Origin of the sequence: Arthrobacter sp. MYb221, assembly GCF_002979835.1 — a bacterium.
Taxonomy (GTDB): Bacteria; Actinomycetota; Actinomycetes; order Actinomycetales; family Micrococcaceae; genus Glutamicibacter.
This window is the reverse complement of record NZ_PCPW01000002.1, coordinates 228612-336342: the sequence shown is the minus strand read 5'-3', so window position 1 is coordinate 336342 and position 107731 is coordinate 228612. Positions and strand designations below refer to the sequence as shown.

133 protein-coding genes, 1 tRNA gene and 1 riboswitch (2 of these 135 only partly in view) are annotated in these 107731 nt (G+C 60.7%); of the genes, 35 read left to right on the top strand and 99 right to left on the bottom strand.

Annotation, left to right across the window (positions count from 1 at the left end; genetic code table 11):
• The 6 genes from CQ015_RS04005 to CQ015_RS03980 all read left to right on the top strand — a co-directional run.
• Positions 1-106 carry the 3' portion of a carbohydrate ABC transporter permease gene (locus CQ015_RS04005; protein ID WP_105569895.1) on the top strand. Its footprint begins 824 nt before the window's first position, so only the last 106 of its 930 coding nucleotides appear in the window; its start codon lies beyond the left edge, outside the window; it ends in the stop codon at positions 104-106.
• 2 nt (positions 107-108) lie between these two features.
• Entirely contained in the window at positions 109-966 is an 858-nt protein-coding gene (locus CQ015_RS04000) for a carbohydrate ABC transporter permease (protein ID WP_219844281.1), read from the top strand.
• Between the two features lie 2 nt (positions 967-968).
• Positions 969-1679 (top strand): copper homeostasis protein CutC, encoded by a 711-nt coding sequence (locus CQ015_RS03995; protein ID WP_105649428.1) that lies wholly within the window; start codon positions 969-971, stop codon positions 1677-1679.
• Positions 1680-1691: 12 nt separating this feature from the next.
• Positions 1692-2495, top strand: a complete 804-nt coding sequence (locus tag CQ015_RS03990; RefSeq protein WP_105569897.1) for a DeoR/GlpR family DNA-binding transcription regulator — start codon at positions 1692-1694, stop codon at positions 2493-2495.
• Positions 2496-2614: 119 nt separating this feature from the next.
• Complete coding sequence (locus CQ015_RS03985; RefSeq protein WP_374955679.1) at positions 2615-3367, top strand: CPBP family intramembrane glutamic endopeptidase; 753 nt, start codon at positions 2615-2617, stop codon at positions 3365-3367.
• Between the two features lie 57 nt (positions 3368-3424).
• Entirely contained in the window at positions 3425-3832 is a 408-nt protein-coding gene (locus CQ015_RS03980) for a GNAT family acetyltransferase (protein ID WP_105649426.1), read from the top strand.
• A 97-nt stretch (positions 3833-3929) separates the two neighbouring features.
• Here CQ015_RS03980 and CQ015_RS03975 read toward each other — a convergent pair whose 3' ends face one another.
• Positions 3930-4574, bottom strand: a complete 645-nt coding sequence (locus tag CQ015_RS03975) for a VOC family protein (protein ID WP_105553769.1) — start codon at positions 4572-4574, stop codon at positions 3930-3932.
• Between the two features lie 173 nt (positions 4575-4747).
• A riboswitch (SAM riboswitch) is annotated at positions 4748-4865 on the top strand.
• A gap of 91 nt (positions 4866-4956) precedes the next feature.
• Here CQ015_RS03975 and CQ015_RS03970 point away from each other — a divergent pair.
• The gene (locus CQ015_RS03970) at positions 4957-6300 is read left to right on the top strand and encodes a bifunctional o-acetylhomoserine/o-acetylserine sulfhydrylase (RefSeq protein ID WP_105649492.1); all 1344 of its coding nucleotides are present in this window, start codon (positions 4957-4959) and stop codon (positions 6298-6300) included.
• A gap of 2 nt (positions 6301-6302) precedes the next feature.
• On the top strand, positions 6303-7448 hold the full coding sequence (locus CQ015_RS03965; protein WP_105649425.1) for a homoserine O-acetyltransferase: 1146 nt from the start codon (positions 6303-6305) through the stop codon (positions 7446-7448).
• A gap of 96 nt (positions 7449-7544) precedes the next feature.
• Here the strand turns inward: CQ015_RS03965 and CQ015_RS03960 are convergent, their stop codons facing one another.
• Together CQ015_RS03960 and CQ015_RS03955 are read right to left on the bottom strand one after the other, a co-directional pair.
• A complete protein-coding gene (locus tag CQ015_RS03960; RefSeq protein WP_105553766.1) occupies positions 7545-8411 on the bottom strand; it encodes an SGNH/GDSL hydrolase family protein in 867 nt (288 codons plus the stop codon).
• A 51-nt stretch (positions 8412-8462) separates the two neighbouring features.
• Positions 8463-8888: a hypothetical protein gene (locus tag CQ015_RS03955; RefSeq protein ID WP_105649424.1), complete on the bottom strand. Its 426-nt coding sequence runs from the start codon at positions 8886-8888 to the stop codon at positions 8463-8465.
• Between the two features lie 201 nt (positions 8889-9089).
• Here CQ015_RS03955 and CQ015_RS03950 point away from each other — a divergent pair, with 201 nt between their 5' ends.
• The 3 genes from CQ015_RS03950 (at position 9090) to CQ015_RS03940 (ending at position 11259) form a co-directional block, all read left to right on the top strand.
• Positions 9090-9746 carry an alpha/beta hydrolase gene (locus CQ015_RS03950; protein WP_105649423.1) on the top strand — a complete coding sequence of 219 codons (657 nt, stop codon included), beginning with the start codon at positions 9090-9092 and terminating at the stop codon, positions 9744-9746.
• A gap of 104 nt (positions 9747-9850) precedes the next feature.
• A complete protein-coding gene (locus CQ015_RS03945) occupies positions 9851-10912 on the top strand; it encodes a hypothetical protein (RefSeq protein WP_105649422.1) in 1062 nt (353 codons plus the stop codon).
• Positions 10909-11259 carry a GntR family transcriptional regulator gene (locus CQ015_RS03940; protein WP_105569905.1) on the top strand — a complete coding sequence of 117 codons (351 nt, stop codon included), beginning with the start codon at positions 10909-10911 and terminating at the stop codon, positions 11257-11259. The genes CQ015_RS03945 and CQ015_RS03940 overlap by 4 nt, the downstream gene beginning before the upstream one ends.
• Before the next feature lie 34 nt (positions 11260-11293).
• Here CQ015_RS03940 and CQ015_RS03935 read toward each other — a convergent pair whose 3' ends face one another.
• Complete coding sequence (locus tag CQ015_RS03935) at positions 11294-11521, bottom strand: RNA-binding S4 domain-containing protein (protein WP_105553761.1); 228 nt, start codon at positions 11519-11521, stop codon at positions 11294-11296.
• Positions 11522-11822: 301 nt separating this feature from the next.
• Here CQ015_RS03935 and CQ015_RS03930 point away from each other — a divergent pair, with 301 nt between their 5' ends.
• The 3 genes from CQ015_RS03930 (at position 11823) to CQ015_RS03920 (ending at position 15210) form a co-directional block, all read left to right on the top strand.
• Positions 11823-13208, top strand: a complete 1386-nt coding sequence (locus CQ015_RS03930; RefSeq protein WP_105553760.1) for a glycine--tRNA ligase — start codon at positions 11823-11825, stop codon at positions 13206-13208.
• Positions 13209-13213: 5 nt separating this feature from the next.
• Entirely contained in the window at positions 13214-14140 is a 927-nt protein-coding gene (locus CQ015_RS03925) for a GNAT family N-acetyltransferase (RefSeq protein ID WP_096287471.1), read from the top strand.
• Positions 14141-14223: 83 nt separating this feature from the next.
• Positions 14224-15210: a DMT family transporter gene (locus tag CQ015_RS03920; RefSeq protein ID WP_096287469.1), complete on the top strand. Its 987-nt coding sequence runs from the start codon at positions 14224-14226 to the stop codon at positions 15208-15210.
• Positions 15211-15251: 41 nt separating this feature from the next.
• Here the strand turns inward: CQ015_RS03920 and CQ015_RS03915 are convergent, their stop codons facing one another.
• The 7 genes from CQ015_RS03915 to CQ015_RS03885 form a co-directional block, all read right to left on the bottom strand.
• Positions 15252-15728: an N-acetyltransferase gene (locus CQ015_RS03915; protein ID WP_105649421.1), complete on the bottom strand. Its 477-nt coding sequence runs from the start codon at positions 15726-15728 to the stop codon at positions 15252-15254.
• Between the two features lie 179 nt (positions 15729-15907).
• Entirely contained in the window at positions 15908-16897 is a 990-nt protein-coding gene (locus CQ015_RS03910; RefSeq protein WP_105649420.1) for an ABC transporter substrate-binding protein, read from the bottom strand.
• 80 nt (positions 16898-16977) lie between these two features.
• Positions 16978-17844: an ABC transporter ATP-binding protein gene (locus CQ015_RS03905; RefSeq protein ID WP_105649419.1), complete on the bottom strand. Its 867-nt coding sequence runs from the start codon at positions 17842-17844 to the stop codon at positions 16978-16980.
• Positions 17845-17861: 17 nt separating this feature from the next.
• Complete coding sequence (gene fepG, locus CQ015_RS03900) at positions 17862-18944, bottom strand: iron-enterobactin ABC transporter permease (RefSeq protein WP_105649418.1); 1083 nt, start codon at positions 18942-18944, stop codon at positions 17862-17864.
• On the bottom strand, positions 18941-20086 hold the full coding sequence (locus tag CQ015_RS03895; RefSeq protein WP_105649417.1) for an iron chelate uptake ABC transporter family permease subunit: 1146 nt from the start codon (positions 20084-20086) through the stop codon (positions 18941-18943). Before CQ015_RS03895 ends, fepG begins: the two co-directional genes overlap by 4 nt.
• A gap of 403 nt (positions 20087-20489) precedes the next feature.
• Positions 20490-22139 (bottom strand): DUF5671 domain-containing protein, encoded by a 1650-nt coding sequence (locus tag CQ015_RS03890; RefSeq protein ID WP_105649416.1) that lies wholly within the window; start codon positions 22137-22139, stop codon positions 20490-20492.
• Positions 22140-22141: 2 nt separating this feature from the next.
• Positions 22142-22612, bottom strand: coding sequence for a hypothetical protein (locus CQ015_RS03885; RefSeq protein ID WP_146112474.1), 471 nt, complete (start codon positions 22610-22612; stop codon positions 22142-22144).
• 102 nt (positions 22613-22714) lie between these two features.
• On the opposite strand from CQ015_RS03885, the gene dusB reads away from it, so the two are divergent.
• The 4 genes from dusB (at position 22715) to CQ015_RS03865 (ending at position 27308) form a co-directional block, all read left to right on the top strand.
• Positions 22715-23911, top strand: coding sequence for a tRNA dihydrouridine synthase DusB (dusB, locus tag CQ015_RS03880; protein WP_176484221.1), 1197 nt, complete (start codon positions 22715-22717; stop codon positions 23909-23911).
• A 37-nt stretch (positions 23912-23948) separates the two neighbouring features.
• On the top strand, positions 23949-25232 hold the full coding sequence (locus CQ015_RS03875; protein WP_105569909.1) for a deoxyguanosinetriphosphate triphosphohydrolase: 1284 nt from the start codon (positions 23949-23951) through the stop codon (positions 25230-25232).
• Positions 25233-25300: 68 nt separating this feature from the next.
• Positions 25301-27181 (top strand): DNA primase, encoded by a 1881-nt coding sequence (gene dnaG, locus CQ015_RS03870; RefSeq protein WP_096287453.1) that lies wholly within the window; start codon positions 25301-25303, stop codon positions 27179-27181.
• A 54-nt stretch (positions 27182-27235) separates the two neighbouring features.
• A tRNA-Asn gene (locus CQ015_RS03865) sits at positions 27236-27308 on the top strand.
• Between the two features lie 289 nt (positions 27309-27597).
• On the opposite strand, the gene CQ015_RS03860 is transcribed toward CQ015_RS03865, so the two are convergent.
• The 29 genes from CQ015_RS03860 to CQ015_RS18880 all read right to left on the bottom strand — a co-directional run bounded on the left by CQ015_RS03860 (position 27598) and on the right by CQ015_RS18880 (position 56622).
• On the bottom strand, positions 27598-27909 hold the full coding sequence (locus tag CQ015_RS03860) for a hypothetical protein (RefSeq protein ID WP_105649415.1): 312 nt from the start codon (positions 27907-27909) through the stop codon (positions 27598-27600).
• Positions 27910-27919: 10 nt separating this feature from the next.
• Complete coding sequence (locus tag CQ015_RS03855) at positions 27920-28912, bottom strand: N-acetylmuramoyl-L-alanine amidase (protein ID WP_181150344.1); 993 nt, start codon at positions 28910-28912, stop codon at positions 27920-27922.
• A gap of 61 nt (positions 28913-28973) precedes the next feature.
• Positions 28974-29354 (bottom strand): hypothetical protein, encoded by a 381-nt coding sequence (locus CQ015_RS03850; protein WP_105679011.1) that lies wholly within the window; start codon positions 29352-29354, stop codon positions 28974-28976.
• Entirely contained in the window at positions 29351-30571 is a 1221-nt protein-coding gene (locus CQ015_RS03845) for a hypothetical protein (RefSeq protein WP_105649412.1), read from the bottom strand. Before CQ015_RS03845 ends, CQ015_RS03850 begins: the two co-directional genes overlap by 4 nt.
• 8 nt (positions 30572-30579) lie before the next feature.
• Positions 30580-32031 carry a glycerophosphodiester phosphodiesterase gene (locus tag CQ015_RS03840; RefSeq protein ID WP_105649411.1) on the bottom strand — a complete coding sequence of 484 codons (1452 nt, stop codon included), beginning with the start codon at positions 32029-32031 and terminating at the stop codon, positions 30580-30582.
• A gap of 9 nt (positions 32032-32040) precedes the next feature.
• Complete coding sequence (locus CQ015_RS03835; protein ID WP_105649410.1) at positions 32041-32787, bottom strand: hypothetical protein; 747 nt, start codon at positions 32785-32787, stop codon at positions 32041-32043.
• Positions 32788-32790: 3 nt separating this feature from the next.
• On the bottom strand, positions 32791-32973 hold the full coding sequence (locus CQ015_RS03830) for a hypothetical protein (RefSeq protein ID WP_105649409.1): 183 nt from the start codon (positions 32971-32973) through the stop codon (positions 32791-32793).
• Positions 32974-32988: 15 nt separating this feature from the next.
• The gene (locus CQ015_RS03825; protein WP_105649408.1) at positions 32989-35082 is read right to left on the bottom strand and encodes a glycerophosphodiester phosphodiesterase; all 2094 of its coding nucleotides are present in this window, start codon (positions 35080-35082) and stop codon (positions 32989-32991) included.
• Between the two features lie 18 nt (positions 35083-35100).
• The gene (locus CQ015_RS03820; RefSeq protein ID WP_105649407.1) at positions 35101-35781 is read right to left on the bottom strand and encodes a hypothetical protein; all 681 of its coding nucleotides are present in this window, start codon (positions 35779-35781) and stop codon (positions 35101-35103) included.
• Between the two features lie 4 nt (positions 35782-35785).
• Positions 35786-39400, bottom strand: coding sequence for a hypothetical protein (locus CQ015_RS03815; RefSeq protein ID WP_181150343.1), 3615 nt, complete (start codon positions 39398-39400; stop codon positions 35786-35788).
• 82 nt (positions 39401-39482) lie between these two features.
• Positions 39483-40307, bottom strand: a complete 825-nt coding sequence (locus CQ015_RS03810) for a hypothetical protein (RefSeq protein WP_105649405.1) — start codon at positions 40305-40307, stop codon at positions 39483-39485.
• A gap of 9 nt (positions 40308-40316) precedes the next feature.
• Positions 40317-45257: a tape measure protein gene (locus tag CQ015_RS03805; RefSeq protein ID WP_105649404.1), complete on the bottom strand. Its 4941-nt coding sequence runs from the start codon at positions 45255-45257 to the stop codon at positions 40317-40319.
• Positions 45258-45416: 159 nt separating this feature from the next.
• Entirely contained in the window at positions 45417-45962 is a 546-nt protein-coding gene (locus tag CQ015_RS18885; RefSeq protein WP_181150342.1) for a hypothetical protein, read from the bottom strand.
• Positions 45963-45990: 28 nt separating this feature from the next.
• Complete coding sequence (locus CQ015_RS03795) at positions 45991-46485, bottom strand: phage tail tube protein (protein ID WP_105649402.1); 495 nt, start codon at positions 46483-46485, stop codon at positions 45991-45993.
• A 40-nt stretch (positions 46486-46525) separates the two neighbouring features.
• Complete coding sequence (locus CQ015_RS03790) at positions 46526-46969, bottom strand: minor capsid protein (RefSeq protein WP_105649401.1); 444 nt, start codon at positions 46967-46969, stop codon at positions 46526-46528.
• The gene (locus CQ015_RS03785) at positions 46966-47316 is read right to left on the bottom strand and encodes a hypothetical protein (protein ID WP_105649400.1); all 351 of its coding nucleotides are present in this window, start codon (positions 47314-47316) and stop codon (positions 46966-46968) included. Before CQ015_RS03785 ends, CQ015_RS03790 begins: the two co-directional genes overlap by 4 nt.
• A gap of 3 nt (positions 47317-47319) precedes the next feature.
• Positions 47320-47646: a hypothetical protein gene (locus CQ015_RS03780; protein WP_105649399.1), complete on the bottom strand. Its 327-nt coding sequence runs from the start codon at positions 47644-47646 to the stop codon at positions 47320-47322.
• The gene (locus CQ015_RS03775; RefSeq protein WP_105649398.1) at positions 47640-48059 is read right to left on the bottom strand and encodes a hypothetical protein; all 420 of its coding nucleotides are present in this window, start codon (positions 48057-48059) and stop codon (positions 47640-47642) included. The genes CQ015_RS03780 and CQ015_RS03775 overlap by 7 nt, the downstream gene beginning before the upstream one ends.
• The gene (locus CQ015_RS03770) at positions 48060-48260 is read right to left on the bottom strand and encodes a hypothetical protein (protein WP_105649397.1); all 201 of its coding nucleotides are present in this window, start codon (positions 48258-48260) and stop codon (positions 48060-48062) included.
• A 161-nt stretch (positions 48261-48421) separates the two neighbouring features.
• Positions 48422-49330 carry a P22 phage major capsid protein family protein gene (locus CQ015_RS03765; RefSeq protein WP_105649396.1) on the bottom strand — a complete coding sequence of 303 codons (909 nt, stop codon included), beginning with the start codon at positions 49328-49330 and terminating at the stop codon, positions 48422-48424.
• 16 nt (positions 49331-49346) lie between these two features.
• On the bottom strand, positions 49347-50243 hold the full coding sequence (locus CQ015_RS03760; protein WP_105649395.1) for a hypothetical protein: 897 nt from the start codon (positions 50241-50243) through the stop codon (positions 49347-49349).
• Positions 50244-50304: 61 nt separating this feature from the next.
• On the bottom strand, positions 50305-51444 hold the full coding sequence (locus CQ015_RS03755) for a phage minor capsid protein (RefSeq protein ID WP_146114014.1): 1140 nt from the start codon (positions 51442-51444) through the stop codon (positions 50305-50307).
• 36 nt (positions 51445-51480) lie between these two features.
• A complete protein-coding gene (locus tag CQ015_RS03750) occupies positions 51481-53001 on the bottom strand; it encodes a phage portal protein (protein ID WP_181150341.1) in 1521 nt (506 codons plus the stop codon).
• 20 nt (positions 53002-53021) lie between these two features.
• Positions 53022-54359, bottom strand: a complete 1338-nt coding sequence (locus CQ015_RS03745; RefSeq protein WP_258137708.1) for a PBSX family phage terminase large subunit — start codon at positions 54357-54359, stop codon at positions 53022-53024.
• Positions 54360-54362: 3 nt separating this feature from the next.
• Entirely contained in the window at positions 54363-54830 is a 468-nt protein-coding gene (locus CQ015_RS03740; protein WP_105649392.1) for a hypothetical protein, read from the bottom strand.
• Between the two features lie 111 nt (positions 54831-54941).
• Positions 54942-55076: a hypothetical protein gene (locus CQ015_RS19275; protein ID WP_258137706.1), complete on the bottom strand. Its 135-nt coding sequence runs from the start codon at positions 55074-55076 to the stop codon at positions 54942-54944.
• Between the two features lie 197 nt (positions 55077-55273).
• Positions 55274-55735 carry a hypothetical protein gene (locus CQ015_RS03735; protein ID WP_105649391.1) on the bottom strand — a complete coding sequence of 154 codons (462 nt, stop codon included), beginning with the start codon at positions 55733-55735 and terminating at the stop codon, positions 55274-55276.
• Entirely contained in the window at positions 55722-56480 is a 759-nt protein-coding gene (locus CQ015_RS03730) for a hypothetical protein (protein ID WP_146115274.1), read from the bottom strand. The genes CQ015_RS03735 and CQ015_RS03730 overlap by 14 nt, the downstream gene beginning before the upstream one ends.
• Complete coding sequence (locus tag CQ015_RS18880) at positions 56473-56622, bottom strand: hypothetical protein (RefSeq protein ID WP_181150340.1); 150 nt, start codon at positions 56620-56622, stop codon at positions 56473-56475. Before CQ015_RS18880 ends, CQ015_RS03730 begins: the two co-directional genes overlap by 8 nt.
• Before the next feature lie 152 nt (positions 56623-56774).
• Here CQ015_RS18880 and CQ015_RS03725 point away from each other — a divergent pair, with 152 nt between their 5' ends.
• Complete coding sequence (locus tag CQ015_RS03725) at positions 56775-57056, top strand: hypothetical protein (protein WP_105649389.1); 282 nt, start codon at positions 56775-56777, stop codon at positions 57054-57056.
• Here the strand turns inward: CQ015_RS03725 and CQ015_RS03720 are convergent.
• The 50 genes from CQ015_RS03720 to CQ015_RS19570 form a co-directional block, all read right to left on the bottom strand.
• Entirely contained in the window at positions 57038-57238 is a 201-nt protein-coding gene (locus CQ015_RS03720) for a hypothetical protein (protein WP_105649388.1), read from the bottom strand. The two genes, CQ015_RS03725 and CQ015_RS03720, sit on opposite strands and share 19 nt — an antisense overlap.
• Positions 57235-57450, bottom strand: coding sequence for a hypothetical protein (locus CQ015_RS03715; protein WP_105649387.1), 216 nt, complete (start codon positions 57448-57450; stop codon positions 57235-57237). The genes CQ015_RS03720 and CQ015_RS03715 overlap by 4 nt, the downstream gene beginning before the upstream one ends.
• 147 nt (positions 57451-57597) lie before the next feature.
• Entirely contained in the window at positions 57598-57969 is a 372-nt protein-coding gene (locus tag CQ015_RS03710; protein WP_105649386.1) for a hypothetical protein, read from the bottom strand.
• A gap of 12 nt (positions 57970-57981) precedes the next feature.
• Positions 57982-58233, bottom strand: coding sequence for a hypothetical protein (locus CQ015_RS03705; RefSeq protein ID WP_105649385.1), 252 nt, complete (start codon positions 58231-58233; stop codon positions 57982-57984).
• Between the two features lie 97 nt (positions 58234-58330).
• Complete coding sequence (locus CQ015_RS03700) at positions 58331-58609, bottom strand: hypothetical protein (protein WP_105649384.1); 279 nt, start codon at positions 58607-58609, stop codon at positions 58331-58333.
• A 47-nt stretch (positions 58610-58656) separates the two neighbouring features.
• Entirely contained in the window at positions 58657-58845 is a 189-nt protein-coding gene (locus tag CQ015_RS03695) for a hypothetical protein (protein WP_105649383.1), read from the bottom strand.
• A gap of 686 nt (positions 58846-59531) precedes the next feature.
• Positions 59532-60239 carry a hypothetical protein gene (locus tag CQ015_RS03690; RefSeq protein ID WP_105649382.1) on the bottom strand — a complete coding sequence of 236 codons (708 nt, stop codon included), beginning with the start codon at positions 60237-60239 and terminating at the stop codon, positions 59532-59534.
• 208 nt (positions 60240-60447) lie between these two features.
• Positions 60448-60729 carry a hypothetical protein gene (locus CQ015_RS03680; protein WP_105649380.1) on the bottom strand — a complete coding sequence of 94 codons (282 nt, stop codon included), beginning with the start codon at positions 60727-60729 and terminating at the stop codon, positions 60448-60450.
• Complete coding sequence (locus tag CQ015_RS03675; protein WP_105649379.1) at positions 60726-60941, bottom strand: hypothetical protein; 216 nt, start codon at positions 60939-60941, stop codon at positions 60726-60728. Before CQ015_RS03675 ends, CQ015_RS03680 begins: the two co-directional genes overlap by 4 nt.
• Before the next feature lie 268 nt (positions 60942-61209).
• Positions 61210-61332, bottom strand: a complete 123-nt coding sequence (locus CQ015_RS19270) for a hypothetical protein (protein WP_258137699.1) — start codon at positions 61330-61332, stop codon at positions 61210-61212.
• Positions 61329-61583, bottom strand: a complete 255-nt coding sequence (locus CQ015_RS03665; protein ID WP_105649377.1) for a hypothetical protein — start codon at positions 61581-61583, stop codon at positions 61329-61331. Before CQ015_RS03665 ends, CQ015_RS19270 begins: the two co-directional genes overlap by 4 nt.
• Before the next feature lie 85 nt (positions 61584-61668).
• Positions 61669-61890 (bottom strand): hypothetical protein, encoded by a 222-nt coding sequence (locus CQ015_RS03660; RefSeq protein WP_105649376.1) that lies wholly within the window; start codon positions 61888-61890, stop codon positions 61669-61671.
• Positions 61887-62258, bottom strand: a complete 372-nt coding sequence (locus CQ015_RS03655; protein ID WP_105649375.1) for an HIT family protein — start codon at positions 62256-62258, stop codon at positions 61887-61889. Before CQ015_RS03655 ends, CQ015_RS03660 begins: the two co-directional genes overlap by 4 nt.
• 202 nt (positions 62259-62460) lie before the next feature.
• Positions 62461-62688, bottom strand: a complete 228-nt coding sequence (locus CQ015_RS03645) for a hypothetical protein (protein ID WP_105649373.1) — start codon at positions 62686-62688, stop codon at positions 62461-62463.
• A 2-nt stretch (positions 62689-62690) separates the two neighbouring features.
• The gene (locus tag CQ015_RS03640) at positions 62691-63026 is read right to left on the bottom strand and encodes a hypothetical protein (RefSeq protein WP_105649372.1); all 336 of its coding nucleotides are present in this window, start codon (positions 63024-63026) and stop codon (positions 62691-62693) included.
• Positions 63027-63028: 2 nt separating this feature from the next.
• Positions 63029-63418: a hypothetical protein gene (locus CQ015_RS03635; protein ID WP_105649371.1), complete on the bottom strand. Its 390-nt coding sequence runs from the start codon at positions 63416-63418 to the stop codon at positions 63029-63031.
• Positions 63418-63675, bottom strand: coding sequence for a hypothetical protein (locus tag CQ015_RS03630; RefSeq protein ID WP_105649370.1), 258 nt, complete (start codon positions 63673-63675; stop codon positions 63418-63420). The genes CQ015_RS03635 and CQ015_RS03630 overlap by 1 nt, the downstream gene beginning before the upstream one ends.
• Entirely contained in the window at positions 63662-63985 is a 324-nt protein-coding gene (locus CQ015_RS03625; RefSeq protein WP_146114013.1) for a hypothetical protein, read from the bottom strand. Before CQ015_RS03625 ends, CQ015_RS03630 begins: the two co-directional genes overlap by 14 nt.
• A complete protein-coding gene (locus CQ015_RS03620) occupies positions 63946-64179 on the bottom strand; it encodes a hypothetical protein (RefSeq protein ID WP_105649368.1) in 234 nt (77 codons plus the stop codon). Before CQ015_RS03620 ends, CQ015_RS03625 begins: the two co-directional genes overlap by 40 nt.
• Positions 64176-64421 (bottom strand): hypothetical protein, encoded by a 246-nt coding sequence (locus CQ015_RS18875; protein WP_146115273.1) that lies wholly within the window; start codon positions 64419-64421, stop codon positions 64176-64178. Before CQ015_RS18875 ends, CQ015_RS03620 begins: the two co-directional genes overlap by 4 nt.
• Before the next feature lie 112 nt (positions 64422-64533).
• Positions 64534-64785: a hypothetical protein gene (locus CQ015_RS03615; protein ID WP_105649367.1), complete on the bottom strand. Its 252-nt coding sequence runs from the start codon at positions 64783-64785 to the stop codon at positions 64534-64536.
• On the bottom strand, positions 64767-65288 hold the full coding sequence (locus tag CQ015_RS03610) for a hypothetical protein (RefSeq protein ID WP_105649366.1): 522 nt from the start codon (positions 65286-65288) through the stop codon (positions 64767-64769). The genes CQ015_RS03615 and CQ015_RS03610 overlap by 19 nt, the downstream gene beginning before the upstream one ends.
• 5 nt (positions 65289-65293) lie before the next feature.
• On the bottom strand, positions 65294-65440 hold the full coding sequence (locus tag CQ015_RS18870; RefSeq protein ID WP_181150339.1) for a hypothetical protein: 147 nt from the start codon (positions 65438-65440) through the stop codon (positions 65294-65296).
• Positions 65437-65784 (bottom strand): hypothetical protein, encoded by a 348-nt coding sequence (locus CQ015_RS03605; protein ID WP_146114012.1) that lies wholly within the window; start codon positions 65782-65784, stop codon positions 65437-65439. Before CQ015_RS03605 ends, CQ015_RS18870 begins: the two co-directional genes overlap by 4 nt.
• A 22-nt stretch (positions 65785-65806) precedes the next feature.
• A complete protein-coding gene (locus CQ015_RS03600; protein WP_105649364.1) occupies positions 65807-66397 on the bottom strand; it encodes a hypothetical protein in 591 nt (196 codons plus the stop codon).
• A gap of 588 nt (positions 66398-66985) precedes the next feature.
• Positions 66986-67489, bottom strand: a complete 504-nt coding sequence (locus CQ015_RS03595) for an HAD domain-containing protein (RefSeq protein WP_105649363.1) — start codon at positions 67487-67489, stop codon at positions 66986-66988.
• A 13-nt stretch (positions 67490-67502) separates the two neighbouring features.
• Positions 67503-67844: a hypothetical protein gene (locus CQ015_RS03590; protein WP_105649362.1), complete on the bottom strand. Its 342-nt coding sequence runs from the start codon at positions 67842-67844 to the stop codon at positions 67503-67505.
• Positions 67841-68449 carry a 3'-5' exoribonuclease domain-containing protein gene (locus CQ015_RS03585; protein WP_105649361.1) on the bottom strand — a complete coding sequence of 203 codons (609 nt, stop codon included), beginning with the start codon at positions 68447-68449 and terminating at the stop codon, positions 67841-67843. Before CQ015_RS03585 ends, CQ015_RS03590 begins: the two co-directional genes overlap by 4 nt.
• Entirely contained in the window at positions 68446-68790 is a 345-nt protein-coding gene (locus tag CQ015_RS03580) for a hypothetical protein (RefSeq protein WP_105649360.1), read from the bottom strand. Before CQ015_RS03580 ends, CQ015_RS03585 begins: the two co-directional genes overlap by 4 nt.
• Before the next feature lie 291 nt (positions 68791-69081).
• The gene (locus tag CQ015_RS03570; protein WP_105649358.1) at positions 69082-69351 is read right to left on the bottom strand and encodes a hypothetical protein; all 270 of its coding nucleotides are present in this window, start codon (positions 69349-69351) and stop codon (positions 69082-69084) included.
• A 558-nt stretch (positions 69352-69909) separates the two neighbouring features.
• Positions 69910-70128: a hypothetical protein gene (locus CQ015_RS03555; protein ID WP_105649355.1), complete on the bottom strand. Its 219-nt coding sequence runs from the start codon at positions 70126-70128 to the stop codon at positions 69910-69912.
• The gene (locus CQ015_RS03550; protein WP_146114011.1) at positions 70128-70460 is read right to left on the bottom strand and encodes a hypothetical protein; all 333 of its coding nucleotides are present in this window, start codon (positions 70458-70460) and stop codon (positions 70128-70130) included. The genes CQ015_RS03555 and CQ015_RS03550 overlap by 1 nt, the downstream gene beginning before the upstream one ends.
• Positions 70457-70801, bottom strand: a complete 345-nt coding sequence (locus CQ015_RS03545; protein ID WP_105649353.1) for a hypothetical protein — start codon at positions 70799-70801, stop codon at positions 70457-70459. The genes CQ015_RS03550 and CQ015_RS03545 overlap by 4 nt, the downstream gene beginning before the upstream one ends.
• Positions 70773-70991 carry a hypothetical protein gene (locus CQ015_RS03540; RefSeq protein ID WP_105649352.1) on the bottom strand — a complete coding sequence of 73 codons (219 nt, stop codon included), beginning with the start codon at positions 70989-70991 and terminating at the stop codon, positions 70773-70775. The genes CQ015_RS03545 and CQ015_RS03540 overlap by 29 nt, the downstream gene beginning before the upstream one ends.
• Positions 70988-71428: a hypothetical protein gene (locus CQ015_RS03535; protein ID WP_105649351.1), complete on the bottom strand. Its 441-nt coding sequence runs from the start codon at positions 71426-71428 to the stop codon at positions 70988-70990. The genes CQ015_RS03540 and CQ015_RS03535 overlap by 4 nt, the downstream gene beginning before the upstream one ends.
• Positions 71428-71685, bottom strand: coding sequence for a hypothetical protein (locus CQ015_RS03530; RefSeq protein ID WP_105649350.1), 258 nt, complete (start codon positions 71683-71685; stop codon positions 71428-71430). The genes CQ015_RS03535 and CQ015_RS03530 overlap by 1 nt, the downstream gene beginning before the upstream one ends.
• On the bottom strand, positions 71678-71806 hold the full coding sequence (locus tag CQ015_RS19265) for a hypothetical protein (RefSeq protein WP_258141570.1): 129 nt from the start codon (positions 71804-71806) through the stop codon (positions 71678-71680). The genes CQ015_RS03530 and CQ015_RS19265 overlap by 8 nt, the downstream gene beginning before the upstream one ends.
• A 220-nt stretch (positions 71807-72026) precedes the next feature.
• The gene (locus CQ015_RS03525; RefSeq protein ID WP_105649349.1) at positions 72027-72602 is read right to left on the bottom strand and encodes a hypothetical protein; all 576 of its coding nucleotides are present in this window, start codon (positions 72600-72602) and stop codon (positions 72027-72029) included.
• 171 nt (positions 72603-72773) lie between these two features.
• Positions 72774-73379 carry a hypothetical protein gene (locus tag CQ015_RS03520; protein ID WP_105649348.1) on the bottom strand — a complete coding sequence of 202 codons (606 nt, stop codon included), beginning with the start codon at positions 73377-73379 and terminating at the stop codon, positions 72774-72776.
• The gene (locus CQ015_RS19510) at positions 73376-73657 is read right to left on the bottom strand and encodes an NrdH-redoxin (RefSeq protein ID WP_105649347.1); all 282 of its coding nucleotides are present in this window, start codon (positions 73655-73657) and stop codon (positions 73376-73378) included. The genes CQ015_RS03520 and CQ015_RS19510 overlap by 4 nt, the downstream gene beginning before the upstream one ends.
• A gap of 13 nt (positions 73658-73670) precedes the next feature.
• Positions 73671-75233: a DNA cytosine methyltransferase gene (locus CQ015_RS19255; protein ID WP_105649346.1), complete on the bottom strand. Its 1563-nt coding sequence runs from the start codon at positions 75231-75233 to the stop codon at positions 73671-73673.
• A 486-nt stretch (positions 75234-75719) separates the two neighbouring features.
• On the bottom strand, positions 75720-76031 hold the full coding sequence (locus CQ015_RS03505) for a hypothetical protein (RefSeq protein WP_105649345.1): 312 nt from the start codon (positions 76029-76031) through the stop codon (positions 75720-75722).
• Between the two features lie 243 nt (positions 76032-76274).
• Positions 76275-76754, bottom strand: a complete 480-nt coding sequence (locus tag CQ015_RS03500; RefSeq protein WP_105649344.1) for a class I SAM-dependent methyltransferase — start codon at positions 76752-76754, stop codon at positions 76275-76277.
• Positions 76751-77299 carry a hypothetical protein gene (locus CQ015_RS03495; RefSeq protein ID WP_105649343.1) on the bottom strand — a complete coding sequence of 183 codons (549 nt, stop codon included), beginning with the start codon at positions 77297-77299 and terminating at the stop codon, positions 76751-76753. Before CQ015_RS03495 ends, CQ015_RS03500 begins: the two co-directional genes overlap by 4 nt.
• 451 nt (positions 77300-77750) lie before the next feature.
• Positions 77751-78065 (bottom strand): hypothetical protein, encoded by a 315-nt coding sequence (locus CQ015_RS18685; RefSeq protein WP_146114010.1) that lies wholly within the window; start codon positions 78063-78065, stop codon positions 77751-77753.
• 191 nt (positions 78066-78256) lie between these two features.
• The gene (locus CQ015_RS03480; protein WP_105649340.1) at positions 78257-78598 is read right to left on the bottom strand and encodes a hypothetical protein; all 342 of its coding nucleotides are present in this window, start codon (positions 78596-78598) and stop codon (positions 78257-78259) included.
• Complete coding sequence (bet, locus tag CQ015_RS03475; RefSeq protein WP_105649339.1) at positions 78595-79752, bottom strand: phage recombination protein Bet; 1158 nt, start codon at positions 79750-79752, stop codon at positions 78595-78597. The genes CQ015_RS03480 and bet overlap by 4 nt, the downstream gene beginning before the upstream one ends.
• The gene (locus tag CQ015_RS03470; RefSeq protein ID WP_105649338.1) at positions 79749-80606 is read right to left on the bottom strand and encodes a hypothetical protein; all 858 of its coding nucleotides are present in this window, start codon (positions 80604-80606) and stop codon (positions 79749-79751) included. Before CQ015_RS03470 ends, bet begins: the two co-directional genes overlap by 4 nt.
• Positions 80607-80730: 124 nt before the next feature.
• On the bottom strand, positions 80731-81963 hold the full coding sequence (locus CQ015_RS03465; RefSeq protein ID WP_105649337.1) for an AAA family ATPase: 1233 nt from the start codon (positions 81961-81963) through the stop codon (positions 80731-80733).
• Positions 81964-81986: 23 nt separating this feature from the next.
• On the bottom strand, positions 81987-82232 hold the full coding sequence (locus CQ015_RS19570; RefSeq protein ID WP_374955675.1) for a helix-turn-helix transcriptional regulator: 246 nt from the start codon (positions 82230-82232) through the stop codon (positions 81987-81989).
• Between the two features lie 557 nt (positions 82233-82789).
• Here CQ015_RS19570 and CQ015_RS18680 point away from each other — a divergent pair.
• Together CQ015_RS18680 and xerC are read left to right on the top strand one after the other, a co-directional pair.
• Positions 82790-82984, top strand: coding sequence for a hypothetical protein (locus CQ015_RS18680; protein ID WP_146114009.1), 195 nt, complete (start codon positions 82790-82792; stop codon positions 82982-82984).
• A gap of 133 nt (positions 82985-83117) precedes the next feature.
• On the top strand, positions 83118-84269 hold the full coding sequence (gene xerC / locus CQ015_RS03450) for a tyrosine recombinase XerC (protein WP_181150338.1): 1152 nt from the start codon (positions 83118-83120) through the stop codon (positions 84267-84269).
• 298 nt (positions 84270-84567) lie between these two features.
• Here xerC and CQ015_RS03445 read toward each other — a convergent pair whose 3' ends face one another.
• Complete coding sequence (locus CQ015_RS03445; RefSeq protein WP_096287451.1) at positions 84568-85401, bottom strand: hypothetical protein; 834 nt, start codon at positions 85399-85401, stop codon at positions 84568-84570.
• A 173-nt stretch (positions 85402-85574) separates the two neighbouring features.
• On the opposite strand from CQ015_RS03445, the gene CQ015_RS03440 reads away from it, so the two are divergent.
• Positions 85575-85904, top strand: a complete 330-nt coding sequence (locus CQ015_RS03440; protein WP_096287449.1) for a thioredoxin family protein — start codon at positions 85575-85577, stop codon at positions 85902-85904.
• Here the strand turns inward: CQ015_RS03440 and CQ015_RS03435 are convergent.
• Positions 85901-87106 carry an ROK family transcriptional regulator gene (locus CQ015_RS03435; RefSeq protein ID WP_096287447.1) on the bottom strand — a complete coding sequence of 402 codons (1206 nt, stop codon included), beginning with the start codon at positions 87104-87106 and terminating at the stop codon, positions 85901-85903. The genes CQ015_RS03440 and CQ015_RS03435 overlap by 4 nt on opposite strands.
• A gap of 486 nt (positions 87107-87592) precedes the next feature.
• Between CQ015_RS03435 and xylA the strand changes: the two genes are divergently transcribed.
• From xylA to CQ015_RS03400, 7 genes are all read left to right on the top strand, one after another.
• Entirely contained in the window at positions 87593-88780 is a 1188-nt protein-coding gene (xylA, locus tag CQ015_RS03430) for a xylose isomerase (RefSeq protein WP_096287445.1), read from the top strand.
• 101 nt (positions 88781-88881) lie between these two features.
• Positions 88882-90276 (top strand): xylulokinase, encoded by a 1395-nt coding sequence (locus tag CQ015_RS03425; RefSeq protein ID WP_096287443.1) that lies wholly within the window; start codon positions 88882-88884, stop codon positions 90274-90276.
• A gap of 256 nt (positions 90277-90532) precedes the next feature.
• Positions 90533-91342 carry a DUF4190 domain-containing protein gene (locus tag CQ015_RS03420; RefSeq protein ID WP_105649333.1) on the top strand — a complete coding sequence of 270 codons (810 nt, stop codon included), beginning with the start codon at positions 90533-90535 and terminating at the stop codon, positions 91340-91342.
• Between the two features lie 257 nt (positions 91343-91599).
• Entirely contained in the window at positions 91600-91791 is a 192-nt protein-coding gene (locus CQ015_RS03415) for a hypothetical protein (protein ID WP_105649332.1), read from the top strand.
• Entirely contained in the window at positions 91784-93310 is a 1527-nt protein-coding gene (locus CQ015_RS03410) for a sensor histidine kinase (RefSeq protein WP_096287437.1), read from the top strand. The genes CQ015_RS03415 and CQ015_RS03410 overlap by 8 nt, the downstream gene beginning before the upstream one ends.
• The gene (locus CQ015_RS03405) at positions 93307-94866 is read left to right on the top strand and encodes an SLC13 family permease (RefSeq protein WP_105649331.1); all 1560 of its coding nucleotides are present in this window, start codon (positions 93307-93309) and stop codon (positions 94864-94866) included. The genes CQ015_RS03410 and CQ015_RS03405 overlap by 4 nt, the downstream gene beginning before the upstream one ends.
• A 57-nt stretch (positions 94867-94923) precedes the next feature.
• Positions 94924-96150, top strand: a complete 1227-nt coding sequence (locus CQ015_RS03400) for a glycerate kinase (RefSeq protein WP_105649330.1) — start codon at positions 94924-94926, stop codon at positions 96148-96150.
• Positions 96151-96178: 28 nt separating this feature from the next.
• On the opposite strand, the gene CQ015_RS03395 is transcribed toward CQ015_RS03400, so the two are convergent.
• The 4 genes from CQ015_RS03395 to CQ015_RS03380 form a co-directional block, all read right to left on the bottom strand.
• Positions 96179-96733, bottom strand: a complete 555-nt coding sequence (locus tag CQ015_RS03395; RefSeq protein WP_096287431.1) for a TetR/AcrR family transcriptional regulator — start codon at positions 96731-96733, stop codon at positions 96179-96181.
• Positions 96730-98643 (bottom strand): MFS transporter, encoded by a 1914-nt coding sequence (locus CQ015_RS03390; RefSeq protein WP_258137671.1) that lies wholly within the window; start codon positions 98641-98643, stop codon positions 96730-96732. The genes CQ015_RS03395 and CQ015_RS03390 overlap by 4 nt, the downstream gene beginning before the upstream one ends.
• A 262-nt stretch (positions 98644-98905) precedes the next feature.
• The gene (locus tag CQ015_RS03385; RefSeq protein WP_096287429.1) at positions 98906-99280 is read right to left on the bottom strand and encodes a PH domain-containing protein; all 375 of its coding nucleotides are present in this window, start codon (positions 99278-99280) and stop codon (positions 98906-98908) included.
• A gap of 289 nt (positions 99281-99569) precedes the next feature.
• Positions 99570-100025 carry a 6,7-dimethyl-8-ribityllumazine synthase gene (locus CQ015_RS03380; protein ID WP_343252142.1) on the bottom strand — a complete coding sequence of 152 codons (456 nt, stop codon included), beginning with the start codon at positions 100023-100025 and terminating at the stop codon, positions 99570-99572.
• A 303-nt stretch (positions 100026-100328) separates the two neighbouring features.
• On the opposite strand from CQ015_RS03380, the gene CQ015_RS03375 reads away from it, so the two are divergent.
• Positions 100329-101021 carry a maleylpyruvate isomerase family mycothiol-dependent enzyme gene (locus CQ015_RS03375; RefSeq protein WP_258137669.1) on the top strand — a complete coding sequence of 231 codons (693 nt, stop codon included), beginning with the start codon at positions 100329-100331 and terminating at the stop codon, positions 101019-101021.
• A gap of 49 nt (positions 101022-101070) precedes the next feature.
• Here the strand turns inward: CQ015_RS03375 and CQ015_RS03370 are convergent, their stop codons facing one another.
• Entirely contained in the window at positions 101071-102093 is a 1023-nt protein-coding gene (locus tag CQ015_RS03370; RefSeq protein ID WP_105649328.1) for an LLM class flavin-dependent oxidoreductase, read from the bottom strand.
• A gap of 297 nt (positions 102094-102390) precedes the next feature.
• Here CQ015_RS03370 and phnD point away from each other — a divergent pair, with 297 nt between their 5' ends.
• Genes phnD through CQ015_RS03345 form a run of 5 tightly spaced genes read left to right on the top strand, consistent with a single transcriptional unit; the run spans position 102391 to position 106359 of the window.
• The gene (gene phnD / locus CQ015_RS03365) at positions 102391-103299 is read left to right on the top strand and encodes a phosphate/phosphite/phosphonate ABC transporter substrate-binding protein (protein WP_105649327.1); all 909 of its coding nucleotides are present in this window, start codon (positions 102391-102393) and stop codon (positions 103297-103299) included.
• Positions 103299-104141 carry a phosphonate ABC transporter ATP-binding protein gene (locus CQ015_RS03360; protein ID WP_105649326.1) on the top strand — a complete coding sequence of 281 codons (843 nt, stop codon included), beginning with the start codon at positions 103299-103301 and terminating at the stop codon, positions 104139-104141. The genes phnD and CQ015_RS03360 overlap by 1 nt, the downstream gene beginning before the upstream one ends.
• A complete protein-coding gene (gene phnE, locus CQ015_RS03355) occupies positions 104131-104982 on the top strand; it encodes a phosphonate ABC transporter, permease protein PhnE (protein ID WP_105649325.1) in 852 nt (283 codons plus the stop codon). The genes CQ015_RS03360 and phnE overlap by 11 nt, the downstream gene beginning before the upstream one ends.
• On the top strand, positions 104979-105737 hold the full coding sequence (locus CQ015_RS03350) for a tyrosine-protein phosphatase (protein ID WP_096287415.1): 759 nt from the start codon (positions 104979-104981) through the stop codon (positions 105735-105737). The genes phnE and CQ015_RS03350 overlap by 4 nt, the downstream gene beginning before the upstream one ends.
• 25 nt (positions 105738-105762) lie before the next feature.
• Entirely contained in the window at positions 105763-106359 is a 597-nt protein-coding gene (locus CQ015_RS03345) for a TetR/AcrR family transcriptional regulator (RefSeq protein ID WP_258137662.1), read from the top strand.
• Positions 106360-106503: 144 nt separating this feature from the next.
• Here CQ015_RS03345 and bioD read toward each other — a convergent pair whose 3' ends face one another.
• Both bioD and CQ015_RS03335 read right to left on the bottom strand, forming a co-directional pair.
• Positions 106504-107214: a dethiobiotin synthase gene (gene bioD / locus CQ015_RS03340; RefSeq protein WP_096287412.1), complete on the bottom strand. Its 711-nt coding sequence runs from the start codon at positions 107212-107214 to the stop codon at positions 106504-106506.
• Positions 107211-107731 carry the 3' portion of a cytochrome P450 gene (locus tag CQ015_RS03335; RefSeq protein WP_105649323.1) on the bottom strand. Its footprint extends 658 nt past the window's final position, so the window shows 521 of its 1179 coding nt (coding positions 659-1179); its start codon lies off the right edge, out of view; it ends in the stop codon at positions 107211-107213. Before CQ015_RS03335 ends, bioD begins: the two co-directional genes overlap by 4 nt.

Sequence of the window (107731 nt, the reverse complement as noted above, 5' to 3'; positions counted from 1 at the left end):
TCGCCGCTTGGATATCTCCTCAGCACTTTCCGTGGTGAACTTCGCCATTGTTGTTGTCATCGTGGCCATCTACGTCAAGTCCGTCAAACCAATGCAGGAGGTATAGAGATGGCGTTTCTCGTCACCGCCGATCGTGCCTCGCGCAAGACGGTGATCATGCGCATGCTGATCGGTGTACTAGTTGTTCTCATCTTCCTTCTGCCATATCTGGCCATGCTCATTGGCTCCATAAAAACACAGGCGGAAATCCTCTCTATTCCGCCGGATTATCTCCCTCGTGAAGGTGCACAATGGTCGAACTACGCTTCGATGTGGGCGACTCCAGAGACACCGGTCCCATATAACCTCATTTCCACGATTGTCATCTCGGTTTTCGCCACGCTGTTGGTGCTTTTGGTAGCTACCCCGGCGGCGTATTACACGGCCCGTTTTAAGTTCCCGGGCAAAATGGTGTTCATGTTCTTGGTCATTGTGACCCAGATGCTGCAGCCTGCGGTGCTTACCGCCGGCCTGTTTAAGCAGATGCTTGCGTGGGATCTACATGACACGTGGCTGGCCATGATTCTGATCAATGCGGCCTTTAACCTTGCCTTCGCCGTATGGATCATGCACTCCTTCTTCGCAGGCGTTCCGCGCAGCATCGACGAAGCCGCGCAAATCGACGGTGCAGGAAAACTGCGCGTGCTCTTCACCATCAATCTGCCCTTGGTTTGGCCGGGCATCGTCACCGCGGTGATCTTCACCTTTGTCTCCTGCTGGAACGAATTCGCAGCGTCATTGGTGATCTTGTCGACGGCCGAGAATCAGCCGCTCTCCGTGGCGTTGACGAAGTTCGTGGGACAGTACTCCACCGCCTGGCAGTACGTCTTTGGGGTTTCGATTGTCGCGATTGTTCCGGTGATCATTCTGTTCGCCCTGATTGAAAAACGACTGATCGGTGGCCTTGCCGCTGGGGCGGTGAAATAGCTATGCCAGGTAACGCGCCTGCGCTGGAAATCGTTGCAACTTCACCAAGCTGTGCCGCGCGCGCGGTGGGCGCAGGAGCCGACAGAATCGAAGCATGCCAAGCGTTGGAACTCGGCGGGCTTACCCCAAGCCCCGAACTGCTGGTCAAAGCCCTGGAGCAGTCGCCCCCGCTTGGCGTACATGCACTTTTGCGTGAGCGTCCCGGTGATTTCACCTACACTGCCGAGGAACTAGATTTGCTGGTCAGCCAGGCGCAGCGGCTTGCCTTCGAAGGAGTGCAAGGACTGGTCATCGGGGCTACGACCGCTGAAGGATCCCTAAATATCCCGGGGATTCGCGTGCTGATCGAGGCTGGGCGGCAGATCAATTCGCAAATGGAAATCACGGTGCACCGCGCCATCGACGCAACGCCCGATCCTGCGCACAGCGTCCTTGAGCTTTTGCAACTTCCGGTCACACGAGTGTTGACTAGCGGAGGACGAAGTACGGTTGGTGAAGGGCTACCCATGATCAAACGCATGGTGCAGCGTGCCGAAGGAAGAATTGAAATCATGTCCGGTGGTGGCATGAAGCCACGGGACGTGCGTGCGGCTTATGCCACAGGCATAGCGGCAGTTCATTTCTCCGCCAAAACACCTTATGCGCAGAGCCTGGCCGTTGATGAACAACAGGTTAGAGAACTACGCAATTTACTTGATGATTTGCACTATTAGAGAGCTGGATCCATGAAACGCGAGGAACGCCTGAACCATATCCTCGACCTCCTGGCTAGCAATGGCCAGATTGATGTCGAGCAGATTGTTCAGCAGCTGGAAATCTCGCCTGCGACTGCACGACGGGACCTGGACTCGCTGTCCAATGCCTCGCTTCTCACTCGAACCCACGGTGGAGCAGTCTCAAACACGGTCGCCTATGACCTTCCCTCGCGGTATCAGCGTGAAGACCATGACGAACGCAAACTTCAGATCGCAAGGCTCGCCGCTGGCATGGTTGAAGCCGATACCGTGGTCGGACTTTCTGGGGGCACTACCACTAAAGCAATAGCCATTGAACTGGGCATGCGCCAGGATCTAGTGGGGGAGCCCGGTCGTATCACCCTCACCGTAGTTACCAACGCAGTCAATATCGCCTCTTTGCTCGCCGTGCGCCCGCACATTCGCGTTATGGTCACCGGTGGGGTGCTCAACGAGCGCTCCTACGAGCTTGTCGGCCCGCTAGCGCAAAATTCGCTTGGCAAAATCACACTCGATATGGCTTTTGTAGGCATCAATGCGCTGGAACCGAGCATCGGAGCGATGGTCAGCGATGAGATGGAAGCAGCAGTCAACGAATTGATGATCAACCAGTCTCGTAGGAGCTACCTGGTGGCAGATGCTTCGAAGATCGGAGGGCATTCCTTCGTGATCTTAGATCGCGAAAACCTCACCGGTCTGATCACCGACGATCAGATCACGGACGAGCAACGGGAGGCCCTTGCCATGGCAGGGATCCCGGTCATCACCAAAACGGGAATGTCTGCGGCACAGTAAGTGCATCGGGCCAACGCTGCAGCATGGTCAGGCGCTGCAGTATGATCCGCTCGGACTCCTTGCTCAGCCGCAGCACAGCAGTCGAAGTCTATGATCGATATGTGACTGGTGAAAAGACATTGACGACGAGCGGCACTCGCATCCTGAAGATTGAGATTTTCCTCGTTCTAGGGCTCTCACTCGGACAGAGCGCCGTGTATTCGCTTATCAGCTTTGCCGACAAGGCGACTCGTGCGCCACTGCGCGAGCAGACCACATCCATGAACAATCCGTTGAACACGCGAGAATACTTTGACCTGGCGTACCAGCTCCTGGATATCCTTTTCGCCCTGCTCCCGGTGGCCCTCGCGCTCTATTTCATGCATCGAACGCTCGGACGAAGCATCAGGGACATAGGCTTCGATTTCCGTCGTCCTGGCAAGGATGCGCTGCTCGGGGTGTGCTTGTTTCTCGTCATGGGAATCGGCACGCTAGGCGTATATGCAGCGGGTCGAGCATTCGGCATCACCACAGCGCTGGCCACGGCAAATCTCGCAGACTACTGGTGGAGTGTGCCGGTGCTGGTCCTTTCAGCGGTACGCCATGCAGTACTGGAGGAAGTCGTGATGTTGGCTTTCCTCTTCGGCTACGGCAAGAGACTCAATCTTGGACCCTGGGTGCTGATTCTCGGTTCGGCCCTGCTGCGCGGAAGCTATCATCTGTACCAAGGGGCCGGACCGATGATCGGCAACTTCGCCATGGGTGTGGTCTTTGGCTGGCTCTATCATAAATACGGTCGCGTCATGCCCCTGGTCATCGCACATTTCCTGCTGGATGCCGTTGGTTTTGTAGGCTTCTTGCTCATCGGCCCGGCCATCGGCATTGGTGCCTGAGCACTTTCCAGATTCACGATGGCCCAATTTCGGAGTGCTTTTAGCAGGGGAGTGAAAATGCAGATTAGCGAGCTTCAGATGAATGGCCTTGCCGAGGTGGTCGCACTCTGGCAACGGGTGGAACTCACCCGGCCTTGGAATGATCCGCTGGCCGATGCGGAACAAGCGCTACGCAACGAGTCATCCACAATTCTTGTGGGGCACCGCGACGGAGCGCTGCTTGCCTCCGCGATGGTTGGTTTTGATGGTCACCGCGGGTGGCTGTACTACGTTGCGGTCCGTCCCGAGAGCCAGGGCCAAGGACTGGGCCAACAGATCGTTGGCGCGGCCACCGATTGGTTGCGCCGACGTTCGGTGCCCAAGGTGCAGCTGATGGTTCGCTCCGAGAACTCGCAGGTCATTCGATTCTACGAGCAGCAAGGCTACGAAACCCAAGACATTGTGGTTTTGGGCAAGCGGCTATAGGCAGAGCAGAGCCTTGCCAGTTTGAGCGCACAACTGGCATTAAAGAAGAGTAGGTGGGGGCGCCATTGCCCCCACCTACCTTCGTGCGTACCTTGTCTTACAGCACCACGGTACCGTTATCGGTTTCGAAAGTTACAGACAAGATGCCCGGGGTCCCGTTGGGTGCTTCATACTCCATGCTCACCGCACCGAGATTCACGTTTTCTGGCTGCCCCAGCCAATCAAGGACTCGGTCGCGTGAACCGGCAATGGCAATGCTCTGGATCTGGCCAGCGGGATCCAGCGCACGGGAAGGGTGCAAGTCTTCGGTGCCGGCGTCCCAGCGCAACAAGTATGGAACCTGCGGGTCCGCGATCAGACCCTTGATGCCAATCTGCTGCCAGGTGAGTTCGCGGCCGTCAGGGAACTTGCGGTTACCCGGAACCGATTTGCGTCCCAGGCGCTCTTCTGCGCTTGAGAGATCCTCAACTGAAACACACCATCCCATCCATCCGCCGCCCAGCTCGGAACGGGCACGGACCGCCTGCCCAAACGGTGCCTTGTCGCTAGCGGGGTGGTTCAGAACTTCAACTACTTCTAGGTATTGGTCATGCTTGAGCGGGAAAATTACATTGCGAGTTCCGAATCGCGGATGCACGCCTCCCTTGACGAATTCCAAGCCCAAAGCCTCGGAGATTCTTTCGGCGGTTGGCATGAGCCCGTCCGGGCCACATGCGTACGTAACGTGATCTAGCCTCATCATGTGCCCATCATGTCACTATGTGATTCAAGTCTCGACTTAGGCTACCCTAACTGGCAAACTGGCGATCGAACGCTCTGCATAAATTGCGTTATAAAAGTGCAATATGACCGATTGCGTCACTTTGAGCCACTTCATATTGCCAAGATCTTCGGTTGTCCGGCAGACTTGTGTCAGGTCATGAGTCCCAGTAACAAGCCCCGGCTTACTGGGCGGCAACCCTCCTCCGCGGTGGGGTGCCCCGGGTGAAGACCTGGCCCTCGGCACAAACTGTGTCTAGGACAAGCGCGGGTTACCCCCTGGAAAGTACCTCGACGAGGAGCTTCCTGTCGGTGTGTTTTTTAGTGGTGTACCCCCATAGTCAACAAGCTATATGGAGGAAACCATGAGTAACAACTGGTCATTTGAGACGCGTCAGATCCACTCCGGACAACAGCCCGACCCGGTTACCGGAGCGCGTGCCTTGCCGATCTATCAGACGTCTTCGTTCGTCTTCCCCAGCGCAGAGAGCGCGGCCGCGCGCTTCGCCTTGCAGGAGCTGGAGCCGATCTACACTCGCATTGGAAATCCAACCCAGGAAGCCGTCGAAAACCGCATTGCCGACCTCGAAGGCGGTGTCGGCGCACTGTTGCTCGCCTCCGGGCAGGCGGCCACCACCTTCGCCATCCTGAACCTGGCCCAGGCCGGCGACCACCTCGTTGCCAGCCCAAGCCTGTATGGCGGAACGCAGAACCTGTTCAAGCACACGTTGCGCAAGCTCGGCATCCAGGTCACCTTCGTGGCCGATCCGGATAACCTGGCGCAGTGGCGCGAGGCTGTGCAGCCAAATACCAAGGCGTTCTTCGGCGAGGTGGTCTCCAACCCGCGTCAGGACATCCTGGACATCGAGGGAATCTCGGAGATTGCCCACGAAGCCGGTGTTCCGTTGCTGGTGGACAACACCTTGGCCACCCCATACCTGATCCGTCCGATCGAGTGGGGCGCGGACATCGTCATCCATTCGGCCACCAAGTATCTCGGCGGGCACGGCACCGCCATTGCCGGCGTCATCGTGGATTCGGGGAAGTTCGACTTCGCCAAGGATCCGGAACGCTTCCCTGATTTCAACACCCCGGACGAGTCCTACAACGGTTTGGTGTTCGCCCGAGATCTGGGCGTCAACGGCATTCTCGGCGCAAACCTCGCCTACATCCTCAAGGCACGCGTGCAGTTGCTGCGCGACCTGGGCTCATCGGTGGCACCCTTCAACGCCTTCTTGATTGCCCAAGGGCTGGAAACCCTGTCGCTCCGCGTGGAACGCCACGTGCAGAATGCCAAGGAAGTCGCCGCCTGGCTTGAAGGCCATGAGCAAGTCGAGCTGGTCGCCTATGCCGGGTTGCCTTCCTCGCCATGGTTTGAGCGTGGCCAGAAATATGCGCCAAACGGTGTTGGGGCGGTCATCGCCTTTGACGTTGCCGGCGGCGCCGAAGCGGGCAAGGCATTCGTAGATGCCCTAGAACTCCATTCAAATGTGGCGAATATCGGCGACGTTCGCTCGCTGGTGATTCACCCCGCTTCGACCACCCATGCACAGCTGACCGAGGCGGAACGCCTGTCGGCCGGCGTGCGTCCGGGGCTCGTTCGGCTGAGCGTGGGGTTGGAGAACATCAAGGACATACTCGCTGACTTGCAACTTGGTTTTGCTGCGATCGCAGAGCCTGCTAACCAGGAATTGCAGGAAACCCTCTAGGCATGGCATCCATAGTGACTACCGAAGAGACTCTCGACTCGAAGAACCTCGCCGACGGACAGGACGGCATTTTGCGCCGCGCGTCCGTGGGGGAGTACACCTTCGAAACCGGTGGATACCTGCCGCGTATCGAGCTGGCCTATGAATCATGGGGGCAGCTGAACGCGGACGGGTCAAATGCGGTGCTGGTTATGCACGCGCTGACCGGTGATGCTCACGTATCGCAGGGAGATTCGCAGACCCCGGGCTGGTGGGAAGACTTTGTCGGCCCCGGGCTGACCGTTGATACAGACAATTACTTTGTCCTGGCCATCAACATCATTGGTGGTTGCAATGGATCCACCGGGCCCGGTTCGCTCGACGAACACGGCGAAGCCTGGGGCTCACGTTTCCCCTTCGTCACGATCAAAGACTCGGTGCGCCTTGAGGCACGCCTGGCCGACCTGCTCGGGGTGCACACCTGGCATACGGTCATCGGTGGTTCCATGGGTGGAGCGCGGGCCCTCGAATGGGCAGTCGAATTTCCGGAACGGGTCAAGAACGTGGTTGTCATGGCCTCCAGCGCGCAAGCTACGGCGGAGCAGATCGCATTTGCGCAGGTGCAGACCGAGGCGATTCGCCTCGATCCAAATTTTGCGCAAGGCGACTACTACGCCAACGGTGTGCGCCCGGATGCCGGCTTGGGCCTAGCCCGCCGACTGGCGCATATCACCTACCGCTCCGAAGTCGAGCTGGAGACGCGTTTCGCGCGCAAGCCGCAGCCCGGGGAACAGCCACTGGATACCTCGGAAGGTGCACGCGGACGCTACCAGGTGGAAAGCTACCTGGATCACCAAGCGACCAAGCTGGTGCATCGGTTCGATGCGAATAGCTATCTGGTGATCACCGAGGCCTTGATGAGCCACGACGTTGCTCGCGGATACGATTCGCTACGTGATGCCTTGGCCCGTCTGGCTAAGGTGAACGTGGTGGTTGCCGCGGTCAGCAGCGATCGGCTGTACTTCCCGGCACAGTCTGAACTGCTCGCTGCGTCGTTGCCGAAGCCGAAACCGGTGCATTACATCGATTCACCGATTGGCCACGATGGCTTCCTGACGGATGCCAAGCAGCTTGATCCGGTCTTGCGGGCCCTGGTTTTTGACGACTAGGAACTCGCCTAGCTAAGTATCCAAACATAAAAGGAACGCAGTTTGATCCACCAGTAAGCGGTGCATCAAACTGCGTTCCATTGTGCGTTGTGGGGCTCAGTCCTGCATGGGGGCGCTATCCCCAGCGCCCAATGACTCATTCGGCGGTGGCAGGGTGAACGGGGTGGGTACCGGGCGTTTGGCCGTCACCCCGTCACCGGAAGACTGGTGTCGAATGCGGCGCAAAACCCATGGCGCAAAGTACTCGCGTGCCCACTGCAGATCTTCGATTCGCGCTTCGCGCCAGCTTCGTGGCGCGTTGTCCAGCTGAGCATTCAAGGACAGCTCGTGGGGTACGTTCAACGCATCCAAGGCCATCGCGGCGATGAGCTGATGTCCCAGTGGAGAGAAATGCAGCCGGTCGGGGTCCCACATGCGTGTTCGGCGCAGCTCATTCAAGGCCCAGAGGTCGCCCACCACGGCATCGTAACGTTGCGCAATTGCCCGCACGTTTTCGTTGTATATGGCGACTTTCCCGCGTATGCCGCCAAGGACAGGCGTATCGCGAATATCGGGTCCGGTGAGCAATAGTATTGTTGCGCCGGTCTTGCTCAGATCGCTAATCGCCCGCTCTAGCTGTTCGGCGATTCTGTCCGGATCGCCGCCGGGGCGAATGACATCGTTTCCTCCAGCGCAAATGCTGATCAAGTCTGGTTTGAGATTTATTGCCGGGGTCACTTGTTCGGAAATGATCTGGCCGATCAGCCGCCCACGGATGGCCAAGTTTGCGTAGGAAAAGTCCGGAACGGTGGTGCTCAACTGTTGGGCGAGACGATCTGCCCAGCCGCGGTGCCGCCCCGGGTTCTGCGGGTCGGGGTCCCCGATACCCTCGGTAAAGGAGTCTCCCAGCGCCACGTACCGGCGCCAGGGGTGACTTGTTTCGTGAGCGGGGAGGGATGATTCGGACGCAGAATTTTCAGACACAACAATATTGTTACTTTTCGGTAACTAGCTGTCAATGGCGTCAGCGGGAGGTCACCCCAGCAGCGCCTTGCTGCGAGTCGCGGCGTATTCTTCGCGGGTGATGATTCGCCGAGCGAGCAGATCATCTAGCTCTGCGAGTTTCTGCTCCAAGTTCTTATTCCGCGCCAACAGGTGAGCGTTGGCCGGCAGTATTCCTGGATCGGACTGCGGCGAGTAGTATTTGGCCCCGGATTGCTTGGTTGACTTGAAATTACGCACAAGCAAGAAGGTGGTAGCGGCCGCCATGAGGACAAAAAGAGCGACGATGGCTCCGAAAGCAAAAGGCATCGCGTTAAAGAGCGTGTCAAGAGCGCCAAAGCTTCCGGCGGAGTCATCATCCACATAACCGAAAGGAGTCGAATCATTGAGCTCGCTGAGCTCATCAAATTCTTCCTGAGTGAGTTCTGTAATTTCTGCTGCAACCTCAGTGATATTCATGTCATCCAATATGTTCGCTCCGCGCACGTCGGGTAGCTCTCAATGCGTTGTTCGGAATGCCGCAACGCATGTTGATATCGTTAGTCAACCATGGATCTTTCAGCCTTCCCTTATTTATTCCAAACGTTACATTATTGTAATGGCGACCCAGACGGTGAATCGATTTGCCGAATCCCTGCTGGCATCTGGTTGACTTGATGCGTGAGTGAAAATATCTGGAATCCCACCGTCATTTGGTCCCGGCCCGAAGCCGAAAGAGCCGGCACGCCGCTATTGGTCTTGCTTCATGGTTATCTTTCCAACGAGGAAGATCTCATGGGGTTGGCTCCCATGCTTCCCGAAGAGTTCACCATCGTCTCGGTGCGTGCGCCTCAGGCGCTGGGGCCCGGCTTCACGTGGTTTCCGCTGATGCAAGACCTGGATTACTCCTTCGATGAGGTGAAGGCCGCAATCTCGGACCTGTGGAGCTGGCTCGAACCGATCACCAGGCAGCACTCTTCGGTGAGCCTGCTGGGCTTCTCGATGGGCATGGCCGTGGCAACTTCGCTGTTGCGGCATCGGCCGGAGGCGATCACGGCAGTTGTCGGCCTTTCGGGGTTTGCGGTGCCGGAAGAGGGCAGCGGCTTCTTCCAAGACGAAAAGCTGCGCCAGATGCGCAAGCCACTGTTTTGGGGCCGTGATCAGGATGATCCGGTGATTACCGCCGAAAAAATTGAATACACGCACGGGTGGGCCACCAGCGACGTTCATGTCACCAAGGTGCTCTACTCGAATATGCTGCACTCGGTGAACGCGCAGGAGATGGCGCACGTGCATGAGTTCCTCAGCGCCGTAGTACTCCAAGGAGCTGCAACCTAAACGCCTTGTATCAACCTATTGACACAAGGCGTTGCCTCCTGCTTGTATTGTTCCAATGATACAAGCGGGAGGCCGGTGTGCCTCTCATCACGTGAGGAATTCACATGAGCAACGTCTTGCCGTTCTTGGTGCTAATAGGATTCGGGCTTGCCCTGACCTTGCTGATTCGTCGTGGCGTGTTATCGCAGCGGCGGGCTGACCTGGTGAATCTGGCGCATCGCGGCGCCGCCGCCGAAGCGGGAATTGCGGGGAAGGTACTGCGAGCCGTGCGTGCACGGAACATGGCGGCGCTGATAGTTGCGCTACTTGCTGGCACTTGGGCAATTTACCTCAATCAAGCTTTCCCGAAGGCCAATGGGCTGCAGCTTGTCGCGGCTCCAGTCGGCATCTGGATACTGGTAGCCATTGTTTTTATCATCTTCCCCATCCCGCACGATTTCGCTAGTGCCGAAGAAGGGAACGGCGCGCGTGTCAGCGCAGACCTCACTCCGCGATCGACGGGAATGTTTGGCCCGGCTTGGGGGATAATTGTCCCTGGAGTGATGCTCGGTGCCACCCTGATCGGACTGCTCGTTGCGGGCTTAGCATCCTCCCCGGACGAACGGGGGCGATACCGCATGCTGCCCTATGCTTCCGCCAACGGCGCCAGTCTCGACGAAAACATGATGGTCACCGAGGTGTCGCTCGGTGACGGCGCCACGGGGCCATTCCCCGGCTGGTACTACGGAATTCCGCTGCTGGTGTTCCTCGTGCTGGGGGCGCTACTGACCTTGTGGGCGTTGAACCGCAATGCTCGGCGTCCGAGCCTGCGCAGCCCTGCGCTCCAAGGTTTCGACAACGCGGTGCGCACACATAATGCTTACGTGCTGAGCACCGGGTTCAGCGCAATGCTTTGTTTTCAGTTGTTGCCGTTGCTCGCCATGGCTGCGTCAGCCATCTACAACGCTGGTTACACGCTGAATTTTGTAGTTGGCGAAACCTACACACGCGGAGCCCTACCCGAAGGTTCCACGGACCTGTGGAACGCGGCACTGGCATTGAGCCTTGCGGGCCTGGGGCTGTTGGTGCTTGTCGTCGGTGCAATACTTCTCGGTCAGCTGGCTGGCTGGATTGCCACGATTTTCAAGGCGACGGATAAGGAAATAGGGGAGGGGGTAAGCGCGTGATCACCCTTGACCCTTCGGATCCCAGCGGGCCATCCGAACAAATCAGAGCCCAGCTTGCCGCGATGATCCAAGGTGGGGAGCTCGCCGCCGAGACGAGGCTACCTCCGGTGCGGCAGCTCGCAGGTGACCTGCGTGTTGCCGTAGGTACGGTGGCCAAGGCGTATAAGGAACTTGAAATCGCCGGCCTGGTACGCACCGGGCGAGCCAACGGAACCCGAGTGAATCCGGGACAGATTCTCACCACCGCGCTGCTCTCCGAAACTCGCGCACTCGCTGGCAACGCAAAGGCCGCCGGCCTGAGCCTCGCGGAATTGCAAAGACTCGTGGCGGCGGCCTGGAACTCCTAGCCGCCGCCACAAAGGGGTGTTCAACTACCTCGAACTAAGCTGTTTCGACAACGACGGATTCGCCTTGGACGGTGACCTTGTCGCCTTGGCGCATCTGAGCGCCGCGGCGCGTTTCGACCTTGCCGTTGACCCGTACAAGGCCCTCTTCGATTAGTTGCTTTGCGTGAATGCCGTCTTCTGCCAACGAAGCGAGCTTGAGCAGCTGTCCCAGACGAATCGATTCGTCGCGGATTTGGATGGAGAATACCTCGGAATTTGCCATGCTCCTATCATCGCGCACATCGGACGGCGCGCATAAATGAATTTCAGGAAAATCCCGTATCTGTGGTGGAGCCGACAGCGCATCGTCCGAGGCATGGCTAAATCTGGCATTCCGCACGACGGCGGCAGATTTCTGGGCGCCCGAGAGCGCGGAACCGGCGACCGCCCAAACGATGCCCGGCGCGAAGCGCGAGGGAATATCCCTTGGTGTGCGCCAGCCCGAGCAGACACGATAGGCTTAACCGGTATGTGTTTCCTACGGACCGCAACCAGCGGCCTCGTACTTTCCTTTGGAGTTGAAGATGGCGCCACAGTCCAAGCTTGATCAGGTTATTTCCCTCGCGAAGCGTCGCGGATTCGTTTTTCAGGCTGGTGAAATTTACGGTGGTTCCCGATCCGCATGGGATTACGGGCCATTAGGCACCGAGCTGAAGGAAAATATCAAGCGTGAATGGTGGCAGAGCTTCGTGCGCGGACGCGAAGACATGGTGGGGCTCGACTCCTCCATCGTCCTGCCTAAGGCTGTCTGGGAAGCCTCCGGACACGTCAAGACCTTCACCGACCCGCTGGTCGAGTGCACCCAGTGCCACAAGCGCCACCGCGAAGATCACCTGATCGAGGCATTCGTAGCCAAGAAGGGCCGTGATCCAAAGGACGGCATGAGCGAGATCGCCTGCCCCGACTGCGGAACCAAAGGCCAGTTCACCGAGCCGCAGCAGTTCTCCGGCCTGATGAAGACCTTCCTCGGCCCGGTGGATACCGAAGCCGGCATGACCTACATGCGCCCGGAAACCGCGCAGGGCATCTTCGTGAACTTCGCCAACGTGCTCAACGCCAGCCGCAAGAAGCCGCCCTTTGGCATCGGCCAGATCGGCAAGGCGTTCCGCAACGAAATCACCCCAGGCAACTTCATCTTCCGCACCCGCGAGTTCGAACAGATGGAAATCGAGTTCTTCACCGCTCCGGAAGACGCCGATCAGTGGTTCAAACACTGGGTTGACACCTGCTGGGCCTGGTTCCTGGATCTGGGCATCAACCCGGAGAACCTGCGCCAGTTCGACGTGCCGGAAGACGACCGCGCCCACTATTCGGCTGGCACCATCGACTTCGAGTACCGCTTCGGCTTCCAGGGCTCGGAATGGGGCGAGCTCATGGGCGTCGCCAACCGCACCGACTACGACCTGACCAGCCACAAGGATGCTTCGGGTTCCGACCTGTCGTACTTCAACCAGGCCTCCGGCGAACGCTACGTGCCATTCGTGATCGAGCCTTCCTTCGGCCTGACCCGTTCCATGATGGCTTTCCTGGTGGATGCCTACACCGAGGACGAAGCACCGAATACCAAGGGCGGCGTGGACAAGCGCACCGTGCTGAAGCTGGACCCGCGCCTGGCGCCGGTCAAGGCGGCCGTGCTGCCGTTGAGCCGCAACGAATCGCTGTCCCCGAAGGCCAAGGACTTGGCCGCCGAGCTGCGCAAGCGCTGGAATATCGATTTTGACGACGCCGGGGCCATTGGCCGCCGCTACCGCCGCCAGGATGAGATCGGCACCCCGTTCTGCATCACCGTGGACTTCGATACTCTCGATGACCACGCGGTCACCATCCGCGAACGCGACACCATGGCGCAGGAACGCGTGGCCCTTGACCAGGTCACGACCTACCTATCCGAGCGTCTGAACGGAGCCTAGAGCGCATGAGCGATCTAGCATTCCGCGCCTGGCGTTCGGGCGATGACCTCGAATTGCTGCAGATCTTCGGCGATCCGCTGTCTCCGCAGGCGTACCAGGACCGCACCATGCTGCGCGAGGACAGCGATGCGCCGTTCTCGCGCACCCTGGTGGCAACCAGCGAATCCGTAGCTATCGGCGCCGGCGTGATCTTTGCTTCCTCGCTGCACCCGCAGCGTTTGTGGCTCTACGTGGAGGTGGCCCCAACCCACCGCCGCCAAGGCGTGGGCACCGAGCTGGTGGCGCAGCTGCGGACTTTGATTCCGGCCGGGGAAAGCACCGAACTGAAGTCGCGGTACACCGTGACCGCCGGCGACCCGGCGCAGGCCGCCGGCGGTTTCTGTGCGGCCCTCGGACTGGGAGAGATCCAGGTATCGCGGGACGTCATCCTGGAACCCGGTGCGCTGGCCGAACCGGACTTTGACAACAACGACCGGGTCATCGAGGATATCGCTACCGGCAGCGTCGAATTGACCAAGCTTGTCATGGACTTCTACAACGCCACCCACCAGTGGGACCCGGCGAAGATGACCGTGGGCTCGGCGCAGAAGATGCTGCTCGACGAAAGCACCGGTGCCCAGGGCGCCATCGTGCTGCGCGACAAGCCACGCAGCGAAGGCGGAAAGATCCTGGCCTTCGCGATCAGCTATATCCCGGCCCGCGAGGAATCACCCACCGACGTGCTGGTGGGCTCCAACCCGGCATTCAGCGATGACCAGGTGGCCGAGTCGGTTCGCGACCTGGTTGCCATGCTGGTTTACCAATACCCGGTGAAGCTGGAGGTCGACTCGTCGATGTTCGTGCTTTCCTCCTTGGTGGATGCGCTGGCCACCGTTGAGCAGGCAACAATTATCTCAACGACGCACATTCTGGCGAGCGACTACGCCAACTAAGTAGTTCCCAGGCGGGACCCGGCAGGGTCCCGCCTTTGCTTTCCCCGCAATGCATTTGCCCAGTATCTGAGAAAGAACCACGAGTGAACAATTCGCTTAGCACCACCTTGAGCCCCGGCCTGAAGCTGGTGTATCTGCTGATCGCCGTGGCCACCGGACTGCTCATGCCGATTCAGAGCCGCGTCAACGGTGCCTTGGGTGTTGAGCTGGGCGACGCGGTTGCCGCCGCGCTGGTCAGTTTTCTGGTGGGGCTGGTGGCATTGACCATCATCCACCTTGTGGTCCCCGGCGCCCGCCGGGCCGCGCGCTCGGTGCCCCGCGTCATCCGCGAGCGTCAATTCCCGTGGTGGTATCTGGCCGCCGGCGCGGTAGGCGGATTTGTGGTGGTCAGCCAGTCGGCTGCGGTTCCGTTGGTTGGCGTGGCGCTATTTACCGTGAGCCTGGTGACCGGCCAGACCGTCGGCTCGATGATCGTGGACCGGATCGGCTTCGGTCCGGCAGGGCCACGAAAGATCAGTGCGCTGCGCTTGGCCGGGGCGGCGCTCACGGTGATCGGAGTAATCTGGGCCGTCAGCCCACGCATTAATACGGACATTGAGCTGACCACGCTGCTGCTGCCCATGATCTTCTCACTCGTGGTGGGCATACTCATGGGATTCCAATCGGCTTCCAACGGGGTGCAGGCCCAAGCCTATGGCACCCCGATAACCGCTACACTGATGAACTTTGTCGTGGGCAGCTTGATGCTCGCGGTGATCTTGCTGGTGCGCCTGCCCGCTGTTTCCCCGCTCGGGGCCCCGCCAAGCCAATGGTGGTTTTACGTCGGCGGGCTGCTTGGATGCGTTTTTATCGGCGTCTCCGCATTCATGGTCAAGCATCTGGGGGTGCTGTTCACCGGCTTGTGCATGATCTGCGGCCAGCTGCTCGGCTCGCTCCTGATGGATTTGCTGGTACCCACCGACGGGTCGCAGATTAGCTTTGCCACGGTAGCCGGCACCGTGCTGACCCTGCTCGCGGTAGCGCTCGCATCGGTCAGCGGCACCGGAAAACTCACCCGCAAGCGCAACTAGGCGGCCTCGGCTTCACCTAGCCGACGGGCATGACCGGGTGCCTATTCGGCCACGAGACTTTTTCGCATCTTTACGCTTGTGGTTTCGTATCCGAGCGACTCGTAGAGCCCTCGCGCCGAGCGATTGAAGCCGAATACGCTCAGCCCCAGGGTGCACGCTCCTTGCGATCGCGCATAATCTTCGGCCAGCAGCATGCCTGCCTTGCCATGTCCCCTGCCGCGGGCATCGGAGTCGACGACAATGTCCCACACCCACCAAGAGGTCGGATCGTTCGACTGATCCGGTCCGACCCAGATATAGCCGACCGCAGATCCGTTCTCGTCGATCAGATTAAATACCGCATTCGCTGAATTGGGGCGCTCCGTGGGAAACGCCCCGCGGAGCGTAAGCTCCGCCTGCGACCTGGCGGCTTCGGTGGTGCTTCCCAACGAGACCAGATCGGCGGCATACTCGCTGGCGCTTCGTTCCATCCATGCTGGGAACTCTGCGGGCTCCAAGGCAACCAGTCGAATAGTCATGGCTCAAGCCTAAGCCGATTTCTGCCACGGGATGAACGTCGCAATCGGCTACCAGCCGGTGAGCCCGGTGGCAGGCACCGCCCGGACGGCAACGAATCCGGTTCCCGCGTTCGCCCTAAAACGGGCGGAAACCGGATCTCGTGCCGAGATGTGGGCAACACCTTCGAGCCGGCCAGCCGCTAGGAACCGAAGGTTTTGGCATCTTCGAGAATGTCGATGAGCTGATCGAACCACTGCACGTAGCTGGCGTAGGTGTAGGGGCGTTTGTCATCCCACTCCACGACTTGGCCGGACTGCACCGCAGGCAGTGAGGAGAACACCGGATGGTCTTTGACCTGTGCGGCCGTCCCCGAGTAGCTGAGCACCACGTCTGCCGGGTAATCACTAACCTTTTCCCAACTCAGTGAGGCCCACCCGCTATCAGCGGTCGGGCCGGCTATTTCGAATCCCAGGTCCTCGAGCAAGGCGAGCTGGCCGATGGTTTTCTGACCGACGTAGAGCTCATCGTAACCGTTGAGCGCGATGATCCTCAGCCCGGGCTTTTCGGCGGCGATGCCCTTCAGCGTCTCGAGCCGCTCGGCGAAAGCCGTTTTGTCTTGCACCGCCGACTCGGTGTTCGTATCACCGCCGAGCGCTTCGGCTAGGGCGGCATAGTCCTCGATGACGCTTTGAACCGGGCGGCCGCCTGATTTAATCGGCAGGTATGGTGCGGTGGCGGTAGCTTCGCCCTGGACCTTCTCATCCCACCAGGTCCAGCCGGTGCCTTCGGAGTTGCCGTAGCCGATAATCACCTCGGGGTCCAAGGAGAGCAGCTTCTCCAGGTTGAACTCCGCGTCCTTGCCGACGATCGTCATCTGGCTGACATCCGCGTTGCCTACCGAAAGTCCGCCTTCTTCGGTGAGTCCATAGCCAAAGACACCGGTGGGGCGGACGCCGTAGTCCCACAGCGCGGCCGCGGAGTAGGAATCCACGACGATCGATTCGGGCAGCTGGTCCAGGGTAGTTTTCTTCTCATAGAACGAGTCGGTAAACGACCACGAGCCGTGCAGGGTCTCTGGCGAAGCGCCGGTGCTCGCATTTTCAGCGCTCTGCGCTCCACAGCTGGTGAGCGCGATGATTGAGGCGGCGCTGAGCATGGTCAGCAGCGTGCGTCGGGTAGGTGCAGTCATATTCGGTTCATCTTTCGGTTAGGTGCGGCGCGTCCGGAGCCGGCCGGCCAAGGCAATATTCTGGTGGTGTTGACGAGCCGCTAGGCCCAGCTCTCTACGTCACCCAGGGGAACGACCAGCGGCGTCCGGGATACGGGGTCCTCGATGATCCGGCAGCGCAGCCCGAAGACCTCGTGAATCAGCTCTTCGGTGACGATCTCGGACGGCGCACCGGTGGCCACGATGGCGCCGTCCTTCATGGCAATCAGATGATTGGCATAACGGCATGCGTGATTCAGATCGTGGAGCACCGCGACCACCGTGTGCCCCTTGCCGCGGTTGAGCTGGCGGCAGAGCTCCATGATTTCTATCTGGTGCGAAATATCGAGGTAGGTGGTGGGTTCGTCCAGTAGCAGCAGCGGGGTTTGCTGCGCAAGCACCATCGCGACCCAGACGCGTTGGCGTTGTCCTCCGGAGAGCTCATCGACCAGCCTGCGTGAAAGGCTGGCCGTATTGGTCGCTAGCAGGGCTTCGAGCACCGCGCTCTCATCCGCTGCAGACCATTGCGAGAGTAGCTTCTGATGCGGGTAGCGACCGCGAGCCACCAGATCTGCGACGGTGATTCCGTCCGGGGCAATCGAGGACTGGGGGAGCAGCCCCAACCGCTTGGCAACGTCCTTGGCAGGAAGCCTATGGATCGGTTTTCCGTCCAAGATAACCTGCCCGGCCAGGGGCTTGAGCAGACGCGACAGCGCGCGCAGCAAGGTTGATTTGCCGCAGGCGTTCGGACCGATAATGACGGAAAATGATCCGTCGGGGATCGCGACGTTCAGCTCCTGGGAGATGGTGCGCTGTTCGTAGCCCAGAGTAAGATCGTGGCCGCTTAGCCGAGAGGTGGTTGACTCCCCAAGGCGGCCAGGGGCATTGGTGAGCTGGGGATCTCGAACCGATGGCTGGCTTGTTCTCATCTGCAACTTATTGCCTTTCAACTTCTTTTCGCCTCGCGGAGCAAGAGCCAGATCAAATAAATGCCGCCTACGCTGACCGTGACCACGCCGACCGGTAGCGCGGTCTCCGGAACCAGGCGCTGGGCCATCAGATCGCTGAAAAGCAAGAGCACCGCACCGAGAATGGCCGATGAGCCCATGCGGACTCCCGCGCTGCGCGTTAAACGCCGGGCTACTTGGGGTGCGGCCAGGGCGATAAACGAAATAGGCCCGGCGGCGGCCGTGGCCAGTGCGGTGAAGCCGACGCCGACCACCATCAGCAGGAGCCTGGCGGGCTCAACTCGAATGCCCAACGCGCTGGCGGCGTCGTCTCCCATCTCCAGCATGTGCATTCGCGGGGCCAGCATGGCGGCGGCGATGAAAAAGACGGTGACCGCGAGCAGCGCCGGTTGTGCGTGCTCCCACCCCATCGCATTGAGCGACCCGGCGCCCCAGACGGCCGCGGACATCGCTTCTTCGAGCCCCGCACGCAGGATCAGCCAAGTATTCAGCGACGCGAGAATGGCGCTGATTGCAATCCCGACAATGATCAACCGGAAACCTTGGGACCCGCGGCGATAAGCCAAGAGATATACCAATGCAGCCGTCAGCAGGCCTCCGAGAAGTGCCCCAGCGGCAATCTGAAAATATCCTCCGCCAGCGAGAAAAATAATCGCCAAGGCGCCGGTGTATGCGCCGGTGTTGAACCCGATGATGTCCGGGCTGCCCAAAGGGTTCCGAGTCAGCGACTGGAAAATCGCTCCGCTGATACCCAAAGCCGCGCCGAGCGCCAGGGCCATGACTACCCGCGGCAAGCGCCAGGAGAGCACCACCAGCTCGCTCGAGCTGCTGCCGGTGCCGAGCAGCGCACGCAGAAGCTCTATGGCCGAGAAAGTTATTTCGCCTGTGGCTAGGGCCCAGAGCGCTAGCACGAGACCGAGCGCAGCAAAGATCGCGCAGACGATGATCGAACGGCGCTGCACGCGGAGCGAGAAGCGGCCGCCAGGCGATGAAAGCACCGTGTGCCCTGGCCCGAAATCCACGCGTTGAGCGGAAGCGAGAGTGTTGCCCGTGGTGGTCATAGCCCGCTGACCTGCTTTCGGCGGACCAGCCAGATCAGCACCGGCGCGCCCACGAAGGCCGTCACGATGCCGACCTGCAACTCACCGGGCGGAGCAACTACGCGGCCGATGACGTCCGAGACCAAAAGCAGCACCGGTCCCAACGCCAGGCTATAGAGGACAATCCACCGTTGATCCGCGCCGACGATCCATCGGGCGATGTGCGGAACCATCAGCCCCACGAACCCGATGGGGCCGGCAGCCGCGGTGGCGGCGCCGCACAACAATGTCACCGCAACGATGACCGCAACGCGGGTTCGCGTGACGTTGCTTCCCAACGCGCGGGCCATGTCCTCACCCAGCGAAACCGCATTGAGCGAGCGTGTGCAGAAAAAGGCCAGGCATAATCCTGCCACGACAAAAGGCAGGATCACCCAGACCATATCCAAGGTCCGGTTGTTCAAGGTACCGGCGCCCCAATACCGCATCCGGTCGAATGCCTCCGGGTCCAGCAACGTGATGCCACTTGAGATCCCGCCGAGCATGGCGCCCAAGGCAACTCCCGAGAGGGTCAGCTTGATCGGTGTAGCGCCGGACCGTCCACGGGAGCCTATGAGATACACCAGCACGGTGGTGATGATTGCTCCACCGAATGCGAACCAGATGTAATCGGCAATGGAGACGATGCCGAATACGGCAACTGCAAGGACAACCGCGAAGGCGGCACCCGCGTTGACACCAAGAATTCCCGGGTCAGCGAGCGGATTGCGGGTCAAGGCCTGGATCAACGCGCCGCCCACGGCTAGCGCCAGCCCAGCCATGAGGCCGACCAACGTACGCGGTACGCGCAGTTCGTTGAGTATCACTAAATTTTCCTGGGTGCCCAGGCCTGCTAAACCCCGGATTACCTCGACGGCCGGAATCCACTTAGCGCCAACAGCGAGCGACAAGAGCACCGATACGCCGAGCGCTGCGAGTGCTAGCGCGAATCCAACCGCGCGGGTCGCATTGCTCGCAGCTAAACCGGTACGGGTTTCAGTTGAATTTGCTTCGGGGGCAGCAAGGCCAGGCAGGGACGCGACGGCCTCATCGGTCGCCGGAGCGGGTTCGACCCCTGGGACTAATTCCTCGGGCTCTGCGGAGATCTGCGTCGGAGTTCGCATCAGACCTTCTTGAGTTAGGTAATGCTCACCTATCTGATGGCACAAAAGAAAACAGTATCATCTTCTTATTCGGAAGTATCGCAAGATTACGACGGGGACCCCGTGGCCCCTCGGTCGAATAACCGGTCGCCGGCTTGGAATGATGGACGAGCTATGAAGAAATTCGGGTTGGAGGACCCAGTGTTGGGTGCCCTAACTAACTTCGCTGAAACGCCTTGCTCGAGCGGCAGGCGTACCGCGCTTCACGCGGTGTGCATGAAATGCTCTATTTGATCCATCGGCTGGCGCTGAGCAATTGCATTGAGATAAAAAACCGCCATCGTGCCCTGAAATAGGGCACGATGGCGGGGAGAAGCAGGTCGCAACCGGGGCTGGAATTTCCCTATTCGGGTCGCATCTGGGCTCAGGCCAGTGAGACGAATTGCGCTTTGCCGGAAGAATCAACGGTTACCAGCAGCCCGGACGCTTCAGAATCGATTCGGGTGGAGACTTCAGTGAGCAGCTGGTCCAGGGCGTCCTGCGCAGGAGCAGTGCCTGTGCAGGGCACCCAGTGAAGTTGGATGTGCTTCAGTTGACGCAGTCCTTCGAGCAGGTAATCGGAGCCTTGCGGCGCAACGATCATCAGGCTGCGTGCAATTTCGGCTGCCGGGAGATTCTCCGAGGACACGGAGCTCAGCAGCTGGCGATCCGAACGCCACAAGAAGAAGTGGTACGTGGCAACCAGCGCGGTGGCAACTAGCCAGCCGAAAGGTGCTCGGATCATCTCCAAGAGGCTTCCCGAGCCGGTGCTAACCAGCAGGAATTCGAAGATTCGGTAGCCAACAACAAGCAGCGAAATCAGGGCCACCAGTGCACTGCAACCGAAGAACATCACCAGGTAGACGCGTCGGGAGGCCGGTTTGGCAGGTGCCATGGGGCGGAAGAAAAACACCCAAGCTAGCGCGCCGACAACCAGAAACGCGATTCCGGCGCGGAGCACTGATGCCGAGGTGCCTGTGGAGAACGGAACCGCGAGCGAGGCCAGAAGGGCATTGATGACCATGCCCAAACCGCTGGCGCCGATGGCCAGTGCGGCGCCGCTAACGATCTGCCGGGAAACCTCCGCTGACCACGTGCCGCGTGTGTTCAATTTTGCCTGATGATAGATCCACACGATTAAACTGACCAGCAGCCCGGCGATTAATGGCGGGCCGTCGATGGTGAGGTCCTCGACCCAGGTGTCCGACCCCACGGGTAGCGGGAGCAGTAGGGACAGCAGCCCCGCCGCGCAGAGCAGCGAGAACACCGCGGGCAAAGAAATTCCGATGATGACGTAGCCGAAATCCGTAAAATCATCAACCATGCTGTGCACGCGCTGCACTGTCCAATGCCACCACCATAGGAGGAGTGCGCCAAACGTCCAGACTGCAGCCGCCAATAACTGGGGGAGAGCGGTGGGCGCTCCTAGCAGGATTTCCTGCGGTGAAAGGAGCTCGCTGACGGCACGCTGCACCAAGTACACGGACGAAATGCCGGCCAGTACCAGGGCGTAGGCAGAACCCAGCGCAGGAGCGAGCGAGGGGAGCTCTGTGGGTGCGTACTTCGGGCTATTGATCAAGCGGTACTGCCACACAAAAACCAGGCCCCAGCCCAATCCGGCGCCCAGCAACGACTGCCAGCCGGTGCCGTTCCTGGGGTCGACCAGCTCGGCGAATAATCGGAGGAAGGATATTGAAGACATTGCCAGGGCAAGCACGTACACGGCCGCGGCCTGCAAGGACCAAATAGCGGCGTCAACCGGATTGACCTGTTGGAGGTTTTTTCGGACCGTGCGCCACAGCAGCCAGGTGAGGGGGCCGGCGATCAAGGTGAAAGACAATCCCACCGCGAGTTCGGTGGATCCGCTGTAGGCCGGAACGAAGCCACGCAAGAGCATCGAGATCAGGGTCGAAAGCCCCGAGCCGAGGACCATGAGCAAAATGAACAACAAGCCGTGCAGAATTAATTGGCGAAGGCTGGTCACCGTTTGCCCGGCCACCGCGTGATTGGGCCGTTGCGTGGTGGGGTTGCTCATGGCTAGTACCCCAGCATTTCTTCGTCGGTGCACATATTGACCTGCCATGGGGCAACCAGGATTTTCCAGTCCGAGCCAACCTGGGTCAGCTGGAAGGAATCCTGGTACGCGTACATGCCGAAGAAGGAATCGTAAACAGCGCTGGTGTCATCGTTGAAGGTCACATGGACCTCGGCGCTGTTGCCGGTAATCACGGTTTTTATCAGGCTCACCTCGGGGTCGCGCAGCTCTGCAGACAAGGGGTCGCAGAGCTGCTTGTCTGCAGCGTTATGAACGAAATTCTTCGCGGTATCCATGTCGGCGTCGGCGATGGCCATGATGTAGCGCTGGACGGCGCCCTCCGGGGTGTTCTCGGCAAGCAACGGGGCCGCGGGGCGCAGGGCAACGGAGATCAGGGCGGCTATAACCAATGCCACACAGAGCGCACCAAGGGCTATCAATGACAGCCGTACGCGCGAATAATTACTTGTCATCCCATAATTCTGCCTGTTAGATATAAGATAATCCAGCTACGCATGGTTGCGATTTGATATAGATCTCACCCGAGATTTGCTCGGGTTTGAGATAATGGTTGTGTGACGATCCTTTCTGCTACCCAAACCACCGAGTCGACCGACGTTCCGGCCCTTGAGCTGCCCCCGCTACAGCTGGGCAAGCACACCATCGAAACCCCGGTGATCCTGGCCCCCATGGCTGGCATCACCAACCGAGCGTTCCGTCGACTGTGCCGTGAATACGGTGGCGGCGTGTATGTGACCGAAATGGTCACCGCACGCGCCCTGGTGGAGCGAAACGCCGAGTCGATGCGCATCATCTCCCACGACGAGGATGAGGAGCTGCGCTCCATCCAGATTTACGGTGTGGACCCGAATACCGTGCGCGCCGCGGTGCGCATGGTCATCGACGAAGACCGCGCCGACCATATCGACCTGAATTTCGGTTGCCCGGTCCCGAAGGTTACCCGCAAGGGCGGTGGCGCCGCGCTGCCGTGGAAGACGGACCTTTTCACCTCCATTATCGAAGCGGCCACCTCCGAGGCCGCCAAGGGCGAGGTGCCGTTGACCATCAAGATGCGCAAGGGCATCGACGAGGACCACCTGACCTACATCGAGTCGGCCAAAATTGCTCGAGACCACGGCGCCGCCGCAGTCACCCTGCACGGCCGCACCTCCCGCCAGTACTACGCAGGAAAGGCCGACTGGGAAGCCATCGCCACCTTGCGCGAAGCCCTGCCGGATATTCCGGTGCTGGGCAATGGAGACATCTTCAGTGCCGAAGACGCCATCGAGATGGTCGAGCAGACCGGAGTCGACGGCATCGTGGTGGGCCGCGGCTGCCAGGGGCGCCCGTGGCTTTTCGGCGATCTGCAGGCCGCTTTCGAAGGGCGGCCGCAGCGTTTCCGCCCCGGCGTGCGCGAAGTGGCGGACACCGTGTACCGCCACGGAGAGCTGCTGGCCGAGTACTTCGAGGATGAAGGCAAGGGGATGCGCGACATCCGCAAGCATATTGCCTGGTATTTCAAGGGCTATCCGGTGGGCGGCGATATCCGCGCCCAGCTGGCCCAGGTGCCGTCCTTGGAGCGCCTGCGCGAACTGCTGAATGAACTTGATCTGGATTTGGGCTACCCGGGCTCTGCCGCCGAGGGGACCCGTGGACGTGCCGGAACGCCGAAGAAAACCCACCTGCCAGACGGCTGGCTGAGCTCGCGTGAGATGTCCGATGAGCATCGGGTCATGATCAAGGCAGCTGAGTTAGACATCTCCGGTGGATAAGTGAACGAGTGACCCAAAAAGTCACTAGACTCTTTATATGACCGAGATCAACGGATATACCGAAGCTGATCAGGAACGTTGGGTGCCCGAACCGGCTAAGAAGTCGTATCGCACCGCGTTCGCACGTGATCGCGCCCGGGTTTTGCACTCCTCGGCGCTGCGCCGGCTGGGTGCCAAAACCCAGGTGGTCTCACCCACGCTGAACGATTTCGTGCGGACCAGGCTGACCCACTCCCTGGAAGTGGCGCAGGTGGGACGCGAACTCGGGGCCGCCTTGGGCTGCGATCCCGACATCGTAGACACCGCGTGCCTGGCCCACGACCTAGGCCACCCGCCCTTCGGCCACAACGGTGAGAAAGCCTTGAACAAGCTGTCCAAGGACATCGGTGGTTTCGAAGGCAATGCGCAGACCCTGCGCCTGCTCACTCGGCTGGAGACCAAGACATTCCGTCATAACGGCCATTCGGCCGGGCTGAACCTTTCACGAGCTGCCCTGGACGCCTCGTGCAAGTACCCTTGGCGGCGTGAAGATGCACCGATGCGAAACGGGAAGAAGACGAAGAAATTCGGCGTCTATACCGATGACCGGCCGGTCTTCGACTGGCTGCGCAGCGGCCCGGATTCGGTGCTCGGCCAGGTGTGCATGGAAGGCCAAGTCATGGATCTGGCCGATGACATCTCCTACTCGGTGCATGACGTGGAAGACGCGATAGTCGGAGGGCGCCTGCAACTGCGCTGGCTGCTCGAATCCGCGCAAAGGGACCGCGCCCTGCAAGTGACCAAGGACTGGTACCTGCCCACCACGAACGAGTCAGATATCGAGGCGGCATTGGCTCGCCTGGAAGCCTCGGCCGAGTGGGTATCGCACGCCGACGGCTCACGCCGGGCACGAGCGGCGCTCAAGGATATGACCAGCCAATTCATCGGACGGTTCTGCCAGGCGGCCATGGACGCCACGCGCAGCGAGTACGGGCAGGGAAGCCTGACCCGGTACAACGCACAGCTGATCGTTCCCGAGGAAACCGAACACGAGATCGCGGTGATGAAGGGGATTGCCGCGAACTTCGTGATGACCAACGAAGAGCGCCAGCCAATCTATGCGCGGCAGCGGGAAATACTCACCGACCTGGTGGAGTTGTTATCCGATAAGGAAGACAAATACCTCGATTCCATCTTCGCCGCCGACTACAAGGACGCGGCGGACTCGCATGAACGTTTGCGGGTGATCATCGATCAGGTCGCCTCGTTGACCGACGCTTCGGCCCTGGAATGGCACACGGCGCTGGTCAAGGGCGAGAGTTTCGAACCGAAGCTTTTCTAGGCTGAGCATCATGCACAGCCCGTGACGCGCGCAGCCTAGGCGGCGCGCAACTTCTTAGAATGGGAAACATGGCAGGGCTGATTAAACGAGAAGACATCGACGAGGTGCGTAACCGCATCGACCTTCGTGAGGTCGTCGAATCCTATGTCACGCTCAAATCCGCGGGCGTGGGCTCCTACAAGGGCCTGTGCCCGTTCCACGATGAACGCAGTCCTTCCTTCCATATCCGCCCTCAGCTGGGAACCTTCCACTGCTTCGGCTGTGGCGAGTCCGGGGACGTGATTGCGTTCATCCAGAAGATGGACCACTCTTCATTCACCGAGACCGTTGAATCCCTGGCGGCTCGCATCAACTACGAGCTGCATTATGAGGATGGCGGAACCGGGCCCCGCCGCGAAGAATACGGTAAGCGCCAGCGACTGGTCGACGCCCATAAGGTGGCCGAGGAATTCTTCCGCACCCAGCTAGCCAGCGACGAGGCGCAAACCGCTCGAGAATTCCTGAACGGGCGCGGCTTCGAGCCTCAGGCGGCAGCCGATTTCTCCGTGGGGTACGCACCCAAGGGGTGGGACGCGCTGCTCAAGCACCTGCGTTCAAAGGGTTTTGCCGACGAGGAACTCAAACTCACCGGCATGTTCTCGGAAGGCAACCGCGGGATCTACGACCGGTTCCGTGGCCGGCTGGTATGGCCCATCCGCGACCTGTCAGGTGCCACGATTGGCTTCGGCGCGCGCAAACTCTACGAGGATGATCAGGGCCCTAAATACCTGAACACCCCCGAGACCCAGCTGTATAAGAAATCGCAGGTGCTCTACGGGCTGGATCTGGCTAAAAAACAGATTTCCAAGACCAGGCAAATCGTCGTTGTCGAAGGCTACACCGACGTGATGGCCTGCCACCTTGCGGGGATCACCACGGCGGTGGCGACCTGTGGCACCGCCTTCGGCACCGACCACATCAAGATCGCCAGGCGGCTTTTGCAGGATGACGGTACCGGTGGCGAAGTGATCTTCACCTTTGACGGCGATGCCGCCGGGCAGAAGGCGGCTTTGCGTGCCTTCGAAGAAGACCAGCGTTTTATCGCGCAAACCTATGTGTGCGTTGAGCCGACCGGTGCGGATCCCTGCGATCTGCGTTTGCATCGCGGGGATGAAGCGGTGCGTGAACTGATCGAGCTCAAGCGCCCGCTCTTCGAGTTCGCGATCCGCGCGGAGCTGAAGAAGTTCAATCTGGACACCGTTGAAGGCCGTGTGCAGGCCCTGCGGCAGACCGCACCGATCCTCGCGCAGATTCGTGACTCGTCGATCCGTCCGGCCTACGCGCGTGAACTGGCCGGCTGGCTGGGCATGAACAATGAAGACGTGAACCGTTCGGTTGCCGCCTCCATCAAACGCGCCCGGCTGCCTAAGAACACCCAGGCGGCCGCCGGTAGCGCCCAGGCTGCGGGGGAGGCGCAAGAGCAGCCCGGCAACGCCTTCGAACGTCCCGACAAGCGTGATCCGGTGATGCGTTTGGAGCGTCAGGCGCTGGAAGTTGTCATTCAGCAACCTCACCGGCTCAGTGAAGAGCAGTGGCAAGCCTTTTACGAGGCCCGCTTCATGGCTCCGGCGCACGCCGCCGTACACGATGGGGTGGTGGCTGCCAGTGCGGTAGGCGCTTCGGCATCGTCGTGGGTCGAGGTGATTCGTGATGAGGTGCCCGAACAGTTGCGTTCTTTCGTCTCCGAGCTTGCGGTGACCAGCATTCCGGCCTCCGATGAGCACAACTTGTCCCGCTATTGTTCAGACATCATCAATGGGCTGATTGAGCTTCAAATCACACATCGCAAAGCCGAGCTCATTGGCCGGTTGCAGCGGGCCGAAATGGAACCCGAAGGGGAGGAATACACCCAGATCAACCGCGAACTTATGGAACTTGAGATGCGTCGCCGAATCCTCCGTGGGACCTGAGCGGCCAGTTTTGGTTTTTGGTTGAGCGTCGGGTAAAGTTATATCTCGTTGCATTCCTCCATAGCTCAATTGGCAGAGCATTCGACTGTTAATCGAAGGGTTACTGGTTCAAGTCCAGTTGGAGGAGCTGAAAAAACGCCCCTCACCTGCACATACGCAGGTGAGGGGCGTTTTGTATTTCGTGAAAAATGGCTGTTTTGGACGCTTTATAGACGTAAATTCCATGCACCACGGAGGCACCAAAGGGTGGATCTGTGCACCAGACACGACGAAAGCGCCCCGCCTCCACAATGGAGACGGGGCGTTTCAACGTGGCGCCAGGCACCGGGAGAGCCTAGGGTTCCCGGTGTCCGGCAGTGCATGAGTCCAGTCGCTCATGCGCGACTCCCAGTAGCTAACTGGAAGCTGGAGGGCGGCTAATCGCCCAGGGTACCCTCGCGCGGGTCCACATATTCGATGACGCCCATGGGCTCGTAGTTTGGCGTCTTAGCCGAACCGAGAGCGAGGCGGACAACCCAGAGCAGCCACGCTGGGACCTTGGGCTCCAGCCAGCGCCAGAGCGCGTACCAGAGGCCAATGATCAACGCGCCGATGACCGGCACCGCGAGGTCGCCGTAGGACAGCAGCTGGTCGCGCAGAGGCTCCAGCAAGGGGACAAGGCCGAGCAGCCAGGCAATGATGCTACCCCAGAGGGACGGCACCACCGTTCGTAGGATCGATGTGAGCATTTGGTTCTCCTTACGGGTGAGTTGGGATGCCGAGCATCTTGCAGAACACAGGACCTGGGATCGCGTCCACGACGCCCTTGTAGGCTCCGCCGTGGTTGCGCTCCATGATGTCCTCGACGCGTCCGCGGGTAACTGAGCGGTAATCGCCGTCCACGCCGATCTTGTAGCCTTTCCACTTGTTCATTGCGGACTGGAGCTTCTTGGTCCAGATGTAGTGGGCCTTGGTGACCGGGCCCCACATGCCGTCGGCAACGAGGCCGCCGAACAGCTGGTGGCGCTGGTAATACTCAATGGCTTCCTCGGTGACAGGGCCGGCGATGCCGTCAATGGCGCCGCGGTAGATCTTGTGGCCAGCCAGCGCACGCTGAACATTCTTGACCTGCCGCTTGGACAGGTGCTTGTTCTTGGTGCCAGCCACCGGCTTAGGATTCTTTACCGGCTTCTTCTCGATGTTGGCCACAGGCTTGTATGAGCCGCCGGCAGCGTTAGCGACGATGGACGGGATCTGTTCAATGCGGTCGTAGCCTGGGCAGATCTTCCCGCGGGACTTGGACCAGAGTTCGCCACCGCTGACACGCCATGGGTTCACGCCCTGCCGGTGGTAGCCGATGCCCTTGGACGATGGGCGAGAGTTCGGCATGAGAGTCGTTCGCACACCAAACTTGGTATGGGACCATGCGCAGATCCGGGCGAGGGACTTGCACTGCGCGCCAGTCCACGAGCCGGTGCCCATGCCCTGAGTCTCGACGGTGATCGCGCGGCTGTTGCCGGCGCCGTTCGCCCAGGAGATGTACTCCGCGCCAAGGTACTGCTCGATGGTGCCGTCACGGCGCACATAGAAGTGCGAGGATGCATAAGCACTCGGATTGTTGAACCAACCCTTGAGGCTGGATGCCTCGGTAACGGCGATGTGCAGGATCACGCAGTCAGTACGGGAGCGTTTCCGCTTTGTGTAGTTCCGGGAGATTGGCTTCCAAACCACTCCGGGCATTTTTATGGTCATGCCAGAATTCCTTTCCAGGCATAACGAAAGCCACACCCAAATGGATGTGGCTTTCGTTGATTTATAGTCGGTATCCCTCGGGAGGGTTCGGGGGAGGCGGGGGCACATGAGGTAACAGGATGTTCACGTACTCCCTAGCTAGCTGCTCGTTGCGGACAGCCTCAGCGAGGCGCCGGTCAAAGCTCTCACGCATCTGCATGATTTGCTGGCTATGTTCGTTGCGCATGGTTTCGATCTTCGCGTCCATGCGGTTTCGCTCCTCTTGGAGCTGGTCGATGATGGTGTTTTGAAGTTCCGCGACTCGGAGCTTCCCCTCAGTCTGGTTTTTCTCCGATTCCGTGGCGAGCTGCCGGCGTTGGAACCGCGCGGTGAGGAGGTACCCAATGAACGCTCCCACCGTCGCGAACGCGCCGGATACGGCCACAACCCATTCGATAGTCATGCACCCACCGCCACTACTTGGGACCCGTCACCGACGCGCATCCAAGAGTTCGCGCCTGGGCGTCCCACTATTGGGTTAGTGATCCCGGTCGGACGGACCCGGCCCATGAGCATCACGTCTTTGTGAGCGCCGGTGAAGCGTAGCCCATTGCTTTGGGTTGCGTACCGGGCGGCACCGCGGCGGTTGATGCTGAACCCTGACAGGCTCATTCCGCCGGAGGCGATGATGATCCCATCGTCCCGGCTGGTGTCGGCTACCAGTCCTGAATATGATGCGTCTGCGGCACCCAGGTAAAATCCGACGGCGTTGTCCTGTGCTTCGAGGCCAACCATGCTGTGCCGCCCCGAAGCGATGTAGAAGCCGTACCCGTCGCAGTAGAACGTCTTTACGCCGTAGACCTTAGTGTTGCCCGATTCGACTCGTAGCCCCGCGCCGGCGGCCCCGCCCAGCGCGCATTTGCTGATGGTGTTGTCCGATGAAGTGTTTATCCGCAAGTTGTCGGCTGAGGTGTCTCGGATGCGGACGCGTTCGATGTAGTTCCCGCGGTTGTTCGCGGTGGACGCTGCGTGCAGGTTCATTCCGTGCCGGTCCTTGGACATGAAGCCGCGGATGTAGAGATTATCGAACGTGTTGTAGCTGTCGGGGTGAGCCGACGGCCAGCCATGGGTGTCGCCGCTGTTCGACATGTCGAAGTCGATGCCGTTGCAGGAGCCTCCCCTGGCCCAGTTGCCATAGAGGAACATGTTGGACAGTTTGATCAGATGCGCGGACGGCTCCGCAAGCTTGATCAAGCCGGTGCCGTTGTTGTTGCGTGCGTTCAGCTCCGTAAGGTCGCCACAGCCCTCCACCTCCACAGCGGTGCGGCATTCCATGGAGCCAGGCATGTCGAAGCGTCCGGCAGTGAGGAGCACTTTGCCCCAGTTCTCAGAGTCCGACGGTGATTTGTCGTTCCGGGAGTGGAATGTGGTTGCCCTGCAGATCGCGGCGTTGATCTCCTCATGGTCATTGTTGCCGTCGCACACGTAGTCCGCGGTAGCTTTCACGCTGTCCGGGGCCTCATTGGAAGCGACGACAAGCCACGGCAGAGTGCCGCTGCCGGATTGCCCATACGTCGCGGCCAGTCGGTGCGCTTCGGCTACGCCCTGTTCGAGGCGGTTGAGCTTTTCCGCTGGGGCGAGGTTTAGACCGTCTTCCCATTCGTTCGGTTCATACGCCACGTTGCCTCCTAAAGGCCTAAGGTGGTGGGCTTGTTGGTGAAGATCCCGTCTGCACCGAGCCCGATAAGCGCGTCTCGTTCCGAAACGCTGTTGACCGTATAGACCCATACCTTGAGCCCCTGGGCGTGCGCGTCGGTGATCAGCTGAGCGGTCGCTGAACCTTTCTCGACTCCGATATGTCCGATGCCCGCGCTGATCAGGTTTGGATAATTCGGGGTGTTGGTGAGGTAGCAGGTTTCAATCCCAGCTAGTGCAGCTTCGGAGGCGAACGAGAAGTTGAATGACTGCAGGATCACATCGCGTTCTAGCCCGCGAGAAAGGATGTCTCCCACGAGCGCGTCTACTACGTCCGGGTCGCTGCCTTTCATCTCAGGCATGAGGATGTTGGTGCCTCCCCATGCCGTGGCCAGTTCATGCCACCACGAGCGCGGCGCCGGCGGATTCTCAAACCAGGCGGGCCATTCTTGCGTCAGCGTGGCCCATTGAGCGTCGGTGATCGAAGCTACTGGGGTTCCGTTCACGGTGGTGTCGTGCGCCATGACGAGCATTTGGTCTGCGTTGAGCTGCACGTCGCATTCCAGGACGGTGCCTGGATTGCCCGGTGCGATCAGATCGAATGCGGTCATCGTGTTCTGCGGTCCCTCGTCGGCGCCGCCTCGGTGCGCCGCGATCACCGGGTAGATGAGCGTGTCCACTAGCCCCGCTGGCGGAGCTTGGTTGTAGACCCCTGCGATGGTTAGCGGTGCCATAGTTTCAGTGGAGGCTTCCCAGACGTGCGGGCTTAGCGGCTCGATGGTCTGAGTGGTCGCGTTCCAGATTCCGATTTTGTTGCCAGATGCTGGAGGTTCCGCGAGGACTTCAACGGCCACGTTTACGACGATGGTGCCGGCGTTGGTTTGCGTGGTTGTCCATGAGCCAGCAGCTAGGTCGACGGCAGTGGTGGTTAAGTCGCCCGCGACAGCGGATGACACCTGCCCGCCGCCGGTGCCCATGGCCTCGTCCAGCAAGGTGAGTGTCGCTGGGGGCTGTATGGTTCCTGGCAAGTTCTCCGTGCCACCGCGTTGATGCCAGAAAGAGAGGTGGACGCGGTCACCAGTGGCTGCGACCGCTGGGGAGGTGTTGCCTCCCATCGCGGACTGAAAAGCGAGGACCGTTCCTGCGCCTCCGAGAACGACTAGGGTGACACCGGATTTCTGAGTTGAGCCCTCTGTCTCTACGGCTAGCTCCGTGCTAGCTTCGCCCACGTCCATTGTTTTCGACCACACCCACATGGTCATAGAAGCCGAGTATTCAACGGAGGTGACCAGCGTCCACCCAACCGGGGGCACCGCGGGGAAGCTCGTCTGCCCACAGAACGACAGCACGCCCAGGTCGCCGGACTGCGTCGTCGCGGGGATGGGGACCTGTGCTGGGGGGAATGTGTCATAAACTGAGTCGGCGCCTCGAAGCGTGATAGCCATGGTTCCCCCTTATGCGTCGCGGGTGAAGATGAGCGCCCCGTCGGGCGTGCCTGGCGGAACGTCCAGCTCAGTTTCACCGGGCGCGAGGATGACGATGGGAGTTCCTGCGTCGCCCGTCGCACCCTTGAGCGAGTTGATGAAGTCGGTTTCCGTACCGACGTTGCCGAGGGAGATCCACACGTCATAGGCAGAGAGCCCATCTCCGCCTGGATCTCCGTTCAGTGATGCCAGCCATTCGGACTCGGTGCCCACAAAGCCGTTGTTCACGGCCACCTCGTATGCAGACAGCCCGTCTCCGCCTCCGTCGCCGGAAAGTACCACAGCGCCGGTCATGCCGTTCACCGAAGTCACGTCGGGGGTTGGAGCACTGGTTGGTGCGGTTATCTGGCCGTCTTGCACCATGTCCAGATCGATTTCGGTCTGGCCGGTTACCGGCTGGAATGCTTGGACCCATGTCTGGTTGCCGACTGTGACCGTGGCGCTGTATGACCAGTTGCGGGCCGTGTTTCCGGCGCCGTCGATGAAGCCCGGTTGGTCAGGGTTCGGGATCGTGAAGCTGGCGATGCTCCCTGGATCGCCGGTGAACTCCATCTGGCCTAGAACGATGGTCTGCCCTGTTGCCGACCAGATGAGTCGCGCGGCTTGCCCGCCTAATACGGGGGTTACGTTGACTTTGATCGGTAGAGGGTCACCAAAGAAGTTGAGAGATGAACCTACATTGATTGCGACGAGCTGTACTCCTGCTGGCCATGCCATAGCTTAGCCCTCCTTGCCTTTCTCTTGTTCGGCTTCAAGCTCCGCAATGCGTGCTTGCGCTTTCATAAGCTGGCCCTGGTACTGCTCAGCGACGGCGTTCGCTGCGATCTTCTCGTAAGTGAGCTCACCGATTTGGGCTGTTAGCTTGCTGATGATCTGCTGGATAGGGACCTGTACTTGCTCCATGGATCTGCTCCTCAATTAGTGCAACCGGATAAGGGTTGGCTTGTCGGAAAATAGTGCGTCTACACCCATCGAGAGCATCGAATCCCGCTCAGCGATGGTGTTGATCGTGTACACCCAGACCCTCAGCCCGGACAGGTGAGCTTGCTCCACAATGGACGGGGTGATGTTCGACTTGGACACGCCTATCTGACGTATTCCCGCTGCCATGAGCGCCGGGAAATTGGGGGTGTTCGTCAAATGGCATGCTTCAATTCCGACAGATGCAGCTTGCGCGCAGTAGGCGAAGTTGAATGACTGCAGGATCACATCTCGTCGCAATGAGCGAGCGAGGACATCTGCGATCAGGGAATCGGCAATGAGGTCATTGGTGCCTTTCATTTCCGGCATGAGGACACGCTTTTTACCCCACGTCGATGCCAGCTCTTGCCACCATGAGCGGGGCACAGGCGGATTGCTTGACCAGATCGGCCATGCCTGTGTCATCTGCGCCCATCGTGAGTCCAGCATCCCGGAGATGAGTTCGCCGTTGATGTCGGTATCGTGCGTGATGACCAGTGAGTTGGACCCGTTGAGGTTGAGGTCGCACTCGATAACAGCCTTTGGCAGCCCTGGCATGACGAGGTTGAAAGCCGTCATTGTGTTTTCCGGCCCCTCGTCGCCACCGCCTCGGTGAGCGGCGATGATTGGGTATTCCAGAGCGTCCACCATGCCGGGGTTGGGGTCGCGGTATGGGCGCCCTTGGACGCTCAAAGGGATCTCCACATCGCCCCGCCATAGGTATGGGGTGAGCGGTATTTCCGTCTCGCCACGCCATACGGACAGTCTTGGCACGTCATCTCCCGGAGGACCGACATACTGCGCTGGGAGGGTGATGGTGAAAACGATGGTGCCGGCGTTGGTTTGCTCAGTACCCCATTCCACATCGCCTACGTACCCCGTTTTAGGGACGAGGTCTGTTGCCCAGGCCGCGGACACTTGACCGCCACCGCTGCCGAGCGCGACGCCTTGCAGAGTCAGCCCCGACGGCGGTTCGAGGACCACGTTGGGCGTGCCGCCGCGCTGAGTCCATATCGAAAGGGTGATGGACGGTTCAGTCGTGGTGACTCCCGGTGTGCGGTCGGTGCCGGTGTTTACAGTGAGCGTCGGCGGAGCGTCCATCGTGCCGCGGATGACGATCATGTTCATGGCGGCTTTCTGCGCCGGCCCGTCTGGGACCACCGATAGCAGCCGTCCTGGGTCGTTCACGTCAAGTGTCCGGGACCACAGCCAAGTGGTCATCGTTTCCGAGAACACCTCTGTCCAGATGAGATCCCAGCCCTCCATTTCCACAGGGTTCGTTGTGACACCAGTGAAAGTGAAGTATGCGAGGTCCCCGCTTTTCGCGGTATACGGGATGCGCGCGTTCGTGGGAGTGATCGACGTGGCCTTGGACTCACCAAACACCGAGAGCCGGTAGTAGCTTGGATCTTCCGCGACAGGCGGCGGTGGTGGTTCAGGCTCCCCGGAGTCAGCGAGCGCTTCCACCGTCACGTTGATGACGATGGTGGCTGCATTCACCTGGTCGGTTGTCCACGTCCCAGCAGAGAAAGACCCCGTGTGAGGGGTGAGGTTTCCACCGACGCCGGACGACACTTGCCCGCCGCCGCTGCCGAACCCATAGGACCATGAGTCCAGGCCAGCCGGCGGGAGCAGAGACGAGTTCGGGGTGCCGCCACGCTGCGCCCAGAATGACATGATCACGTTATCGCCAGTAGCTGGAACCGCGGGAGAATCGTTTGAGCCGGACGAGCCGACGATGTTGGTCACGTCCGCGAAGTCACCCGAGAGCACCACGATTGATGCGGCACATTTCTGACCGGACCCAGGGGTTTCGATCATGACGTTCGTGCCGCCCTCCTCGAAAATCATTGTGCGTTTCCACAGCCATGTGGACATGTTCGCGTTGTACGTTTCCGTGTGAATCAGCGTCCACCCGATGGGCGTAGTTGGTGGGAACCCGGTTTGCCCGGTGAAGCTGAGCAGTCCTAGATCCCCGCTGTCTGCGTCGTGCGGGGTGGTGATGTTCAGCGGTGGGATCGCGGCGATGCCGGTGGTTGATCCGGCGAGCATGTACGGCACAAAGACCCCCTAGGATGGTTCGCGGAGAATGACTGTGTTCTCTGGGGTGCCGGTGGGCACCGGGGCGGCGAGGGAGAGGACTAGGAAGTTCGCGCCACCGCCGCTGCCGTCGCTGTCGCCCCACTCGACCTCGAATGAGGTGTTCATGGTTTTGCGTAGGACTTGCCCGGTTGAACCGCCCGCCGGGATGAGCCGTGGCTCCACTAGATCCAGTTCGTCGTTGATGTCGGTTACTGCGGTTTCCAGATTCGTCGCTCTTGTGGCCAGCAGTGCGTTCCCGGCCAGAGCGTTTGTCGCGTTGGTGTTCGCGGCGAAAGCGTGGGACCGTACCGAGGCGATCCACATGTCCAGTTGGACACCGGTCGCGTCGATGGGGAGCGTCATCATGCTGATCACGGGGAGCAGCGAGAAATCGATTGGGGTAGTACCGTCGGGCACAGTTACTAGGTAGTTGTGTACCCGGCGGTCGTCTGCCTCAATCCGAACCTGGTAGGCCCATGACTCATCTAGCGGGGTTGGCTCCACGTCGGGGATGGAGGCTAGCCCTCCAACGAGGGTTACCCCCACAGTGGAGGGCAACACGACGGTGGTGCCCTCCGTGCGGGTCTGCGTTGGTGCGAGGGTTACTCGACCCTCCGTGAACGTGGTGCCGCCGCCTTGTGCGAAATCGAATTCAATTGTTCTAGCCACGAGCTCAGGCCCCTCCCAGTAGTGATTCCAAGGCTTTGACCTTGCGTGTGAGTACAGCTATCTGGGCGATAGCGAGCCGGTCATAAGCAACGCCCTGTGTCAGCCCGTCGCCGTCACGAATGACGAACGATTCACCGCTAGCGACGGCAGCGACATCCTCAGCGACAACGCCGGGGACACGCTTTTGATCGCGGGAGAACATGACTTGCTGATCTTGAGTACGCACGCCCAATTTGCCGAGCGATTCGATCTCCTCGTTCTCGGTGACGTCCAGCCAGTCTTTGACTGGCACGTCCAGCAGCTCGTCGTCCAAGACCATGACGCGCTGATCCAGCTTGTAGCGGCTGGCCGATGACACGATGCCCAGGATGCCGTTGGCCGTAATGACGACGTTGGCTGTGAGCGTGTACGGACGGTTGAAGATCACAGGCGACTCGATGTAGGTATCCAGCGGGTCCGCCCCCGTTGGGCCGAAGCCAACGAAGAACTCGGTGTCCATACTGCTAATGCGCCAGGTGTTCTCAGTCATTGCGTACTGGAACTCGTAGTCGCTGCCAGAAGCTGAATCGGAGTGATACCTGTAGGCCGTCTGCACCATGTTGGTGGTTTCAGGCTTCACCGAGTAGATCGCCCCGCGCGCATTGGTGTTATCCGCATACACGTTCAGTGCGGCGGTGAGGTTCGTGTCCGACAGGCGGGCGCGGCGCCCGCTGTTCGAAGTGGCGAACTCACCCTGGATAGTCAAGTTCCCGGTAGTAGCGTCGAAAACCATCTTGCCGTTGCCGAGATCGATGTTTCCGCTGGCACCGTAGAGCTTGATCATCTGATTCTTGCCGAGCTGCAGGTCACCATTATTGGCGTTCAGGTCGAACACCATCTCACTTGAGCCGTTCCAACCCCGCATGGTGTTGGTCAGCCCGTCGAGCTTGATGCCCCGCGATGGGTCAGAGAGCGTCTGCAGTAGCGCGCCCGTGATGACCTTGCCGTCGGCAAAGCCGAACTTCAAATGGTCGCCCTCAATGATGTTGCCCTTGAGGTGCTTACCCTCGATCAGATCTGCCATGAGGTGCGGAGTACGAATAGCTTCTGGGCCGATGTATGTCGCCCCAGCTTGCCGGTACACACGCACGTTCTTCACGCCTACGTGGCGGATGCCCGAGCCGGACAGCCCAAACGCCCACGACTGCCCGCCCTGAATGCCCGCCAGGTTGGGGACTTTCAGCGCGAAGCCGAAGCTCTTAGGTGTCGTCGTGAATTCCAATGACGGATAGGTCGCAGTGACTGCACCGTCGGTGCCGTCACGATCCGGGTAAACCCAGACCATGAAGCTCGTGGCCGTCAGCTGGGTCGAAACGCCTATGAACTCGACGTAGATCCATTCATCCGATTTCAGAGGAACAGGCCCCACTTGATCAGCGAAAGCTAGAACGTTCAGCCCGCCAGCAGCTTTGCGGGTGTACCCATCTTGCGATACAGTCCGCGAGGATGCCGGCAGCGTGACGTTCACGTTAGCTACGGGATCAACCGTGGCGTAGTTCGTGAAGTCGGAAATGAGGATGTGCTTGGCTTCAAGCGTGCCAACCTGGATGCGCTGGCCGTGGAGGAACCCCACGGTGATCTTGCCCGCGTCAATCGCGGCGATGATCTGGTGCCCCAGCTCGACTTGCTTCCACACTGCATCGTTGAAAATCCACTGACCGATCAGGTTAGTGTCATCCCACTGCCAGTAGATGTCGCCGTCACGCTCGTTGCCAGTAATCATTGGTGGGGTGTCGCCAGCGCGCACACGGTTCTTCCCGTTTGCAGAATCCCACACGCCGCTGATGTCCATGTCCACCTCAGCGAACAGGTCTTTAACGTCAGGGAGCTCGACGAGCGGTTTTAGTTCGTACTCGGTCAGCGCGGACCATTCGGACTTGTTGCCGACTTGGTCCACCGCCCTGGCACGGAGCCAGTACGTTCCAGCAGTTTGCGCGAACGGGATGTTCTGCGATGCGGCACGCTCGAATGAGCCGAAGTACGTCCAGGGTCCGATGGGGGTAGATCCCACCTCGCCCTCGACATGCGAGAAATCAGGTGGCATGAGCTCGCCGCCCGCGCCCTCCCCATTCCATGCCACGGTCGCTACGCCGTAGGACACGTCCTCCGCGGTGAGCGCTGCCGGGACCGGCGGCGGCACAGCGTCGGTTTCCATGAGGAGCCCGAGCAGGTAAACCCAGGCCGAAGCGCGAGAGTTCCCCGCGACAGCCCGGACAGCGAAGTCATAAACTGCGGCTTGCCCGTCCTCACGACGAATGTCCACCGGGGAGAACCCCGCGGTACGCTCGTCTCCTGCCACCGAGCGGAAAGACTCCCACTGAGTGGTGCCGGTGTCCCGGATGCGGAACTCGAAACGGTCCAGCACAATCGCTGTACCGTCGGTGGCTTTGCCAGTGTGGTTCCAGCCCACGCTCACGCGCCCAACTTCTTGCCCTGTTGGGTCTACATAGGCGGACGTGCTACCGATGAAGCCGGTGGGAGCTGCAGGGGTGCGCACGTCGCCGTCGGGGCTTGGCTGTTGCCCGTTGCCGCCCTGCACGCGCCCAATGACCAGAGCGTTCTGTTTGCGTGCAGCTGCAATGAGTGCGTCCTCGAAACGGTCACCCAGCACTGCGTATCCGCTGAGCCTGGCATCAATCGTGACGGACATCGAGAACACTCGCATGGACTCCAGCGAGGTGCCCGTCTGATAGGAGACGTGGTCGCCCGAGCGGTAGTCGCGGTGCGGTAGGTACTTAGATTCGCCGTCGAATTCACGGGTCCGTGAAATCCGCGTCCCGCTTGCCGTCAGTAGTGCCTCGTCTGAAAGCAAGTAGGCTGTGCCCTCGTCCTCGACACCGCCGGCAGACATGATCGACTCAAGACGGCCCCACGGGCTCGCACCGTTGGCACGGTCCCAGGCGTTCCCGTTTTCACCGACGACGCGAAGCACGGTCGCACGGTCACGGAACGAGGTCTGTTCAGGTGCCGCGGTTTCGCCTTGCCCTGCCAGCAGTCGGATGTTGGTGCGGTCGCGGCCAAGGAAAGTATCCGGGTTGAAAACGCGCAGAGTGCGCCCTTGCCCTGCCCAGTCCACCACGCCTTGGTTGCCGAGCGCGGACAGCAGTTCATACAGCGTCTGCGACGGCGGCAAAGCAAGGTTGATAGCACTGGCCCACGGCTGTCCATTGGAATCATGGGTGTCGGTGAAGTCCATAGCGAGGGCGGCGCCCCAGCCACGGGCCTGTGCGTTCAAAAAGAGGGTGCGCAGAATCCGGCCAGGCGATGCCGCCGAGAACAGGATGTTCCCCTCGGTGTCGGTTTCCAGTCCCGCGCTCTCCCAGACGTAGGCAGATTCCAGCATGGAGGGGACGAGCGCAATGAAATCGAGTCTCGTGGTGGGGACAGCTTCCAGCCGGTCCCGGTCCTTACCTGCAAGGCGGAACCGGGAATCCATCGGCTCCACCCAAGCGGAGCCGTTCCAGTATTCGTAGACAGCCTCGCACTCGGTGTTCAGCAGCGCCGACTTCACGCCGGCCTCAGGGTAATGCACGTTGAGACTGGACTTGTCACGGAACGGCCAGACGACCTGTGCACTCAAGAAATGGGGGACTGGCTGAAAGCTGGTACCGAAAGGCGTTGCTATGCGTACCCGAGTTTCCAAAGGGGATCACTCCATTTCATTAGTGGTAGGACTTCCGCGCACGGACCTCCACGACTGGTGTTGATGCGGGGTTAGTCGCACGGACGCTTACCCGGTACCGGCCACCGGTCAGGACGTTGTCGGGCTCCAGCGTGAACATCGAGCCGCGCCCACGGTTGGAGGAGACGAACGCGCTAATGTCGGTGCCGCCAGTCCACGTATCGGAGGTCACGCGGTGCGCGGTCCACTCAGTGCAGTCGACTACCACGTACTCGGTGGACGTAGCTGGGGTGTTCACGTCCACCTGGTCGCCGGTCACGATGTCCCGGATTCTCGCCGTGGCGAACGCGCCCTTGAAGCGGATCAGCGCGTCACTGATAGGGCCTGTGCCGTCCATGCCGATAAGTGTCTGCGTGGTGAGCGTGCCAGTGAGCGGTGTGCTCGATACGGTGAGCAGCGAGGAGGAGCGCCAGAACGGGTTGGGGAACGTTAGCGTCACGTTGTAGTACGCGAACGCGTCAGTTACCGGCTCAGGCGGGTTGGCTTCCAGCACCGTGGCGTAGTTGATACGGGTACTCCCCGGCGCGTAGGTGTGCGTGACGGGCAACAGCTTCCGCCGTTGCCCGAACACACCGTTGAACTTCTCAATAAGGCCCATGAACTCCGCATGGGTGGAAACCCAGATGCGATAGCGCAGAGTCAGCGTCGACGGCATGGCGCCGTTCCCGAATTGGGGAACGGCGCCGTCCACGCCTGGGAGCTCCAGCATCCCGTTCATCCGTCCAGACAGACCGCGAATGCCGGTCCCGGTCAGGAACAGCAACCATCCGTCTCCCTCAGGTGCAAGACCATCGACTGTGTACACACGAACCTCCTACAAGTTAGCTAGTTGGTTTGCGCGTTCCACACCCTTAGATGTGGGCTCAGCGACTGGGTAATAGAAGTGGTTTGTCTGCTGGATGAGCGCTTGCTTTTCTTCCTCGGTGAGGATCTTCATGCCGTTCTTAGCGACATTCGGAGCCACCATGGACTTGCGAGTGTTCTCAGCGATAGCACCGCCAAGGCCAGTTGCTGCCACGCCTACCGACGGGGTGAGCTTCATGAGGTTGTCTTTCAACGTCGTCGCGAAGTTCCCCGAGATAGCCATGGCCACACGAGACGGCGAGCGGATGCCGAGAGCACGCTTGAGCGCGTTCTCCATGAGCTTGCCCAGGTTCTCCATGGCCTTTTCGATGTTCTTCTGCTCAGCCTCCAGCCCCTTGACGAGGCCGCGCGCCGCTTGGATGCCGCCCTCGTACATGGACTTGGTGACGTTGTCGCCAGCGTGCCCCGCATACCGTTCGATGTTCTGGAACGATTGGTTGATCTGCTTCACTTCGCCTTTACTGCCGGCGAGCAGAGCATCTGCGACATACGAACCCTCGTTCGTGCCGAGAGCAGCGACCTCCTGGATGATCAGCGACGAGTAACCCATCTTGCGGAGATCATCCAATTTCTTGGCGAACGCCCTAATCTGGGATGCCTTTTGCTTAGCACCACTGAGGATCATGCCCGCGTTCAACGGACCATCCTGGAGGGTGTCCATCGAGAGCATCGTGCCCAGACCGAACTCTCCTGAGAGCTGATCCTTGACACCGTTCTTCACGCCGAGCAGTTCCGCATATTTATCGTTGGCCAGATCCAGACGGCCCGCGACACGTTCAGCGGCTTTCTCCAGCTTGAGGAGTTGGCGTTCCGAGTTGCGTCCCGTAGTCCCTGCAGAACGACGTTTGCCCTTGGACAGGTCCTTGTTACGGGACAGCCCTAGGAGCCGGTCGATCTGCGACATGCCGTTGCCGGAGCTGAATGCGTCCCGCACTTCATTACGGCGCAGATCTTCGCGCAGGTCGTATTCCAGTTCGTACAGGCGCGCGGTCTTGGCTTTCTGATCCTGCAACCGCTGTTGCACCTTGTCGAGCTGGGACTCCGACGCCTTGAGCGTCTTGTTGGCCTTGTCCATGGCTTTCTTGGCGGAGGTCTTGTTCTTCCCCTTGGCCTTGTTGTACCTGGACTCAGCGGCTTTCGCCGCGGCCTTACGGGACTTCACAGTGGCTTGAATGTCCTCGATCTGATCCGCGTAAACGTCAGCTTGACGCTGCGCATACTGCGAGTTCGTCCAACTGGAGGTGTCCACCTTGGCGACACTCCGCTTAGCCGTTTTCGGTTGCGCCGGCGCCTTGGCGCCGCTAGATCCACCTCCTGAGCTATTCGCGGACGGAACGCTGATTGCGTCCCCCACATAGATGCGATTGGCATTCTTGATGTTGTTCGTCTTGGCCAGCTGCTGCCAGGTGGTGCCGAACCGCTGCGCGATTTCGGCTAGTGTGTCGCCGTTCTTCACACGGTAGACAGCGCCACCCTTGGCGAATGCTTTGACCCCGAGCAGACCCTGTCGGACCATGCTGCGGAGCTTGTACATGTTTTTCTGACCGCCAAGCGCGCGGACCTCAGATGAAGTCCAGACGTGCTCACCATTGGAGAGCATGGCCGGGATGTCGTCTGATGTGCCGGTACCGGGCCCCTGGACGGGGCCACCTGCAGCACGAGTGATACCACCAGAGCCACCGACACCTGTCGACTCATAGGTGACTTTCGAGGTGACAACGCGGGTGCGGATCGTAGAGAAACGGTCGCGGGCAGCGGTGTTCAGCTGGCCCTCAGCCGTCGCGGTAGACGCAGTCGCCAAGATCATGGACTTGCGGTCACGCTCAGTGGTTTTCAGCGCCGACTCGGCAGCCTTGGTAGCGGCCTCAGTATTGATCGTGGCCTTGCGAGGCTTTTTCGCGGTCCCGTCAATCTTGTCGCCGGTTTCCTTAGTGCCAGTCTCCGTGACCTTGATCCTGCCGTCCGGCAGTTCAGTGACCGTGAACCCGAGCGCTTCGAGCCCCGCCCGAACCTCAGGCGAGTTGTCATCGATGCTGATCTCACCGTCAGGCGATTCCATGACCAGCCGGTACAGATCCTGCAGTTTCAGCGATAGCGCCTCGGCAGACCCCTCGTCAGTGATTGCCACAGACGTTTCACCGGGAACCCCGTAAAGGCTCTCAGACAGCGCGTCAGCTTGCTCCTGGGAGATCTTCCCATCCTTGGCAAGCTGCTGGATCTGCGCACGGAACGGCTCAAGCGCCGCGTCAGCGGCAGCCGCCGCGCCAGCCTCGTCACCCAATGACTTAGCGTGGTCGGATGCGGCGATAGCCGCGGCCAATGCCTCCTCCTGTATGGGCTTGAGAATGCCGCTCAGCTTGTCGCCAGCGTCAGAGAACTCGATAGCCCCGGTCTTAGCGTCGATGAGGCCGGTGTGGAGCTTCTTACCGTTCTCGCCCGTCTCTGAGAAGAACTCACCCAGGGTGCGGGAGGTCGTCGCCAGCCGTCGCTGTTGCTCCTCGGTGCTAGGTACAACGCCGTTGAGCAGGTCGATGATCGTCTTGTACGCTTCGACACGGGTTGTCGTGTCCGCGGCGGCATCACCAACTGCGCTGATCGCTTCGGCTACACGGGACTGAACTTCCGGCGCCGTGCTCATGGAATCGTTCGCACGTTCCCACTCGCCAGCGGCTTCGGACACTGCCCCTCGCTGCTTTTCGAGGGCACCGATTAGGTGAGTGATGCTCACGCTGGAAAGGTTGTCCATCTGTTCAGCTGTGTAACCCATGGCCAGGCGCCAGTTCTCCAGCGCTTGTCCGCCGTCACCTTGGCTGATGACGTTGCCCATATTGTCGTGCTGGATGCTTGCTGCTGCTGCGGCGTCCTCGTATTGATGCAAGGACTTGACCATGTTGTCGTAGTCCGGGCCACCAGCTGCCACGAGTGCAGCTGTGTCCTCAACCGACTTGCCCAGATTCTTGAGCGTTTCGGACGCTGAATCTGCGCCAGATCCAAACCAACCCTTAGAACCCTTGTCCATGACTAGCGCTTCGGCGGCGAGCTTGTTGCTGCTCTCCGTGATTGCGCCGGTAGCCTCATCCAGGGTGCCCTTGAATTCTGCCGTACGTGCTTTCGCTTCGGCTTGGGCGGCGGAGTACGCGCCCAGCGCGGCCACGCCGGCACCGATTGCAAGGCCCCACGGGCCGCCGAACACGTTCATGACGCCGGTCAGAGCGCCCTTGAGCCCTCGTGCGACACCACGCCCTGCCACGCGGGACGCATCGACGATACGCCCGAAGCCGGAACGGGTGTTGTCCGCGGTGAGGGAGACTTGGCGGTCGAGTATTTGAAGCGGACGGATGAGGGCCTGTTCGATGTTCGGCGCCTTGATGCTGTTCAGACCGTCCATTTCGGTACGGAATTTCCTGAACCCGCCCACAAGCTTGGTACTCACGAGGGTGGACAGATCGCCCATCCACGAGAACCTGCCCTTGAGCGCCACGAGAGCGGCGAGAGCCAGCACACCGTTCTGCACTGGGCCGGGGAGGTCAGCGAAGCCGCCCACCAGGTCGCCAACCACGCCGATCAGCGGCGTGCCCGCCTCGATGAGGTTCGCAAAGGTTTCCACACCGGTTTCGAGCAGGGGCACGCTGGACTCGATAGCGCTTGTGAGCGCGCCAGACATGACCTTGGCGAGGTCTGCGAGGACAGGCACGAGCGGTTCGCCGGCCTTGAGCGCGTCAGTGAGTACCCCGCGGAGCTCTGGGGATGCCAGCACGAGCGCAGTGATACCCGCGGCCAGCGGGTTGATCGCGAAGCCCAGGTTCTTGAGGATAGGTAGCTGAGTACCCATGGCTAGGAACCCGGTGGACACGGCGGCAATGCCGGGTGCGTGCCCTGCCAGCTTCGAGACACCCCATTCGAGGTCTTTCACGTCAAAGCCGTCCACGGCGTTCTTAGCGTCGACCAGGTACCCGGAGATGTTATTGAACGCTGGGCCGAGTCGCCCGTTGATCAGAGTTACCAGCGGTCCGGCTTTCGCCTCGACTGCGCGGAGCAGGTCTGCGAACTCGTTGGTCCACTCGACCATGCGCCCGCCGCCGTTTTTGCGGATGAACGGTTCAGCCAGGGCAGAGCCGATGTCGCGGGATGCACCGCGGACGCGGTCGAGTGCGCCGGTCATCTGCATCTTGACGGCAGCGGTCGCCCCGTCGAATTTGGTCTTCATGCCGGTGGTGAGAGCGTCGAGTGCATCTTCTGCACCGATAGCGCCCTTGGAGATGTCGTCGCGGATCTGTTCGCCGGTCTTGCCCATGGCATCACCGATGAGCGTCGCGGCGTCGATACCGCGCCCGCCGAGCATGTTCAGATCTTCCGCGGTCACCTTGCCGGTGGACTGGATCTTAGCCAGGATGTCGACAATGCCCGCAACGTCCTGTGAGGAGCCACCAGTGGCAGCCACAGCCTGTTGCACGGCATCCATGATTGGGATGACCTTTTTAGCTTCTACACCGAAGCCTAGGAGCTGCTGCTGTGCCCCAATGAAAACGTCCTTGGCGAACGGGCTGTTGCGGGCGAACTTGTCCAGCTTGTCCATCTGGGCGTTGGCTTCTTTAGTGCCGCCCATAATGGTTTTCAGTGCTGCACGGGAGTTCTGCTGCAGGATGTTGTAGGCGCCGCCGGTCTGCACAAGATTCTTGAGCAGAGCAACGGTCGTACCGGCGACGATGCCAGTGGCGACGGACGCGGCGGTCAGCCCTGTTTTGAGGGACTGAGCGCCGCGCTTGCCAGCACTCGCAAGCGCGTCAGCGAACTGAGAGGTCTGCTGCTTTGAGCGAGCCATGTCTGAGTCAAAGGTGCCCTTATCCAAACGGAGCTTGGCTGTCAGATCCGCTACAGTGAACTCGCTCATTATTTACCGCCTATTCGCTGCGTCGGAAAGCCCTTGATAATCGGCTGTCAGTAGTAAGAAGCCCCTCAATCCGGCGACGCAACCATGCATAGGTGCGAGCTTTCATGAGGGGCTTGTTGAAGATGTCGATGCCGAATACCTCGTGGAGATCCAGTTCGATTAGGTTCCACTTGGCGAGGATGTTGGACCACTCGAATTCTTCTGCTTCTTTGCTGTCGCCTTGCGAGCCTTTTCCGCCGCGACGCTTGATTTGCTCTCGGAAGTCTGGGGGGTAGACGTATCGTTCGTATCGTCCTGTGACTGGATCTCGTCTTCCGCGGCCAAATGGCGCAATATCGTCGAGAGTGAGAGGCCCATCCGCGCGAGATGAACCTCCAGTGCTTTTTCCACGCCACCATCCAGGAACGCCTGAGCAGCCTCCAAACCTGATACCTGCCAGAACAGCGCAAGGTTGCACGCATCCTGGGCATCCGGCAGCCGGAGTGAGTCAAAGATCCACTCCCAGTTGTCCAGACCCAGCGCGGTCTTGTACATGTTCTCTTGTTCCTCCACGGTCAAACCGTCGCCGGCGAAGCTAACGCCCATGACCATGGAGGCCAGAGGGGCGCCAGCTCGTGCCGGCAGCGGCTCTATCGTGAAATCGCCGCGCGGAGTCTCTACTGTGAGCTGTCCGAACGTGGTTTCGGTGATTTTGAGGTTGCTCATGGCGTTCCTTTAGATGGTGGGGTTGGGGCTAAACGCCGGTGTTCGGGTTGGTGATCGACTTACGGTCACCCATCGAAGTGATGGTGAACGTGAAGAACGACGGGTCCGCGTTACCGGTGTTGGTGCGGCTGTCGTTCACGGTGCCGGAGAACTCGTAGGCGTATGCGGCGCCCAGTTCGTCGTAGTACCGGAACTTGCCGATGGAAGCCGAGCCGACGTTCTCAGGGGCACACAGTGCGATGAGCGCGTTGAGGTACGACTGGAACGCGCCGGTTTCGTCGCGGATCGCGGCAACCGAGAAGTCCATGGTGAAGTCCTCGCCCACCTTGGACTGCGCGGACTTGCCGTGGTGCGCGTAGGTGGCCACGTCGACCATTCGCGCGGACGGCTGCGGGTTGATGCCGGTAACGTCTGGGATGTTCTCCCACACGGGCAGTTCGTCGGTGCCGGTGTTGATGTCAACGCAAAGCTCATAGCTGTTCGCATTGCTACCCGGCGTAGGGGTAGGGATTGTATCGGCCATTTTCATCCTCCAGATGAGGGCACCCTACGGGTGCGGGTTGCTAGCGATTTTGTGTGGGGTGAGAGGCGAACACCTTGTAGTTGTCCGCCACTTCCCACCGGTTGTTACCGTCGACGCCCATGGGGACGGTCGACTTGCGGTGTATGCGACTTACCGGGGCGATGCCTGGGACAAGTGCGACATAGCGGGCGTTGTGCAGGAGATCGAAGATTGCGTCCAAGGTTTCTTCCGGGCCGGTTGGCGCGTTCCTCGCGCCCCGCACCCGGATCTGGACGTTCACGTCTCCCATGGGCAGATACTCGTGATCGGGGCCGCCATAGGCGGAGAGCACGATTGCCACGTCAGGGTCTGCGGGGACACGCTTGAGCGTGATCGCCGGCAGTGCCCCCGTGTACACGAATTGCGGGTCATCGCTCCACTCACCGATGCTGTTATCAGCGAGCATCCGGGCGATACCTTTGAGCAGTTCTACGGTGAAGCTCATCGCATGGCCCGCCGGATCTGAGCAGCCAAGATTCGGTAAAGTTCCTGTGAGCTCTCCTCAGCAGGTCCCTCCAGATACTTGGCTGTGCGTCCGTTAGAGTGCCGCCAAGTCAACTCCTCATGCTGGCGAGCAGCATAAACAGTGTCATTGTGTACCTTGGCCACGAGGTCGCCCGGTGTTGCCGGGATGACCGATGTGGCTGCGGACAGTGGACCTTGATCAATCGGTGTGCGTGCGACTGAGAGCGCCTTGAGACGTTCAGCAGCCATGTTCAAACCGATTGCGGCGGCGCCGTTTGCCTGGGCGACTATCTGGTCAAAGTTCAGGTCTACTTTCACTTCGATCATGGGTCACTCCAAATACAAGACGACGTGCGATGGTGCGCTGGGGTGCTGGAAATAGTTCGACTGCATGAGCCGGGATTCCCGTTCGCGCGGTGTGCCTGTCCAGACGGTGATCAGCGATTCAGGCGGGATAACTACGTCTGGATCGACGACTATGAAACTGGACGAGGCCACGTCGGCGCCGTCAGCGATTTTGATGACTTGCACCTTGTCCTCGACGTAAGCCCGTTCGATTTCCACAGGAGCGCCGTATACCTGCCCGTTGGGTCCCTGCCCCAGGAGCGGCTTGTACGTGATCTTGTGAGGCATGAGCTTGGCTGGAATGGCTACCACACTTCACCAACCCATCCAGTGGCCAGGTTCTCTGCGCGCAAGATGCCTACTGCCTCAGCAGACAGCAGCGCGGTTTGAACCTCATCCACGTTTTTGGGTCGGACGGTGGAGCCGCCAAGGCTCAGCGAGCCGATGGACATGTTCGAGGCGCCGACGCCGGCACCGCTTACGTCGCCCGTTTCGTGAGCGTATGCAGCCTGTGCACACGTCGCGTCGCGGAACGCCTCAGCGATAACGGGGTCCGTGGGGAGCCCGTTGACGTCGGTTTCGTAGCGCGCGTTCCGAGTAAGGCCCTCGACGGTGCGGGAGACTGTACGCAGGAGGCGTTCTAGTGGCTTGCCCGTTGGCGCCCCAGCGGCGGGGCACCAGACGGATGCGGAGAACTCGCCGGAGGTTGCATAGACGCGAGCCATTTACTCACCTCCACGGTCCACGAGTGCCTGGACGGTGCGCGCCACGAGGGTGTGCACGTCTTTAGGGGTGGTTAGCGTCGCCCCTTTGTGGTTGGCGAAGAACGAGGCCACCAGAGGCGAATTCGTGCGCCCGATTCCATTGATGAATCGAACGCCGAGAATGTACCCGGTGGCTGGCTCTGGCAGATTGATGACTTGCATTGTTTCTCCGTCCAGATGTTGAAAGGCGGGCGCGTCGCAGGACTGGCCATGACAGGGACGGTAGGAACCGGCAAAAATAGATCCCCGGCCAAAACTTCACGCACTATCCATGAGCGCCGGTGACGTGTAAACGCCGCGCCCGCCTAGCTAAAGAGCCCCTGCTATGGGGCTGGGACCACGCGTGGCTGCAGCAGGATGTTTGCAGTGGCGAGGCCGACTGGTCGGAATGCCTTTGCGCCGTAGATCTGCAGTCCACGAACGATGTTCGCGAAGCGCTTCTCCTCACGGATCGCTTCCACCTCGGTGAGCTGTACGGCGAACGAGGTCGCGGAGGCCACACCGGCGGTGATGACCTTGTAGTCCTTGTTCGCGCCGGCGCCGCCCACGGTGGCGAGGTTGTTCGACACGAGCACATCGAAGTTTGCGCCACGTCCAACCTGGCCGTTGAGCAGAGCGGCGACGCTGCCGGAAGCCGACAGGTCGGTGTAGCGCTTGTCCATGAGTAGCGCCGAAACGAACTCTGGGTTGACCACGACGTAGCGGCCAACGGTAGGCACACCCTGAACGTCCAGCTTCTCGCGAAGCTTGACCAACACCTGGTAGGCGGTGGTCTGTGTAGCGGGGTCCGCATACGACGGGTCGTCATCGATTACCTTGGCATCGCCCAGCTTGTTAGCGGCGAGAGCTTCGGTCTTGATGAGGTTGGCGATGAACTTGTCCACCTTGTCGCGGAGCCCGGTGCCGGCCTGTGACACGCCGGAGCCCTCGAAGTTGCCCGCGGCCTGGACACGGTCAATGTCATTCACGCGGAAGCCAAAGTAGTCACCCTGATCGATGAGTAGCTTGGTGCCGGTGTCTGCCAGATCCTCAAAGGTGAGGTCTACGGCCTTGTCGTAGGTCTGGATGGTCGGTGCGCCCACGGAGGTCACGTTGACGGTGTCGCCCATCTGGCGGATCTGGCCCTCGTAGTCACGGTTGCAGATCTGCGGCTGCGCGAAAACGAGCGCCTGTTCAAATGGTTCCAGTACGGCGGCGGACCACAGTTCTGGGATGAAGTTTACGATAGCCATGGCGGCTGTCTCCTATCTAGTTCCCCGTAGGGGTTGAAAGGGACTTGAGTCGTCCCTCTTTGTTGGCTTTGAGGATTTCTGCAGGGCTCATCCCTGCCAGCTGTTCGCGGGTTAGCTGGGTAGCTCCCGCGTTGTTTCCTCCGCTGAAATCGCCGCCGCCACGATTCGCCGCCGCCTGGGCACGTAGTGACTTATCGGCTTCAACCGCGCTCTTTACGACTGCGTCCACCTGGGAGGCGAAATCGTCTGCTGCGGGGTCGAATTTCTTGACCTGTTCCATGAAGCTCATGGAGTCAAGAAGCTTGGAGGCAGTCGCGTTGTGCGTCTGCGCTGCGTTGCTGACACCGAGGCGACGTAGTGCGTCGGTTGCGGTGTCTTTCCACTGGTCGCGTTCCCCAGTGAGGTTGTCGCGTTCGCCGGTGACCTGCTCTAGGAGCTTGGCTGGGTCGGGGGTGTCCTCGACGAGGCCGAGCGCCTTGGCGATGTCCTGGGTGAACGAAGTTTTGGTGTCCTCGACGGCCTTGGTGACTGCCTCGGTGATCGCGGTGTCGCGTCCCTTTGTGAGCTTGTCTTTGTCGCTGCGGAGGCCTTGCACGAGGTTCCACGCTTTTTCAGCGTTGAAGTCCTCGCCCCATGGGTTGGTCTGCGCACCGGCTCCGGCATCACCTGCCGATCCTGCTGCGCCCTGTCCGTCACCTGCGGCTCCTGCAGCGGTGGTGCCGGCAGCTGTGCCAGCACTATCACCGGCGTCTCCGCCCGCCGCGCCACCATCTCCGCCGTCCCCGCCGTCGCCGGCGTCGCCGGCGTTGGCGTTCATCTGCGCGTCCCGGAACGTCTTGTAGTGGTGCGCCATTAGCGCTTCAATGCCGCCCGGTGCGGTGATGTCGATCCCGTGCGGGAAATTCTTGGACATGGACACTTTGCCCTCCTGGGGTTAGGTGAAGCCCCAGGCACCTCGCCAAGGGCTAATAGAGTCAGCGGCGCGTGTTGCCGAGGTTCAGTTGCTCTCGGTAGCGTTTGCGTAGCTGAGGGGTGTTTTTGACGATGTCGCGGATCTTGGCGCGGGCCTCGTTGAGATCCGAGCGATAAGCCGCTTCTTCTAAGGGGGTGGCCAGCGCGAGTTCGCGCTTGGCCTTTCGCACAGCCCGTTCAGCTGCGCGCAGATCTTCCCGGTTCTTCTCCAGCTCCGGGTCGTGCTTGACCGCGTCCGCGGGGACGGACAAGCCAGGCAAGTAAGCGACGAGCACGCACACGCAGTTGGGGTGCTTGAATCCGTCCTCGCGTGCGGCCTCGACGGTGGAGTCCACATGGACGTTGATGAACTCACCGTCGTTCGTGGCGTGCTCCATCTGCTGATCACCGGCCACGCCTTTGATCGCCATGATCTTTCCTGCCCAGCGGGCGCACCGGTCACACGCGTCTTGACGCACAATCGGGGTCACGAGATCCATCCCGTAGGTGCCCATCTGGCTGTTGTGCGCTTCATCCCACGCCCGCATGATCGCGGTGCGGGAAGCCATTTCGGTGTATGTGGCCAGGTTCCAGTTACGCCCGGACTTGTCCACGAACCCGTAGACACCCTCTGACAGGAATTCACGCCACGAGGCCTGTTGGGACTGCCGGTTGGTCGACGTGCCTAGGATCGCGCTCGTGACGTTGCGCCCCACGACTTTCTGGTAAACGTCGTCGGGGTAGCGGAGTATCCGGTTGTGCAGGTCGGAGAGCTTGTTGACGAGGTCGACTTTCACGAACGTGGCAGCGACTGAGCCGGTGACTGTGCCAGCGACGATGCCGATGTCCGCGGTGATGCCCAGCGCGGACAGTTGGTTCACGACGGCTTGCCTACCGCCCTCAATCGCCGTCGACATGATCCCGTCGACAACCTCAGGCATCCGGGTTTCCAGCCCCTCCACGATCTCGCGTGCGGCTTGGCGGAGCTTGCCCATGCGCAGGTACATCTCCTCAAGCCCTGGGGTGTTGTCACCGGTGAGGAGTTCCACCTGAATGGCGCGGAGCAGGTCTGCCTCGGCTTCGGCGTACATGGTGACGATGTCGCGGGCTAGCCGGTCGACGATGTCTGCCATGTCCATGTCGTCAGGTGGTACCCATGCCACGGCGGACCCCCTATCTGGGACAGGAGGCCCGTCGCGCTAATACTTGATCTGGGTAGGGTCGGTGACGGTGGTGCCGCGTTCCTTGCGGATCGCGTCGACCTCGTCATTGATCTCCTCGGATGACCAGTTCGGGTGAAGCATGCGCACCTTTTGCTCGATGCTGATCGCCTCTGCGGCGTTCAGCTGTGAGAGCGTCGCGGCCATGACCTGCGGGGCCACGTCCGTTTGCTTGGGAAAGCGCACGTTGACGGTGTCCATATGGACGCTGGTGCCGTGCACGAATGACTGGACCTCCAGTGCGGAGGCGCCGAGCTCAGTAAGCGCGGCTTTCCAATACTGGATTTTCTTGTTCCTCGTGCGGTTGGACAGTTCACGGCGGCTGTTGACCTCTGTTGCGGTCTGATTGGTGACCATGTCGTCGCCGCCGAATGATGCGCCGGAGTAGCCGGCGGTTCGGAGGATCTGCCCCATGATGTCTTTGGTCGTCTCGATGAGCTGCCGGGAACGGATATCAGGCTGGATGAACTCCATAGGGAGGCCACTCTGCAGTGATCCTGGCACGCCGTTGATAGGCGAGTAGATCTCACGGTCAGTGTCGAACGTGGACCCGTTGCCTGGCCCGTTGTCCTGCATGGCCGCCGAGCTGATCACTGCGCGGGCTTTGCCAAGGCTGATCTCACGCATGAGCGCCGAGTAAGTCTCGTCCGCCGCGTCAAACAACGATTCGAGCTGGTCAAAGTCAGAGCGCCCCATGAGCGACAGTCCGGGGGTGTTGCGGTACCCTCGGTTCGGTCGGATGTTGGGGATGTACACGGCGGTGAGGCCGGTGGCGCCTGTCTCCTGCAGGGAGTCAGCGTTCACGACTGAGGCGGCCCAGATGGTGTCGGGGTGCGCGTCCAGCGGGATGCGGACCCCTAGGAAATCCTCGTCCCCCATGAACAGGCCGTACTCGATGAAGCCGCGTTCGTGGCGTTCGAGGAACCGGTACACCTGCCCTTTCCCGCCGCCGGAGAGACGCTGCCAGAATGTGACAGCGTCCAGCCGTCCACGGCTCCATTCCGGGACCGCGGCGTCTGCGTCCTGAGCGTCCAGGGACACCCATTCGCTTGTTTCTGCGTCCCATGTGATGCGCATGTACACGCCGGACAAAGCGGCTTGCAGTTCGCCGGCCTCTAGAAGCTCTGAGGCGGTCTGCGGAGTCCCGAAGATGTTGCTGATCGCGTCTTGCGTGGTTTTGTCCTGTTTGGTGCCGTCTCCGACTACGAACGTCGGCGGTTCAGCGAACAGGAGATCCGCGGAGGTGCGTGCAAGGTCGGCGGGGATTGGGAGGTGCAGTTTCTTCCGGGCTTCACCTGTTGCTGGGGACCCGTGGAACATGCGTTTCGCTACACCGATGAGTCCGACTCGTGCGAGGGTCGAACGGTCGTCACGCCGCCCGTAGAGTCCGGCCAGGGTGTCCACGTCTCCCATGTACCAGGCGTTCCATTTCCTCACGTCTTTTTGGAGCTGGTCGTATGGTGCTGGTGGCCATTTGGTGTTCTCTGTTGGTAGCGGCACTGTGAGCCTCCCTCCCTCGGTTAGGCGGCTACGCGGTAGTTCACCCGGTAAGCCCATATCTGTTCGGTGGTAGCTACTGCGTAGCGGAGCGCGTCACAGCTGTGGTCCGCGGTCTTGAGCGGCTTGTCCAGCCCCTTGAGCTGCTGATCCGGGTCCCACGAATAGCCGGGAAGCTCGCTGATGAGCCCGTGGCATAGGTTGGACACGATGAGAAGCTTCTGGGACATGAGAGACGCGACTTTGCGGATGCCGTAGGTGACATCGTTTTCTGCAGGGACGACGTTGTGCACGTTGTCCACTTGCAGCTGTGTCCTCAGCGAGGCCGCGGACGGGTCGACGATCAAGAAACGGGGTTTCAAGAATGCGTCGTTCCGCGGATTCTCCTGCGTTGAAGCTGGGAGGTGCGGCTGGTCCATCCACGCGATGAGGCGTTCAGACAGTTGCTTATCGGTGAGCCGGATTTCACCGTCTTTCGACGCGTGCCGGTACTCATCGATTGCGTACAGTCGCCCATCGACGCCCATCCCCAGCAGGATTGCGGAGGTTGGGTTGGTCGTGCCGTAGTCCAAGCCGATGCAGAGCAGGTCTTCCATCTCTGGGAGGTTTTCCCACTGGACGAGATGTCCACCGTCTTTCGGTCGGTCACGGTTGAACTGGGCTGCGTCCCACATGTCGTAGATCGCGCCCTCGGCGGACACCCAAAGCCCCAGGATGAACCGGCGGAACCACAGGCCCGTGTACTCACGCCGTAGTGAGCTTTTGTACTCGTCCGACAACGAGGGGTTGTCGTCGATGGTGAAGTGAAAGCGGCGCCAGTTCGTGAGACGCACGCTTTCGTCGGGGTGGTCGATCTTGTCCAGGTACTCGGTTTTCAGCCAGTGCGAGGGGCTGTCGGGGTTGGTCGTCCCGAATAGCTTGGCGCCCTCGACTGACATGCGTCCTAGCAGCTGTTTGAAGAAGTCCACGGGGAGCACGGTGATCTCGTCAACGTAGGCGCCGGCCACGGTCATGCCTCGGATCTTCGACTCCGCTTTCTGGTCGTTAGCGCCGACGACGTGGACGCGGCGGCCAAAGATCGTTGCGGTGGGCGAGCCCTGCCGGTAGCGGACTTGCTGGGCAACGATGTTCAGCGCCGGTTCGGACTCGATAGGCTCGAAAACGTTGCGGTACAGCGAGTCCTTATTTTTGCCGATCATGATCAGCTGGCCATTGGGTGGGGCGGTAGCTATGAAAGCCAACCACTTGAGGATCGACGCGAACGTCTTTCCCGAACGGATCGCGCCCTCGTAGATGTTGACGCGTCCCTCTGCCCTAGCAATGGCCGTGATCTGACGGTCTGACATCACCTGGGCGGCCACGGGCTACTCCTCGGTGTCTGTCGGAGTCTCCGCTTCTTTGGCCTCGCGGGCTTCTATCTCGTCGGCTTTCGCTTTGGCGCCCTCGATGAAGCCGAGCAGCGCGGCCTTGACCTCGCTCGTGTTGTCCTCTGGGATGCGTTCGTTCAGGCCTAGGTACTGTGCGCGGCGGTTCTGGATGTTGATGAACCGGTCCACAGCCCACAGGTCGGCTTTGAGTACCTGCGGCCATATAGCGCGGAGCACTTCATCCAGGCGTGCTAGCTCTAAGGCGAGCACTTCGGAGGCTTCCTCGCGGGGGATCTCTGCGATAGCCTTTTTCACGGCTTTCTGCACAGAGCCTTTATGCGAGTAGCCGATGCCGGCGTTTGCGATTTGCTCGTAGGTCGCTCCACCTAAACGGAGCTTGAGCGCCATTTTCTGGCGTTCTCTCACGTTGGCGATGCGGGCGTCTCGTGCTGATGAATTTCCCATGGTCTAAGGGGTCCTTTCCCGCGCCTGGCGGCAAAGCGTGGCACCCTCTGCACCTGGCGAGGGTCTGGCATGTTTGGTTGTGGCGGCCCCGTGCGGGGCCACCACGTCGTGCTATGAGCCCGATGCAGATCCTGCAGCTGAGCCAGCACGGTTTGAAAGGTTGCGTCGCTGGGAGCCAGCGAGGTTAGCGAACCCCTCTAGGGACTGGATGCCGCCGTCGATATAGCGGCGCAAAGATTCACGCATGGTTGCTCTCCTAAGAGCCAGAAGCGGAGCCACTACCTGTACTGGTGCGGCCTGTAAGTCGGCTAGCGATTCCACGGGTCGCGCGGGCGATGCCAGCACGGACACGGGATAGTCGGTTACGCAGTGTGTTCACCTCCTCGGCGCATGAGAAAAGCCCCCACAGTGACTGTGAGGGCTTTATGCGGATGGAGGAGGGTTTATAGGTCGCTGATGTCGATGCCTAGGCGTTCGGCTATGAGGCGCATACGCTTCATTACTTGGCGGCCCTCGCGGTAATAGCCAAAGCCAGCCTTTTTGTAATCGAACCCCAGGATGCGCGCTTGGATCTTCATGGCCCGTTCGCATTCCTCAGCGGTCTGGTAGACCTCGGAGAAGTAGAAGCGGGAGTCGTACAGGCCAGCGAATTGGGCTTTCTGCTGCTTGTCCTGCTTCTGGTAGGACGCTTTGATCGCGTCCCATTCGGCGCGGGCGTCGGTTTCCAGATCCTCGGTGTAGTCGATGTCTGCGAGCGGATCTGGCAGCTCAGGGGCTGGAACGCCCGTGAGAGCGTCCAAGTCGAGCCCGTCATCCATATCCATGTCTAGACCCTCGGTGAGCGCTGAGACGTCCAGCTCTCCACCTATGAGGGCGGACAGGTCCAGGTCGTCATCGTTGCTCATTGCGGATCAGATCCAATTCAACTAGGGGGAACCATTCCATGATGGTCGCGAAATCTTCGGGAGCGTGTTCTCTCAGGGGCACGAGGAACTGGGCGGCGAGCCCGTCAAAGGTGCGCCCGGAGTTCTTCACGAGCTTGCCTGTGCGCGGGTGAGGGCGGAGGAACCACTCGTAATCGGGTGGGAGGTCGATGCCCTCGGCGGCTATGCGGTCGTAGCATTCGCCTCGGGTCCAGTCCCACACGATAGCGAGGCGTCGCTTGGATTCGGTGAGTGGACCCGTTTTCTTGATGAACGTTCGGCGGGCGATGGAATCGGCTGCACGAACGCCCGTGCAGATGAGCGTGTCATCTGGGAGGTTGTGGTCGATGCGGTACATCTGCTGGATGTCCTCGAACGACGGTTCGGGCATTTTGGATGCTTCGATCATCCAGGTGCGGTCGATGGGCTGGTATACGCCGGCGTTCCACATGCGGTACATCGCGGGGTGCGGGAACGTGTTGATCTTCGTTTTGAAGATGTCCTCGTAGTAGGCGACGGACTCTGCAGTGAATTTGAGGCCTGGCACGAGCTCGTAGTAGATGGGGTGGATGTTCTCGCGCTTGATGCCACTGTCTAGCATGGCGAGCCAGGCGGCGAGGGCGTCTTTGCCTCGGGAGAAGCTGAGCATGACGGGGACGTCACGGTCGGCTAGTTCCTTGCGGATGTCGGCGCTGGTCGGCCATTGGGCTCCAACGCCACTAAACACGATTGGCATGGTGGCGTCGCTCCATTTCGGCTTGTTCGGCTTTCCAGTTGCGTGAGCATCCTGCGACGAATAGGCAGATCGCGGCGGCAATTACTGCCCAGACGATGACTGCGGCGATGAGGATGAGTGTAAGAGTTTCCATGTTTAGAGTCTAAACACTTAGTAGTCTAGTGTCAACAGTCTAAACACAGTAGAATTGAGCTGGTAGGCGAGAAGTTAGGGAAGTTGTTTATACTATGCTCACGGAGTCTGCATAGGTTCTAAACACCGCCACGATCTAGCAAGGGACATGAAATGCTCGAAGAAGAAGCACTGGCTAAGCTAGTAGCGATGGACGATTCAATAGACCCAGCAACTTCGGCCCTGCAGCGCCTCAAGCAACTGCGCGCGGTACGGACCCTACTAGATGAAGAACCCAAAGCTATCGCCCGTGCGCGCCTGGCTGGTGTCTCGTGGGCTCAGATAGGCGAGGTTACAGGATACTCGCGGGCTACGGTCATAAAGAAAGCGAAAGAGGGCAACGCCGGCGAGCTGCCGGATATGCCCCGTGCGGATGCTCAGTCCTCGTCGGACTGATCGTCGTAGTGCGTCGAGTAGTCCGGCTGGGAGTTCATGTAAGCAACAAGCTCCTCGGTCGTGTGCTTGTGCGACTCGGTGAGCTGGTACATGAGCTCAATCTGTGGCATGGACGCGTCGTGGAGATCCCAGGTTCGCCCGCAAATGTCGCAATGGGTTTGGAAGTCCATTTTTTCACTCATCGGCGGTACCTGGTTTCTTTCTCGGTGCGGAGTACGTCCACTAGCTTGTAGAGCGGGCGGTTGTATTTATCCAGTCCGCTCGGGTCGAGCTTGCCGCGGGCTTTCCACTGCCTGACGGTCTGTGGATGCACGCCGGCGGCTGCGGCGGCGTCGACGGTGCTCACGAGTTGGTCTAGGTCTGACGGGGTGAGGTTTTCAATCTGGATGCTCATGGACCCTCCTGACGCTAGATACACGGGTGGCACTGGCCTGTGTTGAGTGTATGTCACACTGACCCGGTTTTGCAACAAACTGAATCAGATGCTAGTCAGTCAAAAAGGGCCACCATGCGTTCATGGTGGCCCTTTATTGTGGTCGGGTTATGCGCTGATGAAATCCAGGTGGTTGATACCCGCATATACCTCCAGCCACTGCTGGTATTCCTCGTGCACGTCGCCAAGGTGCGGGAGCGCTGGCGTGCCCCCTAGTTGGCGGAGCATGTAGGCCTCGTGATCCTGATGCAGATACGAGCGGAGGCACTGCGCGAAAGCGTCTGCGGGGCTGATGCTTTCGAGTTTCTGGCGGCGGACATCTGACGGGTCCAGTTGGCGGACCTGATCGAGTGCGTTGTGCACGCGGCACCACGCGCTGCGCAGTGCTGGGCGTTCCAGGATGAGCTCAGCGAAAAGGTCTGGTGTGCACTGCGGTGGGATGTACCCCGGTAGAGCTTCGGCGATGGTTGCGGTGATCATGACGGTTCACTCCTAACGGGTGAGGTGGGCGGTGTTGATAATTTCGGTGAGGAGGCTTAGGAGCCCCAGGGCCTCAGCTGGCGTGAGATCGAGGGTTGATCCCTCGTGGTCGATGCAGAGGCGGGTGGACTCGTCGAGCGGGTCCCATGTGAGTTGTGCGTGGATGCCTCGCGCTTCGATCTTCTCGGAGAAGTAGATCGGCGGCTCATTGTCACTATTTGGTTCGGTGACGGTGGCCCATGCTGGTGTGGTCTTGGTGCTCATTGTTTCCCCCAGGAACTTGTGTGCGGTGCTACTGGCGGCGTCTTTGCTCTGCCAGTCTTGCCAGCGGCTTGGGGCCAGCCGGCGAAGTGTGTGGGGCTTATAGCCCGGTTTCGCTGCGGACGATGAGTAGAGCGTCTGCGTAGCTCATGTACTTCTCAGGGTCCTGCGCTTCTAGCTTCTCTATGTACGCCCAGGTGAGTTCTGAGATGGTCGAGTAGCGCTCATCCAGGCTACGGATGTACAGGCTGGTCACGAGTGCGACTGCGGCGGTGTACTCCTGTTTGCTTAGCAGGGTGAGTTCGGTGGTGATCTGGTCGAGGTCGCGGCTGTCGATCTTTGCTTTGAGCTTGGTTCGTGCTTCGGTCGCGGTGCTCATGGTGTCCTCCTAGTTGGTTTGGCGGGGCGGGTGCCCCGCCAGGTCGGTTACAGGTCTTCGATGACGGTGGTCATACCTGCGTAGTAGGCGAGTCGGCATGCGGCCTTGGCGTCTCCAGCTTCGACGGCCAGTTCAGCTGCTGCCCAGAGGTCGGTCGACGTGTGAGCGCGGAGCTCGTCGCCTGCGATGCTGTGCGCGTCGGTGAAGATCTGCTGGGCGGTGGCGGTGGTGACCATGGTGTCCTCCTTGGAGGGACGGTGCGGGGCGGGTGCCCTGCGGTATTTGTTTCTATGTTTAGAGCCTAAACACTGGTGCGCTAAGTGTCAACACTCTAAACAAACTTTTTTATGTTACTACCCCGTAATCACTTGGGAATAATAGAAAACGTCCAAAACGTTATGTTTAGTGTCTTGACATAAAAAGCTAGCGGGTGCATGCTTGATTCATCGCATACAGCCACTAGCTCAGGAGGATGCCCCTCATGCTCTAATCTCTAATTGATTCCCCCAAATCCCCCATACTAGCCCTGCCATGGACCCCCAACTATGGCGGGGCTTCCCCTATTTATCGAGCAGGTATATTGAGGCCATGAGAACACATCACACCTACGCTTTAGCGCTACTGGCACTTGTCCTCGTCGGGTGCGCACCGCAAAGCGAGCCAACCGAGCCAGGCACACCTGACACGTACTGCCAGAGCCTCACGCACGAGCAATGCACCATTGAACTAACGGACAAAGTCCTGATCGCATTAGACACCTACGGGGACACGACAAAGCCGACACCTGGCCAGGTGTCGGCTTATGACCGTATGGATGCGTTTTCGTCTAAGTGGTCGGGAAAGTGCATGGACAACTCGGGGCTGGTGGCGGGTAACTCGGAGTGCGCCGGCGTAGCCCGTGAGCTGACATCGCTCATCCAGGTTATTGATCCGTCGCTTGTTCCTGTTTTTCGGCAGTAGCGTCGTAGGCGGCGAGCAGGTAGTCAATTTGGTTGTAGTTGTAGCGTTGTTGGGCTGCCAGTGACGCGTCTGTCGCGCGCCCGTAATCACTGACCGGCATGCGGTGGTAGCACATGCGGCATTCAATGGTGTCTGAGCCCACCGCTTGGGCGAGTGCTCGGAGCTGGCACTTAGGGCACGGCGCGATGAGTGTCCTCACCATGCTTGTGTGCCCCAATCCCATGCGCGCTTGATTGTGGAGCATGCCCAGGGCTTCGGCCATGTCTGGTGCTTGATCCCAGCGGAGCAGGTGTTCAAAGCCCGCTACCCAGAACTTGGAGAGCAATTGCGCTTGGGTCGATTCATCGCCGATGATCCGCGATTGCTTGTCCCCTCTGGTTTCTCTAAGCCATGTGAGCGCGTACAGGACCCCCGTCTTGATGATCTCCTGGGCGAGGCTCGACGCCCATTCTCGAGGATGCCCGTATCCTGCCTTGGCTGCGCCCCTGCCGGCGGTCGTGGTGGCCACCGGCCTGGGCAGTTTCGTTTTCAGGTAGACGTAGTCCTGGATGACGTCATCGAGTAGGCGTTGGAATCGGCGCTGGCATGCGTCACAGAATTGTTCGTGTGTGAGTTCCGGGTTTCCCTCGCTGTCGCGGCACCGCGGGTATTTGCAGGGGCTTACGTTCATGCTTGGTCCCAGTTCTGGCCCTCGGTGAGTAGTCGGACCCGTTCGGCTTCCGCGGCGGCGGCAGCTTTCACCTTTTCCCACTCTTCGTCGAGGTGCCGGGTCAGATCCTCGTCAGCTTGGTATGCGTCGCGCGCGCCGTAAGCTCTCCACCCGCAAGTGCACTCACCGCTGTATATGGAACCGCCCCGGTAGCCCCTATTGTGGCCGCTCAAGATGCGTCCCCCTTGATGAATTCCTCGTACTTCACTGCTGTCTCCAGCACAGGGGGCGTGTGCACTAGTGTGCTTTTGCCGTGGAATGTGACTGCCAGGCGGAGCGCTTCGACGCGGATCTTCTCGGCGCCGTTTAGTTCCTGCGGCACGGTGACGACCTGTCCTCCTGCGGCTAGATACTTTTCTTCTGTTCGAACGCCGCAATAGGAGCATCCGACGACGCCGGGGGTGTACGTGTGTTCGGAGTATTCGCCGTGGTGGCTGATGCATTTGCTCATGATTTCCTCTTTGGTGGTTTCCAGCCGGCAGCGATGAGTACCGGCATTACGTCGGCTAGGAGTGCTGATGCTCGTGCTCGGAGCATGGTCTGGGCGATGGGTGCGACGGCTTCCCATGGGCAGGGCGTGTTGTCGCCGGCGTAGGGACGTTGGGCGACGGTTTGGGCGAGTTCGGTGCGGTCGCCCCAGGCCGGGTCCCATTCGGGAGTCATCGTGTGCGCTCCATTTTCCATCGCGGGTAGTCGGTGCATTCCTGGCAGGTGCAAGCGGCATAGCATGCAGGGCAGAGACGCGGGTTGTCGGCTGAGCGCGGGTGACCGAATTTGAATTTCATGAGGATCAGCGCCGGCGGTTTCTCGGTGGCGTAGCAGCGTTCGCACTGCAGGGTGTACAGCTTGCAGCGTCTCGGGTCGGGGTGTGGTTCTTCGGCTACGATGCCGCGGACGCACCCTGGCAGGTCTGGGAGCCTTACGGCGGTCATCACTTGCCCCATTTCTTGGCTACGAACGCTAAGGTGATCCCAATGATCGCGAAGATGATGATTGTGGCTATGAATCCACCTAGACCCCACAGGCTGTCCACCACGTCTTGTGACGGCATCATTCGGCTGGCACCTCCTGTTCGGTGATCTTTTGTTCGGTGATCTTTGGTTCGGGCTTCGGCTTGGATGACGCTGAGATGTGCAGGTTCAGGTCCAGTGCGTCGGCTAGCTTGACCACGTCGGAGATTGAGGCGGTGGACTTCGCGATGACGGCCATTAGCGCGTGACCTTTGGCGTGGTCCTCGTGTCGGAGTTCGCCGGTGTGCCCGGTGAACATCTGACTGAAAAGCGTGTTGAACGTGTTGGAGCTCATTTCCTGTCTTTCTTGTAAGCAAAGGCCACGAACAGGCCGACGATAATGGACGCGTACACGAGCACGAGAGCTACGTCCTGTGTCATCATCGTGGGCCGCCCTCGGCGCGTTCGACGAGATCCACGAACCGGGCACGGTGCACAATCTCCTCGCGTGGCATGGCGCGCATACCAACCTGGATGAACACCCAGTAGCGGATGCGTTTTGGGAGGTGCTGGGCGATGAAGCGGACAGTCCAGTCGCCGGTGTTGTGGAACCGTTCGCGGAGGCTGTAGCCGCGCATTGTCCAGATGCTGGTGAGTTTCATTTTTTCTGTCCTGTCCATGGGAGGTGTAGCCCGTCGCCTTGCTGGCGGGGCACGTAGTGGATGTGCAGGTGGTGCACGGTCTGTGTTGCTGCGGGGCCGGCGTTCACGATCAGGTTGAAATCCAGCTCTGGCGTTCGCGCCCCATAAGCTGCTGCGGCCTCCATGCACGCCCCTGTGAGCTCCGGGGAGTGCTTGGCGGTGGACGCGTGCTTGGACGGCACGAATAGGCGGTGCCCTGGGGTGACAGGGCTTAGCGGGATGAATGAGAAAATGTTCCCGCCGTGCCCTGTGAGGTCTTTCGCGTGCTGGGTGCGGTCGACGATGGAGCAGAACACGCATGCGTCTCGTGCGGTGTTGAGCGGGATCATCGGTCGCTCCTGCGAAACTCAGTTGCGATGCACGCCCAAATGAGGGCGAGCAATGCGACTGGCCACACGGGCGACAGGACGAGCATTCTGGAGCCTAAGCCGCGGACCTGTCCCTCTAGAATCCAGAAGAAGATGCCGGCAAAGGCAAGAACGGCTCCTATCGAGAGATACGCGCAGAACAGCGAGAACCATTCGTAGTCGCTCATCGGGGGTCCCGTGGCACTGCCTCGCGGATCTCATTGGTGAGCGCCTGGATGCGGGACATGCGCCCCGCTGCCACGTTGGAATCCACACGCTGCAGTGTTTCGCGGATCATGGACGGGTGCACGACTTGGGCGAGGCTGGCCAGGAGGTGGTCGACGTGGTGCTGGTAGGCGGCGGATCGGATGAGCCCGTGGGCTGGGTATGCCGCGTTCTTGCGGAGCTGCATGGTTAGTCCTCCTCGGTAGGTGCGGTGTAGTCCGTGACCTTGTGGTTGTAGGAGTGGAATGCGCTGCCGTCGCCGGTGACCACTACTTTCTCGTTGTTCACGTAGTAGGCCTTTCCTGCCCGGTCTAGCCACTCGTTGAGGAGATCGGCTAGGACGGAGAGCGTTTCCGGGGTGAGCCCGAAACGGGGGTTGAAGTTGCAAAGCCCGAACGTGCCGTTGGCGTGCGCGATGCTGGCGAAGTGTGTGCCGCGGTCCTTATCGGGGTGTGCGGGGTTGTCGATGATGACGTCCGGCCCCACGATGGTGAACGTTGATCCTGAGGGTGCTTTGATGCTCACGGTTAGCTTCCTTTGCGGGTGAGGTATTGGGAGATGACTCGGCTGATAAGGGGACGGAGGACGATGCGTTGCCCGTTGGCTACGCGTTCGGCCTCGTCCATGGCCAGCTCGGTGACGATGTCCTCGTCCAGCTCATCGTCATCGGTTACGGGGTCCGCGGCCTGTGGATCTTGTTCGAGGTGCAGGAGGAGTTTGCGCCCGCCGTCGACGAGTTGCATGGTGACCCGGCCAGGCTTGTCGATGATGATCGGAGGGCACAGGCCGTTGCGGTACACGCGGACGTGATCCACGAGTGGGAGCCGGACTGTCTGGTCTGCCTGTGGTTGCTTGGCTGCCAGGATGTCGGTGATGATCTCGGCGCGGAGGACTGGGTGTGATGGTTGCTCGGTCATTAGTCGTCGTCCTCGTCGTCGACCGGGCTCTGCCCGAACATCTGGATTCTCTCGGAACGCCGGACAAGCGAGACAAGCCCGTAGTCCATTGCCCTAGGCTGCTCAGCTGGTGAAGCCTTGAGAACGTAGTTCCCCCGCTCGGATACGACGTTCACGCATCCAACCCAGCCGGTGACCATGAGTGGTTCGTTGGCGGTTTCGTTGATGAGTGCTTGCAGGGCCTGGCGGACGGCTTCGACTCGGTCATTCGTGCTCATTGGTTTGTCCTGTCGGGTCGATGTTCATGCTGATGTGGCCTACTTGGCCGGGAGGTGTGGGGTGCGTGGTCGCTTCCCACTGGTGTTTGCAGGTGGGGCACTGCCCGGTGCCGTCGGTGATGACGTAGCCGCGGGCTTGGCAGCGTGGGCACCTGTCGAGGCGTTGAGCGAACGGTCCATACGTGCACACCTTTTCGAGTTGGGGGATGTAGATGTCTATCCACCACTGCCCGTCGGCCTCGTATTCGATGTACTCGGCGCGGCCCGGCATTACGTGTCCTGTGCGGGTGGTTTGAGGCAGTGCACGCATTTTTGGCGTTTCTGCAGGTCGTCGCATACTGCGCAGTACATGTCGGTGGGCATTGGGCTGACCCAGTTGTCTTTGGTTTTGCCGCACCTGGATGTGGTGCGGGTGGTGGAGCAGAAGCGGTGGACTAGTGCGTCGTTTCCGGGTTCGTTGGTGAGGTTGGGGTCTTTGGCGGTGTCGGCTGCTGCGGCGGTCATGATGCTTTCCTGCGTGCGCGTTGGCAGATATTGCAGTAGCAGAGCCTGGAGTGTTCCCCGTTGCGGCGGATCTTGGCTCGTGCTGGTGGACGTCCACGCCTCGGGGTGATGACGTCGTGGCCGGTGCCTTGGTAGACATACGGTTTGGACGTCACGTTGTGGGAGATGAGCGTCATCCCTCGCATGGGCACTGAGAGGCCTATGGGGTCGGTGAGTGAGGTGCGTGCTTCCATGATGCTCATTTGGTGGCCTCGTGCTTCTTCTCGCAGTTGCGGGCGAGGGAGGGGACTACGAACGCTTTGGTACAGGTTGCGCACTGGTACAGGTTCGTGTTGATGGGAGCTGTGTCGCGGTTCATTGGAGAGCTCTTTCTATGTAGGCTTTCGCGGCTGCGGGGACGTGGCCTGGGTGGTGCTTGTATTCGCGGGCGTGTGTGATGCTTTCGAATACTGCGTGTCCGGCGCCGGTGATGTGGCCTTGGGTGTCGTGGGTCTGCCAGGTGACGAGGGTTCGTCGGTTGGTGAGGTCACGGAATGTGAACAGGGGTCGGTAGGTTGGGGAGTCCATTTGGATGTCTGCCCAGTCGTCTATCGTGGGAGGGGCCATTCGTAGCGTTCCTCGGGGGTTTTTTGGTCCCATGTTTTGAGTGCGTTGGTTGGTGGTGGTGCGATGTCGACGAGCTGCTGCAGTGCGCCGTCGCTGTGGACGATGAAGTGCGGTGACGCTGCGGGGAACTGGTGGTCTGCAGGGATGCGCCCGCCGGCGGCGAAGCGAGGGGGCTCGATTGGTTCCCCGTCGTGGTGCTTCCCGTACTCAGCGGGCGTCCAGTGCTCGTGATGCCCAGCAACTGCCACACCATGGGTGACCATGGGGATCAGGAGTTCCTGGCAGGACGGGTTGTTCAGGTAGATCAGCCGGTTGGTTCGGAGCACACGGCCCGCGATGTGAGCGACGGTGAGGGAATGCGCGTTGCCTACCCAGTGCTGGCCCAGGTACACAATCCACGAGGGATACGAGTACGGGTCTTTGAAGATGCGGACCCGGTGCTGGTTGATGCGCCCGTACCTGTCGGTGCGGAGCCTTGGTGTGACGCTGGTGGTCGGTGACATTTCGGTCAGTCCTTGTCGAATAGGTGGTGTTCCATGCGGCGGGCGAGGTTCGCGAGCATGGTGGGGAGTTTTTGGTACACGGTGATCGTGATGAAGATGAGGGCGAGGCCGGCGAGGTGTAGGCCGCGGGCTGGCTGCCGTGAGGGGATCATTCGTTGCCCTCCCGCATTGAGTAGCTGTCGGTGGCTCGTGATACGGCTTCACGCATTCGGAAGCGTGACTCGTCTACTTGGAGTTGGAGCGTGGCCCGCTCGGCTTTGCGGCGCTTGGCTCGTTCTGCTCGGCGCTCTTGCCGGCGTTCCCGGAGGATCGCCCAGCCCTCATTGATCAGCCCAACGATGAACAGGAGCGCAAACGCCCCAGCGAGGAGGATGACCATGCCCGTGATCGTCGAGGTGAATGCCACGGTCGGCACTGCCAGATACGACGGGAGGCGGAGGAGATCCAGCATGATCAGCCCGCCTGGCAGGAGGGTGAGCCCTGCGAGGCTGCTCATCGTGATGGTGAAACGGGTCTGCCTACGCATTGTCTTGCCCGTCGAGGATGAAGCGGGTGAGCGTCATGATGTCGATGAGGTTGGAGGATGCGAGGAGGCCTTTTGCGGCTTCCAAAGCGTGGATGCGGCGGTCCATGTCTGCGAGGGAGTAACGCGACTCACCGGCGGCGGGTGCTTCCAGTTCAGGGGGCGCCCAGAGTTTCGCTTTGCCCTTGTTCGCGGCGGGGACACTGGTGTCCTGCAAAGCCCGGACCAGCTCAGGAGATACGACGTGCTCATGGACGGCGCCGGCCTCGTTCGCGGCAGCAATGCGGATGAACCTCATCGACACATCGAGGATGCGCCCCGGATACCAACCCTCCTCGGCGATCCACTGCCCAGCGAGAAGATGCGCCTCCACGTAGACATCCTTTTTCAGCTGCACGCCTGGATGCGGAATGATCGACGAAATATGTGCTCGGCGGTCGTGGGCGAAACGCCCCTCAGCCGGCCCGTGAATCCCGTACATCCCGGAGAAGTCTTTCCCGTCGGTGATGTGCCCGGAGAGCCAGCCCTCATTGGGGACGAATACAAGAATCTTTTCGCCTACTGCCAGATCGTCTGTCGTTTTCATGGTGTGTTCCCTTGGCGGTGAGTTTTGTGTTTGGTGTGCCTCGCGGCTACTCGGGGAGCTGTCGCTCAAACCCTGCGGTGTGACTGTGCTCTCAGGATGCCACGATATTGACTCAAAAACAAGTCACTCTAACCCAAAACTTAATCAGGCCTGGCAGGGCAGTCGTGCAAATGGGAGGTTGTCACGCGTGAGCGTCGCCCGGCGCCCTTACGAGCTACTGGGTGACTGTCAACCTTGTGTTGTCGGTTTGTTTTGTGTCAACGTTGTGTTGTCATTGTTTTTTATTGTGTTTTCGGGGGTGTTTCATGGGGGACGTGCTTAGCGATGTTGCTAGTGCTGATAAGGCTTGGCGGGCTGCTAAGGCTAGGGTGGAGCGTTTGGCGGTGTTGCGGGAGGTGGCGGTGCGTGAGGCGTTGGATGCGGGGGAGTCAGCCACGGGGTTGGGGGAGGTGTTGGGGGTGTCTCGGCAACGTATCTATAAGATGTGTGAGCCTAAGTGGTGAAAAGGATCGTTATAGGTTGTTATTTTTGGGCATGTTTGAGGCCGTACACGAATACTGTGTACGGCCTCAAGTCTTTGTATGGGGTCTAGTTGAGTTCGGCGGTGAGGGTGTTGATGTCGTCTTGGGTGAGTCCGTCCTGAGGGTCGGGGCTGAACACCATGACGCCCTCGGTGGTGAGTGTCCACATCATCGCTTCACGTTCTAAGCGGATGTCGTCGTCTATCCAGATTGCGAGGTCCGGTTTGTGTGTGGCGGTGTCTGCCTGGATCGCTTTGAGCTTCCACCAGTCTCGGCCTTGCCATGCGTGCTGATCGCCAGTGAGGACTTCCCAGTTCTGCCCGTTGAGTCCGATCTGTGGTGACAGGGTTTGAGCTGCATCGTGTTCCCAGGTGGTGAGCCATTTGATGGTTACGCCGTCACGGGTGGCTAGGGCATTGAGGTGATCTATGAGCTCTTGTGCCCACTGGATCTGATAGCCGTTGATGTTGGCGCGTTTGAAGTCTGTGAAGCCGGTGCGTTTCTGGGATGGTGTGCCGTTGCGGATTGCGTTGATTACCCCGTCAACGTCGAGGTAGATGATGGTGTTCACTGGATCATTCCTTTCAGCGTGGGTAGATTCCGTTTGCGAGTCCTGGGCAGCTGCACTTGTTGATGCCTGAGTAGCCGCCGCCGTAGCAAGGATGAGGTTGGTTCTCGGTGTGGTCATCGGTTATGTGTCCGCAATTGGTGCATGGTGCGTCCAGGGGGCCGAACTTCCACGCCCGGTACTCATCGTCGCCGTTGGCGTGGGGGAGGTGGGCGAAGCGGTCTAGGGTTTGTGCCCGTTCTGAGAGGGTGTTGAACTTCTCTGAACCGGTGCCCTTTGTCCATGCTTCGGATACGGTATCAAAGCAGGCTGCCCAGAATTCGGCGGCTATCTCTGCGTCGCTGAATCGTTGGCTCATCGGATGCTTTCCTTGACGATGTGGTTGTGCATGGTTTTGACGTGCCGTGCGTCTGCTAGCGCGTTATGCGCTCCATCCTGTTGCCGGGGCAGCCTGAGCACGCCAGTCCACTCTGAGAGCGAGCGGACATCGTTGGTGTACATCGGGATTCCCTTGGGCATGAGGATCATGGGGCCGAACAGTTGGGCGAGGACAACGTGGTCGTATGCGGAGTACCATGCCCATAGTTCGGGTTGGGTCCGGTCGAACTTGTTCACGTGGTCGGTGTCGTCGAATAGCAGGAATTCGCGGACCTCGTTGCGGATCACCCAGACCGGCTTTACGAGGGTTGAGGTGAGGTCGAGTTCGACGTTTCCCAGCGACGGCAAGGGGTGATAGTTCGGGCTACTGTCGGTGTATTCCTTGACCGCCCGTTCGGCGACATTCCCCATGGGCAGGGAGGGGAACACGTTGCGCATGAGCCATTCATGCTTTTTGATGCGCTCTACTGGCATGTCTGAGTTGACTGCGTAGTATTCGCGTCCGTCCTCTGCGACGATTCCAATGCTGATCAATTCAATGGATTTACCGTCTTCTAAGAACTCGGTGTCATAAAAATATTTCATGATTGCTCCCTGAGCTGTTGTGCGGTCCGTTTGAGCCGATACGCGATACTTTTCCGGGCTGCTGCGTATGCGAAGTAGCGGGTGTTGTCGTCGCCGGTGAGCCGTTCAGCAGTGTTCGCAAATGTTTCGGATTCGCTTTTGAGTTCACTAGAGACCTCTTCCAAGGCTTTCGCTTGCGCCTCGGCGTACACCTGGTTCAGCCAGCGGTCGAACTCAGCGCGTGCTACTACTGCCGAAACCTTGCACCCCTGCACCCGGCCATACTCATATCCGCCCATCACGAAACTGGTATCTGGAGTCCAGCCGTGCATTGCGGCTTGTAGCTTCTCATTAGCGCCCATTGGTGGCGGCCTTTCCGAATGGTAAGTGATTAGATCGGAGAGCCTGAATCACTGTGTCGACGTGACAGATTGGAGCTCCGACTGTCGAGTGCCAGTTCTCGATATAGTCAGCCCACTCTCGGCGGTGAGCAGCTAGAGATTTCTGCTCTCGCTCCTGCATGTGTTTGTCCAGCACCTCGGCAACATGAGCGCGGTGGCTGATATATCCGGTGAACGCCTCTCGTTCCCACCCGCATCGGCAGTCGTAGTGACCGGGAACCTGTTGGTGCGCTTCGAGGATTTCTTGGATGGTCATAGCGCCTCGCTCCAGTCAGCTTGCACGGTGGTGTACATGAACGTGTGTCCGTGCTCGATGTCCGCGTGATCCGGGACGCCGCTGTCCCGCAAATACGTGTGGATCTGGCGGTGGTCATACGGGTTCAGCGGGTGCCGGAAGATCGTGAGCTTCCGGCGGTGGTTGCGGGTGTCGTCGACGAGCCAGCGGTGGCGGAGTTCCCGGATGAGGTCCATGTTGGTGTCGTCGGTGCGGATGAGGCGGGCTTCTAGCTCTTGGAGGTTCATAGTTCGACTTTCTTGGGTTCGAGGGCTTCTGCATACGCTTTCTCGGCTTCCGGCCAGTAGCAGAATCCGTCTCCCTGCTGGCCTTTTGATTGCCAGATCGTGCCGGGGACACCACACACTAGGGCGGTGGGGTGCCAGTCGAACGCCACTGTAAGTGCTGCGAAAAGATGGGTTGCGCATGAGTGCATGGAGTAGTTGCCTGGGCCGGTTGCGGGGCTGCCGGCGAACACATGGTATTCGGATGGTTTCCCGCAAATTGGGGCGTTGTCGTCTCCGCCGTCGTACCCGCATTCGTGGGACATGGTTGGGAGCTGCTGTCCGGGGACGCCTACTGGTCGAGTTCTCATCTGCGTTTCCTCCTGTCCCATGCGGGGCGACTGGTTGGGTACTTTTTGGTGGTGTTCCCTATAAGGGGTTCCGGGTTCCTTTGGGTTCCTGCCATGCAGTCGCCCAGGCGTTCGATGTCCGCGACTGTGATAAGTGGGGCGAGACTCTCCAAAATGTCGGCCATTTGGTGTAGTTGCGCCCCGGTGTACTCCGGGCTCGCGCGGTAGATCCTCATTCGTAGTTCCTGTTGTTTTCGAGGGCTACCTGCGCGAGTCGGACCATGCCGATAGCCGTTGGACGGGTGACCCCTGAGTGGTTCCAGTAGGTGCCTCCCACGGTTTCCCCGGCCTCGTCGATGAACTGGTACGTGACGATGGTGAGGGCGCCGGTGATGATCGAGTTCTCCGGGGTTTTGAGGGTGACCTCATGGCCTCCTATGTCGATTTTCATTACGGGACCCGCACCATATGTTCGGGGTCGACGTTGACCGGCGCTTTGCGCATGTCGTAGGCGACGAGGTACGTGGTGATGTGCTTGGTCGCCACCGCGAGGCCAGCGCCGTATTCGTCGCCGGATACCCAGTTGTTCGTGACGATGCGCATGCCCACGATGACGCCCTCCCGGTTGAACGGGCGCGGTGTCCAGCGTTTCTCACTGACCATGCGTCCGGGCTTCTCCCACGGTGTGGTGTCCACTTCAAAGATCCGGTGTGTTTCCGGGTCCCATGTCTGCTTGTTCAGCCGGTGCGAGATCTGCACTCGGTCGCCTAGTTTCCAAGTCATGACTTCACCTCCGGGCGGTACGGGTTAGGCGTTTCAGAGTCCCATACGTCATTCACGAACGCGCCAGGGTCTTTGGCTTCTTCCCATCCAGCCTTGAACCCCTCATCCCATGCGGAAGCCTTATCGCTGTTCACTACCGGATGGGCGACAGCGAGGTAAGCGGTGACGGCGGCGCGGGCTTCATTTCGCAGTTCGTCGCGTCCATCCTCAAACTGCACGTTCCACGCGTACTCTGCCGAGACTTCGGGCTGTTGCACCGCGAGCAGTGCTTTCGCGGCCGCTTCGAGCGCGTCCGGGTTTAGCGGGGGCTGGTTAGTCGGTTTTGCTGGCTTGGAGTTCATCGAATTCTGCTTTCTTCTCCGGGGTGACGTAATGCTCGATGACTGTGCGTTTCAGGATCGACGGCTGATTCTCTCGCCAGAAAAAGACGGCGTTCTCTTCCGTGTCGAAAGTTATCTCCTCGTCGTGCCCATCAAAGACTTCTTGCACTGACCATTCCGTTTCAGTTACTGCAAGGATTGGCTCAATCACTTCTCTGCCCTCATTTCACGGGCGTGACGAGCAACAGCGATGAACTGCGCCTTATAACGCTCTTCCAGCATTACCCAGTCTTGATATGGCCAATCAGCTGCCGAATGGTAGACATCGTAAAAGTCACGCGCTTCGGCTTCCAACTCCGCTTTGTCTTTGGCTTCGGCGGCTTTGGCTTCGGCTTCCTGCATGTGGTGGCGTAGCGCCCATACTGCGTGCCCCGCCTCAGTTTCAGGCCCTTCATCGAACGGGATTACTTCCACCCCCGCCGCTTCGAGGATTGCGAGGGCTAGTGCGGGCGCGTCGGACGGGGCGAGCATGAACATCGTGTTTTCAAGGTCGAACTCGCGGATGTTCAGCCACGGGCGTTCACCGTTCCTGCCTACTTCCAGCGCCCGGCCGTCAGTGCTGTCACTGTTGAAAGTCTTGGTAGTCATTACTTGTCTCCTAGTCCGAGGCGTTCGCGAACCTCAGCTTGTATGTCGTCGTACTTTCCGTCTGTCACGAGGCTGTCGCTGAGAAGCGCGTGCACCAGTGTCGCGGTGCGCTGCTCATATGCGAGGGACAAGGTAGCGCTGACCAACTTGGATTGCATTAGTGCGTGCGCCACGTTGGGAGAGAATTTGCGATCTCCCACTTCCGCGTCTAGCTGCTCTATTGCCCGTGCATGCGGGTTGCCCGGTAGGTCAGTCATTGTTTTCTCCTTGGTTGGTGCGTGCCATACGGGCATGTTTATCCGCGTAGTCGATAGCTTCGGCGTGGGAGTTATGCCAGCCGACACCGTCGCTGCCAATCGTGGTTTGTCCGCGAAGCACAGCCCATTTTCCGCCGAATTGGCAGACGGCCAGACGGGTAGGGTTATTGTCCCCGTACCCTAAATGGCTGATCGGAACAGTCCTACCCACCCCGTCTGACCATGTGCCGTCAGCGAGACGATAAGGGCCGGTGCGAGTAACAACTCCGGTGCCCTGGCAGGTTCGGCAGGGTCCGCGCTTGATGTTCTCACCATCACCCCAGCAGACGTAGCACATTTGCTCATCCACGGGTATCACCGTCCAGTGCGCGGTCGACCAGGTTCGCTTTGTGGACCATTTCGGCGCCACCCTCGTTGATAATCTCGCCAATGTCAGGCGGGATGGTTTTGGAATATTCCATGTCGTGCTCACCACGGGACTTCCACGCTTCCGCCACTTCCCGCACCCGTTGCACGGCCTGTTCGGTGTTGGTGAGTGCGGTTTTGTACTCGATCAGCTTCGTGCGAGCCGCAGATAAATCCTGCTCAGCCTTGTTAGCGCGTTCGGTAAGCTCAATGTTTCGTTCAGACAACGTCTTGACCACGTTGACCTGGATAGCCCGCTCCCATTCAGCCTGTTCGAGGCGGGAAACGATCTGGCGCGCCTTGATAATCGGGTCAGTTTCCGGCCCGCCTCCAAGCACTTCCAGCACTGCGCGGATCAGGGCGTCAGCGAGGCGGTGCGATTCGTTGGCTCGGTCGAGGCGTGTGCCAAGCGCCGAAATCTCTAGGGCGTCCTCAAGTCGCTTAGCCCGCAGAAACTTGATCGTGTCCAAGCTCATCGCCAAACGTTCCTCAACGTTCACGGTTCCACTCATGACTTGTCCTTACCTATTGGTTTGAAAATCCAGTTGTCCGGGGCGCCATATACCCGCCTCACCTTTGGTTGGTGGCAAGCACACGCACCTTTACGAGCACATCCGAACGGGGTCCAGCAGCACTTCCGATTGCACGCCCCAGGGAGCACATAATCCTTGCGTCCCATGGCATCAAGACCTGTTCTCTAACGACAGGTGCATGTCCCGTTGCGTCCGCCGGTCCAACTCAACGTCCGCCATGGCCAGCCCCTCATTACGGGCTTTCTCCCGGATCAGCTTCACGTCTTTCTCAGCCTCCACACGAGCCAGCCGGCGAATACGCTGGCAGTCCCGTTCAGCAGACGCATACAGCAGGTCGATGTCCCCAGTGGCCGCTTTCGCGCCGGTCAGGATGCGGCGCTTATGCGCATAAGCGCCGGCGATGATCGTGTCCCGGCGGGACTTGGAATCCTCCACACGCTTGGACGCTTGCTTGATCATCGTCTCGGTGCGGGCTTCCGTGTTTTTCAGCAGAACGTTCGCCCGTGCCGACAGGTCGTTAGCGTGCCGGATGATGTCCCGCGCTTCAATATGCGCGTCCCGGAGGATCTGTTGCTTGTGCATCTCCGCGTTGGCTATGAGCCGGCTGCTCTCGGCTTGTGCATCACGCAAAATCTGGTTGGCTTGCAGTTGCGCCCTGCCGACGGCGCGGCGCGCTTCGAGTAGTCGCTCCTGAATTTCGGCGCGTTTCTGCCGTTCGCTCAGGTATTCCGTCAGGTGATCTGGTTGGACTGTCATAGCGCTGCCTGAACGTGTGTGGCGATCATGTCCGGGCGGTTCCCGCACCACTCCGCGGTCAGCTCGTGCTCCTCGTTGAAGATCTGCACGAACGGGAATTGCTGCCCGAGGTTCCCCTGTGCGGCACGTTCGCGGATAGCCTCACCGAGGAGTCCGTCCACGTCCTCCGCAGGGTCGGCAGTGAACTTGTTGTACTTCACGCCTAGCTTGTCCAGCGTCCGTATGGTGGCGTTGCACTGCACGCAACCCTCGGCGGGGGTGTAAAGGTTGATAGTCATCTTGTCTCCTGGGTTAGTTAGCGAGCAGTGATTCAACTGCCACGGTGCCGATGTCGCGAGCCGCTGGCGGGGTTACCGCGTTGCCGGCCTGTTTGACCTGTTCGCGTTTGTTGCCGGTCATGATGTAGTCCTTGGGGAACGCCATGCCAGCGCTGATCTCGTGCGGTTCCAGCATTCGGAACTCGCACTCGTTGATGTCCTCAACGGTCCATTCGGTGAGCCCGTGGTGGTTCCCGCCAGCGGTCAGCGTGCCCAGCGGGTCCGACGTTGGCCGGGAGCTGTTGGACAGCTGGTTTTCCGCGGTGCCTCGCATGGTCGTGATCATTGCGAAGCGGTCCACAGTCGGGATCGTCGGGATTGCCTTGGACAATGGGTGCGTCACGCCGTTGCCGTAATACTCCATGAGCATGTGATGCCCAGGCGTAGTCAACAGGCCGGTTTCATTGCGGGTCGTCTGCGTGCGCATGGCCTCGTGGACCAGCTGCGCGTACTTCCCGTCCCGTCCCTCAACTGGGATCAGCAGAGACTCGTGCAGCCCGCCGGCGACGAGCGTTCGGAGGGTCCCATCCACGGTGTCAGTGCGGGTCGAGTCGGAGCCGCTGAGATTGTTCACGATGAGCGGGGTCAACAGGCCACGGGTATATGCGGTGGTCTGAGTCGCGAACGGCTCAGAATCCACATCCGCGAGGATCTGCGAACCGCGCACCGCGTCAATCGCGATCCGTGCACTGCCGTACTTCTCCAGCCCAGCCTTGATGCGGGCCATGGTCTTATCAGCGAGGGCCTTTTTGCGGTCGCCAATCCTCTGCCCACGAATGGTCCAGTCGATAGCGTGGGCCGCTGGCAGCCAGGCCGGCTCGATGATCTGATTACGGCACGTGGTGTGAGGACAGCGATAGACGTATTGGGCGCGGTACCGGCCCCAACGCTTCCCGTTTTTGAACGACTGCACCGCGCGCACAACCTTGTCGCACGTCGGGCAGTACGCCTCCGGGCGGAGCTTGTCGAAGTCCGGCTTCGGGTTTCCCTTGATCCAGAAAACGACATACATGCGGTCCCTCGACTGAGGGGCCGGGAGCCCGCCCAGCTGGGCGTGCATGCTGTTCAGATACACGATGTGGTGCTCATACCCCAATAGCTCCATGGCATGCAGCCAGGCCTCAAACATCACCCAGCGCGCGGCGTCCACCACGTTCTCAGTCATGATGATCTTGTACTTGTGCTGCTCGGCGTACCGGGGAACGTCCCACATGGTCGCCCGTGACTTCTCCGCGGCCTCATCCGCGATGCTGTCCCCGAACAAGTCCGGCTGATTCGTCGCACGGCGCTTGCCCTTGGCCACCGAGTGGTTCGTGCACTCCGGCGAAGCCCATAGAACATCACTCCCGGCGATGTAGCGCGGATCGGTGTTCTTGATGTCCGCGAGAACATGGTCAGTGTCTGGATGATTCGTGTTGTGCGTCTCGATAGCGCGCGCCCAGTGGTTCATTGCGGTTTTCACCGTCACGCCTGGGATCTCCAGCAGACCGGTCGACGATCCACCGGCACCACAGAACATGTCAGTTATCGTTGTCATTCTTTTCCCTCAGTTCTCGTTTTATTGCGGCGATCTCTCGCCGGCGGGCGTTGAAAGCGTCTCGACACGGGTCGCAAATAGCGGTCCCCTCTCTTGCATGCCGGGACCTACCCGCAGGGGTCCCGCACTTTGCCGGACCCCGCGGTTTGGCACCTGTCACCGTCCGCTTGTATGCCGTGTTAGCTGCCGTGCACTCCTCGCAAGGCGGTTCGCCCTTTTTGATGTGCCGCCCGTAGGCTGCAGGGGTGCCACAAGGTTGGAGCGGTCTACTGAGTGGGGCCGATTCGACGGTGCGGTCTGCGTACCATTCCCGCTTAGCTTTCCGGCACGGTCCGCACGACTGTTCCTTGTTGCGCATGTGCTCGTTGAATCCCTCGACAGTCCCACATGGCACTACTACCGGGGCGGGCCCGCCATTGGCTGCGATACGTGCATCACGCGCCTCTTTCCACATGAGGTACCCGTGATCCGGGTTGATAGCGGACGTCATTGCTGGTCCAACTCGGTGGCCCGTTCAGCGTCACGATTTTTCACGATGAGTTTCGCGACGGTGATGTAGGTTTTGTGCTGCTCCGCGAGCTTCCGCTGGTCGAAGTCGATGCCCAGCGCGACGCCGAGGCAGCATGACGCGATCTTGACTTCTGCCCATTCGTACCGGGTGATCACGTTGACTACGGGTAGGGGACAAGAACCGGCGAGGAGATCCAGGTACTCGCTCGTGTAGGCCTTGCGGTAAAGGGCCGTCGCCTTGTCTAGCACTTTCTGTGTGATGACTATCTGCAGCTTGTCCTCATTCATCTGGATCACCTCCTAGGTCTAATGTCAGTTGCCCGTCGATGGGCTGTACTGGTCTTGCTTTCGGCATCCGGTGGAGCGGGCAGCGTCCACAGATCTTTGATTTCTGGCCTTTGGCGGATGCTGAGCCGGGAGCAGGTCCCCGCTGGCACCTCACGTTGTTACAGATGAGCTCCACGCCGTCCCATTGCGCCCAGGCTCCGCAGAACGGGCACCGAGGGTGCTGCTCGTTGAAACGACGGTTACTCATGACGCGATACCTTTCATGAACGTCAGCCAATGCGTTTTCATGGCCTTGCCTGACATATGCCCTATGAGCGGTTTCTGATCAGTGAGAGCGAGGATTTCCCGCACCTTGATCTGGGTTTCGTTCCATTTGAAGATCAGCACTCCCTCCGGCTTGAGCACTCGGAAGCACTCCGTGAAGCCGGCAGTCAGATCTTCGCGCCAGGTTTCAACGTTCAGCCGCCCGTACTTGGCCGCTTGCCAAGACTTGGGACCGGCTTTCACGAGATGCGGCGGGTCAAAGACGACGACTCTGAATGATTCATCCGGGAACGGCAGCTCACGGAAATCCATGTACACGTCCGGGGTGATGCTCAGCGCGCGCCCGTCGCAAAGGACGTGCTCCTCGCTGCGAATGTCTCCGAACAGGACTCGTGAGTCGGCGGGGTCGAAGTAGAACATGCGACTGCCGGAAGCCGGGTCCAGGACAGGTTTGCTCACGTCGACACCTTGTCAAAAGCTTCCAAGCACTTGGCGGACTTAGCGCCGTCGATAGGCCAGCCCAGCTTCCGGGCGCCCATCGCGGCCAGCTGCACAGCGTCGGCAATATCGTTGTTCGTGATGTCCACGGACAGGAATTGCTTTACCGTCGCCGCGAGGACCGTATCCTTGCCAGCGTTGCCCATGCCGGTCGCGTACTTGGCGCGAGTCTGAGGCTGGACGACGAACACGGTGTGCTGCCTCGAGAATCGGTTGTACACCATCCACCACAGCCCGGAGCGGTCATGCTGGTGTCCCACGGTGGAGCCGTAGGACGGGCCCTCCATGACGACGGCTTTCAAGTTCCCCTCCCAGTTGCGGTCAGTCCAAGCGGCGATGTCCGTCAAGATCTTGTCCATGCGTTCGCTACGCTCAGCCCAGGACGCATCCTTGGAGCCCTTGGACGTGACCGTCCCAACTTTCATAGGGGACCCGTCGAGATAAGCCATGGACAGGCCAGTAGACGTGAGCGACAGGTCCAAGCCAAGAACGCATTCGTTTACCATTCCGGTTCCTCCTCCTCTCGTGGTTGGGACCGCTCGATAGCGGTTGGTTCCCGTGGGATGTATTTGCTAAGGCCTCTGGCCTCTTTGAATTTCCGTAAGCGGCGCTCGTAGTTCAGGTGCTCCGCTTCGATGTTTTCGATTCGGCGTTTCTGCTCTTGTCTGCCGGCTTCGATGTCGGCAGCGAGGCGTTCGCGCCACCCAGGCCTTGCTTGTTTGTCGTTCAAAATTTCACCGGCCCCTTTGTTAAGAAACGCAACGATTCGGTAGTTGGATGTCTGGTGTAGGTAGTAGGTAGTTAAGTAGTTAGTAGTGGGGCATCCCTTTATCGATCCCTTTCTGGGAGGGTTCGGTTTAGGGGTTAGAAAGGGTTCCGTAAAGGGTTTCCGTATCCCTTTATCGATCCCTTTACGGAAGTGTTTCGGGAGGGGGTGGCGGAGGGGTTCCTCCCTGCTCAGATTTCAAAACCATCGCCCCACGGGTCGATAGCCCGGTTCCCCAGCAGCTCCAGCACCACAGGTTTCCTACCGTTCTTATCCGGCTTGAAAGCTCCGAGATCCGGGTGATCCATCTGCAACCGTTGAAGCTCCCAAACGAACACGCCTCGAAGCTTCGGGGAAGCTATCCGTGGATACAGCCGATGGACGGCGACACCCATATTCGGTTGCTTGAGCAGACCGTCCTCCCGAACAAAACGGGTCAACAGTGCCTCCTCGGTTTCGTCATCCACGACAAGCCACCGCTTTTCTCGTAACTCCAGCTCTGCCATGTCCAGGACATCCTCCGTGAGCGACGCGGCCCGTTTCAGCAGGTGCTTCCGCCTCCACTCACACACGCCGTTCAGCTCCAGCGAGGGGCCACTTAGAACTGCGAAATACAGCCACTGAGCCATGGGGGAGAGCAGCGTGAACGAGTCGTCAGCCCAGATAGACCGCCGCAGTAGCACATACTCCCCAGCCATTACTCCTCCGTTTCTGGTGCGTAATACGGTTCCCGCATGTAGTCGTCGTCCAGCAGGTACCAGCAGTTGTCCATCACGTCGTAGTAGGGGACTAGCTTGGGGTCCTCGGTGGTGGGGATCTTCCAGCCTTTGGCCAGGGCATCCCGCGCAGTCTCCGAGTTGCCCTCCATGTCCACATTCCCGGCCCAGCAGAATGCCAGCAGGTTCGACGGCGCATTCCGCATTGGTGCACGAGAGCCGCCCATCTGCCGGTTCATCCGGTGCTGGACTGATGTCGCGCGGTGCCCACAGTGCGGGCACCTGTACCCGTCGCGTTCGTAGATCTTGGCGTAGTCACTCACGATGTCGACTCCAAGAATCCAAGGGCCTCAGACACGGTCAGCTCTTTCGAGTGATCGATCTGCCGTCCTGCATAGTTGGACAGGATCGTGCTGGCCTGGGTCTTGTTTTTGACACCCATGGTCTGGAGCTTCGCGTTGATCTGCTTTTGCTGATCAGTTGATGCTGTTGGTTCCGGCTCTGGTGCGGGAGGCACCGGGGCCGGTTCTGGGAGAGCGTCCTGTGTCGGCTCAGCCGGTGCAGCCGGAACGGGCGCCCCATCAGTCCACGGGTCACTGGTGGGCTCGTCTACAGGCGGTTCGGGCTGTTGCTCCACTACTGGCTCGTTAGGGGCCACAGCGGGTTCCTGCGCCTCCTCCACGGGTTCATCCTGAGCAGGTGACTCCGGGGCTTCCTGCGCCTCATCCACAACCTCAGCCGGAGCCTCGGCCTGTACAGGCGCGGCAGGGCCTTGTGAAGTGGTGCGGATGCGCGGTTGCACAGTAACCTCGGCAGCCTCATCGCTCACCGGCGCCGGGTCGCCAATGCTCGGCATCTCCTCGTCCGTGTAGATACCAGACAGATCCAGCGGGAAAGCTTTGCGGTAGGCCAGGGCCTCGGCGCACTTCGCGAGTTGCGATGCTGGCATTTTCTTCCACATCGAATTCGGGACTTGCTGTTGGCTGTCCTTGTCGTAGTACGTCTGCACGTACTCATGCCACAAAGCGACAGAGCTGAAATGCTCGTTCCCGCGCCACACCGTGACCTTGGCAGCCAACGGCGGTTGAGGGGACAGCCAAACGTCTTGCCAGACCCCATCCATGCCACACCACTGCGTGTCATCCACAGACAGCGCCACCTTGGCTTTGTCGGCGCCGCGGCGTGCGATCAGACGGTACCCATCGATACCGGTCTGGATCGTGTACTTAACCTTGTTGACCTTTTCCCGGCGCTCCGGGTCCCACTCTTTAGAGTTGCGGGCGATCATGTAGATCTGTTTCGCGAACGGGTCTAGCCCGGTGCGCTTGGACTGGTGGAAGAACACGGCCAGGTTCGCGCGGTCAGCGTTCACCACGCCCAGCTGAGCCAGCGTGGCCACCTGAGCATTGTTGAACTCGTGCTGATCAGTTCCGATTGCCAGCGCAGTTGCTTGGGACTGCACAGCGATTGCGCTCATGATGCTCTCCTAATCAGGTCGTCTCGGCGCTTACGCGACTTATGGAGGGTGAGAATGGCTTCAAATTCATGGACAGCCGCGGACAGGTCGCCAAGCCAGTAGAGCTTCGCGGGGCCATTCGTGAGGTGCAGAACGCCGATCTTGTCCACCGGCAGCATGGGACGGTCCACTAGGTCCTCGTCCACATAGAACTCCGCGGCTGAATACGCGCCAGCTTGCAGAGAGGTTTCGCCGTACACACCTTTCGAAGTCTTGATGTCCACAAGCCATGTCTCGCCGGCATGCTCGCCAGCATGGAACTTGACGATGAGGTCAAAAGTTCCCGCGTACCAAAGGGTGCGATTTCCACAGGGACGCTCAGAGAGGATGACTTCCACGTCGTTCTCATCCAGCCATTCCCTGTACCGGTTCACCGGCTCGGCAATTGGCTTGGCTACCTTGACGGATTTCCCGGCACCAACCTGGTCGGCGGCAGCGTGGATCTTGGTTCCACGGATGCCAGCCATGTCACGCTCACGGTTGGAGAGCTCCACGATTCTGGTATCAAAGATGTTCCCAATCGCGCGGCGCGCCTCGTCTGAATATGCGGTTCCCATGCGCTGGAGGTAGTCCTCGTGAAGCGACAGCACCTCGGCAACGTCCTCACGGAAAACGCGGGCCACAGATTTCAGCTTGTAATCGTCCAGCTGAGGCTTGGCCAGGGTCTTGCCGATGATCGTCGTAACACCGTTGACGTTCACATACTCAGGGCCATTGGTGGCAGTGTTCATGCGGTACGTGTGGTTGTCCTCCCGGAAGATCAGGCCGGGGCGTGCTTTCGGAGGGGTCGGCTTAGCGCCAATCTTGATTACCATGTCCCTGCCCTTTCGATGTGTTTCCAGCAGTAGTCAGATCCGGGTTCCACGTCCTCCTCGCAATACTCAGGAGGATGAGGGTCGACGTGCCACGACGCGGGCACCATTTCATGGGAGCAAGTGGCTACCATTCGGGGTCACCGGCCACCATGCCGTCCTCGATCACAATTCCGATCTCACCGGACTCGTCCACAACCTCGACGAGGATCATGAAGTCCATCGCGTCAGCGATGTCCCGAATGATCTGCAAGTTCTCGGTGTCCAGCAGTGAGCCCTCGCGGATGTATGCGAGGCGTAGGCCAGGATTCAGGGACACGGCCATGGCGGTGGACACCTTAGTCAGGCCGGCGCCGGATGCCTGGGAGAGCGGCTGGCCTTGGTAGGTCACGCCTGTCTCATCGATACCCAGACCCTCGATAGGCATTTCAGCCTTGGCCAGCGCGTCAGCTTTGGCCTTGTCCAGATCCTCGATTTTCTTGTCCAGCGCTTTGGCCTCGGCGGCCTTGGCCTTGAACTGAGCGCCAAGGCTTTCTTTCTGCCGGATCAGCTCACCGGCTTTGTTCGCCTCGGTGGAGCCGGTGATCTGCTCCTGGATGTCGTCAGGGTCGCGGTGGGCGTCGCGAGCGGACAGGGCTTCGAGAGACTTTTCACGAGCAGCAGCAAGTCGATCCTGCAGATCTGCTAGCTGGGCTTCCAACGAGGACACGGTGCGGACAGCCTCGGCAGCGTCGGTGTGCGCTTTCTGGGATGCAGTCAGCTCCTGCATGAGCGCACCTACGTCCACCTGCGCCGGTACCTCGGCTGGTGCCTCGATAGCCTTGTACTGAGCCTCCAGCGACTTCACTTCGCGATTCACGAACGTGCGCTCTTTATAAGCAACTTCTCGTTCAGCCTCGTTGGCGTTCAGATCGATGCCCAGTTCCACGCAGTCCAGCAGCACGGCGCGCTGTTCGGTGTCTTTCATGCGGGAGAATTCGAGCGGGTCAAAGCTGAGCTTTCCGATGAGTCCGTCCAGCAGCTTCTGGGGGGAGGAGTATTTCTCCACGCCGTCACGGCTCGTCACGGTCAGAGTGGATGCCTTGCGATCCACGGCAGCGGTGCGGGTAATGATGAAGTCGTCCAGGACAACTTCTACGGTCGCTTTGGTTTCGCCGTTGTGGATGGGGTTGGGCATTTTCTTGGCGGCGGCACCGCCACCGAGTGCCCAAAGAATCGCATCCAATACGGATGACTTGCCCTGCTCGTTGCGTCCCGAGATGATGACGGTGTTCTCTGTGAACTCGATGTCCACCGTTCGTAGTCGCTTGAAGTTCTCGACTTTCAGCCCCACAAGGCGCTGTTGATTTGGGGTAACCATGGATAGTTTCCTTAGAAGATGAGTTAACTAATTGCTTTGTTGTCCTGCGCTTCGCACCACTCGTTGAATTTCTTCACGGGGTAGCGGACCTGGCCGGCGATGTGTGTGTAGGGCGGCCCGTATGGTTCGTCTCGGTACCGCCAGTTATTGACGGTGCGTGGCTTGACCTTGAGCCGGCCAGCGACTTCCTCTGCAGTGAGGTATCGGATAGCCCCGATGTTCGTCTCTTGCTCTTCCAATGCGTCCCTCGCTCTTGGTTGCGATTTCATTTAGTGGAATACCGAACCTCATGGTCAGGAGGACCACCATGCGAGGTGACACCCCTAGCGCGTGAGTCTTGACTCGGTACAGGGTGCTTCGGTCACACCCCAGCAATTTGGCAAGCTCTGCATCACTGGGGATGCCATGCTTTGCTTTGATCTCGTCGAGAAGCCCAGGTAGTAGGAGATACACCAGCGCCAATCCTCTCTAGCTATTTTTTGAGGCGTTGTGACTCATTTTCTGGTCACGAATCCACCATGGCACAGCTTGACCAACTTATGCAACACTTTTTCTAAGAATCGAGTCACATAGTGCACTTGGGAGTATTTAGAGAGTAAAAATTGGTATCTAGATGGTTGTTGAAATTGACTCACTTTTGAGGCACTATGAAAATATGGAAAAGCAAACGTTTAGAGATCACCTCGATGCCCTCACGGGAGAGAAGAGTCTTAGGCAGGTCGCGTCAGAGATTGGGATGCCTCCTGCTACGCTCACCCGCCAGATGCAAGACGGAATCAAATTTGAGACAGTCGCGAGCATCTGCAGGGCTTACGGGGCGCCATTCATGCCAGCACTGCAAGCTGCAGGGCTGTTCACAGATGCTGAGGTCGATTCGATGACCACAGGCAAGGATCTAAGCCAGGTGCCAGACGCAGACCTCGTCGCGGAGATGACGCGGCGCATGTCCCGCCCAGGCGCGCCTAAGGTCTACGACGCTCCAATAGACAACGTCGTGCAATTTGGCGGCAACGGTAGCTAGCGCGCGGCCACTGTGACATGTGGGGAAGCTTGTCACCAGGCGACAAAGCGAGCAGTGCCTTAGCTACAACTGAACTCTGAAAGGTAGTCCTATGCGAGGGCGGCCTCCACTGAGTATCGGCTCAAGCGGCAAGGTGACAGTCACCGAGTCCGAGGCCGGTACGTTCCAAGCGTTCTGCCGCTACCGGGACATGGACGGGAAAACCCGCCGTGTGACAGCGACAGGGCGCACCAAGCGCGCGGCCAATGACGCGCTCACCGCCAAACTCAGCATTCGGAGCCGCGGCAACAATGACGCGCTCACGCCTGAGAGCCGTGTAAAAGAGCTTGCGTCTACCTGGCTGGCACAGCACGAGGCATCACCAGGCGCGCTAGAGCAGTACGCCGGGACAATCGACAGGCACATCACACCCAAAATCGGTTCCCTGCGCATCCGGGAGCTCACCACGAGCAGGGCAGACAAGTTCCTTGAGCTCGTGGGCACCAAGCACGCCGGCACGCACACCAAGGCCGACGGCACACCCGTTCTTATCGGGGGACCGACTGCAGCGCTCACGGCGCGCGTCGTATTGACCCAGATGTTCAGCATGGCAGTCCGCTATGGCCTGTGCGAGGTGAATCCTGTTCGTGAAGCGCGCACGCCAAAGTCTGGCCGGAAGCCGGTAAAGGCGATCAACGCCGAAATGCTCCAAGCCCTGCTGGACCACGTCCGCGAATGGGCAGAGGGCGGCACCTACGGGCCCGCGCGCGATCAGGATGTCCTGGACATGATCGAAGTGTTGGTGGGCACCGGCATCCGCCCCGGCGAAGTCCTGGCACTGCGGTGGTCCGACGGAGTGGACCTGTCGGAAGATCCGAGCATCGAAGTCACTGGCACCGCTAAGCGCACCAAAGAACGAGGGCTGCACCGGCAGGAGCATCCAAAGACTGATTCCAGTGAGCGGCAGTTGCGCTTACCCGGTTTCGTGGTGTCCGTGTTGCGTCGGCGCCGACTGCGGGCCGGTGGCAATGACTACGTGTTCCCGAACCGCGACGGGGAGCTGCGAGAGCCGGCGAACTTCAATCGTGTGTGGCGCTCAGCCCGCGGTGAAGAATGGGCCTGGGTGACGCCTAAGAGTTTCCGTGCAGCGGTGGCCACCATTATCGACAGGGAAGCGGACAGCGAGAGCGCGGCGTCTCAGCTGGGGCATCGTAGCGACTTGGTGACCCGTAAGCACTACATCGAGCATGACAAAATGGCGACTGACAATCGAGTCATTCTGGAGCGTTTTCGGGACGTTAGGTAGACGTTTTATAGACGTAAATTCCGGGCATGAGTCAGTATGACTATGTATTGGGATGTAGTGATATGTAGATCATTACGGGATGTTTTCCCACATCGAGCCACGTTTTGCCCCTACTTCACGGGGGATAGGCAAGACTTGACTATTAAACGAAGGGTTACTGGTTCAAGTCCAGTTGGAGGAGCTTTCAAAAGGCCCCGGTTCTCATTGCGAGAATCGGGGCCTTTGCCTTTGAGTATTCCTGCCGGATGTTTGAAGCCTCACGCCCGCCTAGGGCGCTAAAGGGATCCACTGTTGGGGCCTATGCCTGCGCGGGGTGGTTCCACAGTCTTCGAGATTCCAAATACCAGAAATAGGTGAAGAGGCCGATCTCGTACCACTCGATGATAAATAGCGCCTGCGCTACGCCCATGAGGGTAAGCACGAGCCATCCGACGATGCCCAAAGCCATGAGTACCAGCAAGACGGCGTACTGGGTTGAACGCCCACCGCTGGTATCGGTGTCGCAGAGGTCTTCGCGCCCCAGATGGCTGGCGATGGCTACTCCCATGCTGATAATCAATAGAAACGCGGCAGCATAGTGAACACCGGCAAAGTCTGTGCCTTCGATGCTGCGCCACAACAGCAAGCCGATAAACGCGATCAGCAGCACGGTACTGACGAGGGTCAAAGTTTTACTGAGCGTGCTGAAGTGCAACGAGCGCGGCGACCACTTGCTAGTTTTCCATTCAAGCCAGACAAATACCGCGGAAACCACGAGGACGGCAAACACCGATATTTGCACGGAGCGGATCAGCTGTAGTTGACCGTGTGGGGTCAGCGTGGAGAGCGTCTCGCCCAGCCGGGTTGGAACCAAGGCTACAAATATCGCGTAGAAACCGGCAAGGTTCAGGGCATAGTCCTCCAGGGGCGCGCCTTTGTAAACTACGAGCATTACTCCGGTGGCGACAAGCATTGCGACGAATAGGTCCCGGCTAGGTCCCAAGTAGTAGGAACTGATCGAGTCTTCAACTTTTCCGTTTAAAAGCCCATAAATCACGATGGCAACAACCAGTAAAAGCGGTAGGACCAGCAGAGCTAGCCTGACGTAGCGTAGCGTGTCGCGGCCATGATCGATTTCGTCGTTGGTGCCCATACTTGAATTCTGCAACAGCAACTACGTGCTGGCTAGGAATTGTTTTCATCTCAGCGTGTCGCTGGGTTAAGCGTTTGTGCACCGTGAATCCCCGCATCGCTTAGCCGTGTGGCAGCCGGGATAGCGAATCCAGAACTTCCTGGATCTCTGGATCCTTCGAGGAGAATGTACGTATGCGCATCGAATTGTTGGTTATCGAGAATTGCCCCAACTCCGCCCTTGCGGCCGAGCGACTGGGCGCTGCCCTAGAAGCACTCGGGGTCAGGAACACGACGATACTGCAACACGTTTTGAAAACGAGCGCCGAGACGCGTGGCACTGGTTTTGCCGGTTCCCCAACGATCATTGCAGGAGGCATTGATCTTTTTCCGGCGGCGACTACGCGCGAACTCGCTTGCCGCATCTATCCGACGCCGGATGGGCTGCAAGGTGCGCCAACTGTTGACCAGCTGACCGCGGCATTGTCGGCCCGAGGCTACGGGCAGCGGCAGGCAAACCGCTAGGGCGTCTGGTCCGCGGCCCTGTACCCGGCTGGGTCCGAAAGCAACCGGGCGAATGCCAATTCGGCGGCGCCAATGAGCAATAGATCCGAACCCAGCACAGCCTTTCTGATTCTGACCTCGCGGCCTAGCCCTGCAATGGGGCCGCTGGAGACCGCATCGGTCAACCGTTCGGCGCGCATTGCGTAGATGGTTCCCAAGAAACCGCCAAGGACGATCATTTCTGGGTTGAATATATTAACGAAATTGGTAAGCGCCACGGACAGCAGATCAATCTGCCGGTCGATTTCTTGGTGAAGCTGCGCGGACTCATTGCCGGCAATTGCCTGCTCAAGAGAGTCTAGGTCGGCGCTGTCGAACTGGAGGATATCCAAGAGACTTTCAACCCGCACCTCGGCATCGAGGCAACCTCGGCGCCCGCAATGGCAGAGGACCCCGCCGGTTCTGACCAAGGTATGCCCCAGTTCTCCGGCAAAGCCCGAGGCTCCACGAAGCGGGGCACCGCCGGTGAGGATGCCGCCGCCAATGCCACTGGCGCTTCCATTGAGATAGAGCACATTGGCGTAACCTTGCGCGGCACCGTGAATGCTTTCGGCAACGGAGCCTAGGGTTGCGTCGTTTCCTACGAGTAGCGGAAGTCCGAGCGCGGGTTCCAGCAATGACGACAAGGATTCATTCGCCCATTGCAGGTGCGGTGCGAGGAGGATCTTTCCGTCGCTGTCTTGCACCAGAGCGGGCACCGCTACGCCCACGGCGACGATGCGATCCAGCACATCGATATCCGCGCGCATGCCGTCAAGAATTGCCTTGCTGATGTTGGCGGTTTCAACAGGAGTCGGTTTCGCGGCGGCTTCATAGCGAATTCTGCGATGGACCTTGCCGCCGAGCCCGACAAGCCCAACATGCACGGCATCGATGTCCGGGTTGATGGCGACCGCGACGACTTTGTCGTTGGGATGAACGAGCGGGCTGGGCCGGCCAGCCCTGCCAGCTGCTTGTGGCTCGCTTTCGAAGACCAGCCCCAGCTCGCAAAGTTCGGCGACTAGTGCGCCGACCGTGGAACGGTTAAAACCGGTGCGCTCGGTAAGTTGGGCACGCGATAGCCTGCCTTCGCGGTGCAACAAAGTGAGAATGACAGACAGATTATTGCGCCGCATGGTTTCAGGGCTCTGCACCGCCTTGGACGCACGGGGTGAGGCCGTCATCTAGTGTCCTTCAATTCTTCATTCTTAGGCTGAGCTGGCTAGCTGATGGATGAGCAACGGCGGCCAGCGACCGAGTGCCATAAATTCAATCGGCTGGGCAGGGGTAACGAGCCACGAGCACCAGTGGCGTCCGTCTTGTCAGTCGTTGGAACATCTTCAAACTTTCGCCATTTTATCAACTACGTTGCCGCTCCCAATGACCGTTCTTGCGCTTGCAAGCCACGCGACGTGACGACGGGATGCCATGCGGCACGGGCCCGGCAGAAGATTGCCGCGTTTCAAGGAAATGGACAATCAAAATTCCCATAAGTTGTAAACGTAAACTTATAGGAGTTAGGGCGCTACATCAAGTCTATACCCCTTGTTTTACTTGGTGGATAAACGCTGCCAATTTCGTTTATTCGCGAATGAGGGGGAAGTTTTCCTTGACTCTGAGGATCGTTCTGCAATAAGTTGTTGCTAACTACAAATCATTCAGGAGTACGCATGACTTTGCAACCAACGCCAGCAGACCGTTTCACCTTTGGCCTATGGACGGTGGGATGGACCGGGAACGATCCGTTCGGCACGCCAACCCGCCAGGCACTCAACCCGGTCGAAGCGGTCAATCGGCTCAGCGAGCTGGGTGCTTACGGTATTACCTTCCACGACAACGACCTGATCCCGTTTGATGCAACGGCAGCAGAACGCGAGAGTATCCTCAAGGATTTCCGTGGAGCCTTGGAAACGACCGGTTTGAAGGTCCCAATGGTTACCACCAACCTGTTCAGCCATCCGGTCTTCAAGGACGGCGGCTTCACTTCCAACGATCGCTCCATTCGCCGCTATGCCTTGCGCAAGGTGTTGGCAAACATTGACCTCGCTGCCGAGATGGGTGCCGAAACTTTTGTCATGTGGGGTGGCCGCGAAGGCAGCGAATACGACGGATCCAAGGATCTGTCTTCTTCACTTGACCGCATGAAGGAAGGCGTTGATACCGTTGCCGCCTACATCAAGGAAAAGAACTACGGGCTGCGCCTTGCGCTGGAACCTAAGCCAAACGAGCCACGCGGTGACATCTTCCTGCCCACGGTAGGCCACGCGCTGGCTTTCATTGCCGAGCTTGAGCACGGCGATATCGTAGGCGTTAACCCGGAAACCGGCCATGAACAGATGGCAGGATTGAACTTCACGCACGGCATCGCGCAGGCGCTTTGGGCAGAAAAGCTGTTCCACATCGACCTCAACGGACAGCGCGGAATAAAGTACGACCAGGACCTCGTCTTCGGCCACGGCGATCTTACCAGCGCCTTCTTCACTGTCGACCTGCTTGAAAATGGATTCCCGAACGGCGGGCCAACCTACAACGGTCCACGCCACTTCGACTACAAGCCATCGCGAACCGACGGCTATGACGGTGTATGGGACTCTGCCAAGGCGAATATGTCCATGTACTTGTTGCTCAAGGAACGCGCTACCGCTTTCCGCGCCAACCCAGAGGTGCAGGAAGCGCTGAAGACCGCAGGCGTCTTCGAGCTGGGCGAAAGCACTCTGGCCGCCGGCGAAACCACCGCGGATCTGCTGGCGGATACGTCGGCATTCGAAGGCTTTGATGCAGACGCTGCCGCCGAGCGTTCCTTCGGGTTCATCCGCTTGAACCAGCTGGCCTTGGAACACCTGATGGGCGCACGCTAAGCCTGAGGTTTTTACAAGAAAAGTTTGACCGCGTCCCCGGTTCTGTTGCCAGATCCGGGGGCGCGGCGCTGTTATTCATCCCAAGCCCGAAAGTTATCTAAATGCAGCTGGTTGCCGGAGTGGATAGCTCCACCCAATCTTGTAAGGTCGTCATTCGTGACGCCGGTTCCGGAGCCCTTATCCGACAGGGCTCCGCGCGCCATCCATCGGGCACCGAGATCGACCCAGAGCACTGGTGGACGGCACTACAGCAAGCCATCGAAGAGGCCGGCGGTTTGGAGGATGTCTCGGCTATTTCGGTGGCAGGCCAGCAACATGGCATGGTTTGCCTCGACGCCGACGGCGCGGTAGTTCGTCCGGCCTTGCTGTGGAATGACACTCGCTCCGCGGGCGCAGCTCGGCAGCTCGTCGAAGAATTCGGCGCCGAGTATTGGGCGCGAAGCATTGGAACCATCCCGGTGGCCTCACTCACCGCGACCAAGCTGTTGTGGCTGGCTACCGCGGAACCAGAGAACGCCGCGCGCACTGCCGCGGTATGCCTACCTCACGATTGGCTCAGCTGGCGCCTGGCAGGATTTGGCCCAGGCAGCGGTGCCGAAGGCCTAGCCGCGTTGCGCACCGACCGTTCGGATGCCTCGGGAACCGGGTACTGGTCACCGAGCACCGGCGAGTATCTTCCAGAGGTGCTCGAACGCACCCTAGGGCATGTGCCGGTCCTGCCAAAGGTCCTGGCGCCATTGGAAGTCGGACAGTTGACCTCATCTGGAATGCTGATCGGCCCCGGCTGCGGCGATAACGCCGGAGCGGGATTAGGCGTGAACGCCACGCTGGGCACCGTGGTGATCTCGGTTGGCACCTCCGGGACGGTATTCACCGTGTCCGACCAGCCTACCGGGGATCGTTCGGGGCTGGTGGCCGGATTCGCCGATGCCACCGGCAGCTACCTGCCACTGGCTTGCACCTTGAATGCCTCCCGCGTGCTGGATGCGACGGCGGCGCTGCTGAAAGTCGATCTTCCGCAACTGTCCCAGCTGGCATTGACTGCGCCTGCCGGTGCCGAAGGTTTGAGCCTGATCCCTTACTTTGAGGGGGAACGAACCCCTAATCTGCCCGACGCTACAGGCTCGCTGCACGGGCTGACCTTGGAGAACTTCACCGCCCAGAATCTGGCTCGAGCCGCCTTCGAGGGGATTATCTGTTCGCTGGCGGACGGGCTGAAGGCACTGACGGACTTGGGGGTGCTGGCCGAGCGTATTGTGCTGGTCGGTGGGGCGGCGCGTTCGGTTGCACTGCAGGAAATTTCGGCCAGTGTGCTGGGCCTGCCGGTAAGCGTTCCGGAACCCGGGGAGTACGTTGCCGATGGGGCAGCGCGCCAGGCGGCGGGAGTGTTAAGCGGAGTATTGCCGCTCTGGCCAACCAATGAGGCCCTGCTGGCGACAAGCGAACCGGACAGCCGGGTCCTCCGCCAGTACCGGCAGGCTGCTTCCGGTTACTGAGAGCCCAGAGGACTGCCCTTCGGCTACATGGTCAACTTGAAGTCGAGGGGCAGTCCTTTGCCGGAAGCGCGAGCTAAGCCGAGGCAGGGGCGGAACTTCTCGGGAGCTGAAAATTTACTGTGAGGCTAAAGTGTCGGAGCGTCCTCGTAGTGTCGTTGATGGATCAAGCAAGATTCAATCCGGATCACGACCATGGGGTATGAGCCGGTTTCACTTAGGCGCTGGCTAAGCGCCGTCATCACTTGAGGAAATATTCATGTCTGCTGGAACTCCACTGGAGCCTGCACCGCACTCGCAGCTCCCACCCGCAAAGTCCACTGCCGGCAAGGGGCTGGGAATTGCCGCACTGGTCATTGCCATCGTTGCCCTGACCCTGTGCTGGGTCCCGATCGTGAACAACTTCGCCGCGGTTCTAGGTTTTGTCGCCCTGATCCTCGGTATCATCTCGCTCGCCATCGCCGCGAAGCGGCGCGGCAGCAAGGGGCTGGGGATCGCCTCTAGCGTGATCGCCATCGTTGCCATCGTGCTGGTCTTCGTCACCCAGTCCGCCTACGTCAAGGCCTTGGACGGTGTCTCGGCTGCCATCGATGACGCCGCGGACGGAGAGGTCGCGGCTCCGGAGAAGGTCATCGAGCAGGCAGCAGATGAGTCTCAGGTGCTCAAGCTGGGTGAGGCGGCCACTATCGGTGAATTTTCGGTCAACGTCAGTTCCGTGAACCTCGAAGCCGACGAGGCCATGGCCAAGGCCAACTCATTCAATGAAAAGGCCGAGGGGCAATATGTCCTCGTAGATCTTTCCGTGGTGTACAACGGCGAGGAAGAAGGCGACGCCTGGCTTGACCTGTCTCCAGAGCTGGTTGGCTCCGATTCGCGCATCTACAGCACCTCCAGCTCCATGGCCATGGCTCCGAAACCAGCCATGGACGTGCCTACGCTGACCAAGGGCGGCAAGGGAACCTACCAGGTCGTCTTCGATGTACCGGCCGATGCGCTCGATGACGCGAAGATCCGCGTCACCGAAACCCTGTCCTTCGACGACGAAGCGGGACTCTGGGAGACCAAGTAGTCGAACCGCAATAACGAGCTCCAACGCGAATGCACGGGCTGCGCCGCAAGAAAAGACCATGCGGCGCAGCCCGTGCCTTGTGCGCCGCAAGCCGGTAGGCGCCCCCACGCCGGAGCCATCGAACTCACCGTCGCGCAGACCGTGATCGGGAGCCCGTAAGGTACTTTCTCACCTTCTCATATTCTTCTCATCGACGAATCATAAACCTCTCACCAGTACTTAATTTGTGTCTCACAAGGGTTTTCTAATGTAGAAGCATGATCCGTCGCATACTTCTCATCCTTGCTGTCCTGGCCGTTCCCGCCGGGCTGGCAAGCGCCAGCCAAGCGCTGGCCGACTCCGCAAGTCCGCCGACTCCGCACCAGCAGCCGAACGTGGTTCAACTGGACGTGCGACCGCAAACTGCGCTGCCCAGCGCGCAGCCGGAACGCGGTGGCAAGGATGGCTGAATCTGCTGAGCAGCAGGGGTCCAAGGTCTCGGCCCGGTTGCGGATTGTCGGCTGGATCGTTCTCACCACGGCGCTGGCCTTGCTCGCGGTGACGGTCACCATGCGTTCGATCATGTCCGGGCAGGTCGCCGAGGCGGCCAATGTGGGCATCACCCAGGAGATCGAGGAATTCAGGACCTTCGCCGCCGAGGGGCTGGATCCGCAGACCGCGCGCCCCTTCGCCTCGATGGACGAACTGCTCGAACGTTATCTCGCCCGGCAGCAGCCCATGGCGGGCGAAGCAATTGTCGGCCAGGCCAACGGCCGCGTGTTCAGCGCGCACGGCGCCTTGGACCAGACCGGTGTTGTGCTGGCCGCGGATGCGCAGCTGCTGGCTCGGATCCTCGAAGATTCGCGGACCTCGGCGGTGTATGAAACCAAGTACGGCACCGTGCGCTGGGCCAAGGCGGTAGCCGAGGAAGCCGCTACCGCGAACCGGTCCGGCCCGATGCAACAAGCCCAGCTGGTCGTCGCACAGTTCACCTCCGGCGCGCAGGAAGAAGCCAACCGGCAGGCGGTGCTCCTGTTCGCGGTGGCCGCCGGAGGGTTGGCGCTGACCGCGGGGATCTCCTGGCTAGTGGCAGGTCAAATCATGCGCCCGATCTGCACCGTGCGCGAGACCTCTGCAGCCATTACGGCGCATGACCTTTCGGCCCGCATCCCGGTGTCCGGGCGCGACGACCTGGCGCAGCTGGCCCAGACGCTCAACGCAATGCTCGACCGGGTCGAGTCCTCCCATCTGGCCCAGCGGCACTTCATCGCCGAAGCGCGCGAGCATCTCAACGAACCGCAACGTCGGCTCGCGGCGACGCTGCACGAACTGGTCCGTGAAGACCTGCCCGCGGTGCAACGCGCCGACATCGCTTGCGGGGCGCAGGAGCTCATCTCGCAGATGGGTCAAACCCTCGCCGACCTCGACGTACTTGCACACAGCGGCCACCCGGATTTCGTCAGGCCGCGGCTGGTGGCCGTGGGCGAGGTCACCGCGGATATTGCCGCCGAGGCAGCGCAATCGGACACCTACCTGCAACGGCATTTCCGCATCGAGCAGTCGGCTCGCGCCGAGGCGTGGCTTGACCCGGAGCGCATCACCGATGCCTTGCGCCAACTGATCCAGAACGCCGTCGCGCACACGGACCACGGGGACACCATTCGACTGGGCTCCGCCGCCGATGAACAGTCAGTCAGCTTCTGGGTGGCCAATGACGGCCCGGGCTTGGATTCCGAGGTGGCCCGCGCATTGCTTGATACCTATCGCAGCGGGGGCACCGGCACTGACCAGGAACCGGGCATGGGCCTTGGGTTGGCCGTGGTCAAGGCGGTAGCCCAGGCGCATCGGGGGACCGCGTGGGTCGAATCCGGCCCAGGCGCCGGAGCCCGCTTCGGCCTCTCACTTCCGCGACTGGCTTTGGCTTCGGAAGCAGGCTCCGAGGAGAACTTCGCCGAGCGCATGGCGAGCACTCTGGGAGCCGAGTCATGAGCACGAGACAACACACTACGGATACCGGATTCCGCTACAGCACCGACGCACCGCAGCCGGCGGCTGCCGTTGGACCGGCACAACGCGCCCCGCGGCGGCGCTGGAACCGCCGACGCGCCAGCGGATTGCTGGCCGCGATGCTGCTCGCCGCCTTTCTGGTCTGGTGCGCCTTCGGGGCTTTTGGCTCCGCGGCGGGAACGGCGACCGCGCTGCCGTCCCAGGGCGCACTGACCCTGGCGGTCTTCGCCGTCGCGATCTGGCTATGGGTCTTCTCCCCGGTCGGGGACACCTATGTCGCTCTCGGCGCGGCCTTGGTGCTGGTGCTCATGGGCGTGCTGCCCGAGGACGTGCTCTTCGCGTCGCTGGGTGAAGACACCATCTGGCTGCTGTTGGCCGCGTTCGTGATTGCCGCCGGAATCACGGCAACTGGTTTGGCCACCCGCGCCGCCGCCTGGATCGCCGTCGGAGCCCGCAACCCGAGACAGTTGATGCACCTGACCACCGGTGCACTGGTGGCCACCGCATTCGCGGTGCCTTCCACCTCGGGCCGGGCGGCGCTGGCAATTCCCGTCTTCATTGCCTTGGCCAAGGTGCTTGCCGCCCGCCCGAGGGTTGTCCTGGCCCTGTCGCTGCTCTTCCCCTCGGTCATCCTGCTTTCTGCGGTCGCCTCGTATTTGGGGGCCGGGGCGCATCTGATCACCAGCCAGATCCTCGCCACCTCCGGCTATGAGGGCTTCTCATTCGCAGGCTGGCTGCTCTACGGGCTGCCGCTGTCCTTCGTCTCCTCGCATCTGTGCGCGGAACTGGTGCTATGGCTCTTCACCCGCGGCTCGGATCGCCGCCAAGCGCTGGAGGTGAGCATTGGGCAGCTCCAAGAGCATTCTCCGGTTCCGCTGACCGGACCGCTGAGCGTCGGGCAATCCCGCGCCGCCTTGCTGGTATCCGCGGTGGTGGTGCTCTGGTGCACCGAACCATTGCACCACTTGCACCCGGCCGTTGTGGCTCTGCTCGGATCCTTGCTCGTGGCCAGTCCGGGCTTCGGCTCGGTGGGCCTGGCCAAGGCGCTGAAGGCGGTGCCGTGGTCAATGCTGATCTTCATGGCCGCCACGCTGACCCTGGGCACCGCGCTGGCCCGCACCGGCGCCGCCGACTGGCTGGCACGCCGTGTGCTTGGACCGGCCGAGGGGCTGGGAGCCGTCGCCCCGTGGGTGTTCACCGTCGTGGTGGTGGTCGTATCCGCCGCGGCCCACCTGGTGATCCAGTCCCGTTCGGCGCGCTCGGCGGTGCTGATTCCGCTGGTCGTTTCGCTTGCCCCGGGTGTGGGGGTGGACGCGGTGGCTATCGCTTTCGCATCCACTGCCGCCGCAGGTTTCTGCCACACGCTCACCAGCAGCGCGAAGCCCGTCAACTTGTTCTCCGATATCGAAGGTGTGGACAGCTATCAACCCGCGGACCTGCTTCGGCTCAGCGCGGTGCTGGGACCGGTCATGGTCGCCCTGATCCTAGTGTTCTCCTTCTGGATCTGGCCGGCCATGGGCCTGCCGCTGTTCACCTGAGATCGCTGACCCAACAACCATTGCCTACACCAACCACATTAAAAAGGACTCATCATCATGGTTCATGCATTGCCGCAACGCATCCTGGTCGCCCCCTCCGGATTCAAAGAATCCCTCGACGCCTCGGCCGTCGCCGCCGCGATCGGTGCCGGCGTGCGCCGCGCCTTGCCCGGAGCAGTGGTCAAGGCCGTCCCGATCGCCGATGGCGGGGAAGGGACCGCCGAAACCCTCGCCCGCGCCACCGGCGGCCATCTCGTCCCAGCGGTCGTCACCGGACCGGTAGGGCAAAAGGTCGGCTCCCACTATGCGATGCTCGGCGGAGAATCCGCCGGCACCGCCGTCGTGGAGATGGCCGCCGCGGCCGGTCTGCGGCTCGTTCCCCGGGACCAACGCGACCCGGGAACCACCACCAGCTACGGCGTCGGCGAACTGATCGCCGCGGCGATCGACGCGGGCGCGACCAAGGTGCTCGTCGGATGCGGGGACTCCGGAACCTCCGACGGCGGCATGGGGGCGCTGCAGGCGCTCGGGGCACGGATCCTGGACGGCATGGGCCGGGAGCTCACCGCCGGAGGAAACCAGCTCGGACGCATCGACCGGCTTGAGTTAGCCGGGCTGCACCCGGCGCTCGCGGACGGAACCGTGCAGATCACGCTTGCGCTGAATCAGCACAACGTCCTGACCGGGCCGCGCGGCGTGGCCCGAGTCTTCGGCCCGCAAAAGGGCGCGACGCCTCAGCAGGTCGAGGCGATGTCCACTGGCTTTGAGCGCTGGGCCGCGGTGCTGCGCCGCGATGCGCTTGCCTCGGCGCGTGAGACCGACTTCGCGACCGCGCCGGGCACCGGGGCCTCGGGAGGGCTGGGCGCCGGACTCGCCGCGGTGGGAGCGGTGCTGCTGCCCCGCTTCGAAGCGATCCTCGACTCCGGGCTGGCCGGAATCGACCTCGATTCGATGCTGCGCGGAGCGGACCTGGTGATCACCGCCGAGGGCGCCATCGATTTTCAGACGCCCAAGGGCAAGGTTCCCGCGGAGGTCGCGCGCCGTGCCGCCCTGCAAGGAGTGCCGGTGGTGGCTCTCGCCGGAACGCTGGGGCGCGGCTGCCGCGACGTCCACGACATCGGCATCGATGCGATTGCCTCGATCGTGCCGATCCCGATGACCCTGCAAGAAGCGGTGGATGACGGGGAACGGCTGCTCATCGAGGCCGCCGAGCGCTTCATGCGCACCATCATCCTCGGCGTCTCGATGGCAGCCAGCAAACTGAGCCCGCACGAGGCCTGGTGAGCGGACGCCGGTGAGAGTCAAGGGTGCGCTAGCCGGAGGCGCCAGCCCGGTCGATGTGCAGTTGGACCGCCGCCGCATACTGCTCGACGACCTCGTCTGCATCAAAATCTTCGGCCGCGAAATAGCCCAGGACTCGAATGCCCTCGGCCAGGCCCAGCAGCTGGCAGGCCACGGCCGAGGCGTGGCGGCGGTCGGCGGTGGTATCTGCGATGGTCCTTGCCAACCCGGCCAGATAGGTCTCGCGCAGCTCGCGCTGGGTTACCTCCGGTGTGGGCGATTGCCTGATCCGCGGGACCAGGGTCTCCCATGGATCAACCACCGCGGCATCACGCCGGTTGAGGATCTGCTGCACCAGCGCCCGGCCCAGGCGTTCGCGGGGCAGGTCCAGGTCTGCCAGCGGAACGGTGATGGTGCTGGCCACGGTGTACAGCTCGGCCTTGGAACCGAAGAGCTTGATCACCAAGGCGGGGGAGACCTGGGCGGCCTCGGCGATCTCGCGCACGGTAACATCATGAAATCCGCGCTCGCCGAACAAGGCCGATGCCGCTTGGCGGATGCGTCCCCGGCCATCGATGGCGCTCATGCTGGTAACTCGATATCCACACGCTCGGTCCGCGCCCGCAGAATGAGCTTGACCGAAGTGGCGGTGTCACAGTGCGGTGACGCCGCGGTTAAAACGTAGGTTCCCACCGGAGGCAGATCCAAGGTGTAGCCTCCGCGCTCGTCGGTGTGGGTCGCGGCGATGAAGTCGCCGGCTCCGGCACTCAGGCTGACCAGGGCCCCGGTCACGGCCATATTGCCGGTAGCCACCACGCCACTGAGCGAAAGCGTATCGTGCAGTTCCACATTGTGCTCCGTGGTTCCGCCGGAGAAGGTCACCAGCTGGGAATTTGGCACCCAGCCTGCGGCGTTGGCGACCACGAGATAGCGTCCTGGTCCGGGCAGCGCCGCGGTGAAAAGCCCCTCATGGTCGGTGCGCGCCCAGTCACCTGGGACGCCGTCCTGGCGCACAAAGGTCACAATGGCCGGGCGCTGGGTACCGCCGGCAGCGGACATGATGACCCGGCCATGCACCATGGTCTCTTCGACGTTGTTGTCTGCCTTCGGCGTGCGCCCGCCGCTGGGGATGAACAAGGCAATGGCGATGCCGATGGCCGCGGCCAGCGCCGCGAGCCAGAACGCCAAATGCAGCGCGTCGATCGAGGGCAGCACGGTGCCGTTGCGCTCGACGGCCAGCGTGGCGAGGATCAGGCCGGTCAGTGCGCTGGCCACGCTGGTGCCCAGCGAACGGATCAGCGCATTGACCCCGTTGGCCGAGGCGGTTTCGGTAATCGGCACCGCGCTCATGATCAGCGTCGGCATCGCGGCGTAGGAGAAGGCGACTCCGACGTTGACCAAGGTTGCCCCGACGATCACCTGCCACACAGCGTCATCCAGGAAGACCCGGCCCACGTAGGTGAGGGCCATAATCGCCGCGCCGAAGATCATCGTCGGTTTGCCTCCCCAGCGATTGAGCATCGCGCCGGCAACCGGGGACAAGAAGACCATGGCCAGCCCCGAAGGCACCATGGCGAGCCCGGCGACCAGCACCGACAAGCCAAAACCATAACCGGTCTGCGTGGGGATCTGCAGCTGTTGGGTGGTGATGAGCATGTTGACGAACATCGCCACGCAGAGGAAGAACGAGGCGACGTTGGTCAGAAGCACCGGCCGCTTCACCGCGGTGCGCAGGTCCACCATCGGCTGGTTGACGCGCAGCTGCAGCGGGATCCAACCGGCAAGCAGCGCGAGTGCCAGAGCAAATAGGCCGAGTGTGAGCGGACTGTTCCAGCCCCAACTGGCACCTTTGGTGACGGCCAATAGGGCGGCGGTGAGTATTACGGAGAGGACCAGCGCCCCGGAGATATCGAAGCGGCCGGGGGTGGTGATCGTCGATTCCTTGACCAGCAGCAGCACGCCTACGAGGAATACCAGGCCCAGGCCTGCGGAAACCCAGAACAGCGATTCCCAGCCATAGGCGTTGTAGAGCAGTCCGGACATCGGCATGCCCAGCGCCGAGCCGATGCCCAAGGTTGCGCTCATCAGCGCGACGGCCGAGGCCACCTTTTCCTTGGGCAATTCGTCGCGAAGCACCGAGATTCCCACCGGGATCAGCGAGGAGGCGAAGCCCTGCATGGCCCGCCCGGCGATCAGTGCGCCAAAGGATCCGCCGAGGGCGGCAACAAGCGAGCCGAGGGTCATCACGGCCAAAGCGAGCAGCAGCATTTTGCGCTTGCCGTACATGTCGGCCATGCGGGAAATGACCGGGGTGAAAATCGCCGCGCTGAGCAGCGTGGCGGTGACCAGCCAGGAGGAATCTTCGGCCGAGACGTCGAGGATCACCGGAAAATCAGGCAATAGTGGGACAACGAGGGTCTGCTGGAGCGCGACCACCATCCCGCATAAGGCGAGGATGGCGGTGGTAGCCCACGCGGGAACGGAACGAATCGGCACGACGGTGGCCTTCGGATAAAAGATGACGCAAACGGGGTGAACGGCTGTTTACCCTTTCTAAGAACACACCGCCGTCCGGTGTACTGTCAAGTAGGTTCCGGTGCGGAAGGAGACGAATAGTCTGTCGGAATCGGACTATTAGATCCTCAGTGGGCATGGCAGTCGGGCGTTCCGTGCCCCTTCGGTTGCTTGAATTTCAACTAGCAATTGTGGATCCGAAATTGTTCATCCCGGACAATTTTCCCAAAGCGCCAACGTACTTCTACAGAACGTAGCCGGCGATGACTTGGGAAAGGGCTCGGATGTCCACCTTGCCCTTGAAATCCAGGCTCACCTTTCCAAGACCGCTAAACCACAGCTCCAATTCCGCGTCGAGATCAAAAGTTCCGGCCGTTTCGACGGAGAAGGCTTGGATACGTGCGTAGGGCAGCGAGGTATAGTCGCGTTTCTTGCCCGTCAGGCCTTGGACATTAACCGCGATGAGCCGCTTATTGGTGAAGACTACATAGTCACGTGCACCCTTGAACGCGGCGAGCAGCTCTTCCGCTGGGACGAGCATGGGGGTTATCTCCGGTGCTACCTCGGCCAGGTTCCATGGGCCGAGTTTGAACACTGAGGAGTTATTAAAATCGATCATGCCTTGATCCTAGGCATGACTAGGGACAATTTGGAGCGCATTTCTCGGTGGGCGAGTCCGTGCGGAGGTGGCGAGGCATGAGGCGCTGCTCATCTATTTCTCGGACGGCGCTGGAGACATCGTTCCCGATGCAACACTCGACGAGGCGTAGCGAGCTGAATGACGAGCATCCCGCTTAACTCCGCAAATTCCCGCCCACGGGCCAAGAATGTCGTACGAAAAAATGCGTGACGGTCGGTCCGGACGGTTCTCGGAGCGACCATCACGCATTGCGTAATAGAAGCGAAGGCTACTCGCCGAGCGTTGCGATCGTACGCACCGCGCGTGCGGCTTCGGCACCCTTCTTGACGAAGTGTTCGAAGTAGAACTTTTCGTGTTCTTCGCTCGAGTGGAAGTGGTGTGGGGTTAGGCTCACAGAGAAAGTCGGCACATTCGTGTCCAGCTGCACGCGCATCAGCCCATCGACAACCGCCTGAGCGACAAAATCATGGCGGTAGATTCCGCCGTCGACTACTAGCGCCGCAGCCACCACGGCATCATACTTTTCGGTCTGTGCTAGCCGTTTGGCCTGTAATGGCATCTCGTAGGCACCAGGCACGGTGACCACATCGATGCCGTATTCAACGCCGGAAGCATCCATATCTGCTTTGAATCCGGCCAAGGCCTGATCAACGATATCTGCATGCCAGCTGGCCTTGATGAATGCGATATTTAGTGGCTTGCTCATGTAATTCTCCTGTGTCAGTTTTCTTGTGTTAGGCAAAATCTAGTAGGAGCCATTCGAACTGCTCAATGGCTCGGGCTGTATGAAAACCAAGCTCTCCCGCTCCAGCCTAGTGTCCTACATCTCATTCGCTTCAATGGCGGCGAGAAATCTTGTAACGATTGTCCTCCGCCGAGCTCCTGCCCCGTAGCGGCGCCATCTGCGCGAACCTCGAATCGATGGCTGGCACGTTGTAATTGACTCCTGACTGGATCGGGGCAACCGGGCTATTTTCCTGCGGCGCGCTGCACTAGGCTGAACAAGCCTCGGGAGCTTGCCCACCCGATGCGCAGTGGAGTGCCAGCAGGCGGGATCTGCCCCGACAAGATCAAACCGGACGGAAACGTGATGTACGAGAATGACTTCTGGGATGCAATCCATGCCGAACGGCACCGGCTACTCGAAATGCTGTCGGGACTGGATGATGCGGCTTGGCAAACTCCCACGTTGTGCAGCGATTGGTCGGTCTCCCAGGTTGTCGCCCATCTGACCGCCGCCGCAAACACCGGCACGATGTCGTGGCTGCGCAGCATCGTGTTGGCAGGCTTCAACTCCACTCTGCATAACGAGCGTAGGCTGCGCAGATATTTGGGGGACACTCCTGCCCAGACGCTCACGAACCTTCGTGCATCCGCCGAGAACAAGGTCGCCCCGACCAAGGACTATGCGGCGATGCTCGGGGAAGTGATTGTCCACGGCCAGGACATCGCCCGGCCGCTTGCCCTCGATCTGGTCCCTGATCCGGATGCGGTGCACGAAGTTGCCAAATTCTTTTCCGAGCGGGATTTCGCGGTGAACAGCAAGCGCCTCGTCACCGGTCTCACCCTGGAAGCCGAAGATTCTTCCTTCTCGGCGGGAGACGGGCCGCCGGTCAAGGGCAAGCAACTCGATCTTGTCATGATCATGGCGGGGCGATCTGCCTACCTGGCGTCTCTTCGCGGCGCGGGCGTAGAAGCGCTCGCGCAGCGCCTCGCCTAGGTAAACCCGTGAGGTTGCCTAACCGGCAACCATTCGCTCGGCGTTCACCCTAGCGCCAGCCCAGCAGCGGGGCCACATGTTTGAGCACCGATTCGATGACGTGTGCGTTGTACTCGACGCCCAGCTGGTTAGGGACGGTCAGCAGCAAGGTATCCGCCGCGGCAATGGCCTCATCTTCGGCCAACGTCTTGGCCAGTTCATCGGGTTCCCCGGCGTAGGACTTGCCAAAGATCGCGCGGGTTTTGGCGTCGATGTTGCCGACCTGGTCGGAGCTGTAGCGGTCGCGTCCGAAGTACTGCCAGTCCCGCTCATCGGTCAGGGCGAAGATGCTGCGGCTCACCGAGACACGTGGCTCGCGTTCATGGCCCACATCTTTCCACGCCTGGCGGTAAAGCTCTATTTGCTCGGCCTGCTGCACATGGAACGGTTTGCCGGATTCATCGTCTTTCAGCGTGGAGCTTTGCAGATTCATGCCAAGTTTCGCCGCCCACACGGCGGTGGCGTTCGAGCCCGAGCCCCACCAGATACGCTCGCGCAAACCCTCCGAGTGAGGTTCTATGCGCAAGAGCCCCGGGGGATTGGGAAACATCGGCTTGGGGCTGGGCTGGGCGAAGCCTTCTCCGGAGAGCACTTCGAGCAAACGCTCGGTATGCCGGCGTCCCATCTCGGCGTCGGTCTCGCCCTCATGCGGTTCGAAACCAAAATGGCGCCACCCGTCGATGACCTGCTCCGGTGATCCACGGCTGATGCCCAACTGCAGGCGACGGTTGGAGATGAGGTCGGCGGATCCGGCATCCTCGGCCATGTACAACGGGTTTTCGTAGCGCATGTCTATGACGCCCGTGCCGATTTCGATGCGGCTGGTGCGTGCACCGATGGCGGCGAGCAGCGGGAACGGGGAAGCATACTGCTGGGCGAAGTGGTGCACCCGGAAGTATGCGCCGTCGGCGCCGAGCTCCTCGGCCGCAACTGCCAGGTCGATTGCTTGCAATAGCGCATCCGAGGCGCTGCGGGTTCCGGATTGCGGGTGGTCGGTCCAGTGGCCGAAGGACAAAAATCCGATGTTCTTCATACTTGTGCCCAACGTACTTTGTCGTGTCGATATTCCTCGCCAGAGGCAACCCGAAACCCAAACCGGCGGGCCGGGGAGTGGGCATCCGGTTTTTGGTGGTGCCAGCACCGCGGCGGCCCAGCGGAGCAGCCGCCGGAGCTTCGCGCAGGAGGAGAGTTACCTGGCAATTCCAATTGTTCACCTGCTGTTTGTTACGAGTCTGAGAGTCTCGTAATTGCGTGTTGCCCCGGGCGAGTTAGCTAGTGGCATACGGTCCACGAACGACCTGAACCTACTACCGAAAGGCACTCGATCCCCATGAACACTCGCAGCATTCTGGGCGTTGGAGCCCTGTCCTTGGCTAGCCTTCTGGCGATCACCGGTTGTTCCGGCAGTGCATCCGCCGAGAGCGCCGAAGTCGACGTGATCCGCATCGCCACACTGCCGGCGGGAGATGACCCCACCGCCGTAAACCCGATCGTGGCGCTTGGCGAACTCATCACCGCGGAGACCGGCATGAAAGTAGAAATCACCGATGCCCCCGATTATCTCGGTGTGGTGGAGGCGGTGCGCGCCGATCACGTCGACATCGCCCTGATGAGCGCCTTCCCAAGTGCACTGGCCGTGAACACCGGTGAGGTGGACGCGCTCATGACCTGGCCCGGTTCCCCCGACCCGGTCTCGAAGTGCTACGTGCTGGCCGATTCTCCCATTCAGTCGGTCGAAGAGCTCAAGGGCAAGACCGTCGCTTTTGCCGACCCCGGCTCGAGCTCGGGTTTCTTCATGCCAGTGCACCTGCTCGACAGCGTTGGCCTGGAACGCGATGTCGATTACGACGCCATGTTCACCGGCGGGCACGATCGAAGTGCCATCGCCGTCAAGGAAGGCCAGGTTGACGCGGCCTGCACCGCTACCATGCTCACGCAGATGACCGGCACCGACTACTTCCCCTTCGAAGAGGGCGATGTGCGCTTCATCGGAGAAAGCCTGCCGATGGATGTCAGCATGGCCGTCATAGCCAGCCAGGGCATGAACGATGCGAAACGCCAGGCGCTACTTTCGGGACTTCCCACGGTCTTTGCCGAAGAAAACGCCGAGGCGCTGGGCGTCTACGCCGAAGCCGGGATCGTTGGCGTCGACCCGATGCTCGAGCCCGGCAGGGAAGCCTTCCAGCCCCTTGTTGATGTTGCCGCGGTGGCCGGCGTAGACATTTCGGATCTGAAGTGATGACCGAGTCCATCACCCGCGCGGCCGCGCAAGAAGCGCCGCAAACGCCGGCGCCGGCGGACGGCAAAGAGCGCGCGCTCCTGCCTCGCGTGATGGTGCGTGACCTGGCCGTTGCGTACAACGCAGCCGATGGGCTCGTGCTCGACGGGGTGAACCTGGAGCTTTTCCCCGGTGAGATGGTCGCGTTGCTGGGGTCCTCAGGATCGGGCAAATCGACTCTCATGAAAAGCCTCACGGGATTCGCTCCGATTACCAGTGGATCGGTGCGGGTTGCAGGGTACGACGTCGCGAATCTTCGGCGGGGGCAAATCCGCGATCTGCGCGCTAGCACCGGCCAGGTCTTCCAGCAGTTCAACCTGATCGGGCGCTTGAGCGTCCTCACCAACGTGCTCACCGGTGGGCTGCACCAAGCCGGCCCGCTCAATCTCGTCGGGGGCTTCGGCAACCAGCAGCGCAAGCGGGCCCTGGACCTCCTGGATCGGGTGGGCATCGCGCACAAGGCGAAGGATCCGGCGCGCTCGCTCAGCGGCGGCCAGCAGCAGCGCGTGGCGGTGGCCCGGGCGCTCATGCAGGATCCGCAGCTGATCCTTGCCGATGAACCAGTTGCGTCGCTGGACCCGAAGCTCTCGGATTCCGTGCTCGAGCTGCTGCGCAACATCGCGCGTGAAGACGGCATCCCGGTGCTCGTGAGTTTGCATGTGCTCCCGCTCGCGCTGCGCCATAGCGACCGCATTGTCGGGTTGAAGCACGGCAAGCTGCTGGTTTCGGCGCCGACCGCTCAGCTCGACGCCGCGCGGCTCGAAGCGCTCTATGACGGAGAGGAACTATCCGATGACCAGTGACACCGAGCAGTCGAAGCCGACGAAAACCGCCGGCAAAGGCAAGCAGCTGGACCCGGTGGAGCGCGCCCGCCTCGAACGGGCCATGAACGTCCCACGGACTCGAGCTGTCGTCGGCGTGGCCGCAGGCTTGATCTTCCTGCTCTGGTCGTTCCGCGGAGTCGGCTTCGACTTCCAGAAGCTCGGGGAAGGCACGATCAACATGGGCGAGTTCCTCGCCCGGCTCTTCCCGCCGGACTTCTCGAAGCTCGGGCTCATCGTCGAGCTGCTCATCGAGACGGTGCAGATGGCCATCGTGGCCACGGTACTCGGCGCGGTGCTCTCGCTGTTCGTGGCCCTGGCCGCGGCATCGAATCTCGCGCCGAAGTGGGTGTACTTCCCGGCCCGCTGGATCATGAACGTGATTCGCGCGGTGCCCGACCTGGTCTTCGCGCTGATGTTCGTCTCGGCCGTGGGTCTTGGCCCGTTTGCCGGCATCCTCGCGATGACACTGGGATCCATCGGTTCGATCGGCAAGATCTACGCCGAGGCCATGGAATCCGTTGACCAGGGCCCGATGATCGCGATGAAGTCGGTGGGGGCCTCGCACCGCCAGGTGATCCAGTACGGAGTGCTGCCGCAGGCGGCCCCGCTGCTGGTCTCCTACACGCTGCTGCTTTTCGAAGGCAGCGTGCGCGGCGCGACGATCCTCGGCCTCGTGGGTGCCGGAGGCATCGGCCTCGAGCTCACCACCGCAATGCGCATGTACGACTACGGACACCTGGGCGCGATCATCATCTGCATCATCATCGTAGTCACGGTGATTGATCAGGCGAGCGCCTTTATCAGAAGGAGAATCACATGACCGAAGTACTTGAAATCCAGCTCAGCAAACCAGTGAACCTGCGGGATCTGGGCGGGTTGCCCGTCGCAGGCGGCCTGATCAATCCCGGCTTCGCTATCCGTGCCGATGACCTGTCGACGATTCCGCCGGAGTCGGCCCAGGCGCTCGTGGACGGCGGCTTGCGGGCAGTCATCGACCTGCGCAGCCGCGGCGAGGTGCAGGCAACGGGGCGCGGCCCGCTGATGGAACAAGCGGTGATGTACCACCACGTGCCGTTCGTAGCGGACCTCGGCGACGCCATGCCCACGAAGCTGGAGCCCGGGAAGATGCCGGAGATGGCATCGTTCTACCAGGCCTTGTTTGCCTCGGCAGCGCCGCAAATCGTGACGGCGCTGGCCATCATGGCGCACGCGCCGGGTGCTGTGGCATTTCACTGCGCGGCTGGTAGGGACCGCACCGGTGTCTTGGCCGCCTCGCTGCTGCTCGCGCTCGGCGCCGAGGATGAGGTCATCATCGCCGACTACGAGCTGACCCACCCCAATACGGCCGCCATCATGGAACGCACCCGGCCGAATCTGCAACGGGTGATGAAGGCTGCGGGATACGATCTCGATGCCTCGGCAAAGCTTGCGGTGAAGGATCCCGGCGCGGATGATGCCATGCGTCTCACCTTGCGCGCTTTGCGTGAGCGGCATGGTGATCCGCTGGCCCCGCTGAAGGCCGCGGGCCTCAACGGCGCGCTGATTGGCAGACTGCGTGAGCGGGCCGGGCTCTAGGATGACCAGCGGACACCTGGCGCTAATGGCCCGCCGACCTGGTCGTCCGCGGGACACCGAACTGCAAGAACGTGTGCTCGTCGCGGTCAATGAGCTAATCGACGAGGCGGCGACGATCACCGTGAGCGCAGTTGTCGAGCGCAGCGGGGTGAGCCGCGCGGCGATCTACCGCCGTTGGGAAACCCTGGACAAGCTCACCGCCGCCGCGCTCGATGTCGGACGCATGGTGGTCCGGCCGCCCGAGGGATTGCCGGTGCGCGAGGCGCTCAAGTACGGGTTCCCGACGCCGGGCAAGGGACGCGTGGGCGCTTTTCCCGAAGACCGGCTGCGCCAGCGTCTGCTTCTCGCCCTTGCCGACATAGATCTCCAGCGTGAATACTGGCGCGGGCACGTTTCGCAGCGGCGCGTACCGCTTCTCGAGCTCCTCGAACGTGGCCGCGAGCAGGGGGAGATCCGCGCTGATGCCGATCTGGAGGCGGCACTCGACCTGCTCTCCGGGGTGTTTTACTACCAGGTAGTGGTGCGCGGCGAGAGTCTCGCAAACCCGGAGACCCTGGAACGGTGCAACGCCGCAATGGACATTATCTGGAGCGGCATATCGGTTGCGGCTGCTGATAGGTGAGATGCGAGGATCAACCCGGGAGCGGGGTGAAAACTTGGCGGCAGGGAGTTCCGCTACCCGCCTGGGCGCCGGGGATGCAGGCTAACTCTGGTTCGGAGTTGGCTCACAGGCGGCTCGTGGCTACCGCGGAAGCGACCAGCGCGGCTAGGCCGGAGTCGGAGCCAGGGCATGGGCCGCTGCGGCCAGCGCCTCCGGGCGGCGTGCCGGATCGCGGACCAGGTTTGCGGGCAGTCTTCCGGCGAAGCTCCACCCGTAACGGGTCGCCAACGTCCGCAGACCCGCCAGATTGCATTCGGCAAGCTGCGTGGGACGGTCCGGGTAGCTGCCCAGCACCAGCGTGCCGCGGGAGAAGCCGCGCACCGCACAGGCTTCCAAGGTCAGCGCGGTGTGGTTCAGGGTTCCCAGTTCCGGGCGGGTGACGACCACGAGCTCCGCCGAGAGGGCCGCGGCCAGATCCGCGATGGTCTCTCCCGCGGAAGTCAGCTCGACCAAGAGCCCTCCGGCGCCCTCGACAAGTACCTCGTCATAGGCAGCTGCCAGCTCGCGGATCCGCCGCACGTGCTCGGCCAGGGGAGGCAGGACCTCGGCGGGGTCGGCGAATCCCGCGCACCGGGCCGCATCCAGCGGTGCCATCGGCTCACGCAGCCGCACCCCCTCGGCGGTGCCCAGCCGCTCCGGGTGGCCAAGCCAGCCGGCCGCGTCCTGCACGTCCCCGGGCTGTCCGGGAAGCACCCCGGTCTGCGCCGGCTTGTAGATCGCCACCCGGGTCCCGCGGGCCAGGGCCCGGGCGGCGAGCACGGCGGTGGTCACCGTCTTGCCCACCTCGGTGTCGGTTCCGGTGATGGCCTGGATCATCTGTCGGTCCTTTCGAAGGGGAACCTAGTCGGCACCGCAACCGGCGCCTGGAAGGAGAGCAGGTGGGCGAAGCGCGGGGCCGCGCCGGCGGCTTCGAGGTCCGGAAGGCAACGGGCCGTTTCGGCGAGCACCAGCTCGGCCTCCATCCGGGCCAGGCCCGCCCCCAAGCAGCGGTGGATCCCATGGCCGAAGGCCAGCGAATCGTCGCCGCTGGCGCCGAGAATTCCGCCGGACAGGCGCAGCACCAGTTCCTCACCGGCGGCGAATTCATGCTCGCCGACGCGGGCGTCCACGGCGGCAATGCGACGCCAGGTTGGCACCGAGGAGGCGACGGCCAGCACCTCGCGCACCACGGCTTGGGCCGCGGCCGGCCCGGTGTCCGGGTCGGCGCAGGCAGCCCAGTGGCCATCGCGCAGCGCCACGTGCAGGGTGCTCTGGATGAGCATCGCGGTGGTCTCCTGTCCGGCGATCCCCAGGAAGTAGGCCAGCGAGCGGATCTGGCGTTCGGGAACTCCCG

What these genes read in the sequence shown, in the direction of transcription:
- CQ015_RS04000 (WP_219844281.1), top strand. Translation starts at nt 109, where the DNA reads ATGGCGTTTCTCGTCACCGCCGATCGTGCCTCGCGCAAGACGGTGATC.
- CQ015_RS03995 (WP_105649428.1), top strand. Translation starts at nt 969, where the DNA reads ATGCCAGGTAACGCGCCTGCGCTGGAAATCGTTGCAACTTCACCAAGC.
- CQ015_RS03990 (WP_105569897.1), top strand. Translation starts at nt 1,692, where the DNA reads ATGAAACGCGAGGAACGCCTGAACCATATCCTCGACCTCCTGGCTAGC.
- CQ015_RS03980 (WP_105649426.1), top strand. Translation starts at nt 3,425, where the DNA reads ATGCAGATTAGCGAGCTTCAGATGAATGGCCTTGCCGAGGTGGTCGCA.
- CQ015_RS03975 (WP_105553769.1), bottom strand. Translation starts at nt 4,574, where the DNA reads ATGATGAGGCTAGATCACGTTACGTACGCATGTGGCCCGGACGGGCTC.
- CQ015_RS03970 (WP_105649492.1), top strand. Translation starts at nt 4,957, where the DNA reads ATGAGTAACAACTGGTCATTTGAGACGCGTCAGATCCACTCCGGACAA.
- CQ015_RS03965 (WP_105649425.1), top strand. Translation starts at nt 6,303, where the DNA reads ATGGCATCCATAGTGACTACCGAAGAGACTCTCGACTCGAAGAACCTC.
- CQ015_RS03955 (WP_105649424.1), bottom strand. Translation starts at nt 8,888, where the DNA reads ATGAATATCACTGAGGTTGCAGCAGAAATTACAGAACTCACTCAGGAA.
- CQ015_RS03945 (WP_105649422.1), top strand. Translation starts at nt 9,851, where the DNA reads ATGAGCAACGTCTTGCCGTTCTTGGTGCTAATAGGATTCGGGCTTGCC.
- CQ015_RS03935 (WP_105553761.1), bottom strand. Translation starts at nt 11,521, where the DNA reads ATGGCAAATTCCGAGGTATTCTCCATCCAAATCCGCGACGAATCGATT.
- CQ015_RS03930 (WP_105553760.1), top strand. Translation starts at nt 11,823, where the DNA reads ATGGCGCCACAGTCCAAGCTTGATCAGGTTATTTCCCTCGCGAAGCGT.
- CQ015_RS03925 (WP_096287471.1), top strand. Translation starts at nt 13,214, where the DNA reads ATGAGCGATCTAGCATTCCGCGCCTGGCGTTCGGGCGATGACCTCGAA.
- CQ015_RS03915 (WP_105649421.1), bottom strand. Translation starts at nt 15,728, where the DNA reads ATGACTATTCGACTGGTTGCCTTGGAGCCCGCAGAGTTCCCAGCATGG.
- CQ015_RS03910 (WP_105649420.1), bottom strand. Translation starts at nt 16,897, where the DNA reads ATGACTGCACCTACCCGACGCACGCTGCTGACCATGCTCAGCGCCGCC.
- CQ015_RS03905 (WP_105649419.1), bottom strand. Translation starts at nt 17,844, where the DNA reads ATGAGAACAAGCCAGCCATCGGTTCGAGATCCCCAGCTCACCAATGCC.
- fepG (WP_105649418.1), bottom strand. Translation starts at nt 18,944, where the DNA reads ATGACCACCACGGGCAACACTCTCGCTTCCGCTCAACGCGTGGATTTC.
- CQ015_RS03895 (WP_105649417.1), bottom strand. Translation starts at nt 20,086, where the DNA reads ATGCGAACTCCGACGCAGATCTCCGCAGAGCCCGAGGAATTAGTCCCA.
- CQ015_RS03890 (WP_105649416.1), bottom strand. Translation starts at nt 22,139, where the DNA reads ATGAGCAACCCCACCACGCAACGGCCCAATCACGCGGTGGCCGGGCAA.
- CQ015_RS03885 (WP_146112474.1), bottom strand. Translation starts at nt 22,612, where the DNA reads ATGACAAGTAATTATTCGCGCGTACGGCTGTCATTGATAGCCCTTGGT.
- CQ015_RS03875 (WP_105569909.1), top strand. Translation starts at nt 23,949, where the DNA reads ATGACCGAGATCAACGGATATACCGAAGCTGATCAGGAACGTTGGGTG.
- dnaG (WP_096287453.1), top strand. Translation starts at nt 25,301, where the DNA reads ATGGCAGGGCTGATTAAACGAGAAGACATCGACGAGGTGCGTAACCGC.
- CQ015_RS03860 (WP_105649415.1), bottom strand. Translation starts at nt 27,909, where the DNA reads ATGCTCACATCGATCCTACGAACGGTGGTGCCGTCCCTCTGGGGTAGC.
- CQ015_RS03855 (WP_181150344.1), bottom strand. Translation starts at nt 28,912, where the DNA reads ATGACCATAAAAATGCCCGGAGTGGTTTGGAAGCCAATCTCCCGGAAC.
- CQ015_RS03850 (WP_105679011.1), bottom strand. Translation starts at nt 29,354, where the DNA reads ATGACTATCGAATGGGTTGTGGCCGTATCCGGCGCGTTCGCGACGGTG.
- CQ015_RS03840 (WP_105649411.1), bottom strand. Translation starts at nt 32,031, where the DNA reads ATGGCTATCACGCTTCGAGGCGCCGACTCAGTTTATGACACATTCCCC.
- CQ015_RS03835 (WP_105649410.1), bottom strand. Translation starts at nt 32,787, where the DNA reads ATGGCATGGCCAGCAGGAGTACAGCTCGTCGCAATCAATGTAGGTTCA.
- CQ015_RS03830 (WP_105649409.1), bottom strand. Translation starts at nt 32,973, where the DNA reads ATGGAGCAAGTACAGGTCCCTATCCAGCAGATCATCAGCAAGCTAACA.
- CQ015_RS03825 (WP_105649408.1), bottom strand. Translation starts at nt 35,082, where the DNA reads ATGCTCGCCGGATCAACCACCGGCATCGCCGCGATCCCACCGCTGAAC.
- CQ015_RS03805 (WP_105649404.1), bottom strand. Translation starts at nt 45,257, where the DNA reads ATGAGCGAGTTCACTGTAGCGGATCTGACAGCCAAGCTCCGTTTGGAT.
- CQ015_RS18885 (WP_181150342.1), bottom strand. Translation starts at nt 45,962, where the DNA reads ATGAGCAACCTCAAAATCACCGAAACCACGTTCGGACAGCTCACAGTA.
- CQ015_RS03795 (WP_105649402.1), bottom strand. Translation starts at nt 46,485, where the DNA reads ATGGCCGATACAATCCCTACCCCTACGCCGGGTAGCAATGCGAACAGC.
- CQ015_RS03790 (WP_105649401.1), bottom strand. Translation starts at nt 46,969, where the DNA reads ATGAGCTTCACCGTAGAACTGCTCAAAGGTATCGCCCGGATGCTCGCT.
- CQ015_RS03785 (WP_105649400.1), bottom strand. Translation starts at nt 47,316, where the DNA reads ATGATCGAAGTGAAAGTAGACCTGAACTTTGACCAGATAGTCGCCCAG.
- CQ015_RS03775 (WP_105649398.1), bottom strand. Translation starts at nt 48,059, where the DNA reads ATGGCTCGCGTCTATGCAACCTCCGGCGAGTTCTCCGCATCCGTCTGG.
- CQ015_RS03770 (WP_105649397.1), bottom strand. Translation starts at nt 48,260, where the DNA reads ATGCAAGTCATCAATCTGCCAGAGCCAGCCACCGGGTACATTCTCGGC.
- CQ015_RS03765 (WP_105649396.1), bottom strand. Translation starts at nt 49,330, where the DNA reads ATGGCTATCGTAAACTTCATCCCAGAACTGTGGTCCGCCGCCGTACTG.
- CQ015_RS03760 (WP_105649395.1), bottom strand. Translation starts at nt 50,243, where the DNA reads ATGTCCAAGAATTTCCCGCACGGGATCGACATCACCGCACCGGGCGGC.
- CQ015_RS03740 (WP_105649392.1), bottom strand. Translation starts at nt 54,830, where the DNA reads ATGGGAAATTCATCAGCACGAGACGCCCGCATCGCCAACGTGAGAGAA.
- CQ015_RS19275 (WP_258137706.1), bottom strand. Translation starts at nt 55,076, where the DNA reads ATGCGTGAATCTTTGCGCCGCTATATCGACGGCGGCATCCAGTCCCTA.
- CQ015_RS03735 (WP_105649391.1), bottom strand. Translation starts at nt 55,735, where the DNA reads ATGAGCAACGATGACGACCTGGACCTGTCCGCCCTCATAGGTGGAGAG.
- CQ015_RS18880 (WP_181150340.1), bottom strand. Translation starts at nt 56,622, where the DNA reads ATGGAAACTCTTACACTCATCCTCATCGCCGCAGTCATCGTCTGGGCA.
- CQ015_RS03725 (WP_105649389.1), top strand. Translation starts at nt 56,775, where the DNA reads ATGCTCGAAGAAGAAGCACTGGCTAAGCTAGTAGCGATGGACGATTCA.
- CQ015_RS03720 (WP_105649388.1), bottom strand. Translation starts at nt 57,238, where the DNA reads ATGAGTGAAAAAATGGACTTCCAAACCCATTGCGACATTTGCGGGCGA.
- CQ015_RS03715 (WP_105649387.1), bottom strand. Translation starts at nt 57,450, where the DNA reads ATGAGCATCCAGATTGAAAACCTCACCCCGTCAGACCTAGACCAACTC.
- CQ015_RS03710 (WP_105649386.1), bottom strand. Translation starts at nt 57,969, where the DNA reads ATGATCACCGCAACCATCGCCGAAGCTCTACCGGGGTACATCCCACCG.
- CQ015_RS03705 (WP_105649385.1), bottom strand. Translation starts at nt 58,233, where the DNA reads ATGAGCACCAAGACCACACCAGCATGGGCCACCGTCACCGAACCAAAT.
- CQ015_RS03700 (WP_105649384.1), bottom strand. Translation starts at nt 58,609, where the DNA reads ATGAGCACCGCGACCGAAGCACGAACCAAGCTCAAAGCAAAGATCGAC.
- CQ015_RS03695 (WP_105649383.1), bottom strand. Translation starts at nt 58,845, where the DNA reads ATGGTCACCACCGCCACCGCCCAGCAGATCTTCACCGACGCGCACAGC.
- CQ015_RS03690 (WP_105649382.1), bottom strand. Translation starts at nt 60,239, where the DNA reads ATGAACGTAAGCCCCTGCAAATACCCGCGGTGCCGCGACAGCGAGGGA.
- CQ015_RS03680 (WP_105649380.1), bottom strand. Translation starts at nt 60,729, where the DNA reads ATGAGCAAATGCATCAGCCACCACGGCGAATACTCCGAACACACGTAC.
- CQ015_RS03675 (WP_105649379.1), bottom strand. Translation starts at nt 60,941, where the DNA reads ATGACTCCCGAATGGGACCCGGCCTGGGGCGACCGCACCGAACTCGCC.
- CQ015_RS19270 (WP_258137699.1), bottom strand. Translation starts at nt 61,332, where the DNA reads ATGATGCCGTCACAAGACGTGGTGGACAGCCTGTGGGGTCTAGGTGGA.
- CQ015_RS03665 (WP_105649377.1), bottom strand. Translation starts at nt 61,583, where the DNA reads ATGAGCTCCAACACGTTCAACACGCTTTTCAGTCAGATGTTCACCGGG.
- CQ015_RS03660 (WP_105649376.1), bottom strand. Translation starts at nt 61,890, where the DNA reads ATGAAACTCACCAGCATCTGGACAATGCGCGGCTACAGCCTCCGCGAA.
- CQ015_RS03655 (WP_105649375.1), bottom strand. Translation starts at nt 62,258, where the DNA reads ATGATCCCGCTCAACACCGCACGAGACGCATGCGTGTTCTGCTCCATC.
- CQ015_RS03645 (WP_105649373.1), bottom strand. Translation starts at nt 62,688, where the DNA reads ATGCAGCTCCGCAAGAACGCGGCATACCCAGCCCACGGGCTCATCCGA.
- CQ015_RS03635 (WP_105649371.1), bottom strand. Translation starts at nt 63,418, where the DNA reads ATGACCGAGCAACCATCACACCCAGTCCTCCGCGCCGAGATCATCACC.
- CQ015_RS03630 (WP_105649370.1), bottom strand. Translation starts at nt 63,675, where the DNA reads ATGAGCACGAATGACCGAGTCGAAGCCGTCCGCCAGGCCCTGCAAGCA.
- CQ015_RS03625 (WP_146114013.1), bottom strand. Translation starts at nt 63,985, where the DNA reads ATGCGTGCACTGCCTCAAACCACCCGCACAGGACACGTAATGCCGGGC.
- CQ015_RS03620 (WP_105649368.1), bottom strand. Translation starts at nt 64,179, where the DNA reads ATGACCGCCGCAGCAGCCGACACCGCCAAAGACCCCAACCTCACCAAC.
- CQ015_RS18875 (WP_146115273.1), bottom strand. Translation starts at nt 64,421, where the DNA reads ATGAGCATCATGGAAGCACGCACCTCACTCACCGACCCCATAGGCCTC.
- CQ015_RS03615 (WP_105649367.1), bottom strand. Translation starts at nt 64,785, where the DNA reads ATGGCCCCTCCCACGATAGACGACTGGGCAGACATCCAAATGGACTCC.
- CQ015_RS03610 (WP_105649366.1), bottom strand. Translation starts at nt 65,288, where the DNA reads ATGTCACCGACCACCAGCGTCACACCAAGGCTCCGCACCGACAGGTAC.
- CQ015_RS18870 (WP_181150339.1), bottom strand. Translation starts at nt 65,440, where the DNA reads ATGATCCCCTCACGGCAGCCAGCCCGCGGCCTACACCTCGCCGGCCTC.
- CQ015_RS03605 (WP_146114012.1), bottom strand. Translation starts at nt 65,784, where the DNA reads ATGAGCAGCCTCGCAGGGCTCACCCTCCTGCCAGGCGGGCTGATCATG.
- CQ015_RS03600 (WP_105649364.1), bottom strand. Translation starts at nt 66,397, where the DNA reads ATGAAAACGACAGACGATCTGGCAGTAGGCGAAAAGATTCTTGTATTC.
- CQ015_RS03590 (WP_105649362.1), bottom strand. Translation starts at nt 67,844, where the DNA reads ATGAGCCAACGATTCAGCGACGCAGAGATAGCCGCCGAATTCTGGGCA.
- CQ015_RS03585 (WP_105649361.1), bottom strand. Translation starts at nt 68,449, where the DNA reads ATGAAATATTTTTATGACACCGAGTTCTTAGAAGACGGTAAATCCATT.
- CQ015_RS03580 (WP_105649360.1), bottom strand. Translation starts at nt 68,790, where the DNA reads ATGGGCGCTAATGAGAAGCTACAAGCCGCAATGCACGGCTGGACTCCA.
- CQ015_RS03570 (WP_105649358.1), bottom strand. Translation starts at nt 69,351, where the DNA reads ATGAACCTCCAAGAGCTAGAAGCCCGCCTCATCCGCACCGACGACACC.
- CQ015_RS03555 (WP_105649355.1), bottom strand. Translation starts at nt 70,128, where the DNA reads ATGAAAATCGACATAGGAGGCCATGAGGTCACCCTCAAAACCCCGGAG.
- CQ015_RS03550 (WP_146114011.1), bottom strand. Translation starts at nt 70,460, where the DNA reads ATGACTTGGAAACTAGGCGACCGAGTGCAGATCTCGCACCGGCTGAAC.
- CQ015_RS03545 (WP_105649353.1), bottom strand. Translation starts at nt 70,801, where the DNA reads ATGAACTCCAAGCCAGCAAAACCGACTAACCAGCCCCCGCTAAACCCG.
- CQ015_RS03535 (WP_105649351.1), bottom strand. Translation starts at nt 71,428, where the DNA reads ATGACTACCAAGACTTTCAACAGTGACAGCACTGACGGCCGGGCGCTG.
- CQ015_RS03530 (WP_105649350.1), bottom strand. Translation starts at nt 71,685, where the DNA reads ATGACTGACCTACCGGGCAACCCGCATGCACGGGCAATAGAGCAGCTA.
- CQ015_RS03525 (WP_105649349.1), bottom strand. Translation starts at nt 72,602, where the DNA reads ATGAGTGGAACCGTGAACGTTGAGGAACGTTTGGCGATGAGCTTGGAC.
- CQ015_RS03520 (WP_105649348.1), bottom strand. Translation starts at nt 73,379, where the DNA reads ATGACAGTCCAACCAGATCACCTGACGGAATACCTGAGCGAACGGCAG.
- CQ015_RS19510 (WP_105649347.1), bottom strand. Translation starts at nt 73,657, where the DNA reads ATGACTATCAACCTTTACACCCCCGCCGAGGGTTGCGTGCAGTGCAAC.
- CQ015_RS19255 (WP_105649346.1), bottom strand. Translation starts at nt 75,233, where the DNA reads ATGACAACGATAACTGACATGTTCTGTGGTGCCGGTGGATCGTCGACC.
- CQ015_RS03505 (WP_105649345.1), bottom strand. Translation starts at nt 76,031, where the DNA reads ATGAATGAGGACAAGCTGCAGATAGTCATCACACAGAAAGTGCTAGAC.
- CQ015_RS03495 (WP_105649343.1), bottom strand. Translation starts at nt 77,299, where the DNA reads ATGGTAAACGAATGCGTTCTTGGCTTGGACCTGTCGCTCACGTCTACT.
- CQ015_RS18685 (WP_146114010.1), bottom strand. Translation starts at nt 78,065, where the DNA reads ATGGCAGAGCTGGAGTTACGAGAAAAGCGGTGGCTTGTCGTGGATGAC.
- bet (WP_105649339.1), bottom strand. Translation starts at nt 79,752, where the DNA reads ATGAGCGCAATCGCTGTGCAGTCCCAAGCAACTGCGCTGGCAATCGGA.
- CQ015_RS03470 (WP_105649338.1), bottom strand. Translation starts at nt 80,606, where the DNA reads ATGGTAATCAAGATTGGCGCTAAGCCGACCCCTCCGAAAGCACGCCCC.
- CQ015_RS03465 (WP_105649337.1), bottom strand. Translation starts at nt 81,963, where the DNA reads ATGGTTACCCCAAATCAACAGCGCCTTGTGGGGCTGAAAGTCGAGAAC.
- CQ015_RS19570 (WP_374955675.1), bottom strand. Translation starts at nt 82,232, where the DNA reads ATGAAATCGCAACCAAGAGCGAGGGACGCATTGGAAGAGCAAGAGACG.
- CQ015_RS18680 (WP_146114009.1), top strand. Translation starts at nt 82,790, where the DNA reads ATGCCAGCACTGCAAGCTGCAGGGCTGTTCACAGATGCTGAGGTCGAT.
- CQ015_RS03445 (WP_096287451.1), bottom strand. Translation starts at nt 85,401, where the DNA reads ATGGGCACCAACGACGAAATCGATCATGGCCGCGACACGCTACGCTAC.
- CQ015_RS03440 (WP_096287449.1), top strand. Translation starts at nt 85,575, where the DNA reads ATGCGCATCGAATTGTTGGTTATCGAGAATTGCCCCAACTCCGCCCTT.
- CQ015_RS03435 (WP_096287447.1), bottom strand. Translation starts at nt 87,106, where the DNA reads ATGACGGCCTCACCCCGTGCGTCCAAGGCGGTGCAGAGCCCTGAAACC.
- xylA (WP_096287445.1), top strand. Translation starts at nt 87,593, where the DNA reads ATGACTTTGCAACCAACGCCAGCAGACCGTTTCACCTTTGGCCTATGG.
- CQ015_RS03425 (WP_096287443.1), top strand. Translation starts at nt 88,882, where the DNA reads ATGCAGCTGGTTGCCGGAGTGGATAGCTCCACCCAATCTTGTAAGGTC.
- CQ015_RS03420 (WP_105649333.1), top strand. Translation starts at nt 90,533, where the DNA reads ATGTCTGCTGGAACTCCACTGGAGCCTGCACCGCACTCGCAGCTCCCA.
- CQ015_RS03415 (WP_105649332.1), top strand. Translation starts at nt 91,600, where the DNA reads ATGATCCGTCGCATACTTCTCATCCTTGCTGTCCTGGCCGTTCCCGCC.
- CQ015_RS03410 (WP_096287437.1), top strand. Translation starts at nt 91,784, where the DNA reads ATGGCTGAATCTGCTGAGCAGCAGGGGTCCAAGGTCTCGGCCCGGTTG.
- CQ015_RS03405 (WP_105649331.1), top strand. Translation starts at nt 93,307, where the DNA reads ATGAGCACGAGACAACACACTACGGATACCGGATTCCGCTACAGCACC.
- CQ015_RS03400 (WP_105649330.1), top strand. Translation starts at nt 94,924, where the DNA reads ATGGTTCATGCATTGCCGCAACGCATCCTGGTCGCCCCCTCCGGATTC.
- CQ015_RS03395 (WP_096287431.1), bottom strand. Translation starts at nt 96,733, where the DNA reads ATGAGCGCCATCGATGGCCGGGGACGCATCCGCCAAGCGGCATCGGCC.
- CQ015_RS03385 (WP_096287429.1), bottom strand. Translation starts at nt 99,280, where the DNA reads ATGATCGATTTTAATAACTCCTCAGTGTTCAAACTCGGCCCATGGAAC.
- CQ015_RS03375 (WP_258137669.1), top strand. Translation starts at nt 100,329, where the DNA reads ATGCGCAGTGGAGTGCCAGCAGGCGGGATCTGCCCCGACAAGATCAAA.
- CQ015_RS03370 (WP_105649328.1), bottom strand. Translation starts at nt 102,093, where the DNA reads ATGAAGAACATCGGATTTTTGTCCTTCGGCCACTGGACCGACCACCCG.
- phnD (WP_105649327.1), top strand. Translation starts at nt 102,391, where the DNA reads ATGAACACTCGCAGCATTCTGGGCGTTGGAGCCCTGTCCTTGGCTAGC.
- CQ015_RS03360 (WP_105649326.1), top strand. Translation starts at nt 103,299, where the DNA reads ATGACCGAGTCCATCACCCGCGCGGCCGCGCAAGAAGCGCCGCAAACG.
- phnE (WP_105649325.1), top strand. Translation starts at nt 104,131, where the DNA reads ATGACCAGTGACACCGAGCAGTCGAAGCCGACGAAAACCGCCGGCAAA.
- CQ015_RS03350 (WP_096287415.1), top strand. Translation starts at nt 104,979, where the DNA reads ATGACCGAAGTACTTGAAATCCAGCTCAGCAAACCAGTGAACCTGCGG.
- CQ015_RS03345 (WP_258137662.1), top strand. Translation starts at nt 105,763, where the DNA reads ATGGCCCGCCGACCTGGTCGTCCGCGGGACACCGAACTGCAAGAACGT.
- bioD (WP_096287412.1), bottom strand. Translation starts at nt 107,214, where the DNA reads ATGATCCAGGCCATCACCGGAACCGACACCGAGGTGGGCAAGACGGTG.